The sequence below is a fragment of the Streptomyces sp. CA189 genome (assembly GCF_056428985.1).
In genome coordinates this window covers 1-96,779 of record NZ_JBWJVM010000024.1, presented here as the reverse complement: position 1 = coordinate 96,779, position 96,779 = coordinate 1, and the positions used below count along the sequence as shown (strand labels likewise).

The 96,779-nt window shown below is 71.5% G+C and carries 85 protein-coding genes and 1 pseudogene; 36 read left to right on the top strand and 50 right to left on the bottom strand.

Features of this window, described 5'->3' with window-relative positions; translation table 11 throughout:
• Positions 1 to 156: 156 nt before the first annotated feature.
• From AC061S_RS19920 to AC061S_RS19840, 17 genes are all read right to left on the bottom strand, one after another.
• Entirely contained in the window at positions 157 to 2,310 is a 2,154-nt protein-coding gene (locus tag AC061S_RS19920; RefSeq protein WP_478687304.1) for a peptidoglycan binding domain-containing protein, read from the bottom strand.
• A gap of 237 nt (positions 2,311 to 2,547) precedes the next feature.
• Positions 2,548 to 2,943: a DUF6113 family protein gene (locus tag AC061S_RS19915; RefSeq protein WP_478687303.1), complete on the bottom strand. Its 396-nt coding sequence runs from the start codon at positions 2,941 to 2,943 to the stop codon at positions 2,548 to 2,550.
• Complete coding sequence (gene mshB, locus AC061S_RS19910; protein WP_478687302.1) at positions 2,940 to 3,848, bottom strand: N-acetyl-1-D-myo-inositol-2-amino-2-deoxy-alpha-D-glucopyranoside deacetylase; 909 nt, start codon at positions 3,846 to 3,848, stop codon at positions 2,940 to 2,942. The genes AC061S_RS19915 and mshB overlap by 4 nt, the downstream gene beginning before the upstream one ends.
• Before the next feature lie 51 nt (positions 3,849 to 3,899).
• Positions 3,900 to 4,094 carry a hypothetical protein gene (locus tag AC061S_RS19905; RefSeq protein ID WP_266904827.1) on the bottom strand — a complete coding sequence of 65 codons (195 nt, stop codon included), beginning with the start codon at positions 4,092 to 4,094 and terminating at the stop codon, positions 3,900 to 3,902.
• 358 nt (positions 4,095 to 4,452) lie between these two features.
• Positions 4,453 to 5,574, bottom strand: coding sequence for an ABC transporter ATP-binding protein (locus AC061S_RS19900; protein WP_478687301.1), 1,122 nt, complete (start codon positions 5,572 to 5,574; stop codon positions 4,453 to 4,455).
• Positions 5,567 to 6,541, bottom strand: coding sequence for an ABC transporter ATP-binding protein (locus tag AC061S_RS19895; protein WP_478687300.1), 975 nt, complete (start codon positions 6,539 to 6,541; stop codon positions 5,567 to 5,569). The genes AC061S_RS19900 and AC061S_RS19895 overlap by 8 nt, the downstream gene beginning before the upstream one ends.
• Positions 6,542 to 6,553: 12 nt before the next feature.
• On the bottom strand, positions 6,554 to 7,570 hold the full coding sequence (locus AC061S_RS19890; protein WP_478687299.1) for an ABC transporter permease: 1,017 nt from the start codon (positions 7,568 to 7,570) through the stop codon (positions 6,554 to 6,556).
• Positions 7,563 to 8,486, bottom strand: a complete 924-nt coding sequence (locus tag AC061S_RS19885) for an ABC transporter permease (RefSeq protein WP_478687298.1) — start codon at positions 8,484 to 8,486, stop codon at positions 7,563 to 7,565. Before AC061S_RS19885 ends, AC061S_RS19890 begins: the two co-directional genes overlap by 8 nt.
• Positions 8,487 to 8,516: 30 nt before the next feature.
• Positions 8,517 to 10,145: a peptide ABC transporter substrate-binding protein gene (locus AC061S_RS19880; RefSeq protein ID WP_478687297.1), complete on the bottom strand. Its 1,629-nt coding sequence runs from the start codon at positions 10,143 to 10,145 to the stop codon at positions 8,517 to 8,519.
• 135 nt (positions 10,146 to 10,280) lie between these two features.
• A complete protein-coding gene (locus AC061S_RS19875) occupies positions 10,281 to 11,204 on the bottom strand; it encodes a GNAT family N-acetyltransferase (RefSeq protein ID WP_478687296.1) in 924 nt (307 codons plus the stop codon).
• Positions 11,205 to 11,347: 143 nt separating this feature from the next.
• On the bottom strand, positions 11,348 to 12,397 hold the full coding sequence (locus AC061S_RS19870) for an ABC transporter ATP-binding protein (RefSeq protein ID WP_478687295.1): 1,050 nt from the start codon (positions 12,395 to 12,397) through the stop codon (positions 11,348 to 11,350).
• Positions 12,390 to 13,436: an ABC transporter ATP-binding protein gene (locus tag AC061S_RS19865; protein ID WP_478687310.1), complete on the bottom strand. Its 1,047-nt coding sequence runs from the start codon at positions 13,434 to 13,436 to the stop codon at positions 12,390 to 12,392. Before AC061S_RS19865 ends, AC061S_RS19870 begins: the two co-directional genes overlap by 8 nt.
• Positions 13,437 to 13,456: 20 nt before the next feature.
• A complete protein-coding gene (locus AC061S_RS19860; RefSeq protein WP_478687294.1) occupies positions 13,457 to 14,404 on the bottom strand; it encodes an ABC transporter permease in 948 nt (315 codons plus the stop codon).
• Positions 14,397 to 15,329 carry an ABC transporter permease gene (locus AC061S_RS19855; protein WP_478687309.1) on the bottom strand — a complete coding sequence of 311 codons (933 nt, stop codon included), beginning with the start codon at positions 15,327 to 15,329 and terminating at the stop codon, positions 14,397 to 14,399. The genes AC061S_RS19860 and AC061S_RS19855 overlap by 8 nt, the downstream gene beginning before the upstream one ends.
• 174 nt (positions 15,330 to 15,503) lie before the next feature.
• Positions 15,504 to 17,138 carry a peptide ABC transporter substrate-binding protein gene (locus AC061S_RS19850; protein WP_478687293.1) on the bottom strand — a complete coding sequence of 545 codons (1,635 nt, stop codon included), beginning with the start codon at positions 17,136 to 17,138 and terminating at the stop codon, positions 15,504 to 15,506.
• 440 nt (positions 17,139 to 17,578) lie between these two features.
• Positions 17,579 to 19,483, bottom strand: a complete 1,905-nt coding sequence (gene typA, locus AC061S_RS19845) for a translational GTPase TypA (RefSeq protein WP_478687292.1) — start codon at positions 19,481 to 19,483, stop codon at positions 17,579 to 17,581.
• Positions 19,484 to 19,801: 318 nt separating this feature from the next.
• Positions 19,802 to 22,273: an ABC transporter family substrate-binding protein gene (locus tag AC061S_RS19840; RefSeq protein WP_478687291.1), complete on the bottom strand. Its 2,472-nt coding sequence runs from the start codon at positions 22,271 to 22,273 to the stop codon at positions 19,802 to 19,804.
• Between the two features lie 363 nt (positions 22,274 to 22,636).
• On the opposite strand from AC061S_RS19840, the gene AC061S_RS19835 reads away from it, so the two are divergent.
• The 5 genes from AC061S_RS19835 to AC061S_RS19815 all read left to right on the top strand — a co-directional run bounded on the left by AC061S_RS19835 (position 22,637) and on the right by AC061S_RS19815 (position 26,885).
• On the top strand, positions 22,637 to 22,867 hold the full coding sequence (locus tag AC061S_RS19835) for a hypothetical protein (protein ID WP_478687290.1): 231 nt from the start codon (positions 22,637 to 22,639) through the stop codon (positions 22,865 to 22,867).
• A gap of 96 nt (positions 22,868 to 22,963) precedes the next feature.
• Positions 22,964 to 23,788, top strand: a complete 825-nt coding sequence (locus AC061S_RS19830; protein ID WP_478687289.1) for a hypothetical protein — start codon at positions 22,964 to 22,966, stop codon at positions 23,786 to 23,788.
• Entirely contained in the window at positions 23,788 to 25,701 is a 1,914-nt protein-coding gene (locus AC061S_RS19825; protein ID WP_478687288.1) for a fumarate reductase/succinate dehydrogenase flavoprotein subunit, read from the top strand. Before AC061S_RS19830 ends, AC061S_RS19825 begins: the two co-directional genes overlap by 1 nt.
• Positions 25,698 to 26,471, top strand: a complete 774-nt coding sequence (locus tag AC061S_RS19820) for a succinate dehydrogenase/fumarate reductase iron-sulfur subunit (protein WP_389696423.1) — start codon at positions 25,698 to 25,700, stop codon at positions 26,469 to 26,471. Before AC061S_RS19825 ends, AC061S_RS19820 begins: the two co-directional genes overlap by 4 nt.
• Before the next feature lie 84 nt (positions 26,472 to 26,555).
• On the top strand, positions 26,556 to 26,885 hold the full coding sequence (locus tag AC061S_RS19815) for a protein kinase domain-containing protein (protein ID WP_478687287.1): 330 nt from the start codon (positions 26,556 to 26,558) through the stop codon (positions 26,883 to 26,885).
• Here the strand turns inward: AC061S_RS19815 and AC061S_RS19810 are convergent.
• Positions 26,844 to 28,058 carry an RNA-guided endonuclease InsQ/TnpB family protein gene (locus AC061S_RS19810; protein WP_478687286.1) on the bottom strand — a complete coding sequence of 405 codons (1,215 nt, stop codon included), beginning with the start codon at positions 28,056 to 28,058 and terminating at the stop codon, positions 26,844 to 26,846. The two genes, AC061S_RS19815 and AC061S_RS19810, sit on opposite strands and share 42 nt — an antisense overlap.
• On the opposite strand from AC061S_RS19810, the gene AC061S_RS19805 reads away from it, so the two are divergent.
• The 3 genes from AC061S_RS19805 to AC061S_RS19795 all read left to right on the top strand — a co-directional run bounded on the left by AC061S_RS19805 (position 28,033) and on the right by AC061S_RS19795 (position 33,073).
• Positions 28,033 to 30,045, top strand: a complete 2,013-nt coding sequence (locus AC061S_RS19805; protein WP_478687285.1) for an outer membrane protein assembly factor BamB family protein — start codon at positions 28,033 to 28,035, stop codon at positions 30,043 to 30,045. The two genes, AC061S_RS19810 and AC061S_RS19805, sit on opposite strands and share 26 nt — an antisense overlap.
• A 107-nt stretch (positions 30,046 to 30,152) precedes the next feature.
• The gene (locus AC061S_RS19800) at positions 30,153 to 32,285 is read left to right on the top strand and encodes a TPM domain-containing protein (protein WP_478687284.1); all 2,133 of its coding nucleotides are present in this window, start codon (positions 30,153 to 30,155) and stop codon (positions 32,283 to 32,285) included.
• 68 nt (positions 32,286 to 32,353) lie between these two features.
• Positions 32,354 to 33,073: a PspA/IM30 family protein gene (locus tag AC061S_RS19795; protein WP_478687283.1), complete on the top strand. Its 720-nt coding sequence runs from the start codon at positions 32,354 to 32,356 to the stop codon at positions 33,071 to 33,073.
• A 57-nt stretch (positions 33,074 to 33,130) separates the two neighbouring features.
• On the opposite strand, the gene AC061S_RS19790 is transcribed toward AC061S_RS19795, so the two are convergent.
• The 8 genes from AC061S_RS19790 to AC061S_RS19755 all read right to left on the bottom strand — a co-directional run bounded on the left by AC061S_RS19790 (position 33,131) and on the right by AC061S_RS19755 (position 43,249).
• Positions 33,131 to 35,731, bottom strand: coding sequence for a SpoIIE family protein phosphatase (locus tag AC061S_RS19790; protein WP_478687308.1), 2,601 nt, complete (start codon positions 35,729 to 35,731; stop codon positions 33,131 to 33,133).
• A gap of 185 nt (positions 35,732 to 35,916) precedes the next feature.
• Positions 35,917 to 36,345, bottom strand: coding sequence for an ATP-binding protein (locus AC061S_RS19785; RefSeq protein ID WP_327254771.1), 429 nt, complete (start codon positions 36,343 to 36,345; stop codon positions 35,917 to 35,919).
• Between the two features lie 167 nt (positions 36,346 to 36,512).
• Positions 36,513 to 36,965 (bottom strand): (deoxy)nucleoside triphosphate pyrophosphohydrolase, encoded by a 453-nt coding sequence (locus AC061S_RS19780; protein WP_478687282.1) that lies wholly within the window; start codon positions 36,963 to 36,965, stop codon positions 36,513 to 36,515.
• 41 nt (positions 36,966 to 37,006) lie between these two features.
• Positions 37,007 to 37,210 carry an SPOR domain-containing protein gene (locus AC061S_RS19775; RefSeq protein WP_254382854.1) on the bottom strand — a complete coding sequence of 68 codons (204 nt, stop codon included), beginning with the start codon at positions 37,208 to 37,210 and terminating at the stop codon, positions 37,007 to 37,009.
• Positions 37,211 to 37,370: 160 nt separating this feature from the next.
• Entirely contained in the window at positions 37,371 to 39,059 is a 1,689-nt protein-coding gene (locus AC061S_RS19770) for a purine-cytosine permease family protein (protein WP_478687281.1), read from the bottom strand.
• A 462-nt stretch (positions 39,060 to 39,521) separates the two neighbouring features.
• Entirely contained in the window at positions 39,522 to 40,274 is a 753-nt protein-coding gene (locus AC061S_RS19765; protein ID WP_478687280.1) for a GntR family transcriptional regulator, read from the bottom strand.
• A gap of 117 nt (positions 40,275 to 40,391) precedes the next feature.
• Entirely contained in the window at positions 40,392 to 41,531 is a 1,140-nt protein-coding gene (locus AC061S_RS19760) for a DUF4190 domain-containing protein (RefSeq protein ID WP_478687279.1), read from the bottom strand.
• Positions 41,532 to 41,677: 146 nt separating this feature from the next.
• Positions 41,678 to 43,249, bottom strand: coding sequence for a S8 family peptidase (locus AC061S_RS19755; protein ID WP_478687278.1), 1,572 nt, complete (start codon positions 43,247 to 43,249; stop codon positions 41,678 to 41,680).
• Between the two features lie 221 nt (positions 43,250 to 43,470).
• Between AC061S_RS19755 and AC061S_RS19750 the strand changes: the two genes are divergently transcribed.
• Positions 43,471 to 44,592: a pyridoxal-phosphate dependent enzyme gene (locus AC061S_RS19750; protein ID WP_478687277.1), complete on the top strand. Its 1,122-nt coding sequence runs from the start codon at positions 43,471 to 43,473 to the stop codon at positions 44,590 to 44,592.
• A 103-nt stretch (positions 44,593 to 44,695) separates the two neighbouring features.
• Positions 44,696 to 45,586, top strand: a complete 891-nt coding sequence (locus AC061S_RS19745) for an EamA family transporter (protein WP_478687276.1) — start codon at positions 44,696 to 44,698, stop codon at positions 45,584 to 45,586.
• Between the two features lie 19 nt (positions 45,587 to 45,605).
• Here the strand turns inward: AC061S_RS19745 and AC061S_RS19740 are convergent, their stop codons facing one another.
• The 5 genes from AC061S_RS19740 to AC061S_RS19720 all read right to left on the bottom strand — a co-directional run bounded on the left by AC061S_RS19740 (position 45,606) and on the right by AC061S_RS19720 (position 51,230).
• A complete protein-coding gene (locus tag AC061S_RS19740) occupies positions 45,606 to 46,496 on the bottom strand; it encodes a trypsin-like serine peptidase (protein WP_478687275.1) in 891 nt (296 codons plus the stop codon).
• Positions 46,412 to 47,611 carry an alpha/beta hydrolase gene (locus AC061S_RS19735; RefSeq protein ID WP_478687274.1) on the bottom strand — a complete coding sequence of 400 codons (1,200 nt, stop codon included), beginning with the start codon at positions 47,609 to 47,611 and terminating at the stop codon, positions 46,412 to 46,414. Before AC061S_RS19735 ends, AC061S_RS19740 begins: the two co-directional genes overlap by 85 nt.
• 199 nt (positions 47,612 to 47,810) lie before the next feature.
• Entirely contained in the window at positions 47,811 to 48,938 is a 1,128-nt protein-coding gene (locus AC061S_RS19730) for an alpha/beta hydrolase (RefSeq protein ID WP_478687307.1), read from the bottom strand.
• 316 nt (positions 48,939 to 49,254) lie between these two features.
• Positions 49,255 to 49,896, bottom strand: a complete 642-nt coding sequence (locus tag AC061S_RS19725; protein ID WP_478687306.1) for a response regulator — start codon at positions 49,894 to 49,896, stop codon at positions 49,255 to 49,257.
• Between the two features lie 35 nt (positions 49,897 to 49,931).
• On the bottom strand, positions 49,932 to 51,230 hold the full coding sequence (locus AC061S_RS19720) for a sensor histidine kinase (protein WP_478687273.1): 1,299 nt from the start codon (positions 51,228 to 51,230) through the stop codon (positions 49,932 to 49,934).
• A 157-nt stretch (positions 51,231 to 51,387) separates the two neighbouring features.
• On the opposite strand from AC061S_RS19720, the gene AC061S_RS19715 reads away from it, so the two are divergent.
• Positions 51,388 to 53,247 (top strand): FtsX-like permease family protein, encoded by a 1,860-nt coding sequence (locus AC061S_RS19715; protein ID WP_478687272.1) that lies wholly within the window; start codon positions 51,388 to 51,390, stop codon positions 53,245 to 53,247.
• A gap of 31 nt (positions 53,248 to 53,278) precedes the next feature.
• Here AC061S_RS19715 and AC061S_RS19710 read toward each other — a convergent pair.
• The 4 genes and pseudogenes from AC061S_RS19710 to AC061S_RS19695 all read right to left on the bottom strand — a co-directional run.
• A pseudogene (locus tag AC061S_RS19710) lies at positions 53,279 to 53,521 on the bottom strand (BTAD domain-containing putative transcriptional regulator); the annotation flags it as partial.
• 37 nt (positions 53,522 to 53,558) lie between these two features.
• A complete protein-coding gene (locus tag AC061S_RS19705) occupies positions 53,559 to 55,958 on the bottom strand; it encodes a xanthine dehydrogenase family protein molybdopterin-binding subunit (RefSeq protein ID WP_478687271.1) in 2,400 nt (799 codons plus the stop codon).
• A gap of 2 nt (positions 55,959 to 55,960) precedes the next feature.
• Entirely contained in the window at positions 55,961 to 56,554 is a 594-nt protein-coding gene (locus AC061S_RS19700; protein ID WP_478687270.1) for a (2Fe-2S)-binding protein, read from the bottom strand.
• Positions 56,555 to 56,556: 2 nt separating this feature from the next.
• A complete protein-coding gene (locus tag AC061S_RS19695; protein WP_478687269.1) occupies positions 56,557 to 57,468 on the bottom strand; it encodes an FAD binding domain-containing protein in 912 nt (303 codons plus the stop codon).
• 211 nt (positions 57,469 to 57,679) lie between these two features.
• Here AC061S_RS19695 and AC061S_RS19690 point away from each other — a divergent pair, with 211 nt between their 5' ends.
• From AC061S_RS19690 to AC061S_RS19675, 4 genes are all read left to right on the top strand, one after another.
• The gene (locus AC061S_RS19690) at positions 57,680 to 59,401 is read left to right on the top strand and encodes a PucR family transcriptional regulator (protein ID WP_478687268.1); all 1,722 of its coding nucleotides are present in this window, start codon (positions 57,680 to 57,682) and stop codon (positions 59,399 to 59,401) included.
• Between the two features lie 54 nt (positions 59,402 to 59,455).
• Positions 59,456 to 59,869, top strand: a complete 414-nt coding sequence (locus AC061S_RS19685; protein WP_478687267.1) for a CPCC family cysteine-rich protein — start codon at positions 59,456 to 59,458, stop codon at positions 59,867 to 59,869.
• Between the two features lie 25 nt (positions 59,870 to 59,894).
• Entirely contained in the window at positions 59,895 to 60,476 is a 582-nt protein-coding gene (locus AC061S_RS19680) for a Uma2 family endonuclease (protein ID WP_478687266.1), read from the top strand.
• A 311-nt stretch (positions 60,477 to 60,787) separates the two neighbouring features.
• Positions 60,788 to 61,402 (top strand): antibiotic biosynthesis monooxygenase, encoded by a 615-nt coding sequence (locus AC061S_RS19675; RefSeq protein ID WP_478687265.1) that lies wholly within the window; start codon positions 60,788 to 60,790, stop codon positions 61,400 to 61,402.
• Positions 61,403 to 61,485: 83 nt separating this feature from the next.
• Here the strand turns inward: AC061S_RS19675 and AC061S_RS19670 are convergent, their stop codons facing one another.
• Entirely contained in the window at positions 61,486 to 62,154 is a 669-nt protein-coding gene (locus AC061S_RS19670; protein WP_478687264.1) for a hypothetical protein, read from the bottom strand.
• A gap of 108 nt (positions 62,155 to 62,262) precedes the next feature.
• Here AC061S_RS19670 and AC061S_RS19665 point away from each other — a divergent pair, with 108 nt between their 5' ends.
• The 3 genes from AC061S_RS19665 to AC061S_RS19655 all read left to right on the top strand — a co-directional run bounded on the left by AC061S_RS19665 (position 62,263) and on the right by AC061S_RS19655 (position 63,654).
• Positions 62,263 to 62,844, top strand: a complete 582-nt coding sequence (locus AC061S_RS19665; protein ID WP_478687263.1) for a Uma2 family endonuclease — start codon at positions 62,263 to 62,265, stop codon at positions 62,842 to 62,844.
• A 284-nt stretch (positions 62,845 to 63,128) separates the two neighbouring features.
• Complete coding sequence (locus AC061S_RS19660; protein ID WP_356430703.1) at positions 63,129 to 63,398, top strand: type II toxin-antitoxin system Phd/YefM family antitoxin; 270 nt, start codon at positions 63,129 to 63,131, stop codon at positions 63,396 to 63,398.
• Positions 63,391 to 63,654: a type II toxin-antitoxin system RelE family toxin gene (locus AC061S_RS19655; protein ID WP_478687262.1), complete on the top strand. Its 264-nt coding sequence runs from the start codon at positions 63,391 to 63,393 to the stop codon at positions 63,652 to 63,654. The genes AC061S_RS19660 and AC061S_RS19655 overlap by 8 nt, the downstream gene beginning before the upstream one ends.
• Positions 63,655 to 63,788: 134 nt before the next feature.
• Here AC061S_RS19655 and ychF read toward each other — a convergent pair whose 3' ends face one another.
• Positions 63,789 to 64,877 (bottom strand): redox-regulated ATPase YchF, encoded by a 1,089-nt coding sequence (ychF, locus tag AC061S_RS19650; protein ID WP_478687261.1) that lies wholly within the window; start codon positions 64,875 to 64,877, stop codon positions 63,789 to 63,791.
• 134 nt (positions 64,878 to 65,011) lie between these two features.
• Between ychF and AC061S_RS19645 the strand changes: the two genes are divergently transcribed.
• Complete coding sequence (locus tag AC061S_RS19645) at positions 65,012 to 65,491, top strand: DUF6542 domain-containing protein (RefSeq protein ID WP_478687260.1); 480 nt, start codon at positions 65,012 to 65,014, stop codon at positions 65,489 to 65,491.
• Between the two features lie 24 nt (positions 65,492 to 65,515).
• On the opposite strand, the gene ppgK is transcribed toward AC061S_RS19645, so the two are convergent.
• Together ppgK and AC061S_RS19635 are read right to left on the bottom strand one after the other, a co-directional pair.
• Positions 65,516 to 66,262: a polyphosphate--glucose phosphotransferase gene (ppgK, locus tag AC061S_RS19640; RefSeq protein ID WP_478687259.1), complete on the bottom strand. Its 747-nt coding sequence runs from the start codon at positions 66,260 to 66,262 to the stop codon at positions 65,516 to 65,518.
• Between the two features lie 50 nt (positions 66,263 to 66,312).
• Positions 66,313 to 67,353, bottom strand: coding sequence for a 4-hydroxy-3-methylbut-2-enyl diphosphate reductase (locus tag AC061S_RS19635; protein WP_478687258.1), 1,041 nt, complete (start codon positions 67,351 to 67,353; stop codon positions 66,313 to 66,315).
• A gap of 87 nt (positions 67,354 to 67,440) precedes the next feature.
• Here AC061S_RS19635 and AC061S_RS19630 point away from each other — a divergent pair, with 87 nt between their 5' ends.
• The 4 genes from AC061S_RS19630 (at position 67,441) to AC061S_RS19615 (ending at position 71,111) form a co-directional block, all read left to right on the top strand.
• Positions 67,441 to 68,880: an APC family permease gene (locus AC061S_RS19630; RefSeq protein WP_478687257.1), complete on the top strand. Its 1,440-nt coding sequence runs from the start codon at positions 67,441 to 67,443 to the stop codon at positions 68,878 to 68,880.
• Positions 68,881 to 68,889: 9 nt separating this feature from the next.
• Positions 68,890 to 70,107, top strand: a complete 1,218-nt coding sequence (xseA, locus tag AC061S_RS19625) for an exodeoxyribonuclease VII large subunit (protein ID WP_478687256.1) — start codon at positions 68,890 to 68,892, stop codon at positions 70,105 to 70,107.
• A 77-nt stretch (positions 70,108 to 70,184) separates the two neighbouring features.
• Positions 70,185 to 70,412: an exodeoxyribonuclease VII small subunit gene (locus AC061S_RS19620; protein WP_478687255.1), complete on the top strand. Its 228-nt coding sequence runs from the start codon at positions 70,185 to 70,187 to the stop codon at positions 70,410 to 70,412.
• 108 nt (positions 70,413 to 70,520) lie between these two features.
• A complete protein-coding gene (locus AC061S_RS19615; protein WP_478687254.1) occupies positions 70,521 to 71,111 on the top strand; it encodes a malonic semialdehyde reductase in 591 nt (196 codons plus the stop codon).
• 81 nt (positions 71,112 to 71,192) lie between these two features.
• Here the strand turns inward: AC061S_RS19615 and AC061S_RS19610 are convergent, their stop codons facing one another.
• Positions 71,193 to 71,711 (bottom strand): DUF4245 domain-containing protein, encoded by a 519-nt coding sequence (locus AC061S_RS19610; RefSeq protein WP_478687305.1) that lies wholly within the window; start codon positions 71,709 to 71,711, stop codon positions 71,193 to 71,195.
• Positions 71,712 to 71,922: 211 nt separating this feature from the next.
• On the opposite strand from AC061S_RS19610, the gene glpX reads away from it, so the two are divergent.
• Positions 71,923 to 72,954 (top strand): class II fructose-bisphosphatase, encoded by a 1,032-nt coding sequence (gene glpX / locus AC061S_RS19605; RefSeq protein ID WP_243335787.1) that lies wholly within the window; start codon positions 71,923 to 71,925, stop codon positions 72,952 to 72,954.
• A 115-nt stretch (positions 72,955 to 73,069) separates the two neighbouring features.
• On the opposite strand, the gene AC061S_RS19600 is transcribed toward glpX, so the two are convergent.
• The 3 genes from AC061S_RS19600 to AC061S_RS19590 form a co-directional block, all read right to left on the bottom strand.
• The gene (locus AC061S_RS19600; protein WP_374213444.1) at positions 73,070 to 73,444 is read right to left on the bottom strand and encodes a WhiB family transcriptional regulator; all 375 of its coding nucleotides are present in this window, start codon (positions 73,442 to 73,444) and stop codon (positions 73,070 to 73,072) included.
• Positions 73,445 to 73,615: 171 nt separating this feature from the next.
• Entirely contained in the window at positions 73,616 to 74,215 is a 600-nt protein-coding gene (locus tag AC061S_RS19595; protein WP_478687253.1) for a TIGR03086 family metal-binding protein, read from the bottom strand.
• 68 nt (positions 74,216 to 74,283) lie between these two features.
• Positions 74,284 to 74,967 (bottom strand): DUF1707 SHOCT-like domain-containing protein, encoded by a 684-nt coding sequence (locus AC061S_RS19590; protein WP_478687252.1) that lies wholly within the window; start codon positions 74,965 to 74,967, stop codon positions 74,284 to 74,286.
• Positions 74,968 to 75,117: 150 nt separating this feature from the next.
• On the opposite strand from AC061S_RS19590, the gene AC061S_RS19585 reads away from it, so the two are divergent.
• Complete coding sequence (locus AC061S_RS19585) at positions 75,118 to 76,785, top strand: fumarate hydratase (RefSeq protein WP_478687251.1); 1,668 nt, start codon at positions 75,118 to 75,120, stop codon at positions 76,783 to 76,785.
• Between the two features lie 4 nt (positions 76,786 to 76,789).
• Here AC061S_RS19585 and AC061S_RS19580 read toward each other — a convergent pair whose 3' ends face one another.
• From AC061S_RS19580 to AC061S_RS19570, 3 genes are all read right to left on the bottom strand, one after another.
• A complete protein-coding gene (locus tag AC061S_RS19580) occupies positions 76,790 to 77,077 on the bottom strand; it encodes a hypothetical protein (RefSeq protein ID WP_478687250.1) in 288 nt (95 codons plus the stop codon).
• Positions 77,074 to 77,430: a hypothetical protein gene (locus AC061S_RS19575; RefSeq protein WP_478687249.1), complete on the bottom strand. Its 357-nt coding sequence runs from the start codon at positions 77,428 to 77,430 to the stop codon at positions 77,074 to 77,076. The genes AC061S_RS19580 and AC061S_RS19575 overlap by 4 nt, the downstream gene beginning before the upstream one ends.
• 73 nt (positions 77,431 to 77,503) lie before the next feature.
• Entirely contained in the window at positions 77,504 to 77,899 is a 396-nt protein-coding gene (locus AC061S_RS19570; RefSeq protein WP_478687248.1) for a hypothetical protein, read from the bottom strand.
• A 100-nt stretch (positions 77,900 to 77,999) separates the two neighbouring features.
• Between AC061S_RS19570 and AC061S_RS19565 the strand changes: the two genes are divergently transcribed.
• Entirely contained in the window at positions 78,000 to 78,770 is a 771-nt protein-coding gene (locus tag AC061S_RS19565; RefSeq protein WP_478687247.1) for a glycerophosphodiester phosphodiesterase, read from the top strand.
• A gap of 82 nt (positions 78,771 to 78,852) precedes the next feature.
• On the opposite strand, the gene AC061S_RS19560 is transcribed toward AC061S_RS19565, so the two are convergent.
• Complete coding sequence (locus AC061S_RS19560; protein ID WP_478687246.1) at positions 78,853 to 80,412, bottom strand: ricin-type beta-trefoil lectin domain protein; 1,560 nt, start codon at positions 80,410 to 80,412, stop codon at positions 78,853 to 78,855.
• Positions 80,413 to 80,519: 107 nt separating this feature from the next.
• On the opposite strand from AC061S_RS19560, the gene AC061S_RS19555 reads away from it, so the two are divergent.
• From AC061S_RS19555 to AC061S_RS19545, 3 genes are all read left to right on the top strand, one after another.
• Positions 80,520 to 81,947, top strand: coding sequence for a class II fumarate hydratase (locus AC061S_RS19555; protein WP_478687245.1), 1,428 nt, complete (start codon positions 80,520 to 80,522; stop codon positions 81,945 to 81,947).
• 112 nt (positions 81,948 to 82,059) lie between these two features.
• Complete coding sequence (gene fomD / locus AC061S_RS19550) at positions 82,060 to 82,803, top strand: cytidylyl-2-hydroxypropylphosphonate hydrolase (protein ID WP_478687244.1); 744 nt, start codon at positions 82,060 to 82,062, stop codon at positions 82,801 to 82,803.
• A gap of 230 nt (positions 82,804 to 83,033) precedes the next feature.
• A complete protein-coding gene (locus AC061S_RS19545; RefSeq protein WP_478687243.1) occupies positions 83,034 to 85,232 on the top strand; it encodes a SpoIIE family protein phosphatase in 2,199 nt (732 codons plus the stop codon).
• Between the two features lie 90 nt (positions 85,233 to 85,322).
• Here the strand turns inward: AC061S_RS19545 and AC061S_RS19540 are convergent, their stop codons facing one another.
• Entirely contained in the window at positions 85,323 to 87,578 is a 2,256-nt protein-coding gene (locus AC061S_RS19540) for a transglycosylase domain-containing protein (RefSeq protein WP_478687242.1), read from the bottom strand.
• Positions 87,579 to 87,887: 309 nt separating this feature from the next.
• Here AC061S_RS19540 and AC061S_RS19535 point away from each other — a divergent pair, with 309 nt between their 5' ends.
• Both AC061S_RS19535 and AC061S_RS19530 read left to right on the top strand, forming a co-directional pair.
• On the top strand, positions 87,888 to 88,799 hold the full coding sequence (locus AC061S_RS19535; RefSeq protein WP_478687241.1) for an SPFH domain-containing protein: 912 nt from the start codon (positions 87,888 to 87,890) through the stop codon (positions 88,797 to 88,799).
• Positions 88,796 to 89,062 carry a type II toxin-antitoxin system antitoxin gene (locus AC061S_RS19530; RefSeq protein WP_478687240.1) on the top strand — a complete coding sequence of 89 codons (267 nt, stop codon included), beginning with the start codon at positions 88,796 to 88,798 and terminating at the stop codon, positions 89,060 to 89,062. The genes AC061S_RS19535 and AC061S_RS19530 overlap by 4 nt, the downstream gene beginning before the upstream one ends.
• 47 nt (positions 89,063 to 89,109) lie before the next feature.
• On the opposite strand, the gene AC061S_RS19525 is transcribed toward AC061S_RS19530, so the two are convergent.
• Positions 89,110 to 90,621, bottom strand: coding sequence for a DUF2079 domain-containing protein (locus AC061S_RS19525; RefSeq protein WP_478687239.1), 1,512 nt, complete (start codon positions 90,619 to 90,621; stop codon positions 89,110 to 89,112).
• Between the two features lie 176 nt (positions 90,622 to 90,797).
• On the opposite strand from AC061S_RS19525, the gene AC061S_RS19520 reads away from it, so the two are divergent.
• From AC061S_RS19520 to AC061S_RS19510, 3 genes are read left to right on the top strand one after another with little or no spacing between them, the layout of a single operon-like run.
• Positions 90,798 to 91,322, top strand: coding sequence for a PadR family transcriptional regulator (locus AC061S_RS19520; RefSeq protein ID WP_478687238.1), 525 nt, complete (start codon positions 90,798 to 90,800; stop codon positions 91,320 to 91,322).
• Positions 91,319 to 92,005: an ABC transporter ATP-binding protein gene (locus AC061S_RS19515; protein WP_478687237.1), complete on the top strand. Its 687-nt coding sequence runs from the start codon at positions 91,319 to 91,321 to the stop codon at positions 92,003 to 92,005. Before AC061S_RS19520 ends, AC061S_RS19515 begins: the two co-directional genes overlap by 4 nt.
• On the top strand, positions 92,002 to 94,407 hold the full coding sequence (locus tag AC061S_RS19510; RefSeq protein WP_478687236.1) for an ABC transporter permease: 2,406 nt from the start codon (positions 92,002 to 92,004) through the stop codon (positions 94,405 to 94,407). The genes AC061S_RS19515 and AC061S_RS19510 overlap by 4 nt, the downstream gene beginning before the upstream one ends.
• 30 nt (positions 94,408 to 94,437) lie before the next feature.
• Here the strand turns inward: AC061S_RS19510 and AC061S_RS19505 are convergent, their stop codons facing one another.
• Positions 94,438 to 95,385: a hydrogen peroxide-inducible genes activator gene (locus AC061S_RS19505; protein WP_478687235.1), complete on the bottom strand. Its 948-nt coding sequence runs from the start codon at positions 95,383 to 95,385 to the stop codon at positions 94,438 to 94,440.
• Positions 95,386 to 95,520: 135 nt separating this feature from the next.
• Between AC061S_RS19505 and AC061S_RS19500 the strand changes: the two genes are divergently transcribed.
• Positions 95,521 to 96,075: a peroxiredoxin gene (locus AC061S_RS19500; RefSeq protein ID WP_478687234.1), complete on the top strand. Its 555-nt coding sequence runs from the start codon at positions 95,521 to 95,523 to the stop codon at positions 96,073 to 96,075.
• A gap of 3 nt (positions 96,076 to 96,078) precedes the next feature.
• Complete coding sequence (locus AC061S_RS19495) at positions 96,079 to 96,618, top strand: alkyl hydroperoxide reductase (RefSeq protein WP_478687233.1); 540 nt, start codon at positions 96,079 to 96,081, stop codon at positions 96,616 to 96,618.
• Positions 96,619 to 96,779: the final 161 nt, after the last annotated feature.

Here is a 96,779-nt window from a genome sequence, read left to right as displayed (position 1 = left end):
TCGCCGCCGAACTCAACGGCCGACCACGCAAAACGCTCGGCTGGGAAACCCCAGCCGAGCGCCTGCATAAACTACTCGCCGCCTAACACAAACGATCACGTGTTGCGACGATCCCTAGAAACCGCCGTTCGGGGAGGGGCTCCGGTCCGTGCGTGGTCAGCTCGGGTTGGTGTCGATGACCGCGGTCCGCTCGGCGGTCGTCTTGCCGCGCAGCGCCTTGCCGAGGACTCCGGCGACGTCCTGCGGGGTGACAGCGGTCTTCTCGCCGGTGCCGCGCATGATGAGGACGCCGTCGAAGGTGTTCCCGTAGGCCGTCTTGAGGGCTTCCAGGTCGTACTTCTCGACGAGGTGGCCGTCCACGGCCTGCATGCTCAGGATCTTCGGCAGGGACTTGGCGCCGAGGGGGATGGACTTGGCGCCCGCCTTGACGACGACCGGAGCCGACATCGCGGGCTGGGCGAACTCCCTCATGGCCCGGTCCAGTTCCGCCTGGTCGACGACCGGGTCCTTGGTGGCGACCGGGAGCTCGACGGTGGCGGCCTTGCCTCCGGCGACCATGTCGCGGAAGGCCTTGGTGACCATGCCGACGGAGGCGTCCACGTCGAGCGTGGAGCCGGGCTTGCCGGGGACGGCGAGGGCCTTGCCGGTGTCGAAGGTGATGGTGCCCTCGGTGGCGGAGCCGGCGGTGCCGGCGGTGCCGGCGAGCTCCTGGAGGGCGACCCGCAGCTTCTCCTCGTCGGTGGGCATGACGGCCTCGGCGGTGCGCTCGCTGCCGAACAGGGAGCCGATGACCGTGACGGGGTTGTAGTCGCTGCCCGCCGCGTTGCGGACGGTGGTCTGGCTGTCCAGGCTGAGGCCTGCCTTCTCGGGCTTCAGCTCGACCGGCTTGCCGCCGACGTTGAGCTGGAGCGGGGCTGCGGCACGGTTGCCGAAGGCCGTCTGGAGCTTGGCGACGGCCTCGTCGCGGGTGCCGCTGATGTCCACGCCGAGGACGGTGGTGCCCTTGGGGACGTCGGAGTGGTTGAGGAGCAGGCCGGCTCCGTAGGCCACGCCGAACAGCGTGAAGAGGGCTCCGCCGAGCAGGGCCAGCTTGTTGCGGCCCTTCTTGGCGGGCCGGGCCGGGGCCGGCGCGGGGGCCGGGGGCCGGGGCTTGGCCTTGTTCGCGGGCGCCGGGACGGGCGCGGGCGTCGGGTGTCCGGCGGAGTCCAGCTCCGGGCCGGGCCAGCTCGGCTCCGGCCCGATCCCCGGTACGGAGCCCAGCGCGGGCCCGCCGGTCGGCCCGTTCGGGCCGCGGCCGGGGCCGGGCCAGGCCGGGGCGGGCACGATGGGCGCCCGCAGCGCCTGGGTGACGGGATCGGCGCCGGGGCCGTACGCGGCTCCGGGGCCGGACGGCGGGCCGGCGGGACCTGCTCCGGGGCCCTGCGCGGGGCCCGCGGGGGCGCCCGTACGGGGACCGCCGGGACCGCCCTGGCCTCCGGGTCCGGCCGGCGGCGCGGGGTAGCCGGCGCCGGCGGGCGGTGTCGGGTAGCCGGCGCCCGGACCGGTGCCGACGCCGGGGCCGCCGGGGCCGGGGCCCATCGGGGCACCGGGGCGCGGCCCGGCGGGGCTCTGGGCGAAGCCCGGCGGGGTCCCGTCGAAGCGCGGGCCGCCGGCCGGGGCCGGGGCGGGGGCGGGGCCGCCCATCGGGCCGGGGCCGGGACCGGGACCGCCGGGGCGGGAGCCGATCGGCGCACCGGGGCCGGGGCCCATCGGCGCGCCGGGGCGCGGCCCGGCGGGGCTCTGGGCGAAGCCCGGCGGGGTCCCGTCGAAGCGCGGGGCGCCGGCCTGGGCGGGGGCCGGAGCCTGAGCCGGTCCGCGCGCGGGAGCCGGGCCCTGGGCCGGCGCCGGGTTGGGCGTGGGGGCGGGCGCGGAGCCCGCCTTGCGCGGTGCGAACCAGTTGCTGGCCGGGTCCTCGCCCGGACCCGGCTCCGGCGCGGCCGCCGGGGCGGCGGGCTCGGGCTCGGGGGCGGCCTCGACTTCGGGCATGGGCTGGCGAACGACCACGGGCGGAATCGGCCGCGAACCCGGGATGTTGATCCGGATCCGGGTCGTCAGCTGGGTCTCCGTCTTCGGCCCGTCGGAATCGGGTGTGGACGGCTTCGCGGGCGGTGCGGTCACTGAACTCTCCTCCGGGATGGTCGCCGCGCCCGGACCGGGGGGCACTGTCGTGGACGGATACTGGCCTGATCCATACGGCGGCGTACCCGAGGGGTAGGCGGCTCCGCCGCGCCCTTGGGGCCCGGAGGACGGACTGTCAGTTTCACGGCTCAAGGCAGGTTCTCCCGATCGGCTCCGCCGCCCGTCATAGCGTGCGCGGGCAGCTCGGCGGCCGGTCCACCATACTGGCCGCCGCACGCGTGCACCCGGCCGCCGGGAACGAAGGGTTCCCCTTGACCCCCTGAACGCCCCCTCCGCACCACCTCCGAGCGCCTGTCGCCCGGCTGCCGGGGGGCCGCGCGGGCACCGGGCGAGCCGCTCGTCAACGCGTCGTGCGCGGCCGACGCCGTGTCACTTGGCGTTCCTGGCGGCCGAAAGCGGCCGGTCCCCCAGACTGGCCATCGTGGCGCAGATCACAGCGAGCACGACTCCGCCCAAAAGGTAGGCGTACATGCCGATTCCGGACGAACCGAGCAGGAAGTCCCCCTCCGGCCGCGGGACACCGAGGATCACGTAGGCGAGGAACCAGCCGGCGGTGGCCGCGCCCACGCCGATGCCGGTGCCCAGGGCGATCCGGCCGCCGAGGAACAGGCCGAAGAGCGCGAGCAGCGCGAGCACCAGTCCGCCCGGGAACCACAGGTCGACGACGAGCCAGCCGGCCGCGCCGGTCAGCACGCCCGCCGCCAACAGGCCCAGCAGGGCGGCGATCCGCCCCGGGTTCGACATGGTCCACGGCGGCCCGCTCATGCCCGCACCCCCGCGAAGAGGTCGCGCTCGCGCTCGCCCGCCGGGGTGCCCGGCCGGCCGGCGGCCAACTCGTAGTACTCGTGGGTGAACAGCGGCTGCGCCAGGTCGTTGGAGAGCGCGAAGAAGGGCCCGTCCACCGCGATCTGGGTGGCATGGGCGCGCATCGCGGCGGTCTTGGCGGCCACGAACGCCTGCTCGGCCGCCTCGTCCCCGCCGATCTCGGCGGTGATCCGCCCGTCGTCGACCACGCCCGGCACGTCGTCCGGCGCGGCCGGCGCCGGGAAGGGCACCTCGCTCCCGGCCTCGCGCAGCCGGGCGAAGCCCTCCTCGACGACCGTGCGCGGCACGCGGTTCCAGTAGAGCTTCACGATGGCGTGCGGTGCGCCGAGGTCGCGGCGGTACGTGGCTTCCGCAGCCAGTTCGGCGGCGCGGGTGGCCACGCGGTGGGCCTGGATGTGGTCGGGGTGGCCGTAGCCGCCGTCCGGGTCGTAGGTGACGAGGACCTGGGGGCGCAGTTCGCGGATCACCTCTACGAGGTACCCCGCCGCCTCGTCCACGTCGGCGGACCAGAAGGCGCCGGGCCGGCGGTTCTGTTCGGCGCCCATCATCCCGGAGTCCCGGAAGCGGCCGGGGCCGCCGAGGAAGCGGTGGTCGGCGACGCCCAGTTCGCGCATGGCCTCGGCGAGCTCGCCGACGCGGTGGGCGCCGAGGGTGTCGTCGCGGTCGGCCGTCAGGTGGGCGAGCCCGGGCGGGATGACCTCACCCTCCTCGCCGAGCGTGCAGGTCACCAATGCGACATGGACGCCCTCGGCCGCGTACTTGGCCATGGTGACGCCGTTGTTGATCGACTCGTCGTCCGGGTGCGCGTGCACGAGCAGGAGCCGACGGGCGGGAAGACCGTTCATGGGGGTCACCCTACGAGAAACGGCGACCCCGCCCCCGGAACCGGAACGCCGCTAGAACTTGAGGCCGCTGATCATGCTCGCCACGTTGGAGGTCAGCTGGGAGAGCGTCGGAGCCACGGTCGAGCTCGCCAGATAGAAGCCGAGCAGTACACAGACCACTGCGTGACCCGCCTTCAGGCCCGAACGCCGGACCAGCAGGAAGACGACGACTGCCAGCAGCACCACGGCCGAGATCGATAGTGCCACGGCGTTTCACCTCCACGTCGAGCGGACATCGGGTTCGCGTACTCGCAACTCGGTGCTCGGCAGAGTCATACCCACCGTGCGCTACGGATCATAACTATCCGTACCGCCACATCGATCGATTCCGGCAGCACGAGGGGCGCACGCCGCGCACGTCCGGGGTCACAGGAGTGCCGGCCGGGGCGGCTGTACGCCTCCCCGGCCGGCTGTCGGCACCCGCACGGCCGCACGGGATCCAGGCTGCACGGCCCAGATCTCGGGACAGAAACGGTCAAGTTGCCTGCATGTAAACCGAGTTGTGAGGGAACCGTGTGCCGTTCACAGCTGTGGCGAGAAATGAGCGGTGCCGGGAGCCCTCGGCTCACTCCTTGGTCGGCGGTCCCGACACCGGTCCCGACGGCGGTACGGGCGGCGGTACGGGCGGCGGGGCGGGCGGCGGGGCGGACCGCGGGGCGGACCGCGGGCCCGGCGGAAGGGCGGCCCGCTCGGATGCGAAATGGCAGGCCGAGGGGTGGGCGGCCGGGCCGCCGGGGAGGAAGGCCGGGATCTCCAGGAGCGGGACCTCCGACGCGCAGCGCGCCTCGGCCTTCCAGCAGCGGGTGCGGAAGCGGCAGCCCGACGGCGGGTTGGCCGGGGAGGGCACGTCGCCGGAGAGGATGATCCGCTCGCGGCCCGCGCGGGCCGACGGGTCGGGGACCGGGACGGCGGAGAGCAGCGCCTGGGTGTACGGGTGGGTGGGGTGCTCGTAGATCTGCTCGTCGGTGCCGATCTCGACGATCCGGCCCAGGTACATGACGCCGACCCGGTCGGAGATGTGCCGGACGATCGAGAGGTCGTGCGCGATGAACACGTAGGAGAGGTCGAACTCGTCCTGGAGGCGCTCCAGGAGGTTGATCACCTGGGCCTGTACGGAGACGTCGAGGGCGGAAACCGGCTCGTCGGCGACGATGATCTCGGGCTGGAGGGCGAGGCCGCGGGCGATGCCGATGCGCTGGCGCTGGCCGCCGGAGAACTGGTGCGGGTACCGGTTGATGTACTCCGGATTGAGGCCGACCACGTCCAGGAGCTCCTGGACCTTGCGGCGCCGGTCGCCCTTGGGGGCCACCTCGGGGTGGATCTCGTAGGGCTCGCCGATGATGTCGCCGACCGTCATGCGCGGGTTCAGGGAGGTGTAGGGGTCCTGGAACACCATCTGGATGTTGCGGCGCACGGCCTTGAGGGCCTTGGCGGACAGCTTGGCGAGGTCCTCGCCCTTGTACGTGATCGCGCCCGACGTGGGGCGTTCCAGGTTGACCAGCATCTTGGCGACGGTGGACTTGCCGCAGCCCGACTCCCCGACGATGCCGAGGGTTTCGCCGGCCCGCAGGTCGAAGGAAACCCCGTCGACGGCCTTGACGGCGCCGACCTGCTTCTTGAAGAGGATGCCCTGGGTCAGCGGGTAGTACTTGACCAGGTCCTCCACCACGAGGATGGACTCAGCCACCGAGGCACTCCTTCCAGAAGAAGCACGCACTGGCGCGGTCCGGTGCGACCTCGGCCAGCGGCGGTACGTCGGTGCGGCAGACGGCCTGGGCCATCGGGCAGCGCGGGTTGAAGGCGCAGCCGGGCGGGATGGCGAGCAGGTTGGGCGGCAGGCCCTTGATGGCGTAGAGCTCCTGGCCCTTCTGGTCCAGGCGCGGGATGGAATCGAGCAGGCCGCGGGTGTACGGGTGAGCGGGGCGCTGGTAGATCTCGTGGACGGGGGCGGCCTCGACGATCCGGCCGGCGTACATGACGGCGATCTTGTCGGCCACGTCGGCGACCACGCCGAGGTCGTGGGTGATCAGGATCAGGCCCATGTTGAGCTCGCGCTGGAGCTCGGCGAGCAGGTCCATGACCTGGGCCTGGACGGTGACGTCCAGGGCCGTGGTGGGCTCGTCCGCGATGATGAGCGAGGGTTCGAGAGCCATCGCCATGGCGATCATGATGCGCTGGCGCATGCCGCCGGAGAACTGGTGCGGGTAGTCCCCCACCCGTTCCCGGGCCGCCGGGATCTTCACCCGGTCCATCAGCTCGACCGCCTTGGCCCGGGCGTCCTTGCGGGACATCCCGCGGTGGACCTCGTACATCTCGCCGAGCTGCGCGCCGACGCTCAGGACCGGGTTGAGGGAGGACAGGGCGTCCTGGAAGATCATGGCCATCTCGGCGCCGCGGACCTTCCTGCGCTCCTCCTCCTTCATCTTCAGCAGGTCCTTGCCCTTGAAGAGGATCTCGCCGCCCGCGATGCGGCCCGGCGGCATGTCGAGGATGCCCATGACGGCCTGGGCGGTGACCGACTTGCCGGAGCCGGACTCGCCGAGCACGGCGAGGGTCTCGCCTTCGGCCACGGAGTAGTTGACCCCGTTGACGGCCTTGGCGACTCCGTCCCGGGTCTTGAATTCCACGTGCAGGTCGCGCACTTCGAGCAGCATGTGCGGGGCTCCTCAGCGCAGCTTGGGGTCGAGGGCGTCGCGCACCGCGTCGCCGAGCATGATGAACGCGAGCACGGTGAGGCTGAGCGCGCCCGCCGGGTAGAGCAGCATGTGCGGGGCGTTGCGGATCTGGGAGGCGGCGTTGGAGATGTCGATGCCCCAGGAGACGGTGGGCGGGCGCAGGCCCACGCCGAGGAAGGACAGGGTGGCTTCCAGGGCGATGTAGGTGCCGAGCGCGATGGTGGCGACGACGATGACGGGTGCGATGGCGTTGGGCGCGACGTGCCGCAGCAGCATCCGGCCGTTGCCGGCGCCCAGCGCCCGCGCGGCCTGGACGTAGTCGTTCTGTTTGGCGGTGATGACCGAGCCGCGGGCGATGCGGGCCAGCTGGGGCCAGCCGAGCAGCACGATGAAGCCGACGACGGGCCAGACGGTGGTGCTGGTGACCACGGACAGGAAGACCAGGCCGCCGAGGACCACGGGGATGCCGAAGAAGATGTCGGCGACCCGGGAGAGCAGGGCGTCGCCCCAGCCGCCGAAGAACCCGGCGAGCCCGCCGAGCGCGGAGCCGAGGAGGGCCGCGCCGAGGGTGGCGCAGATGCCCACGGTGATGGAGGCGCGGGCCCCGTAGACGGTACGGGTGTACACGTCGCAGCCCTGGGTGTCGTAGCCGAAGGGGTGGCCCGGGGAGGAGCCCTGCTGGGATTTGGACAGGTCGCACTGGAGCGGGTCCCCGCTCGCGATGAGCTGGGGCCAGATGGAGATGACCACGAGGAAGAGGATCAGCAGCGTGGAGACGAGGAAGACGGGGTTGCGGCGCAGCTGGTGCCAGGCGTCGGACCACAGGGAGCGGGCCTTCTCCTGCGGGCCTGCGGGGCCTGCCGGGCCTCCCCCGAGCTCCTTCTCCAGGGACTCCCCCTCCGCCAGGGCGAGATCCATGGCCCCGCCCTGGCCGGTGGGGGCGATGGATTCGTGGGGTCCTGGTCCCAGCGGATCGTAGGCGGGGCGCTCGGGGTCGGGCTCAGGCATAACGGATCCTCGGGTCCAGGACCGCGTAGAGCAGGTCGACGAGCAGGTTCGCCAGCAGGAAGACGATGACGAGGATGGTCACGAAGCCGACCACCGTCGGGGAGTTGTTGCGCAGGATGCCCTGGTAGAGCTGGTAGCCGACGCCGTGGATGTTGAAGATCCGCTCGGTGACGATGGCTCCGCCCATCAGGGCGCCGATGTCGGTGCCGATGAAGGTGACCACGGGGATCAGTGAGTTGCGCAGCAGGTGGCGGGTGACGACCCGGCGCCGGGGCAGGCCCTTGGCCACGGCGGTGCGGACGTAGTCGGCCTTGACGTTCTCGGCGATGGAGGTCCGGGTGAGCCGGGTGACGTAGGCGAGGGAGACCAGCGCGAGCACGATGCCGGGCAGGATCAGCTCGCTGAAGGGGGCGTCCGGGGAGACGGTGGGGCGGACCCAGCCCCATTTGACGCCGAAGACGAACTGGAGCAGGTAGCCCGTCACGAAGGTGGGCACCGAGATGACGACGAGGGTGAGCACGAGCACGCCGCTGTCGATGGACTTGCCGCGCTTGAGGCCGCTGATCACGCCGAGGGTGATGCCGACGACGACCTCGATGGCGATCGCGACGATCGTCAGGCGCAGGGTCACCGGGAAGGCCGAGGCCATGAGTTCGGTGACCTTCTGGCCGTTGAAGGCGGTGCCGAAGTCGCCCCGGAAGATCTGGCCCATGTAGTGGAGGTACTGCTTCCACAGGGGCTGGTCGAGGTAGAGGTCCTTGCGGATGCGCGCGGCGGTGGCGGGGTCGGGGGCCTTGTCTCCGAAGAGGGCGGCGACCGGGTCACCGAGCGCGTACACCATGAAGAAGATCAGGAACGTGCTGCCGATGAACACGGGGATCATCTGGAGCAGTCGCCGGATCACATAACGTCCCATGGACTGCTCCAGGTTCGATCCGAGGGCGGGTCAGCTGACCTTGATCTGGTCGTACACCGGGACGCTGAACTGGTTGAGCTTCACGTCCGAGACGCGCTCCCCGTAGCCGGCGCTGCCGTTCTGGTACCAGAGCGGGATGGACGGCATCTGCTCGGCGAGGATCTTCTCGGCGTCCTTGAACGTGGCGGTCGCCTTGTCGGCGTCGCTCTCGCGGTTCGCCGCGTCGACGAGCTTGTCGAACTCCGGGTTGCTGAACTTGCCGTAGTTGGAGGACGCGCCGGTGTAGTAGAGCGGCTCCAGGAAGTTCTGGATCAGGGGGTAGTCGGCCTGCCAGCCGGATCGGAACGGGCCGGTCAGCTTGAAGCTGCTCTGCTGGTTGCGGAAGTCGGCGAAGGTGCCGATCGGGTTGACCGTGCAGACCGGGCCCTCACCGAGCGCGTTGTTGATGCTGTTGCAGACGGCGTCCATCCACTCGCGGTGCGAGCCGGTGTCCACGTTGGAGGTCAGCGAGACCTTGCCGCCGGGCAGTCCGCCGCCCTCCTGGATGAGCTTCTTGGCCTCGGTGGGGTTGAAGGAGCAGGCCTCGCCGCACGCGGTGGCGGAGAAGCCGCCCTTGTCCCCGAGGGCCGGTGAGGTCCAGTCCTTGGCCGGGGTGCGGGTCTCGCGGAAGATCTGCTTGGTGATCTCGTCGCGGTTGATCGCCATCGAGATGCCGCGGCGGACCTTCTCCATGCCCTCCTTGCTCCACTGCGGGTCGTACAGCGGGAAGGTGAGGGTCTGGATGATGAGGGCCGGCTGGTTGATGTAGCGGTCGCCGAGGTCGTTCGCGACGTTTTTCAGCTGCTGGGCCGGGACGTCGTCGACCAGGTCGAGGTTGCCGGAGATCAGGTCGGTGTAGGCGGTGTTGTTGTCGGTGTAGACCTTCAGGTCCACTCCGCCGTTGACCGCCTTGTCCTCACCTGCGTAGGCGTCCCACTTGCGCAGCTTCATGCCGGTGCCCTTGGTGTACGAGTCCACCGTGTACGGGCCGTTGCCGACGGGCTTCTTCAGCCAGCCCTCGTGGTCGGTGAAGAAGGCCTTGGGCAGGGGCGAGAACGCCTGGTAGCCGAGGGTCTCGGGCCAGGTGGAGAACTTCTCCTTGAGCGCGACCGTGAAGGTCTTGGGGTCCTTGACGACCAGGCCGGACATGGTCTTGGCCTTGGGGTCGCCCTTCTCGGGGTGGACGTCCGCGTAGCCGACGATGTCGGAGAAGAAGGGCGAGTTGTTCTGCTTCTTGGTGACGTCCGCGCCGTAGTTCCAGGCGTCCACGAAGGACTGCGCGGTGACCGGCTCGTCGTTGCTGAACTTCCAGCCGTCCTTCAGCGTGATCGTGAAGTTCTGGCTGTCGGTGGTCTCGATCTTCTCGGCGAGGAAGTTCTTCGCCTCGCCGGTCTCGGGGTCGTACCGCTTGAGCCCACGGAAGATCATGTCGAGGACCTTGCCGCCCTGCACCTCGTTGGTGTTGGCGGGCTCCAGCGGGTTCTGCGGGTCACCCCACGAGGAGCTGACGATTCCCGCTTCGCCGCCTCCGCCGCTGTCGCTTCCGCCGCCGCAGGCGGTCGCCGCGAGGGCGACGGCCGCCGCGCATGCGGCCCACTTGGCGTGGGTGGCTCCGCGCATGGAGTGCCTCCTACTGGATCCCAAGACTCACTTAGGGCCCAATGTCACCCTACGTGGGGTCTCGCACACTCCTCGTTGGACCGATTGCACTCTCGCGCCGCCCGCCTGTCACCCCTGCGAGTGCACGGCGGGCGGTCACAGCGGCCGCTCCCAGGTGTCCACCGCGTAGTGCGTCCTCATGCCGTGCGCCTCGTACAGCGCGAGCGCGCCCGTCGCGTTGGCCGTGTCCACGCCGAGGCCGACGGTGGCGCGGCCGCGTGCGGCGTAGGCGGCGAAGCCGTGGCGCAGCAGGAAGCCGCCCACGCCCCGGCCGCGGGCTTCCGCGCGGACGCCGAGGTAGCCGATCCAGCCCATGCTGGTGCGGTCGTCGCGGGTGAGCAGGACCCCAGCGTCGCCCAGCGCGGGCAGGCTCGCGATCCACACCAGCGACCAGTCCAGGCCGCGGCCGTCGATGTGGTCGAGCCAGGGCTCGTACGGGCGCTCCACGTGTCCGAAGTGGTCCGCGAAGGTCTCCTCGATCAGGGCGTGGGCGCGCCGCCGCTCGCTCTCGCCGCCGTCGCAGGGGCGGAGGGTCAGCCCGGCGGGCGCCGCCGGGGGCACGTCGGCGGGGCCCAGGGCTCGGGTCAGCACGCGGTAGCGGCGCACCGTGCGGTAGCCGCGGCCGGGCAGCAGGCCGGGGTCGAGGGTGCGCCCGCCGCTCGGCGCGAGCCACAGGTAGGGGTGCGGGGCTCCGGCGGCCAGCTCGCGGGCCCTGGCCTCCACCAGGTCCAGCAGCCGGGCGGCGGCCGTACGGCGCCCCGGCAGGACCCGGAAGTGGCAGTCGACGCGGCCGGGGCCGGAGTCGGCCCACACCAGGGCGTAGCCGAGGAGCCGGCCGCTCTCGAAGGCGAGGAAGGAGTCCGCCACCAAGTCGACGTCGGGGTGGTGCAGATCGGCCTCGACGGCGCCGAGGTCGGTTTCCGGGCGGCCGATCTCGATCCGGTCGATGGCGTTGAGGAGCCCGCAGATGTCCCCGGCGTCGGAGGGCCCGGCGGGCCGTACGGTGAGCATGCGGGCCATCAGACCACGGTGGCGGTCGGGGCGGCGTCAGTCGGCGGGCCGGCCGGCCAAACCGGCGGCCGACCGGCCGGACCGTGGCACGACGGAGCGCCCGCCGCCGGAGTGATCCGGTGACGGGCGCCCTGTGGTGTCGCTACGGGAGGTCAGACGGCCAGGACGGCCTTCTCCTCCGCGAAGTGGCAGGCCGACTCGTGCGCGGCGAAGGACTTGACGCCCTTGAAGCGCTCCGGGATGGCGAGCAGCGGCTCCTCCACGGAGCACTTCTCCTCGGCCTTCCAGCAGCGGGTGCGGAAGCGGCAGCCCGACGGCGGGTTGGCCGGCGAGGGGACGTCACCGGTGAGGATGATCCGCTCGCGGCCCTCGCGGGCGGCCGGGTCCGGCACCGGCACCGCGGAGAGCAGCGCCTGGGTGTACGGGTGGGTCGGGTGCTCGTAGATCTGCTCGTCGGTGCCGATCTCGGCCATCTTGCCGAGGTACATGACGCCGACGCGGTCCGAGATGTGCCGGACGATCGACAGGTCGTGCGCGATGAAGATGTAGGAGAGGTTGAACTCCTCCTGCAGCTTCTCCATCAGGTTGATGACCTGGGCCTGCACCGATACGTCGAGCGCGGAGACCGGCTCGTCGCAGATGATGATCTCCGGGTTGAGCGCGAGGCCGCGGGCGATGCCGATGCGCTGGCGCTGGCCGCCGGAGAACTGGTGCGGGTACCGGTTGATGTACTCCGGGTTCAGACCGACGACGTCCAGGAGCTCCTGCACCTTGCGGCGCCGGTCGCCCTTGGGGGCCACCTCGGGGTGGATGTCGTAGGTCTCGCCGATGATGTCGCCGACCGTCATGCGGGGGTTCAGCGAGGTGTACGGGTCCTGGAACACCATCTGGATGTTGCGGCGGACGGCCTTCAGGGCGCGGCCGGACAGCTTGGTGATGTCCTGGCCCTTGTAGAAGACCTCGCCGGCGGTGGCGCGTTCCAGGTTCATCAGCAGCTTGGCGACGGTGGACTTGCCACAGCCGGACTCGCCGACGATGCCGAGGGTCTCGCCCTGGTACAGGTCGAAGGAGATCCCGTCGACCGCCTTGACCGCGCCGACCTGCTTCTTGAACAGGATTCCCTGGGTCAGCGGGAAGTGCTTGACGAGGCCCCGGACCTGGAGGATCGGCTCGCGCACGGGGGCGTTGGTGAGCTCAGCCATGGAGCTGCTCCTTCCAGAAGTGGCACGCGCTGTGACGGCCGGCCAGTTCGGTGCCGTCCTGCTCGCTGACGGGCTGGAGGACGGGGATCTCCGAGCGGCAGACGTCCTGCGCGGCGACGCAGCGCGGGCTGAACGAGCAGCCGGTGGGCAGGCGCAGCAGGTTCGGCGGCAGGCCCTTGATCGCGAAGAGCTCCTGGCCCTTCTGGTCCAGGCGCGGGATCGAGTCCAGCAGGCCGCGGGTGTACGGGTGCGCCGGGCGCTTGTAGATCTCGTGGACCGGAGCGGTCTCGACGATGCGGCCGGCGTACATGACGGCGATCTTGTCCGCGACGTCGGCGACCACGCCGAGGTCGTGGGTGATCAGGATCAGGCCCATGTTCAGCTCGCGCTGGAGCTCCGCGAGCAAGTCCATGACCTGGGCCTGGACGGTGACGTCCAGGGCCGTGGTGGGCTCGTCCGCGATGATCAGGTCGGGCTCCAGCGCGATCGCCATGGCGATCATGATGCGCTGGCGCATACCGCCGGAGAAGTGGTGCGGGTAGTCGTCGACCCGTTCCTTCGCCGCCGGGATCTTGACCTTCTCCATCAGCTCGATGGCCTTGAGCCGGGCTTCCTTCTTCGACAGGCCCTCGTGGACGCGGAACATCTCGCCCAGCTGGTAGCCGACGGTGAGCACCGGGTTCAGCGAGGACAGGGCGTCCTGGAAGATCATGGCGATCTTCCGGCCACGCAGCTTGCGCCGCTCCTCGAAGCTCATCTTGAGCATGTCCTGGCCGCGGAAGAGGATCTCGCCCTGCGGGATCTTGCCGGGGGGCATGTCGAGGATGCCCATGATGGCCTGGGCCGTCACGGACTTGCCGGAGCCGGACTCGCCGAGGACGGCGAGGGTCTCGCCGGCGCTCACGCTGTAGTTGACGCCGTTGACGGCCTTGGCCACACCGTCGCGGGTGTGGAACTCGACGTGCAGGTCGCGCACTTCGAGGAGCGGCGTCTGCGGGTCCCCGTCACGCGGGGAGGGAACGCTGGAGGTGTTGTCCATAGTGATCACTTACGCCCTCCTCAGCGCAGCTTCGGGTCGAGGGCGTTGCGGACCGCTTCGCCGAGCATGATGAAGGCGAGGACGGTGATGCTGAGCATGATCGAGGGGTACAGCAGGATGTGCTGGGCCACTCGGATCTGCTGCGAACCGGCGGAGATGTCCACGCCCCACGAGATGGTCGGGGACGCGAGGCCCAGACCCAGGTAGGACAGGGTGGCCTCCGCCGCGATGTAACCGCCGAGCGCGATCGTGGCGACCACGATCACCGGGGCCATGGCGTTCGGCAGGATGTGCCGGATCAGGATCCGGGTGGTGCCGGCGCCGAGGGCCTTGGCGGCGTGCACGTAGTCGGCCTGCTTCACGGTGATGACCGCGCCGCGCATGACGCGGTTGATCTGCGTCCAGCCGAGGAAGGCCAGGGCGAAGACGACCGTCCACACGGTGCGGTCGGTGAAGGCCTGGAGGACGACCATCGCGCCGAGCAGGAACGGGATGCCGAAGAAGACGTCGGTGATGCGCGACATGATCGCGTCGATGACGCCGCCGAAGTAGCCGGCGATCATGCCGGTGATGCCGCCGACCACGGTGACGATCCCGGTCACGCAGACGGCGACGATGATCGAGGCGCGGGTGCCGTAGATGAGGCGCGCGTAGACGCTGCGTCCCTGGCCGTCCCAGCCGAGCCACTCGGGGGAACCGACCTTGGACAGCTCCGGCTTGCCGAGGAAGTGGTTGACCAGGTCGCCCTTGGTGGGGTCGATGCTGGTGAACCAGCCCGGGAAGGCGGAGATCAGCAGGAGTACGAAGATCAGCGCCGAGGAGACGACGAAGTACGGGTTGCGACGCAGGTCGGCCCAGGCGTCGCCCCAGAGGCTGCGGGCCTTCTCGGCCTTCACCGGCTCCACCGGGGCGCCGGGCGCCACGGAGGTCTCGGCCGCCGCGATGTCGGTCTTGGTCAGATCAGGCATACCGGATCCTCGGGTCCATGACCGCGTAGAGGAGGTCGACGAGCAGGCTGGCTATCAGGTAGACGACGACCAGGACGGTGACGACACCGACCACGGTCAGTCCCTCGCGACGGACGACCGATTCGTAGATCAGCCCGCCGACGCCCTTGACGTTGAAGATGCCCTCGGTGACGACGGCGCCGCCCATCAGGGCGCCGATGTCGGTGCCGAGGAAGGTGACGACGGGGATCATCGAGTTGCGCATGAGGTGCACACCGATGACGCGGCGCTTCGGCAGGCCCTTGGCGACGGCGGTGCGCACGTAGTCGGCGCGCAGGTTCTCGGCCATCGAGGTGCGGGTCAGGCGGGCCACGTAGGCGAGCGAGAGCGAGCCCAGCACGATGGCCGGAGCGAGGAGTTCGCTCCACAGCTCATTGGTGCTGACGTTCGGGTCGATCCAGCCGAGCTGGAAGGCGAACACCGACTTGACGATGAAGCCGAGGACGAAGACCGGCATCGAGATGATCAGCAGGGTGAGGATCAGGATCAGGTTGTCGGCCAGCTTGCCGGCCTTGAGGCCGGCGACGATCCCGAGGGTCAGGCCCAGGACGATCTCGATGGCGAACGCCAGGAGGGCGAGGCGCAGGGTGACCGGGAAGGCGGCACCGATCACTTCGGTGATCTCACGTCCGCTGCGGATCTGGGATCCGAAGTCGAAGTGGAACAGGATGCCGGTGATGTAGTTGTAGTACTGCTGCCAGATCGGCAGGTCCAGACCGTGCTCGTGACGCAGGGCGGCCAGCGTGGCCGGGTCGGCGCCCTTGTCCCCGAACAGTCCGGCCACGGGGTCGCCGGGCAGGCTGTACACCATAAAGAAGATGAGCAGGGTCGTCCCGAAGAAGACCGGGATCATCTGGAGCAGTCGTCGTGCGACATAGCGCCCCATCATGCCTCCGTAGAAGATGCGGCAGGCGCAGCCGGACGGGCCCTTTCGCCACGCACGCGCGTGACGGTGTCGTCACTGCGTCGCGAAAGGGCCCCCCGGGCGCTGCATGTAGGCCCGGATGTGGGCCGGCTCCCCGCCGGCCCACATCCGTCGAAAGGAATTACGCGGTAGGACTTACTTCTTGACCTCGACCAGGTCGAGGATCGGGTCGCCGTCCTGGGCGTACTTCACGTTCTGGACCTTCTCGGAGTAGCCCGCGTTGACCTTGTAGTACCAGAGCGGGATGGAAGGCATGTAGTTGACGAGTTCCTTCTCGATGGCCTGGTAGGCCTTCACGGACTCGTCGAGGCTCGGGGCGGTGTCCGCCGCGGCGATCTTGGCGTCGAGCTCGGCGTTGGTGAAGCCACCCTGGTTGCCACCGGCGCCCGTACGGAACAGGTCGCTGATGAAGTTGGCGTTCACCGGGTAGTCGAGGACCCAGCCGGAGCGGTAGATCGACTTGACCTGCTTGGACTTGCGGGCCTGGAGGTCGGCCTGGAAGTCCGGCTTGGCGTCGCCGGTGCACTTGACGCCGGTGGACTGGGTGATGCTGCCGCAGACGGCCTCGACCCATTCCTTGTGACCGCCATCCGAGTTGAACTGGATGAAGATCTCGTTGTTCGGGACGCCGCCACCCTCGGCAATGAGGGCCTTGGCCGCCGCCGGGTCGAACTTGGTGACGTCACCGGAGCCGGTCGGCGTGTAGCCCAGGACGCCCTTGGCGACCCAGCCGGTCGCCGGCTCACGGGTGCCCTGGAGCACGGTCTTGGTGATGGTGTCGCGGTCGATCGCCTTCGACAGGCCCTGGATGACCTTCGGGTTGACCAGCTTCGGGGTCTTCCACTGGTCTGCGTAGAACGCGATGGCCAGCGTCTGGACGGCGGAGTACGCCTGGTCCACGGCGCGGTCACCGAGGTCGGCACGGTAGACCGGGAGGTCCTTCGGGCCGATGGTGCGCAGGACGTCGACGTTGCCCGACTTCAGGTCCTCGTAGGCGGTCTCGACGGTGGTGTAGTTCTTGAGGATCACACCACCGTTCTTCGCCTTGTCCTCGCCCTTGTAGTCGTCGAAGCGCGTGAGCTCGATCTGCTTCTTGTGCTCCCACGACTTGAACTTGTACGGGCCGTTGCCGACCGGCTTCTCACCGGCGGCCGCGGGGTCCGCGTAGAACGAGGCGGGCAGCGGGGAGAAGACCTCGTAGCCGAGCTTGTACCCGAAGTAGGGCACCGCGTTGGCGAGCTCGATGGTGAAGGAGTTCTCGTCGACGATCTTCAGACCCTCGAGCGCCTCGGCCGTGGGCTTGGCGCCCTCGGCCTCGGGGTGCAGGGCCTCGAAGCCCTTGATGTCGGCGAACCAGGACGCGTTGCCCTGCTTGTTGTTGATGTTCGCGGCCCAGTTCCACGCCTTGACGTAGGACTCGGCGGTCACCTTGGTGCCGTCGTGGAAGGTCCAGCCCGGCTTCAGCTTGACGGTCCACAGCTTGCTGTCGTCCGACTTGACCGACTCGGCGTTCACCATGACGAGCTTGCCGTCGGCGTCGTAGTCGACGAGCTGGGCGAACAGGCCCGACATGACGATCGAGCCGTTGGACTCCATCGTGTCGGCCGGCTGGAGGAGCTTCTCCGGCTCGCCCACCTCGATCGAGAAGATGCCGTTCGGGTCAACCTCGCCCTTGGCGCCGGCCTTCTCGCCACCGCCGCCACAGGCAGTCGCTGCCAGGGCGACGACAATCGCGCCCGCTACCCACTTGGCGCTCTTGGCACCGCGCATGGGTTTCCTCCTCATGAGTCCACTGTCTGATGTGAAGGACACAGGTGCGCTTCGCCGACACCCCTGACGGCGATAGGACCGGTGTCCCGAGTGTGCTCGTGAGTCGACGCTCCCCACAGCGTGTGACCCATTGACCCGAGCTCAATGGAGCCATCCTCAGGGACGCCCTGACCGTAAACCACACTTAAGTGGTCTCGTTTTCACAACATCGCACTACGGCTAAAACCCGAAATCCGGACAAACGGATAGGAGACAGACATGAACGAAACGGACTGTTAGCTCTTCTTCCGGAGTGTCACGGTCGGTATGCGGACACCGGACCGAAACAATCCGCTTGACAAAAGCGAACAGCCCCCTTCGTCACGGCGTGCGTGACGAAGGGGGCTGTTCACAAAAGCCCGTACCGGGCGGGACCCAGGTGTGACCCAGGTCCTACGCGACTACTTGCCGGACTTGGCGCGCGACGCGGAGCGCGAGCGCTCCTTCTGGTCCAGGACGACCTTGCGGATGCGGACGGCCTCCGGGGTCACCTCGACACATTCGTCGTCGCGGCAGAACTCCAGGGACTGCTCCAGGGAGAGCTTGCGGGGCGGCACCACGTTCTCGGTGTTGTCCGCGGAAGCCGCACGCATGTTGGTGAGCTTCTTCTCCTTGGTGATGTTCACGTCCATGTCGTCGGCGCGCGAGTTCTCGCCGATGATCATGCCCTCGTACACCTCCGTGCCGGGGTCGGTGAACAGGACGCCGCGCTCCTGCAGGTTGATCATCGCGAACGGCGTGACCGAACCGGCGCGGTCGGAGACCAGCGAACCGTTGTTACGGGTGACCAGCGGGCCGAACCACGGCTCGTGGCCCTCGTGGATCGAGTGGGCGATCCCCGTACCGCGCGTACCGGTCAGGAACTCCGTACGGAAGCCGATGAGGCCGCGCGACGGGACGACGAACTCCATGCGGACCCAGCCGGAGCCGTGGTTCGACATGTTGTCCATGCGGCCCTTGCGGATGCCCATGAGCTGCGTGACCGCGCCCATGTGCTCCTCGGGGACGTCGACCGTCATGCGCTCGACCGGCTCGTGCACCTTGCCGTCGATCTCCTGCGTGACCACCTGCGGCTTGCCGATGGTCAGCTCGAAGCCCTCGCGGCGCATCTGCTCGACCAGGATGGCGAGCGCGAGCTCACCACGGCCCTGGACCTCCCAGGCGTCGGGACGCTCGGTGTCGAGGACGCGGAGCGAGACGTTACCGACCAGCTCGCGGTCCAGACGGTCCTTGACCTGGCGGGCGGTGACCTTGCGGTCCTTGACCGCGGACTTGGCGTCCGCGCCCTTGCCGCTGCCGCCGCGGCCGACCATCGGGGAGGTGTTCGTACCGATGGTCATCGAGATCGCCGGCTCGTCGACCGAGATCAGCGGAAGCGCGATCGGGTTCTCCGGGTCGGCCAGGGTCTCGCCGATCATGATGTCGGGGAAACCGGCGACCGCGCAGATGTCACCCGGGCCCGCCACCTCGGCCGGCTTGCGGGTGAGCGCCTCGGTCATCATCAGCTCGGTGATGCGGACGTTCGACATCGTGCCGTCACGCTTGATCCAGGTGACGGTCTGGCCCTTGCGGAGCTCGCCCTGCTCGACGCGCACCAGCGCGATGCGGCCGAGGAAGTTGTCCGCGTCCAGGTTGGTGACGTGGGCCTGGAGGGGGGCCTCCTCGTCGTACACCGGGGCCGGGACGTGGGCCAGGATGGTGGAGAAGAAGGGCTCCAGGCTGTCGCTGTCCGCGGGGACGGTGCCGTCCTCGGGCTTGGTCAGCGAGGCCACGCCGTCACGGCCACAGGCGTAGACGATCGGGAACTCGATCTGCTCCTCGTCGGCGTCCAGGTCGAGGAAGAGGTCGTACGTCTCGTTGACGACCTCGTCGATCCGGGAGTCCGGACGGTCCGTCTTGTTGATGCAGAGGATGACCGGCATCTTCGCCTGCAGGGCCTTGCGCAGGACGAAGCGGGTCTGGGGCAGGGGACCCTCGGAGGCGTCCACCAGCAGGACGACGGCGTCCACCATCGACAGACCGCGCTCGACCTCACCACCGAAGTCGGCGTGGCCGGGGGTGTCGATGATGTTGATCGTGATCGGGGCCGACCCGTCCTTCGGGTGGTACTTCACCGCCGTGTTCTTGGCGAGGATCGTGATGCCCTTCTCACGCTCCAGGTCGTTCGAGTCCATCATGCGGTCGTCGAGGTGCTGGTGGGCGGCGAAGGCACCGGCCTGCTTGAGCATGGCATCGACGATGGTCGTCTTGCCATGGTCGACGTGGGCGACGATGGCGACGTTACGGATGTCGTGGCGCGTGGGCACTTCGGCGCTTCTCCCGGGATCGTGGATGGCGACGCGTACGGTCCGGCACGCGCGCCTCGACCGGGCGGAAAACCTGCCACGGCCTTACCCCATCGTACGTCGGCTGGAGGGAACCGCCTGCCGGGGGGTCTGTCAAGAGGCCGGACGACTGAGCGCGGCCGAGTCCTGGGTGGGGGGACCGGGCCGTAGGTGATGCCTGCAAACACGCGGGTCAACGGGTACGTACGACCTTGCCCGCCGGTGATCCGACGGGCAAGGGACTTGAGTCACATCTGAGCTTGCGGAGCCCCGCTCAACCCGGGATGCACCCGTTCGTCATCACTTCTTCGCCTTCTTGTCCTTCGCCGTCGCCGGCTTCTTCCAGCCGATGTCCTGGTAGCGCGGGGCCCCCATGCCGAAGGCGCCCGCGTTCGTGAGGCCCGGCTTCACTGCCACCAGCTCGGGGCGCTGGTAGAGCGGGATGGACCCGGCCGTCGCCCAGATCCGGGCGTCCGCCTTGCGCATCAGCTCGCGGGAGGCCGCCTCGTCCAGCTCGCCGAGCGCCTGGTCGAAGAGCTGGTCGATGTGGTCGGTGCCGACCCGGGTGTAGTTCTGTTCGACCAGCAGCGAGCCGTCGGCGGCCGGCTCCGGCTTGGCGAAGATGGGCCGGGCGTCGGTGGCCGGGTAGGCGGTCGCGGGCCACGAGTAGAGCGCCAGGTCGTACTGGCCCGAGGCGATGTGGTCCTTGAAGAAGCTCTCGTCGGCCACCTTGGTCAGCTCGGTCTGCACGCCGACCTTCTGGAGCATCTGGGAGATCCGCTCGCCGACCGTGCGCAGCGCCTCCGAGCCGGGGCCGGCCGGCAGGACGAAGCGCAGGGTGAGCGGCTTGCCGTCCTTGGCGAGCATGCTGCCGGAGGTGCGTACGGCCTGCTTGGCGGGGGTTGGCGCGGTGCTCGCCTGGTCCGCCGGTTCGGCGGCGGCCACGGCGTCCAGGGCCGGGCTGCGCTTGCCGTCGTCCACGGCGTCGGCCACGGCATCGGCCTGGGCGTCGGCCTGGGCGCGCAGGTGCTGCTCCTGGAGGGCCGCGAAGGGGGCCGGGGCGAGCACCGGGGAGGGGCGGCTCCGCCCGCTCGCGGCGAAGGCGTCGGCGTCGACGATCTCTCCGTCGGGGGCGGAGCGGCCGTACCGGCCTTCGGGCAGGCCGTCCAGGCCGGCCGGGTCCTCGGGGCCTTCGGGGCGGTCGTCGGGGTGGGCCGCGCGCAGGGCGGCCACGGCGGCCCGGGCGGCGTCGCCCGGCTTGCCGTCGTCGGTGCGGGCGCCGCTCTGCCCGTCGCCGTTGCGCTCGTCGTCCTGGCCGACGATGTAGAGGCCGTCGTTTCCGGTGCCCGGCCCTGACGGGGTCTTCGAGTCGTCCGTCTCCTTCTCGGCCTCCGGGCCCGCCTTCGCGCCCGCCGGCTCGGTGAGCTTGCCGCCGCGGCGCCAGCCGGCGTCGGCGAGCAGGGCCTGCGAGGCCTGGGTGTCCTGGCCGCCGAGGGCGTCGCTGTTGTCGGCGTACGCCTGCTGCCCGGCCAGCGCGAGGTGGCTGCCCACCGGCTTCGCGGGCAGGCCCAGCGGCTTCAGGACGATGTCTGCGAGCGCCTGGCGGTCCAGGGCGCGGGCCACGGCGCGGCGTACCCGCTCGTCGGCGAGCGGGCCGCTCGCGCCGTTCATGGCGAGCTGGGTGTAGGCCGGCTCCAGGGACTTGCGGACGGTGAAGCCGCGCAGGGCGGTCTGCTCCTCGGCGTACCGCTTCACCGCCTCCGCCTGCTTCTGGCGGGTGGCCTGCGCCTCCTTTGCCTTGTCCTCGTCCGCCCCGAAGGCGAGCGCCCACGACCGGGTGGCCTGCGCGGGGGTCACCGAGGCGGCCGGGCCGTGGGCCCCCGCACCCCCGGCGCCCTTGGCGGCCGCGCGGCGGGCCAGGGCGATCCGGTCGGCGCCGGTGCGGTCGATCTCCGCCAGGTCGAGCTTGCCGGCGGCCAGCGCGGCCGGGCGCTCGGAGCGGGGCACGGCGGTGAGGATCAGGGTGTCGAGCTTGGCGGGGCTGCCCCACCAGCGCGGGTTGCGGGTCAGCGAGGCCGTACCGGTCTTCTTGTCGATGGCGCCCAGCCCGAAGGGGCCCGCGGTGACCTTCAGGGCGCCCCGGGCTCCCTCGTTGAAGCTCTCCGGGGTGCCGGTGACCTGCTTGGGATAAAGGGGGCTGAAGAGGGAGCGCCAGTCGGCGTACGGCCTGACGAAGGTGACCTTGACCTCCAGGTCCGTCTTGCCGCGCTCGATCTTCTCGATCCGGTCGTAGCCGGCGTTGCGCGCCGTCCAGTACGCGGAGTCCTTGCCGTTCAGGGCCCGCCACTGGGCGACGAAGTCGGCGGCGCCGATCTCCCGGCCGTCGCTCCAGACCGCCTGCTGGTTGAGCTTATACAGGACGACCTGCTTGGGCTCCCGCTCTACGACCTCGGCCTTCTCCAGGTAGTCGGGATTGGCCACCGGCCGCCCCTTGCCGTCCAGCACGAACAGCTGGGGCAGGACCGCCCCGGCGATCCGGTTGGTGGTGGCGTCCGCATCGGCCTGGAAGGCGTTGAGCGTGCCCGGCATGGAGTCCACGGCCCACCGCAGCACCCCGCCGTCGGCGACCTTGTCGCGCGTGGCGGTCGCGATGTCCTGCCCGGCGGCGGCCGGGCCGCCCTCGTCTTCACCCGCGCCGCAGCCCGCGAGCAGCGGCAGTGCAAGAACTCCCGAGGTCAGGAGCGCCAAGGACCTGCGCCTTCTCTGGGACATGGGTGGTACCTCCGGGACGGGGCGTGGGGGGAGCCGTGAAAGGGGATGTTTTGATCACGTTCGGCGGTATATGGAGCTGATCACACTGGGTGCCGAAACCCACTGAAATCGACACCCCGCCGCACCCACCGCAGCCGACCCTCGCCACGCCGCGAACCCCACCCGTGCGGACCAATCCGGCTTGCGTTCCGAGCGGGCGTTCCCCCGTAAGAGGGATGAAAATGGGGGCAGGGAGGGGCGCACAGTTCGCGCCTGCGCGCCCGCAATCGCTGCACGTCCCTTCACAACCGGGGACGGGAGGCGCGACACTCTCAGGCGCACATGAGCGCTGCCACCGCACCCAAGCGGAAGTGAGGGCAAATCATGTCCCTGCAAGACGATTTGACCGCCGTACGGCGCAACCTGAACGAGCTGGTCCGCTCGGTGGAGCAGCTGGAGAGGGACGTCGAGAGCACGACCCGGCAGGCGCCGGCCGCCCCCCGGCCTCCCGGCGAGGGCGGAATGGTCAGCGTCCCGGACACCCCGTACGACAGCTCGCTGTGGACGGACGCCGACGACGAGGGTCTCGGCGCCCGCGACCGCCGCGCCCCCTGACCCACCCCTCCCGCACGCCCCACCGGGCCCGGTCACCCGCAGCGACGGCGGCCGGGCCCGGTGGGGCACCCCTCATCACTCCACCCGGAGTCCCTCTTGGCCACAGGCACCCAACCATCCCCACAGCGGCCCGGCGGCGTCCACGACGCCTCGCGGGCCGCGATCGAGGCCCGGCACCTGCGGACCGACCGGTGGTGGCTCTCCCCCGCCGGCACCGCGGCCGGGCTGCTCGCCTTCATCGTCTACTCGACCTGGCGGGCCTTCGCCAACGCCGACTACTACGCGGCGCCGTACGTCTCCCCCTTCTACTCCCCGTGCCTCGCGGAGAACTGCCAGGACATGCGCGGCGGCCCGAACCTCGACCTCTTCGGCAGTTGGTGGGGCCTGTCCCCCGCGCTGCTGATCCTGGTCTTCCCGCTCGGCTTCCGGCTGACCTGCTACTACTACCGCAAGGCCTACTACCGGGGCTTCTGGGCCTCGCCGCCCGCCTGCGCCGTCGCCGAGCCGCACGCCTCGTACAGCGGCGAGACCCGCTTCCCGCTGATCTTCCAGAACATGCACCGCTACTTCTTCTACGCGGCGCTGCCGGTCGCGGGCATCCTCACCTACGACACCGTGCTGACCTTCCGCGACGAGCAGTACGCGTGGGGCCACATGGGCCTCGGAACGCTGCTCTTCGTCGTCAACATCGCGCTGATCTGGGCCTACACGCTGTCCTGCCACTCCTGCCGGCACATCATGGGCGGCCGCCTCAAGCACTTCTCCAAGCACCCGGTGCGCTACCGCCTGTGGGGCTGGATCAGCAGGCTCAACACCCGCCACATGCAGCTGGCGTGGGCCTCCCTGATCAGCGTCGCCGCGTGCGACTTCTACGTGTACCTGGTGGCCAGCGGCGCCTTCTCCGACCCGAGGATCTTCTAGTGACCCAAGTCGAACGGCAGCAGTGGGACGTGGTCGTGGTCGGCGCGGGCGGCGCCGGGCTGCGGGCCGCGATCGAGGCGCGCGAGCGGGGCGCCCGTACGGCCGTGATCTGCAAATCCCTCTTCGGCAAGGCCCACACCGTGATGGCGGAGGGCGGGATCGCCGCCTCCATGGGCAACGTCAACGAGGGCGACAACTGGCAGGTCCACTTCCGCGACACCATGCGCGGCGGCAAGTTCCTGAACCAGTGGCGGATGGCGGAGCTCCACGCCAAGGAGGCCCCGGACCGGGTCTGGGAGCTGGAGACCTGGGGCGCGCTCTTCGACCGCACGCCCGACGGGAAGATCTCGCAGCGCAACTTCGGCGGGCACGAGTACCCGCGGCTCGCGCACGTCGGCGACCGGACCGGGCTGGAGCTGATCCGCACCCTCCAGCAGAAGATCGTGCAGCTCCAGCAGGAGGACTTCAAGGAGTACGGGGACTACGAGGCCCGGCTCAAGGTCTTCCAGGAGTGCACGGTCACGAGGGTCCTGAAAGACGGCGAGAAGGTGTCCGGGACCTTCTGCTACGAGCGCGAGACCGGGCGGTTCTTCGTCCTGGAGGCTCCGGCGGTGGTGCTGGCCACGGGCGGCATCGGCAAGTCCTTCAAGACCACGTCCAACTCGTGGGAGTACACCGGCGACGGCCACGCGCTGGCGCTGCTCGCCGGGGCGCCGCTGCTGAACATGGAGTTCGTGCAGTTCCACCCGACCGGCATGGTCTGGCCGCCCTCGGTGAAGGGGATCCTCGTCACCGAGTCGGTGCGCGGCGACGGCGGGGTGCTGCGCAACAGCGAGGGCAAGCGGTTCATGTTCGACTACGTCCCGGACGTGTTCAAGGAGAAGTACGCGGAGTCCGAGGAGGAGGGCGACCGCTGGTACGAGGACCCCGACCACAACCGGCGCCCGCCCGAGCTGCTCCCCCGCGACGAGGTGGCCCGCGCCATCAACTCCGAGGTCAAGGCCGGGCGCGGGTCCCCGCACGGCGGGGTGTTCCTCGACGTGTCCACCCGGATGCCGGCCGAGAAGATCAAGCGGCGGCTCCCGTCGATGTACCACCAGTTCAAGGAGCTGGCGGACGTGGACATCACCGCCGAACCGATGGAGGTCGGCCCGACCTGCCACTACGTGATGGGCGGCATCGCGGTCGAGTCCGATACGGCCGCCACCCTCGGGGTGCCGGGCCTGTTCGCCGCCGGTGAGGTCGCGGGCGGGATGCACGGCTCGAACCGGCTCGGCGGGAACTCCCTCTCCGACCTGCTGGTCTTCGGCCGCCGGGCCGGGCTGCACGCCGCCGAGTACGCGGCGCGGGACGCCCCGGCCGTCGGCGGGCGGCCCGAGGTGTCCCAGGCGCAGATCGACGCGGCGGCCGCGGAGGCGCTGGCCCCGTTCCACGCCGCCGAGGGCGCGGAGAACCCGTACACCCTCCACCAGGAGCTCCAGACGGCCATGAACGACCTCGTCGGGATCATCCGCCGCGAGGGCGAGATGGCCCAGGCCCTGGAGAAGCTCGCGGCCCTGCGCGTACGGGCCTCCCGGGCCGGGGTCGAGGGGCACCGGCAGTTCAACCCGGGCTGGCACCTGGCCCTGGACCTGCGCAACATGCTGCTGGTCAGCGAGTGCGTGGCCCGCGCGGCCCTGGAGCGCACCGAGAGCCGGGGCGGGCACACCCGCGAGGACTGCCCGGCGATGGAGCGCTCCTGGCGGCCGGTGAACCTGATGTGCCGGCCCGTCGACCCCGCTCCGTCGGACCCCGCGGCGGACCGGATCGAGCTGACCCGGGTGCGCACCGATCCCATCCGATCCGACCTGCTCGCGCTCTTCGAGAAGGAAGAGCTGGTCAAGTACCTCGCCGAAGAGGAGCTGTACGAATGAGCACCTACGATGCCGCGTTCCGGATCTGGCGGGGCGACGCGGAGGGCGGTGAGCTGCGCGACTTCACCGTGGAGGTGCACGACGGGGAGGTGGTGCTGGACATCGTCCACCGGCTCCAGGCCACCCAGGCCTCCGACCTCGCGGTGCGGTGGAACTGCAAGGCGGGCAAGTGCGGTTCGTGCAGCGCGGAGGTCAACGGGCGGCCGCGGCTGATGTGCATGACGCGGATGTCGACCTTCTCCCGCGAGGAGACGATCACCGTGACCCCGTTGCGGGCCTTCCCGGTCGTCCGCGACCTGGTGACGGACGTGTCCTTCAACTACCAGAAGGCGCGCGAGGTGCCCGCCTTCGTGCCGCCCGCCGGGGTGGCTCCGGGCGAGTACCGGATGCAGCAGATCGACGTGGAGCGCTCGCAGGAGTTCCGCAAGTGCATCGAGTGCTTCCTGTGCCAGGACACCTGTCACGTGGTGCGCGACCACGAGGAGAACAAGGGCGCCTTCGCCGGTCCGCGCTTCCTGATGCGGGTGGCGGAGCTGGACATGCACCCGCTGGACGCGGCGGCCGAGGCGGGCCTGGACCGCAAGCGCACGGCGCAGGAGGAGCACGGGCTCGGCTACTGCAACATCACCAAGTGCTGCACGGAGGTCTGCCCCGAGGGGATCAAGATCACCGACAACGCCCTGATCCCGCTGAAGGAGCGGGCCGTGGACCGCAAGTACGACCCGCTGGTGTGGCTGGGGAGCAAGATCCGGCGGCGTTCCGGCACATAGCCGCCCCCAGCTGTTCACTTGGCACGACAGAATGCCCCCTGAGCAACGTCGTTGACGTCATGTCAGGGGGCTTTCGCGGTGCGGGTGGGGGATCAGCTGGCGGACCGGTACCGCCTCGAACAGCGGCTCGGCAAGGGCGGCTTCGGCGAGGTGTGGCGGGCGCACGACACGGCACTGGAACGGGCCGTGGCGGTGAAGGTGCTCCTGGAGACGGCCATGTCCGACGAGGCGGTCGCCCGCTTCCGGCGCGAGGCCACCATCGGGGCGCGGCTCCAGCATCCCGGCATCACCGTCGTGCACGACGTGGGCCAGGAGGAGGGGCAGCTCTTCATCGTGGTGACTCCTCCCCCGGACGAATCCGGGGGCTTCTCGCTACGCCGTACCAGCGGTGCGACGGACCAGCCCGGCCCGTAGGACGTTGAGTGCTCCGACTGTGTCGGCGTGCGCCTGGTGGCCGCACAAGACGCAGTGGAACTTCTCCTGTGTGGGCCGGTTCTCCGCTGCGACGTGCCCGCATTCGGGGCAGGTCCGGGAGGTGTTGCGGGGGTCCACGGCGATCACTTCCCGTCCGGCGCTTTCAGCCTTGGCGTGCAGGATCGTCAGGAACACCCCCCAACCGGCATCGTTGATCGACCTATTGAGCCCGGCCTTGGCGGCGGCCCCATTGGGCAGGTAGGCGCCTACCTCGCGAGGGTCCGACTTCGGCGCGGGCGACCGGCGCATGTTTCGGATCTTGAGGTCTTCGTGCGCGATGAGATCGTGCGCGCGGACCAGGGCGAGGGCGGTCTTGTGCGCGTGGTCGAGCCGCTTACGGCGGACTTTGCCGTGCAGGGCGGCGACCTTCTCAACCGCACGGCGATGTTTGGCGGTGCGCTTGTCCCTGCGGACTCGCGGGAACCGAGCGAGGGCTTGCTGTGCGGACCCGAGCTGGGCGGCAGCGCGGCGGCCGTGACGTGGGTTGGGGACGTGCACGCCGTTCGAGTCGGTGAGGAACAACGCGATGCCAAGGTCGATGCCGACCACGCTGCCCGTCGACGGCAGGGGTTCGGGCTGGTCCTGCTCGGCGGTCAGCACGACGAACCACCTACGGCCCTCGCGCTTCACCGAGACCGTCTTGACCCTGCCGACCACGGCACGGTGCTGGTTGACCTTGACGTACCCGACACCCTGGAAGCGGACGCGGGTGACGGGGTCATGCGGGGTGGCGTGCCACCGGCAGCCGTCGCCGTCCTTCGGGAACTCCACCGAGTCGAACCAGCTCACGCCACGAAAGCGCGGATAGCCGGGAGCATCACCGGCCTTGACCCGGCGGAAGAACGCCGCGAACGCCTTGTCGAGACGACGAAGGGTGGCCTGTTGCGATGAGAACGACCACCGGCCCTGATGCTCCGGGTCGAACGCCCGGATGTCCTTAAGCTGCGCGGACTGCATCCCGTACTTGATGTTCGTCTTGGACCGGTGCCGGTAGGCGTCACGACGTTCCTGCAGTGCCCCGTTGTACAGCGAGCAGTGATCTCGGAGCATTTCGCCTAACGCGATCCTCTGGCCCACGGTGGGCCGCATGAGGAACTTGTACGCACGGATCATCACGGCCCCCTCACATCTCCGTATCAACCTAGCGGGGGCCACTGACAACGGGGGCCAGACCCGGGTCGCGCCCGAGCAGGCCGTCCAGATCGCCCGGGTCCACTTCGCGGACAGCCCGGCGGACAAACGGCTCCGGGCCCACATCGACACGGCCGTCGCGGCGGCCGATCCCGCCGGGGCGGAGCTGCAGTTGGCGCTGATACCGGACGCCGGGCAGCGCGGGGCCGCCACCTACGACATGGTGCTGGCCGTCGCCCCGCACAACGTGGCGGCGGCCCTGCGGCTCAGCGAGCGCATCGGCTCCGCCGGGGGCCGGCTGCTGGCGCTGTGCCAGGTGGCGCGCGACCGTTCGGGGGCCGGGGATCCGGCGGGCGGGGCCCGGGCGCTGGAGCAGGCCGAGGAGGAGCTGCCGCGGTTCCTGGAGGAGCGGGCGGCCTGGCTGCGCGAGGAGTCCGCGCACCACGCCGAGCAGGGTCGGCTCGTAGAGGCGGAGCGGCTGCGGAACCAAGCCGCCGCCCTGCTGGGCCGCCGGCCCGGGGAGGCCGCCGACGCGAAAGCCGACCACGCCCTGGCCTCGCTGGCCACGGCCCGGATCTACATCGAGCAGGACGCCGGGCCGCCGCTGGACCCGGCGGCGGCGCGGGAGTGGGCGGGCCGGGCGCGGAACCTGCCGGACCCCGGGAAGCGGGCCCAGCAGCTGGCCCTCGTCGCCCGGCTGTGCGTGGGGACGGGCCGGGCACCCTGGCTGGCGGAGGCCGCCGCCGCCGGGAGCCCGCCGCCGTCCGGGATCAGGGTCCTGGGCGGCCGGGACGCGGGGTCCGGGATGCGCACGAGCGGCCCGGGGCCGAAGCGTCGTCCCGAGCCCGGGGCCCTCGCCTGGCACACCGCCGCCCGGCCGGACGCCGCGTACGCGGCCGGCGCCCACGTGGTGTGGCGGTCGGGGACCGAGGTGGGCTGCGTACGGGCCGAGGAGGGCACGACCCGCTGGACGGCCCACTCCGACGAGGGCGTGGGCGCGGCCGCGCCGCCGCTGCCCGGGACCGGGCCGCTCCTGGTGTCCTGCGCGGCGGACGCGGCCACGGTGTACGTCGAGGTCCGGCGGGACGGCGTGCCCGGGGTACGGCTGCTCGCGCGCGAGCCGCGCGACGGGCGGGTGCGGTGGTGGCGAGACCTGCCCGGCACACGGCCGATGCCCGGCACACGGCCGCTGCCCGGCACCGGGCGTGCGGACCTCCCGGCCCTCCCCGGGCCGCGGCCGCTGCGCAGCGCCGGGCCGGTGCTGGTGCACGGGGCGCCGGGGGACCTGACCGCGCTGCGGGCGGCGACGGGCGAGGTGCTGTGGCAGCGCCCCGTACCCGACCCGACGACGCGCTCCCCCGCCGCGGTGGGCGACTGCCTGGTCCTCGCGGACGAGCTGCGGCTGCGGGCGCTGCACCTGCCGACCGGCCGCCCGGTGTGGTCCTTCCGGCGGTCCCGCCCCACGGCGCGCACGCTGCACGATCCGCGGCTGTCCGGGAGCGGACTCGTCCACCTCCTGGACGAAGGCGCGCTGCTGGCCCTGGACCAGGGTTCCGGCCGGGAGGTGTGGCGCCATGCGCTGGGCGCCCCGGCGGACGGGCTGCTGGTCGAACGCGGCACCGTGTACGCGGCCTCACACCGCCCGGAGGGCTGGGACGTGGTCCATGCGCTCGACGCGGAGACGGGCGCACTGCGCTGGCAGCGCCAGGCGGCCCGGTGCGGCGGTACGGGGTGCGGGCTGGACCTGCTGGGGCTGCGTCCGGGCGGCCTGTACGTGACGGTCCCCCAGGGCGGCCGTCGCGGTCTCCTCGGCCGCTCGTCGGACCCGTACGTGGCGGTCCTGGACCCGGCGTCGGGCAGACCGCGCCGGTACTGGGACCACCCGCCGCTGGCCACGGCCGACGCCCTGCTGATCGGCGACCACCTGGTGCTCTCCCGCCCGGAACTCACGGCGTACGGCCTGCCTTAGGGGGTGTCTTGCCGATCAGGCCGGGCTCGCGGCGTGACCGGCAAGACACCCCCTGGGGCGTGCGCCTCCGGGTGCGGGAGGCGTAAACCGCCCATACTCTCCCAAATGTGACTCCGCCGAGAAGCAGCACGAAGAGACGCATCACCGCCGAGATACCCGTCCGGACCGGCCTCGCCCTCGCCGCCGCGCTGCTCGCGCTCACCGGCTGGACGACGGCCGCCGCGCCGGCCGCCCGGGCCGACGATCCCGTCACCCTGTCCCAGCAGGGGCAGATCACCGACCGCGTGGGCGCCCTGGGCGACCGCAAGCCCGAGGTCACCGCCGCGCTGGACAAGCTGTACGCCGACCGGAAGGTCCAGCTGTTCGTCACGTACGTGCGCGACTTCTCCGACCGGTCCGCGCAGAGCTGGGCCGACGCCACCGCCCAGAAGAACGGCCTCGGCCAGAACGACGTCCTGCTGGCCATCGCCACCGGCGCCCGGCAGTACGCCTATTCGGCCGATGTCGACTCCGGATTCACCACGGAGCAGCTCGCGGCGGTCGCGCAGACCGCCATCGAGCCGGCCCTCAAGCAGAACGACTGGGCGGGCGCCGCGATCGGCGCCGCCAACGGCTACGACGCCGTCCTGGGCGGACTGCCCGTGCCGGTGCCGGCCATCGTCCCCGGCGAGGCCGACCCCGGAGGCGCCCCGGCGAGCGGCGGCGAGAGCGGCGCCGGGGACTTCGTCCTCCCGGTGGTCGCGGTCGGCGCGGCCGGCGCCCTCGGGGCGTACGCGTACACCCGGCGCAAGCGCAAGGCGGCGGGCGGCAGCGGCGGCTCGAAGACCACCGGCTGGTCCGGGCAGGGCCCCGCCGCCCTCCCGCTGCCGGAGCTGGACGCCAAGGCCAAGGCCATGCTGGTGGAGACCGACGACGCCATCCGCACCAGTACCGAGGAACTCGGCTTCGCCACCGCACAGTTCGGCGAGGAGGCGGTGGCGGCCTTCACCCAGGCGGTGGAGTTCGGGAAGGGCGAGCTGACGGCCGCGTTCCGGCTGCGCCAGCAGCTCGACGACGCGTACCCGGAGGACGACGCCACCCGCCGCCGGATGCTCGACGAGATCGTGGCCCGCTGCACGGAGGCGAGCCGGCGGCTCGACGCCGAGTCGGAGGACTTCGACCGGCTGCGGGACCTGGAGAAGAACGCCCCGCAGGCGCTCGCGACGGTGGAGAGCCACTTCCGCGCCCTGACGGGCCGTACGACCACGGCGGAGGCCACCCTCACGGCGCTCGGCCGCCAGTACGCGGACTCCGCGGCGGCGCCGGTGGCCTCCAACCCCGAACAGGCCAAGGACCGGCTGCTGTTCGCGACGACCAGCCTCGGCGAGGCGCGCGCCGCGATCGGCGCCGGCGACAACGGCAAGGCCGCCGTGCACGTCCGGGCGGCCGAGGGCGCCGTGGACCAGGCGGCGACCCTGGTCGACGCGGTGGAGCGGCGCGCGCAGGAGCTGGCGGAGGCGGCCGGGAAGCTGCCGGGCGCGCTCAACGAGACGGACACGGACCTCGCCGACGCGCGCGGGCTACTGACCGGCACCACCGAGGGCTCCTCGACCGCCGATCTGCGCGGCCGGATCAGCCGGGCGGAGGCCGTACTGGCCGACGTACGGCAGGAGCAGGAGGCCGGCCGGTACGACCCGCTGGACGCCCTGCGCCGCGTGGAGGAGGCCGACGCGGCCCTCGACGAGGCGCTGGCCGGGGCCCGCGAGCGGGAGTCGGGCCGGCAGCGGGCCGCGGCCCTGCTCGACCAGGCCCTGCTCACGGCCCGCAGCGCGATCGGCGCGGCCACCGACTACATCACCACCAGCCGGGGCGCGATCGGCAGCCAGGCCCGCACCCGGCTGGCGGAGGCCCAGCGCCACCTGGAGCGGTCCGCGTCCCTGGCGGGCTCGGACCCGGCGGGCGCGCTCGCCGAGGCCCAGCAGGCGGACTCGCTCGCGCGCCAGGCCCAGCAGTTGGCCGAGCAGGACGTACGGGGCTACCAGAACCCGTACGGCGGCGGACGGCAGCAGGGCGGCGGCATGGGAGGCGCGGTGCTCGGCGGGATCATCCTCGGCGAAATCCTCGGCGGCGGCCGCGGGGGCGGCTTCGGCGGCGGGGGCGGCGGCTTCGGCGGCGGCTTCGGCGGGGGCGGCGGACGCGGCCCCGGCTCCTTCGGCGGCGGCGGCACCCGCGGCCGCATGGGCGGCGGCGGCCGCTTCTGACCCACGCACTCCCTTCGCACGCGCTCCCCCTCACCCCCGTTCCCCCCGCTCCCAAGGAGACAGAGCACATGAGCAAGCAGAGCATCCTCGGCCGCGTCACCCAGCTCGCCAAGGCCAACATCAACTCCCTGCTGGACCAGGCGGAGGACCCGCAGAAGATGCTGGACCAGCTCATCCGCGACTACACGAACAACATCTCCGAGGCGGAGCAGGCCGTAGCGACCACCATCGGCAACCTGCGGATGCTGGAGGCGGACCACAAGGAGGACGTGGACGCGGCCGCCGAGTGGGGCGGCAAGGCCCTCGCGGCGAGCAAGAAGGCCGACGAGCTGCGGACGTCCGGGTCGGCCGCCGACGCCGACAAGTTCGACAACCTCGCGAAGGTCGCCCTCGGCCGCCAGATGCAGTCGGAGAAGGAGGCGAAGACGGCCGCGCCGACGATCGCCGCCCAGACCGAGGTGGTCGACAAGCTGAAGTCGGGCCTGGACTCGATGAAGACCAAGCTGACGGAGCTGACGGCGAAGCGCGACGAGCTGGTGTCGCGGGCCAAGACCGCGCAGGCGCAGAACACGATGATGGACGCGGTCAAGAACATCGACGTGATGGACCCGACCAGCGACATCACCCGCTTCGAGGAGAAGGTCCGCCGCGAGGAGGCCATGGCCCTCGGCAAGCAGGAACTGGCCGCTTCCTCCCTGGACGCGCAGTTCGAGTCCCTGGACGACCTCGGCAAGACCTCGGAGATCGAGGCCCGGCTGGCCGCCCTGAAGTCCGGCCGGGCCGCCTGAGGGCCTGTTCCCCGTCACCACCCGCCCGGGCCGGCCGCTGCCGGCCCGGGCGCCCCGCTACCCGTACATGCTCAGGAGTTGCTCCGCCGAGAGTTCCGTCACCGATTCCGCCACCGCGCCCGGAAGCGGGAGTTCGAACCAGACCGTCTTGCCCCGGTGGGTGCGGCGGGTGCCCCAGCCCGCGGAGAGCAGGCCGACCAGTTGGAGGCCGCGGCCGCCCTCGTCGGTGTCCCGCGCCCTGCGGCGGCGGGGCTGGACCAGGTTGGCGTCCCAGACCTCGCAGACGAGGGTTCGGTCCAGCAGCAGGCGCAGCCGGATCTCGCCCTCGCCGTAGCGCAGGGCGTTCGTGACGAGCTCGCTCACCAGCAGTTCCGTGGTGTCGAGCAGTCCCTCCAGGCCCCACGCGGGCAGCTTCGCCCGGGCCAGCTCGCGGGCCCGGCCCACCGAGCGGGCCTCGCGCGGGAGCTGCCAGTCGCCGACCGCGTCCACCGGGAGGCCCTGGACCCGGGCCATCAGCAGCGCGATGTCGTCCTCGCCGTGCCGGGTGTCCAGGGTGTTCAGGACGTGGTCGCAGACCTCCTCCAGGGGGCGCGCGGGGTCGGCCAGCGCGTCCCGCAGGCCCCGGAGGCCCTCCTCCAGCGGGTGGGTCCGGGATTCGACCAGGCCGTCGGTGTACAAGGCGAGCAGGGCCCCCTCGGGCAGTTCGACCTCGACCTCCTCGAAGGGTTCACCGCCCACGCCCAGCGGCATCCCGGTCGGGATCTCCAGCAGCAGCCCGGGGCGGGGCGTACCGCCCTCCTCCACCGGTTCCACCAGCACCGGCGGCATGTGGCCGGCGTTGGCGATGGTGCAGCGCCGGGTGACCGGGTCGTAGACGGCGTAGACGCACGTCGCGAGGTACACCTCCGAGCGGTCGGCGTCCCGCGAGTGCAGTGCGGCCCGGGAGGCCTGCTGGGAGCCGCCGGGCGCGCCGAGGCCCCGGGCGATCTCGTCCAGCGCGGTCAGCACCTCCGCCGGTTCCAGGTCCAGCAGCGCGAGGGTCCGTACGGCGGTGCGCAGTTCGCCCATGGCCACGGCCGCCCGCAGCCCGCGGCCCATGACGTCGCCGACGACCAGCGCCGTGCGGTGCCCGGGCAGCTCGATGACGTCGAACCAGTCTCCGCCGACCTCGGTGGCGGCGTTGCCCGGCAGGTAGCGGCAGGCGATGTCGAGTCCGGCGGCCTCCGGGTCGCCCGGGGGCAGCAGGCTGCGCTGCAGTATCAGCGCGCGTTCGTGTTCGCGCCGGTAGAGGCGGGCGTTGTCGATGCAGACGGCGGCGCGCGCGGCGAGCTCCACCGCGACGGCCCGGTCGCGTTCGCCGAAGGGCTCGCTGCCCTTCGTACGGGAGAACTGCGCGAGCCCGACCACCGTGTCGTGGGCGACCAGCGGGACGACGAGCGTGGACTGTACGAGGTCCCCGGACTCGGGTCCGCCGCCCTCCACCAGCCGCGGCCGCGCCGTGCGCAGGGCGAACGCCCCCGGCGACCCGGCCGGATAGCGGTGGACCTCCCCTACGGAGACCAGCGCGCCCGGACCGGACAGCGGGGCGTCCGACACGGCGGAGGAGAAGGCCACCCGCCGCAGCGGCGCCGAGGGCGCCCGGCCCGGGCCGTGGCCGGGCAGGCTGGGCACGCCGGGTCCCTGCGGGCGGGCGGGGCGGTCGTCGTCGCCGAGCAGCAGCCCCTGGTAGAGGTCGACGGCGGCCAGGTCGCAGAAGCCGGGGACGGTGACGTCGAGGAGCTCGCGGGCGGTGGTCTCCAGGTCTAGGGAGTTGCCGATGCGGTGTCCGGCCTCGTTCAGCAGGGCCAGGTTGCGCCGGACCCCGGCGGCCTCGCGGGCGGCGAGGTGGCGGCGGGTCACGTCGATGCCGATGCCGGCGACCCCGATGGGGCGGCCGGTGCCGCCGTGGACCCGGTAGAGGTTGATGGACCAGTGGCGGTTCTCCCGGCTGCCGGGGGCGGCGCCGGTGATCTGGAGGTCGTTGACGGAGTCGCCGGTTTCCAGGACCCTGCGCAGCGCCTCGGCCATCCGGTCGGCCTCGTGGGCGGGCAGGTAGTCGTGGACGGTGCGGCCGCGGTGCTCTTCGGCGGCGCCGCCGAAGACGGTCGCGAAGCGGCGGTTGGCGCGCTGCACGGTGAGGTCCGTGCCGAAGAGCAGGAATCCGAAGGGAGATTGGCCGAATATCGCCTGCGAGGCGGCCAGATCGGATTCGATGCGGCGCAGCGCGCGTACGTCGACCACGACGCAGAGCGCGGCCCGCTCGGCGGTTTCGGTCTGGGTCGGCATCACATAGATCTCAGCCACCCCGTGCGCACCGTCGCCGCCGGGGATCCGGAAGGGGATCAGGCCCGTCCATTCCTTGCCGTCGAGAATCTCGGCCACCCTGCGGTGTGCGCCGGCGCGCAGCTCCGGGGGCATGAAGGCGTCGACGGGGTCGCGGCCGACGGCCTCGGTCGCGGTCAGCCCGAAGAGTTCCTCGGCGCGCAGGCTCCACTGGTCGATCAGCCCGTCGGGCCCGATCGAGAAGGAAGCGACCTTTATGTAGTCATATATCGAGCCAGGCGGGCTGCTGTGCCACAGGGAGTCGCGCCAGGTCTCCCCAGACGCTTCCCCGGGCACACGGGCCTGATGTGCCTGTACAGGTATCTCGCTCACGCGACCGTCCCCTCCAGCTCACCGCAACCGGACCGGCCATGACCGAAGTATTCAGCACCACGGCGCTCTACGACACGACCTTCGCGATCACAAAAAGATCCCGTTGTTTTCCAGCCAAGCCTTGTGATCGTCGACTGCCCCTCACCTTGTTACTCACCAGGAAGAGCCAATTCGAACCACACGGTCTTGCCCGACTTCCCGTGACGGGTCCCCCAGCGCTGCGCGGAGACCGCCACGAGGTGCAGTCCGCGCCCCCCCTCGTCATCGGGTGCGGCGACGCGTTCGCGGGGTGGATCCGGAAGCGGATCCGAAACCTCCACGAGAAGCGCCGGACCCGAGGGAGCGTCCCGGGCGGCTGGATTGCGCCGTACGAGCCGGACTCCGATGGGGCCGGAGGCGTACCGCAGGGAGTTGGTGACCAGCTCGCTGACCAGCAGTACGGTGACGTCGCCGACGGAGTCGAGACCCCAGTCGCGAAGGGTGCCGCGCACCGCGTGGCGGGCGGTGCGGACGGCACCCGGTTCGGCGGGAAAGGCCCATTCGGCGCATTCACCGTCTGTGTCGATCACGCCGATCACTTCCCGGGCCGGCTGGCGACCCCAGTCCGGTTCGACAGGGAGGACAGAGCCTCGTGTACACGTACGAGATAGGGATTAATAGCGACATACCCGATATTCGAGGCGTCGTACCACTCGGCCCCTCACCGACCGGCGCACTGTGGCGCAGACGGCCTAGCGCGTGCGCGTCACGCGCCCCCGTGAACCCCGGCGTCAACATCGGCGTCGATGTCGACAGCCGCATCCGCATCGGCGCTCAGCCGGCGGCCGGCCTCGGCGACGGCCGGGCGGTCCTGGTCGAGCCAGTCCACCGAGTCCAGCTCCTCGGGCCGGAGCCAGCGCAGCTCGTCGTGGTCCTCCAGCGGGAGCGGATCGCCCGAGAGCAGCCGGGCCGTCCACACGTGGAGGACCAGGCCGGGCTTCAGCGGCCACTCCCCCGGGATCCGCTCCAGCGCCTCGGTCTCCACGCCGAGCTCCTCGCGCAGCTCACGCACCAGCGCCTCGGGTACGGATTCGCCCGGCTCGGCCTTGCCGCCCGGGAGCTCCCAGCGGCCGGCGAGCTCCGGGGGCGCGCTCCGGCGGGCGGCCAGCAGGCGCCCCTCATGACAAAGGGCTCCGCCCACGACCACTCGTACCGTCATGGGCGGAGCCTATGGCAGCGGCGACGGGTGCGCCGCACTGCTCAGTTCCTCGTGCCGGTCCGGCCGGCGGTGCTGTCCTGACCGAGCCGCTCGATCCAGTAGAGCTGCTTGTGCCCTCTGCTTTCGAGGCTGTCGGCGACCTTCTGGGCCTCGGCCCGGGTGGAGTACCGGCCCACCCGGTAGCGGTTGCCGTTGTCGTCCTCACGTATGACCAGCCACGGGAGCAGGGCACCGCTGTCGTTCATCGCGTTTCACCCTCCGCCGACGTACCTGCCCGGGAAACCGCATTGCGCATATGCCCGAGCCTACGCCCGACCTTTACTCAGCGGATACGGTTTTTCACGAAGAGGTACCTCGCAGGCGTACGCATCCGGCCATGCGTACGAGTGGGCCGTGCGCGCCGGTTCAGACCCCGCGCACGGTCGGAAGCGGAAGGATCACGGCGCCGCCCGGGTTCGCCTTGCGGCAGACGTCCCCGCAGGTCGCGTCGAGGGAACAGCAGAGCGAGCAGATCGGGCCGGAGACGACGGGGCAGTCGGCGATGTCCGGGAGTTCGTACGCGGACTCGCAGACGGCGCAGAGGTGCGTGGCGGTGACGTCCTCGACGGCCGCGTCCGGGCCGTTGACCGTGTTCGGCCTGGCCAGGTAGTACTTCCCCTTCGTCGCCCAGGCGATCAACGGGCAGAGGACGAGCGCGAGTCCGGCCGCGATGAAGGTGGAGAAGGCCTCGGCGTATGTCCCGAAAAGGCCGAAGAAGGCGAGGATCGAGACGGTGGAAGCGATCACCATCGAGCCGAATCCGGCCGGATTGACCGAGTAGAGGTAGGCGCGCTTGAACTCGATGTACGGCGGGCTGAGCCCGAGCCGCTTGTTGATCACGAGGTCGGCGGCGACGGCGACGATCCAGGCGATGCCCACGTTGGAGTAGAAGCCCAGCAGCTTGCCGAGCATCGCGAACATGTTCATCTCCATCAGCGTCAGCGCGATGCCGAGGTTGAGGAAGATGTACCAGACGCGGCCGGGGTGGCGGTGGGTGACCCGGGAGAAGAAGTTCGACCAGGACAGCGAGCCGCTGTAGGCGTTCGTGACGTTGATCTTGATCTGGGACACGATGACGAACACGGCGGCGACGGGCAGCGCGAGACCGCCGAGCCAGGGGCGCAGCGCCTCCAGCTGCGGGGCGATCGGCTCCAGCGCGTGGGTCTTGCCGACGGCCTCCAGGGCGACGAAGGCGAGGAAGGCCCCGCCGAGCTGCTTGGCGGCGCCGATGATCACCCAGCCGGGGCCGGCGGCGAGCACCGCGAGGTTCCAGCGGCGGCTGTTGGCCGGAGTCTTGGCGGGCATGAACCTCAGGTAGTCGGCCTGCTCGCCGATCTGCGCGATGAGCGAGAGCGCGATGCCGGTGCCGAAGCCGAAGCCGATCCAGGAGAAGCCGGAGCCGGCCCCTTCCGTCCCGCCGAAGTGCGCGAAGGCGCCCCAGGCGTCGGGGGCCTCGAAGGCGAGCACGAGGAAGGGCAGGACCAGCCCGATCAGCCAGATCGGCTGGGTCCAGGCCTGCACCTTGGCGAGGGCGCCCATGCCCTTGAAGACGATCGGGATGACGATGAGCGTGGTGAGCAGGTACCCGATCTCCAGGGGCAGTCCGACGGCCTGGTGCATGGCCTGGGCCATGATCGAGCCTTCGAGCGCGAAGAAGATGAACGTGAAGGAGGCGTAGATGAGGGAGGTGAGGGTGGAGCCGAAGTACCCGAACCCCGCGCCCCGGGTGACCAGGTCCATGTCCAGGCCGTACGTGGCGCACGCGCGGGCGATGGGGATGCCGGTCAGGAAGATGACGGCGGCGGCCGCCAGGATCGCGGCGGCCCCGCTGGTGAAGCCGTAGGCGAAGACGATGGAGGCTCCGATGGCGAAGTCGGCGAGGTAGGCGATGCCGCCGAGGGCGGTGCCGGCGACGGTGCCGGGCCCCCAGCGGCGGAAGGAGTGGGGCGCGTACCTGAGCGAGTAGTCCTCGCGGCTCTCGTCGGCGGCGAGCTTGGCGTAGCTCCTGCGGGGTGGCTGCGCCGGGGGTGCGGGGGTGGTGGCGGTATCGGTCATACCGCCGGAAGGTAGGCCGCTTACGTGACGGCCCGTCACCCTTGGGCATTGCCCGGGGGTTACACCCCCGCACCGCGCGTCACGGCGGGGTTACACCCCCCGACACCCCCTGTCCGGGTTCCGGAACACCGCAGCGGGGCTCCGCCGGAGCCATCCGGCTCGCCGCCGTTGCGGGGGCCAGCCCCCGAGCCCCCGCTCCTCAAGCGCCGGAGGGGCTGGATTTGGCTGACGCCGACCTCGCAGTGGCTCCGCCCCCGAGCCCCCGCGCCTCAAACGCCGGCGGGGCTGGATTCGGCCAAGGGCTGCGCACACGTGCAGGCTGGCGTCAGCCAAATCCAGCCCCTCCGGCGTTTGAGGAGCGGGTCCGGGGGCTGGCCCCCGGCAACGGCGCCGCAGGCTGCACGGGGCAGCGCACCCCCGGGTGCCGCCGCCCGCCCGCCAGGGAACCGGCACCCCCCGGGTTCACCTCACCGGCAGGTGGTACGCCAGGCGGTAGCGGTCGGCCGGGACGATGACGTCGGCGGTTTCCACGGCGCGGCCGGACGCGAAGTACGTGCGCCCGATCACCAGGACCACGTGCCCCGGCACCCCGCCGAGCTGCATGCTCTCCTCCGCCAGGCCCGGGCGTGCCCCGACCTCCTCCACCACGTTGTCGACGACCACGTCGATCGCCGCCATCCGGTCGACGACCCCCGCGCCCCCGAGCGGCCCCTCCTCCGGCAGCATCACCGGCGTCCGCCCGGTCACCGTCAGCGGCTCCCAGGAGGTCGACAGCATCATCGCCTCGCCCGCGTCGCGGTAGACGTACCGCGTCCGCATCACCCGCTCGCCCGGTTCGATGCCGAGCCGTTTCGCGATGTCCGCCGGGGCGGCGGCCTGTTCGCTGCTGGAGTCCCAGGTGCCGCGGGCGCCCGCCTCCGCCTGTTCCTGCCGGAAGGGGGTCGAGGCCCCGCCGGTGCGGTAGCCGGAGCGGGCGACGCGCCGCGGGACGGGTTGTTCGCGTACGTACGTGCCGGATCCGGACCGGCCCTCGACCAGGCCCTCCGCCATGAGGACCTTGCGCGCCTCCAGGGCCACTGTGTCGGAGACCCCGTACTCCTCACGGATCCGGGCCTGTGAAGGGAGCCGGGCGTGCGGAGGCAGGGACCCATCGACGATCTTCCGTCGCAGATCCCCGGCGACGCGCAGATAGGCCGGCTGCTCGCCGAAAGTCACAGGCCACTCCCATCAGGTTGACAGACAGCTACACCCTGGCAACCGACGGTTGTCCCTCGCAAGCAAGGGCCAGAGTTTCACCCGAAGTGATGAAGCCAGGTCACCCAAACCCACGCGTTACGCGGACTCCCGCGAAGGGCTCCGCGCGGGACCCGGCGAGGTGTTCCCCTCGGATTCCGCCAGCCACTCGGGAACCGTCGTCGACAGCCCGTACGCCCCGCGCAGCGCCTTCTCCACCGCGACCGGCAGTGCGGCGACCGCCCGGTCCCACGCGTCCAGGAACGCGTCCTCGGTCCTCGCCCGCGCCGCCTGCTGCCACGCGAGCCGTGCGACCTCCAGCCGCTCCCGCTGCACCCCGGCCGGACCGGCCAGCTCGGGCCGCCCCTTCACCGTGTCCAGGAACCGCGCCTCGGCGCCCAGCGCCTTGTCCATCTCCCGCGCCCAGCCCTGGTAGGAGGGCAGCGCGTCGGCCACGTCCTCGTCCGGCTGCTCCAGCAGCGCCGCGTCCACGCCTCTCATGACCCGGAGGAAGGCCACTTGCTCTGGCCTCAGCGTGCCGGCGTCGTTGCGCAGGCTGCCGCGCTGCTCCCCGCGCTCCGTGCCGATCACGCACACGATCCGCCGGTCCCCGTCGCTCCAGCTGCCGCGCGAGGGCGCGAAGTAGTACATGCCCGCGGACGAGGGCAGGGCCCAGGTGTCCATCGCGTACGCGTCCTGCGCGCGCCAGCAGTCCCGCATCGCGGTGTCCCGCACCTGATGCACGCCCGGGAACCGCTCTTCGGTCATCGAGGTCGCGGAGGTGACCTCCGCGTCGTGGACCTCGGCGCAGTCGATCCGGTACACGGGGGCGTCCTCGGCGAGCAGGTCCCCGTCCGGGACGTTGAAGCAGTGCCCGACGCGCAGTTCGGCCGCGTCCACGAGGGTGCCCGCCACGGCCCCGTAGGCCCCCGCTCCGCGCCGGGAGCCGCTCCGTTCGTCGAGCGCGTCCACGGCCCGTACGGCCGCGGGGACGGCTAGGACGGCGGCGACGCTCATCACCAGCGAGACCACCAGCCCCCAGACGGCCAGCGCTCCGCCCCGTTCGCCCTTCTTCTTCACCTGTACGAGGGCCACGAGCGCGAAGACGACGCCCAGAGGCGGGAAGCAGAGCAGCCCGACGAGTAGGGAGGCGAGCGCGAAGCCGTTGAGCGGGGGCGGCCCGTACCCGTACCCCTGCGGGGGCGGGGCGGGCCAGTGGTGCGGGGGCTGGGTGCTCACGGTGCTCCAGGAAGCGGGCGAACGAATGCGCGAATGGTACGCAGCGGGGGCGACCGTCGAAACGGTCGCCCCCGCCGGTTCACCGCGTCCCTACCGCCCGGGCATCAGAACCCGAGCGTCGGAACCGGAGCGTCGGAACCCGAGCGTCAGAACTGCAGCGCCCAGGAGTCGATCTTTCCGGTGTCGATGTTCGCGTTGTCGTTGACCCGGAGCTTCCACACGCCGTTGGCCACCTCGGAGGAGGCGTTGACCGCGACGGTCTTGATGATGTTGTCCGCGCTGCCGCCGGTGCGGTTGTGCAGGTTGTACAGGGTGCCGTCGGGGGCGACGAGGTCGACCTTCAGGTCACCGATGTAGGTGTGCTTGATGTCGACCGAGACGCTCAGCGTCGCCGGGGCGTTGCCGGAGATCCCGCTGACGGTGAGCGGCGAGTCGACGGTGGCGTTGTCGGCGATCGCGTAGTCGTTCAGGTTCTCGAAGCGGGTGCCCGGGTTGGGCGGGGTGGTACCGGTGCCGACGCGGAGCAGGCGGTTCGGGGAGCCGGTGCCGGGGCTGGTCACCACGTTCGGGGTCGAGGCGGCGACGAGGCCCGCGGAGATCTGGGCCGGGGTGCTGCCCGGGTTGTCCGCGAGGTAGAGGGCGGCCGCGCCCGCGACGTGCGGAGAGGCCATCGAGGTGCCCGAGATGGTGTTGGTGGCCGTGTCGCCCGTGCCCCACGTGGAGGTGATCGAGGAGCCCGGGGCGAAGAGGTCCAGGACGGTGCCGAAGTTGGAGTAGCTGGCCTTGGCGTCCGTGCTGGTGGTGGCGCCCACCGTGATCGCCTCGGCGACGCGCGCCGGGGACTTGGTGGAGGCGTTGGCCGTCTCGTTGCCCGCCGCGACGGCGTAGGTGATGCCGCTGGCTATGGAGTTGCGCACGGCGGTGTCGAGCGCGGAGTCCGCGCCGCCGCCCAGCGACATGTTCGCCACGGCCGGCTTGACGGCGTTCTGGGTCACCCAGTCGATGCCGGCCACGACCTGGGCCGTCGTGCCCGAGCCCTGATTGTTGAGGACGCGGACGCCGACGATCTTCGCCTTCTTGGCCACGCCGTACGCGGTGCCCGCGACGGTGCCGGCGACGTGCGTGCCGTGGCCGTGGCCGTCCTGGGCGGTGTTGTCGTTGTCGATGGCGTCGTAGCCGTCGGCGGCGCGGCCGCCGAAGTCCTGGTGCGTCTTCCGCACGCCCGTGTCGATGATGTACGCCGTCACACCCTCGCCGGCCTTGTCCGGGTAGGTGTAGCTCTGGTTCAGCGGGAGCGCGGCCTGGTCGATCCGGTCCAGGCCCCAGGAGGGCGGGTTCGGCTGAGTGGCGTCGACGGTGAACACCCGGTTCTGCACGACCGACTTGACGGCGGGGTCCGCGGCGAGCTTCTTGGCCTGCGCCTCGGAGACCTCGACGGAGTAACCGTTGAGGGCCGCGCTGTAGGTCCGGTCGATCCTCGCGCCGTACCGCTTGGCCACGGCCTTTCCGCTGTCGGCGGTGGACCGGGCGGCGGAGTCGTTCAGGGTCACGATGTAGCTGCCGGAGATGGTGCCCTGCGCACCGGCGTTCTCGATGACGCCTTCCGGGGCGAGCGGAGCCGCGGAGGCGGGTAACGCGAGGGCGGCTCCTAGAGCGAGGGCCAGGGTGGCGGTCGCTCCGATGCCGGCGATCCGGCGGGTGTGACGCGTGGCGGACATGTGAGGGGTCCTCCTCATAGGTCGTGCGTTGCGGGGGGTGCGCGGCCGGTGGGCTCCGCCGTCAGGGCATGACTTTTAGCCATGCTCATGACAAACAATTCGGCCCAACGATGCGCCGCTGACGAAAGGTTGGCGCACGGAGTCGCTCCACCACAAGAGGACAACGAACGCGTAACATCCGTGCCATACCTCAGCCATGAACGAGCAAAGGCTCACCGCACATGACGCACGCACTACCCGGCTACGTCTGCGCCGAGGACGGCACCCGTGCCGACGTGCGGACGGCGCCCTGGTGCTGCCCGGTCTGCGGTGGTCCGTGGGACCTCGACTTCGCCCCCGATCCGGCCGCCGCGCTGGATCCCGCAGCCGGCCCCAACTCGCTCTGGCGCTACGGCTGCGCACTGCCGATCACCGGGGCCTTCGGCGTCACGCTGGCGGAGGGGAACACTCCGCTGGTGCCGCTGTCCGAGCGGGTGCACGCCAAGCTCGACTTCCTGATGCCCACGCTGTCCTTCAAGGACCGCGGTGCGGTGATGCTCGCGGAGCTCGCGCGCCGGCTGGGGCCGGAGCGGGTCGTGGCGGACAGCAGCGGCAACGCCGGTACCGCCTTCGCGGCCTACTGCGCGCGGGCCGGACTGACCTGCGAGGTCTTCGTGCCGGAGGGCACCTCGCCGAAGAAGACGGAGCAGATGCGCGCGCACGGCGCGACGGTGACGGTGGTGCCGGGCGGCCGCGAGGCGGCGGCGGTGGCGGCCCGCGAAGCGGCCGACCTGCCGGGGGTGTTCTACGCCAGCCACGTCTTCAACCCGTACTTCCTGCACGGCACCAAGACGTACGTCTACGAGGTCTGGGAGGCGCTCGGCGGCCACCTGCCCGAGGTGGTCGTCGTCCCGGTCGGCAACGGCACGCTGCTGCTCGGGGCCGCGCTGGCGGTGGAGGAGCTGGCCCGCCGCGGGGTCCGCCCGCCGACGCTGATCGCCGTCCAGTCGGCGGCCGTCGCCCCGCTGGCCTCCGCCTTCCACGCGGGCGCCGAGGACGCCGAAGCCGTCCCCCAGCTCCCCACCCTGGCCGAGGGGATCGCGATCCCGGCGCCGCCGCGGGCCCGCCAGATCCTGGCGGCCGTCCGCAAGTCCGGCGGGACCTTCCTGACCGTCACCGACGAGCAAGTCCGCGCGGCCCAGCTCGATCTGGCCCGGCGCGGCCTCTTCGTGGAACCCACGGCCGCCGCCTGCTGGGCCGCGGTCGGCCCCACCGCCCCCGACGACCCCCTCCAGGGCCGTACTGCGGTGGTCCCGCTCTGCGGCGCGGGCGCCAAGACGGGACTGGCCGCGCCGGCGGCCTGACCGGGGCGGGCTGACCGGGGCCTGACCGGGGCGGCCCGACCGGAGCGCCCCGGTCCGGGGACCCCCCGATGGGTGCAAGGGGCAACGACATAGGCTCCGCGTCATGCGCACCTCAACGACCCGTGTCTGGATCGCCCTCGCCCTCGTCTACGTCGTCTGGGGTTCGACCTACCTCGGCATCCGGATCGTCGTCGAGACCATGCCCCCGTTCCTCTCCGCCGGAGCCCGCTTCATCACCGCCGGCCTGATCCTGGCCGGCATCGTCGCCTGGCGCGACGGCCCGGCCGCCCTCAAGGCCACCCGCGGCGAGGTGCGCTCCGCCGTCGTGGTCGGGCTGCTGCTGGTCCTCGGCGGCAACGGCCTCGTCGTCCTCGCCGAGACCACGATCCCCTCGGGGCTCGCCGCCCTCCTGGTGGCCGCCGTACCGATGTGGCTGGTCGTCCTGCGCGCCGGCTCCGGCGACCGCCCCTCCCCCCGCACCCTGGCCGGGGTGCTGCTGGGCCTCGGCGGGCTCGCCGTCCTGACCAGCCCGGGGCTCGGCGGGGACATCGCGCTCGGCGGGGCGCTCCTGGTGCTGGCCGGCTCGGTGTGCTGGGCGCTCGGCTCGTTCTCGGCGGCGAAGCTGACCCTGCCCGAGAACCCCTTCACCGGCAGCGCGTACCAGATGCTCGCGGGCGGGGCCGGCGGGATCTTCGTCGGCCTGTGCCGCGGCGAACAGCACGGGCTGGACCTCACCTCGTACTCCACCGCGTCCTGGCTCGCCCTCGGCTACCTCGTGCTGTTCGGCTCGCTCGTCGGCTTCACCGCGTACGTGTGGCTGCTGCGCGCGGCTCCGCTCTCGCTGGTGGCCACGTACGCCTACGTGAATCCCGTCGTGGCCGTCGCCCTCGGCTGGCTCATCCTCGACGAGGCCCTGACCTGGCCGATCCTGCTCGGTGGCGCGATCGTCGTGGCGGCAGTGTGCGTGATCGTGAGCACCGAGCGCCGCGGCTGACGGGCCCGCCGGGCGGGCCTCAGCCCGTGGGCTTCGCCGCCCGCTCGTACAGGGCCTTCGCCCGGTCGTCGAACAGCGCGGCCGTGGAGTCCACGTCGGTGTCCCCGCCGCTCAGCACCCCGATGAGCTGCCCCGGCCGCCCCGGACCGCCGCGGTCGGCGATCCACGGGCTGCCGCTGGTCCCCGTCCAGAACCCCGAGCAGTTGATGTAGAGCATGGCGGGGTCGTCCTCGTCGTGCCGGCTCTGCGTCGTACAGGCGACGGGCTTGTTCTCGGGGTTGTGCTCGGACTCCGGATAGCCGACGACGGTCACCTCCCGCTCGTAGCCGGAGGTCCAGACGGGCTTCGGGGCCTCCCCGCGTCCGACGACCTCCTGCAGGCTGCGCCCTTCCGCGTCCGGTTCGACGCTGAGGAAGGCGAAGTCGGCGGTGTCCTCGCCCCACTTCGACCAGCGCTCGTCGACCTGGACGGAGCGCACCTTCCACACCCCGAGCGGCCGCTGCCCGGAGCCCCCGCCGGAGAAGGCGGGGGCGAAGGCGAGCTCGCCGATGGCCAGCCCGTCGTGCGCGGCCTCGCCCGGCCGCCCGTCCTCGCCGGCCGGAGCCACGCAGTGCGCGGCGGTGGCGACGACATTGCCCTGCGGGCTGTCGACGACGCTGGCCGTGCACCAGTGCTCGCCGTTGGCCATGAGGACGCCGACGGTCGGGAAGGGGAGCACTCCGCGGTCCTCGTAGCCGCCGGAGTCCTCGACGAACACCACCGCGAGCAGCGCCGCGACCCCCGCGAGGGCGGCCGAGACGATCCCGATCCCCTTGAGGCCGGGGCTCACCGCGAGGCGGCGCCGCTCGCGCCGCCGCTCGGGGCCGGCCGGGGCTTCGGGGTGGGTGCGGACATCACCTTGCTGATCCACTCCAGTGCGCCCTCCCTCATCCCGCGTACGTACGACTTCCCGTTGTGCTCACCATCCTGGATCACCTGCAGGGTGGTGTGCACGGGACCCTTGCCGTAGTCCTTCATGAACCGCTCGGCCTTGTCCCGGCCGGATTCCGCGGTGCCGATCTGGAAGTTCACGTAGACGTCCGGGCCGCCCGCCGCGATCAGCTTCGCGGCGAGCTTCTCGGGGTTGTTCTCGTCCATGGCCTGCGTGTTCCCCTTCCACAGCGGGGAATCGGGGACGATGTCGACCCCGCTCGCGATGGCCGCCTTGAAGCGGTCGGGGTACTTCAGGACGTGCTTGAAGGCGCCGAATCCGCCCGCCGAGGAGCCCATGAAGGCCCACCCGTCGCGGGAGGTGAAGGTCCGGAAATTGGCCTTCGTGAAATCCGGGACGTCTTCGACCATCCAGGTGCCCATCTTGGGCTCTCCGGGGATGTCCGAGGCGTCGAAATGGTTCTTGGTGTCGGCGTTGTGCACCGGCATGACCAGGATGAAGGGCAGGCTCTTGCCGGACTTCGCCCCGTCGCTCACGGCCTGCTGGAGGCCGAGGCCGGGGCCCGTCCCCCAGTAGTTCGTGGGGTAGCCGCGGCCGCCGGGCAGGGAGATCAGGACCGGGAAGGCGCTGTCGGCGTACGCCGGGTCGTCGTACTCCTTCGGCACCCACACCCACACGTCGCCCGTGAATCCGGACTTCTTGCCCGTCAGGGTGGTCTTGGCGATCTGGGTGCCGTCCGGCAGCCGGGAGGTCCGGACGAACTCGGCCTTCGGCCCGGTCGGCATGCGCACGCCGGGCCCGGTGTCGGAGGCGGTGGAGGCCGCGGGCTTGGGCTTCCCGAACGACACGGGATCGCCCACGTCCGAGAAGAGCCCGTAGTGGTACGCGGCCGCCCCGCCGCCCGCCACGAGGGTGAGACCGAGCCCCCCGCTGATCAGGATCAGGCGCAGCCGGCGCCCGGGGCGGCGGCCCCCGGTCGTCGCGGCGGCCCCCGTCGCGGCTCCGCCGTCCCCGGCCGCGGCGGCGCCGCCCTCGGTCGTGGCCCCGGCGTCCCCGGTCGTGGCGGCGCCGTCACCCTGCAGGTCTTGGTGCACGGATCGTTCCCGTTCCTTCTCCGGCGCTCCCTGGGAGCGCGGGTTGGACCGTTTGGTCCCCCTCACATCCTTAACAGAGGTAGGAACGACCGGATGGGTTGCCTGGGAGCGGTGGACGTGGCGAGGGCCACGCCGGGGACGCGCGCCGTGCGCGGTGCGCGGGGCGGCCGCTCCCCCGGGCGGGTGCGTCCGATCGCGGTCAGCCCGTCTCGGGCTTCGGCCCCTTGAGCACCTTGCTGACCCACTCCAGCGAGCCTTCCTTCATGCCGCGGACGTAGTGCCAGCCGTTGTGCTCGCCGTTCTGGATGTCCCGGATGGTCATCTTGATCGGGCCCTTGGCGTACTTCTGCTGGAACTGCGTCATGCGGTCCTTGCCGCTCTCCTTGGTCCCGATCTGGAAGTTGACGTAGACCTCGGGACCGCCCGTGTCGATCAGCTTCTGGGCGAGCTTCTCGGGGTTGTTCGCGTCCATGTCCGCCTGGTGGCCCTTCCAGAGCGGGGAGTCGGGGACGATCTCGCCGCCGCTGGCGATCACGGCCTTGAACTTGTCCGGGTGCTGGAGGACCTGCTTCATGCCGACGAAGGCGCCGGAGGAGGAGCCCATGAAGGCCCAGCCGTCGCGGGACTTGTACGTACGGAAGTTGGCGCGGGTGAAGTCCGGGACGTCCTCGGCGATCCAGGTGCCCATCTTGGGCTGGCCGGGGATGTCGGAGCCGTCGTAGTAGTACTTCGCGTCCGGGTTGAGCACCGGCATGATCACGATGAACGGCAGGCTGGTGCCGGCCTGGACGCCGTCGCTGATGGCCTTCTGGAGGCCGAGGCTGCGGTCGGCCCAGTAGTTGTTCGGGAAGCCGTTGCCGCCGGGGAGCGCGATGAGCACCGGGAAGCCGCTCTTGGCGTACTTCGCCTCGCCGTACTCCTTGGGCGTCCACACCCAGACGTCGCCTTCGAAGCCGGACTTGGCGCCCTTGAGGCGGGTCTTGGCGATGATCGTGCCGTCGTCGAGCTTGGTGGTCTGCTTGAACTCGGAGGCCGGGCCGGTCGCCGGCTGCACGTCCGGGTCGCCGGTCGGTGCGGGCGGGCTCGCGGGGGCCTGCCCCGGGCTGCCCTTCTCCGGCTCCGCGGCGCCGGGGGGCGGGGTCTTGCCGAAGCTCACCGAGGAGCCGTTGCCGGAGAACCACTCCAGCTTCCAGGCGGCGAAGCCACCGCCGCCGAGGACGAGCACGAAGGCCACGGCCGCACTGGTCCACAGCACGCGGCGGGAGCGGGGCCGGCGGGGCGGCCGCGGGGGCTCGTGCGAACCGGGGCCGGCGGGGGGCCCGGGTATGTGCGGGGGGACGTACGGCTCGTCGCGGTACGCCTCGTTGCCGTGGGCGGCGTTGTCGTCGGGTCGGTACGGCTGGTTCGACTGGTACGGCGGGTACGGCTGGTTCGACTGGTACGGCTGGTCATCGGGCCGCGGGCGCTGCGGGTCCTGGTGCACGAACTTCGCTCCGAACGGTCATGACTGCCCCCCGGTGGGACAGAAGGGACTGGGATCCCCCTAGTCCTGATGTGTGAATCCCCCGGACAGTTCCAAATCAACGCAAAAACATGATCCGAATCCCGGCCGTCCGGAACCTGAACGGCGCCCGCTCCCGCCGTCAGCCCCGCAGGTAGGCCAGGACGGCGAGGACCCGGCGGTGGGATTCCTGCGCCGGGGGCAGGTCGAGCTTCATCAGGATGTTCCCGATGTGCTTGCCGACCGCCGCCTCGGAGACGGTGAGCCGGCGGGACACCTCGGCGTTGGAATGCCCCTCGGCGACCAGCGCGAGCACCTCCCGCTCGCGGGCCGTCAGCCGCTCCAGGGGGTCGCGGCGGCGGCTGATGAGCCGGCGCACCACCTCGGGATCGACCACGGTCCCGCCGGCGGCCACCCGCGCGACCGCGTCGTGGAACTCCTCCACCTGCCCGACCCGGTCCTTGAGCAGGTACCCGACGGCCGTCCCGTCGCCGGAGTCGAGCAGCTCGGCGGCGTACGAGCGCTGCACGTACTGGGAGAGGACCAGGACGGGCAGGTCCGGCCGGGTCTCGCGCAGCCGCACGGCCGCGCGCAGTCCCTCGTCGGTGTGGTCCGGGGGCATCCGCACGTCGGTGACGACGATGTCCGGCCGGTGCTCGGCGACGGCGGCTTCGAGGGCCGCGGCGTCGCCGACGGCCGCCACCGTGCGGTGGCCGAAACGGGCGAGCAGGCCGACGAGGCCCTCGCGGAGCAGCACGGAGTCCTCGGCGAGGACCACGCGCAGCGGCTGCCGGGCGGCTCCCGCACGGTCCGCCGGGGTCAGCGGGTCTTCGGTTCCTTCGGTGTTTTCGGAACGCAAGGGATCTCCACACGCAACAGGGTCGGGCCTCCGGGAGGACTGGTCAGGGTCAGTCTGCCGTCCACGACGGACACCCGGTCGGCGAGTCCCGTGAGTCCGCTCCCGCGCCCCGCGTCCGCACCGCCGCGGCCGTCGTCGGACACCTCCACGGTGAGGCGGGTTCCGTCGTGCCGGCCGGTGACGGCGATCCGGCCCGCCCCGCTGTGCTTGGCGGCGTTGGCCAGGGCCTCGCTGACGAAGAAGTACCCGGCGGATTCGGCCTGTTCGGGCAGCCGGCCGGGGAGGTCGAAGTCGGTGTCGACCGGGATCGGCGAGCGGTCGGCGATGTCGGCGACGGCGTCGGGCAGGCCCCGGTCGCTGAGCACCTGCGGGTGGATCCCGTGGACGAGTTCGCGCAGCGAGGTCAGCGCCTGCCCGGCCTCGGCGTGCGCGGCGGCCAGTTGCGCGGCGAGCGGGCTGCCGGGCGGGGCGTCGAGCCGGGCCAGGCCCAGCGTCATGGACAGTGCGACGAGCCGCTGCTGCGCGCCGTCGTGCAGGTCCCGTTCGATGCGCCGCCGCTCGGCGTCGAAGGCGGCCGCCAGCCGGGCCCGGGAGCTGGTCAGCTCGGTGACCTTGACGGCCAGGTCGCCCGGGCCGGGGCCGAGCATCAGCCGGGCCAGGGCCGCGCGGGCGGCCGCCACCGCGCCGAGCGCGTAGAGGAGGAGCGGGAGGAGCAGCAGGCCGACGGCGGCGCACAGCAGGGCCTCGGGGTAGCCGGTGATGCCGTGGATCTTGAGGGGGTTGGCCTGTTCCCCGTCGAGGGCGAGCAGGACCGGGGTCGCGAGGAGGTCGGCCGGGACGAGGAGCGCGGCGGCGACGGCGATCAGTTCCAGCGGCCACAGGAGGGTGGCGGCCAGCACCGCGTAGCCCAGTTCCCGCCAGGTCGCCTGCTCGCGGAAGCGGGTGCCGGCCCACGCCGCGAGCCCCGTACGGTCCGGATCGCGGTGCGGGTCGGGCAGGGGCGCGGAGCCGGGGTCGAGCAGCCGCAGCCGGCGGCGCTCCACCGCCGCGAACGGTACGCCGGACAGCGCGAGCGCGGCGAGCAGCGGGAGCCCCACCAGAACGACGGCGAGCACCGTCCCGCAGACGGCGAGCAGGATCAGCACGACGAAGGCGAGGGCTCCGGTGATGCCGCCGCCGAGCAGGTAGCCGGCGGCGCGCCAGGGCCGGGCGGAGCGCAGGTACCGGCCGGGTTCCGGGCCGAAGAGGGAAGGCGGCATGGGTTCACGGTAGGCGGCGGGCGCGGGCGGTGCGGTAGGGCTGGCCATACCTTCGGGACTCGCCCCTGCCCCGCTGACCGGGGGCCGCGCGGCCGGTTGGCTGGGAACCATGCTGAAGATCGCGTTGAGGTCGCTGCGGCGGCGGTGGATGACACAGGTGGGAACGTTCACGGCGGTGGCCCTGGGGGTCGCGCTGATGACCGTCATGGGGCTGGGGCTGGCCGCGTCGACCGGGCTGCCGGCGGGGGCCGAGGTCGTGGGCCTCAACTCGATGCTGGGCACGGCGGGCGGGGTGAGCTCGTTCGTGGCGGCCTTCGTGGTGGCGTCGACCTTCTCCTACGCCGTGGCCGCGCGCCGCCGCGAGCTGGGGCTGCTGCGGCTGGCCGGGTCGACGCCGGGGCAGCTGCGGCGGCTGGTGATGACGGAGGCGGCGGCGGTCGGGCTGGCCGGGTCCGCGGCCGGGCTCGTCCTGGGCCGGGAGGGTGCCCCGCTGATGGCCCGCTGGGCCGTGGCGCAGGGGCTGGCGCCCGCCGGGTACGCGATCGGGGACCAGACCTGGCCGCTGCACACGGCGTTCTGGACGGGACTGCTGGTCGCGCTCTCGGGTGCGTACGCCGCTTCCCGGCGGGCCGGCCGGGTCGGTCCCCTGGAGGCGCTGCGCGAGGCCGTGACCGACGAGCGGCCCATGACTCCCGGGCGCTGGGTGGCCGGGGGCGGGCTGCTGCTGTGCGCGGTCGCCTTCGTGGGGTGGCGGCTCGGCGCGGACCCGGGCTCGCTGCTCAAGCGCAAGACGTACACCTGGCAGCCGATGCTGCTGATCTCGGCGTGCGGACTGCTGGCTCCGGTGCTCGTACGGCCCGTCGTGCGGCTGCTGATGTGGGTCCCGGCCCGGCTGACCTCCTACTCGGGCCGGCTGGTGCGGGCGAACGCCGGCGCCGGGGTCCGCCGGACGGCCGCGGTGGCGGCGCCGGTGCTGGTGATGGTCGCGCTGACCGGATCGCTGCTGGGCTCGGCCTCGACCCTGAAGGAGGCGAAGGCGGTGGAGGCCCGTGCCCGGACCGGCGCGGACTACGTACTGACCGGCGGGCGGCTGCCGCAGTCCGCGGGGATCGCCGGCGTCCCGGCGAGGAACGCCCTCGCGGTGGCCGACACCCGGCTGACGGTGCTGGAGGAGGGGTTCGTGAAGGTGCCGACGGAGGCCTCGGCGGTCGACCCGGCGGCGCTGGCGGAGGTCTCCCGGCTGCCGGTGGTGGCGGGTTCGGTCGCGGACCTGGACGACGGCGGCATCATCGTCACGGAGGAGTGGTGGCAGCACCGGGTCGGTGACTCGGTGCCGATGTGGCTGGCGGACGGCACCGCCGCCCGGCTGCGGATCGTGGCCGTGATGCGGACGGGCACCGGCGACAACGGGGCCTACGTCACCCCGCGCAACGCGCCCGGCGCGAAGGTCTCGCGCATCGAGGTCAAGGCCCCCGCCGCCGCGGCGCCCGCGGTCCGCGAGGCGGCGGCCCGGTACGGGGCCACGGCTCACACCACGGAGGAGTGGCTGACGGCGACGCACCCGCGGACGAACCGCTTCACGGTGCTCGGCTACATCCTGGTCCTCGGCATCGCCCTGGTCTACACGGCGATCGCGCTGGCCAACACCCTGCTGATGGCCACCTCCGACCGGGCCGGGGATCTGCGCCTGCTCCGGCTGGCCGGGGCGACCCGCGGCCAGGTCCTCGCGGTGACGACGGCCGAATCCCTGCTCGCGGCCGCGGTGGGAGCCCTCCTGGGGACGGTGGTCACCGCGGTCAACCTGGCGGGCATGCGCGCCGCCCTGGCGGTCCTCGGAGTCGACTCGCCGGTGGTCGTGCCCTGGCTCCCGATGGGTGCGGTCGCCGGAGTGTGCGCCGCGCTCTCGGCCCTCTGCACCCTGGCGCCGGCGGCCCGCGCCCTGCGCCGCCGGACGGGGCGGCGCAGGGCGCGGTCGGGTGGAGCACCCGCCGTGGCCGCCGGGTCGGCCTCGGGCTGAGGTCCCGGCGGCCCCGGATCGCCTGCCGTCCGGCGCGGTACAGGGCCAGGCTGAAGAGTTCGCAGCCGTATTCGCGGAGCGGATGGGCCTGGGTGAAGCCCGCCAGTTCCGAGACGGCCACTTCGTGGGCGCCCACGGCGATCAGGGCCGCGCAGCGGCCTTCGACCACCGAGAGGCGCAGTTCTTCCAGGCGTACGACCTCGGGCGACACGTGGGTGGCATCGGAGACTTCCGCGTACGCCTCCCCGCGCCAGCCGGCGGGCGGCCAAGCCAAAGGGGCCGGCCCGGGGGGCGGCCCCTTGTGACCTGCTTCAGGACCCCGTCAGGTGCTCGGGTCGCACCGGCGTCCTGGTCAGTTCGAGCCCGGTCGCGTCGCGGATCGCCGCGATGACGGCCGGGGTGGACGACAGGGTCGGGGCCTCGCCGATGCCCCGTACCCCGTACGGGGAGTGCGGGTCGCCCAGTTCGAGGTAGTCGACCGGGAGCGTCGGCGTGTCGAGGATGGTCGGGAGCAGGTAGTCCGTGAAGGAGGGGTTCTTCACCTTCGCGGTCTTCGGGTCCACGATGATCTCCTCCATGATCGCGACGCCCAGGCCCTGGACGGTGCCGCCCTGGATCTGGCCGATCACGGACAGCGGGTTGAGCGCCTTGCCCACGTCCTGGGCGGTGGCGAGCTCCACGACCTTGACGAGCCCGAGCTCGGTGTCCACCTCCACGACCGCGCGGTGCGCGGCGAAGGAGTACTGGACGTGCCCGTTGCCCTGGCCGGTCCGCAGGTCGAAGGCCTCGGTGGGGCGGTGCCGCCACTCCGCCTCGATCTCCACGGCCTCGTCCTCCAGGACGTCCACGAGGGCGGCGAGGACCTCGCCCCCGTCGGTGACCACCTTCCCGTCCTCCAGGAGGAGTCCGGCACCGGCCCACGCCGCGTGCTCGGCGCCGAACTTGCGCCGGCCCAGCTCCAGGACCTTCTCCCGGACGAGCCCGCAGGAGTTCTTGATGGATCCGCCGGTCATGTACGTCTGGCGGCCCGCCGACGTCGAACCGGCCGAGCCCACCTGGGTGTCGGCCGGGTGGATGGTGACCTGGTGGACGCCGAGCTCGGTACGGGCGATCTGCGCGTGGATGGTGATGCCGCCCTGGCCGACCTCCGCCATGGCCGTGTGGACCAGGGCGACGGCCTCGCCGTTGATGACCTCCAGGCGCACCTTGGCCGTGGAGTAGTCGTCGAAGCCCTCAGAGAACCCGACGTTCTTGATGCCGACCGCGTAGCCGACGCCCCGGACGACGCCCTCGCCGTGCGTGGTGTTCGACAGACCGCCCGGCAGCGCGCGCACATCGGCCGCGCCGTCGGCGCTCGCCCACTGGCGCTCGGGCGGCAGCGGGCGGGCCTTGACCCGGCGCAGCAGCTCGGCGACCGGGGCCGGACCCTCCACGACCTGGCCGGTGGGCATGACCGTGCCCTGCTCCATGGCGTTGAGCTGCCGGAACTCCACCGGGTCCATGCCGAGCTTCGCGGCGAGCTTGTCCATCTGGGCCTCGTACGCGAAGCAGGCCTGGACGGCGCCGAAGCCGCGCATCGCGCCGCACGGCGGGTTGTTCGTGTAGAGGCCGACCGCCTCGATGTCCACGTCGTCGATGACGTACGGGCCGACCGAGAGGGAGGCCGCGTTCCCGACGACCGAGGCCGTGGACGAGGCGTAGGCCCCGCCGTCGAGCACGATCTTGCACTTCATGTGCGTGAGCTTGCCGTCCCGGGTGGCGCCGTGCTCGTAGTACAGCTTCGCCGGGTGGCGGTGCACGTGCCCGAAGAAGGACTCGAAGCGGTTGTAGACCATCTTCACCGGCTTGTCCGTGCGCAGCGCGAGCACGGAGGCGAGGATCTGCATCGAGATGTCCTCGCGGCCGCCGAAGGCGCCGCCGACGCCGGCCATCGTCATGCGGACCTTCTCCTCGGGCAGCCCGAGGACCGGGGCGATCTGCTTGAGGTCCGAGTGCAGCCACTGGGTGGCCACGTACAGGTCGACTCCCCCGTCCTCGCAGGGCACCGCGAGTCCGGACTCGGGGCCGAGGAAGGCCTGGTCCTGCATGCCGAAGGTGTACTCGCCGGTGACGATGACGTCGGCGCGCTCACGGGCGGCCGCCGCGTCTCCGCGGAGGATGGGCTGACGGTGCACGATGTTGGGGTGCGGGACGTGGCCGGAGTGGTGGTCGTCGCGGTTCTCGTGGACGAGTACGGCGCCGGGCGCGAGCGCCGAGGCCTCGTCGGTGATGAGGGGCAGCTCCCGGTACTCGATCTTGATCTTCGCGGCCGCGCGGCGGGCGGTCTCCGGATGGTCGGCGGCCACCAGGGCGACCGGCTCGCCGTGGTGGCGGACCTTGCCGTGCGCCAGGACCGGAGTGTCCTGGAACTCCATGCCGTAGCACTTCATCGGGGCCGGCAGGTCCTCGTAGGTCATGACCGCGTGGACGCCGGGCAGGGTCAGGGCCTCGGAGACGTCGATGGACAGGATCTCGGCGTGCGCGACCGTGGACCGCAGGGTCTGGCCCCACAGCATGTCCTCGTGCCACATGTCCGAGGAGTACGCGAACTCGCCGGTCACCTTCAGGGTGCCGTCGGGGCGCAGCGTCGACTCGCCGATGCCGCCCTTGGTGCGGGCGCCCTGGGTGCCCTGGGTGACCTCGGTGGGGATTCCGGTGGTGGTGCCAGCCATGATCAGACCGCCTCTTCCTGGAGTCCTTCGTGTTCCCGGCGGGCAGCGGCCAGGCGGACCGCGTCCAGGATCTTCTCGTAACCCGTGCAGCGGCAGAGATTGCCGGACAGGGCCTCGCGGATGTCCGCGTCGGACGGCTCGCCGACCCGCTCCAGGAGCTCGTCGGCGGCGACCAGCAGACCCGGCGTGCAGAAGCCGCACTGGACGGCGCCGCAGTCGATGAACGCCTGCTGGACGGTGGAGAGTCCGCCGTCGCCGTCGGTCTCGCTGTCGCTCTCGCTCTCGCTCTCGCCTACGACCGTGCCCGTGCCGCGACCCCCGTGCGCGGCACGCTGCTCGGTACGCTGCTCGGCGTAGGCGGCCAGCCCCTCGACCGTCACCACGTCCCGGCCCTCGACCTGACCGGCCGCGACCAGGCAGGAACAGACCGGCACATCGTCGAGGCGGACGGTGCAGGAACCGCATTCGCCCTGCTCACAGGCGTTCTTGGAGCCGGGCAGACCCAGCCGCTCGCGCAGCAGGTAGAGGAGGGACTCCCCCTCCCAGACGTCATCCGCTTCCCTCGGACGGCCGTTGACCGTGAGATTGACGCGCATGGTCACCCAACTCCTTCCGCGCCGCGGCTCGTTCCGCGGCGGTACGACTCCCAGGTCCAGCCGAGCGCGCGGCGGGCCATGACGCCCACGGCGTGCCTGCGGTAGCTCGCGGTGCCGCGGACGTCGTCGATCGGGTTCGCGGCCCCGGAGCAGAGCTCCGCGAACCGCTTGGCCACCGACGGGCTGAGGGTCCGGCCGTTGTCCCAGAACCCGCCCTCCTCCAGTGCCGCGTTCAGGAACTCCTCGGCGGCCTTCGCCCGGATCGGGGTCGGCGCCGCCGAGCCGATGCCGGTACGGACCGTCCTGCTGCTCGGGTGCAGGGCGAGTCCGAAGGCGCAGACGGCGATCACCATGGCGTTGCGCGTGCCCACCTTGGAGTACTGCTGGGGACCGTCGGCCTTGGTGACGTGGACGGCCCGGATCAGCTCGTCGGGGGCCAGCGCGTTGCGCTTCACCCCGGTGTAGAACGCGTCGATCGGGATCAGCCGGGAGCCCCGTACGGACTCCACCTCCACCTGGGCTCCCGCCGCGAGCAGCGCCGGGTGGGCGTCGCCGGCCGGCGAGGCGGTACCGAGGTTGCCGCCCACGCTGCCGCGGTTGCGGATCTGCGGCGAGGCCACGGTGTGCGCGGCGAGCGCGAGACCCGGAAGCTCCGTGCGGAGGTTCTCCATAATCCGCGTGTACGGGACGGACGCGCCCAGCCGGACCACGTGCCCGGCCGCGCCGGCGCCCTCACCCACCTCCCACTCCCGCAGTTCCCCGACGCGGTTCAGGTCCAGCAGGTACGCGGGACGCCGGTGGTCGAAGTTGACCTCGACCATCACGTCCGTCCCGCCCGCGATCGGCACGGCCGTGGGGTGGGCGGCCTTCGCGGCGAGCGCCTCCCCCCAGTCGGCGGGGCGAAGAAATTCCATGAGCGGCTCTCCTCGTTCGCATGTGGCCAGAAGTCGTCGTCGGCCGCATGCGCAGAAGTAGACCGCGCGCCCCACGGGGCGAGGCAGTCACCGATCGCTCAGAACCGGCTTCTCCGACGGCTGTGGACGAGCGTGCTTTCGCACGTCCGCACCCCGCTGAGCTGCACCGATCCACCTCCCGCACACCACGATCCATGCGAAGGTAGCGATCATGCGGCTACGTGAACTCCTGGACGCCACCGAGCTCGGACTGCTCCTGCTCGTGGGCCATGCCATCGACGACACGGACACCTCGCCCGATGCCCCGCCCGGCACCCCACGCGACACCCCGCTCGACCGAGTCGTTTCCGCCGTCGCGACCAACGACCTGGCCGACCCCGGCCGCTTCCTCACCGGCGGCGAGCTCGTCCTGACCGGACTCGCCTGGTGGAACGGGGACGGCGACGCCGAGTCGTTCGTACGCGTCCTGCGCCGGGCGGGCGTCACGGCCCTCGCGGCCGGCGAGGTGGAGCACGGACTCGTCCCGCACGACCTCGTGCGCGCCTGCCGGCGGCACGGGCTCCCGCTGATCGCCGTGCGGCCGGAAACCTCGTTCGCCGCGATCACCGAGCACGTCCTGCGCCGGCTGCACCGCCGGGACCCCGGCAACCTCGCCGGCCTCGCCGCCCTGGTCGAACGCCACCGGCGGCTCCTCACCGACCGGGCCGCCCCCGACTCCGTACTGGAGCTGCTGCGGCACACCCTCGGCCATGACGTGCGCGTCCTGTCCGCGACCGGACGCCAGGTCGCCGGAGCCCGGCCGCCGCTGCGCGCCAAGACGGCGGCGGCTCTGGCCGCCCGCTACCTCGCCGCCCGCCGCGCGCGCGAGACGGCCCCCCACCACGTCACGGTCGGCGCCCGCCCCTACTCCCTCGTGCCGGTGCCCGCGCCCGCGCCCCTCCGCGCACCCGGACCCGAACCGGCCCCGCACGCCGCCGAACTGGGCGACTGGCTGCTCGTCGTCGAGGCCGACACCTCCCGCTGGCCGGCCCCCGACCGGGAACTCCTCGACCGCACCGTCGAACTGGTCGCCGACGCCCGGTCCGCCCACGAACAGGCCAAGACGGCACGCAACGACCTGGCCGACCGGTCCCTCGCCCTGCTGCACAGCAGCGTCCCGGCCGAGGAGATCCCCATCCGGCTGCGCAGCACCGCGCAGGCCGTGGTCAGCGGAGTCGGCTACTGGCCGCGCTGCCAGTTCGTGGTCGCCGCGGGCGAGTGGCACGGCACCCGCCCCGTCCCCGCCCCGGCCCTGCGCGTCCTCCTGGAGGAGGCCCTGGTCCAGGAGGACGGCCCGGTGCCGGTCTCCACGGAGGACATCGCCGCCACCGTCGACGGCGACCGGGCCGTACTCCTGGTGCTGGTCCCCGAGCCCTCGGAGGCGCACCCCGACCCGGCCCTCGACCACGCCGCCCTCCAGCGCAGGCTCTCCGCGGCACTCGCCCGCTGGCTCGGCCCGGCGGACGGCGTCTCCATCGGCGTCAGCTCCCCGGTGGCCGAGCCGGGGAACGCCCGCCGAGCCCTGGAGCAGGCCCACAACGCCCAGCGGATCGCCCACGCGGGCCCCGACCGGGTGACGGTCCGCGGCCCCGAGGACCTCACCTCGCACATCCTGTCCCTCCTCCCCCTCATCCCGGCCGAAGCCCGCCGGGCCTTCGCCACCCGCCTGCTGGGCCCCCTGCGCGAGCACGACAGCCGCCACCGGACCGACCTCCTGAACACCCTGGAGACCTTCCTCGACTGCGACGCCTCCTGGACCGCGTGCGCCGCCCGCCTCCACCTCCACGTGAACTCCCTGCGCCAGCGCATCGCCCGCATCGAAGACCTCACGCACCGCGACCTGTCCCGCCTGGAAACCAGGCTGGACTTCCTGGCGGCCCTGAAATCCGGCTGACGGCGGCGGGGAATCCCGTGGCACCCCGGCGGGACCGTCAACCAGACTGCGCGGATGAGCGACTCCCACCCACCCCTGCCCTCCCTCCCCTGTCCCTGCTGCGGCCACCGCGTGCTGGCCGAGATGCCCGGCTCCTACGAGATCTGCCCCGTCTGCTTCTGGGAGGACGACGGCATCCAGTTCCGCTGGCCGACCACGTCCGTCGGCGCGAACCGGGTCTCCCTGATCGAGGCCCAGCTCAACTACCGGACCTTCGGCGCCTGCGACCGGCACGGCCGCCAGTACGTCCGCCCGCCCTCCGCGGACGAGCCCCTCGACCCCGCCTGGCGCCCCATCGACCTGACGCGCGACTCCTTTGAGGACTGGGACTCGGAGGAACGCATCCCCTGGCCCGACGACCGCTCGGTGCTCTGCTGGTGGCTCCCCACCTTCTGGCGCCGCGACCACCCGGCAACGCCCCCCTCTTGACGGCCGCGATCGCTAGGGTTGACCCATGACCGAACTGCCCGACTGGATGCGCCCGCCGCGCGCGGAAGGCTGGTTCGCGGAGGACCTCGACCGCCTCCCCGAGGCGCCCCGACACACCGAGCTGATCGATGGAGCCCTCGTCTTCATGATGTCGCCCCAGCGGTCCTGGCACGGCCGCCTTGTCACCGCGCTGACCACCACGCTGATGAATCAGGTACCCGCAGGCTTCGAGGTCGAGCGGGAGATGACGATCCGCCTCGATGCCCGCAACCGTCCCGAGCCGGACCTCCTGCTGACGGACCTGCCCTATGACCCCGACCGCACCTGGTACGCCCCGGAAGACGTGAAGCTCGTCGTCGAGGTCGTCTCCCCCGAATCCGCCCACCACGACCGCACCGTAAAACTTCGCAAGTACGCGGAGGCCGGCATCCCGCACTACTGGCGCGTCGAGGATGAGGACGGGGCACCCGTCGTGCACGTCTTTGAGCTCGAAGGACCCGTCGGCGCCTACGCGCCCGCCGGCATCTTCCGTGGCACCTTCCAGCGCCCGGTGCCCTTCGAGATCAGCCTGGACCTCGACAAGCTCACGCCACCCCGAAGCAGCTGAAAAGCCGGCAGGGAACGCGGAAGGGGTCGGACTCGCCAGGTTGAATCGGAACGTGCACCACAGCGCTCCCACCTGCGGAAACGCGCTCCCCGCCGCTCCAAGTCAGCACAGAATCAGCACCGTCACAGAGACCGTCTCACGAATATTCCGACTCCTCGCTCAGGGGCTCCACAGGGAGCCACACGCGCCCAGCGACGGCCCGTCTCTTCACCCGAATGCCCCTGCCACGTTGACCCCCATCCGCCCCGGCCATCGCATGGAGTGGGGAACACGAGCCCGCGCGGGGCCACCGGAAGGCAGGAAAGAGCGCTATGTACGTTCGCAGCATGTATGCAACGGGCGATCCGGCCGAGCTCGACGGGGTCGCCGAGGCTCTCCGGACCGACGGGCGGGCGCTGCTGTCGACGCAGCCGGGCTTTCGCGGGATGGGTCTGTTCGCCGACCGCGAGCTCGGCAAGCTCCTGGTGGGATCGTGGTGGGAGGACGAGGCCTCCCGGCAGGCCAGCTACGAGAACCTGAGCAAGCGGCGGGCCGAGATGATGGCGCCCTTCGCGCAGACCGTGACGGTCGACAACTGGGAAGCGGCGGTCGCCCGGCGCGCAGAGGAACTCGGGCCGGGCGCGGGGTTCCGGCTGGTCCGCATGGACGTCGAGCCGCCCGACATCGACCTGCTGGTGGACACGTTCCGCGACACCTCACTGCCCAAGGTCCAGAAGATCCCCGGACTGGCCGGCATCTCCCTGCTCATCGACCGCGATCGAGGCAGAGCCGCTGTCGGCGCGCTCTACACCGACCGCGACGCACTCGTGGCATCCCGTGGCGCCGTCGCGGCGGTCCGCGGAGAGGCCGCGACGAAGGCCCACGTGACCACCCGCAGCTTGGAGGAATTCGAGGTGATCCTCGCCACGGCGGTCCCCCACGCCTGATCCTGCGCCCCCTCGCGCGCCGGGCCACTCGGACTGACACCGCGATTCCAAGTCAGCACCAGGTCATCACGGGAGTGCAGCGGTCACACGCGATCGGCATCATCACTCAACGGCTCCACGGGGATCTCAAGGAGGGCGGGTTCCACCGAGTCAGGAACGTCGGCGTCCGACCGGCGCTCCGAGTCCTGCCGCTCAACACTCCTCTGAATCTCTTGACTCAACGCATCAATCGACCGCGCCTGCCGCCCCAGCACTTTCACAGCCTCCCCAAAGTGTTTGGCGACCTGATGCACACTCCACTCCACCGAGTCGGTCTCAAGGGTGCTGTCCCTCAGGGCCTCAAGATCCACTGTGTAGGTCAGCATGCCCACGCGGCCGAAGGGGCCGTCCGCGTCAACCTGAAACTCGTACACCTTGGGCAGTTCCGAGGAGAAGAGCTGATGACCCACGTCCATAACGAAGGGGATGCGGCGCTTGGGAGCCGAGATGCGCACGTTGCGTGCCAACGTCTGGCCGACGTTCTCAATCACCAGCACAAGCAATGACGAACCAGGGATGCGGGGCCTGATGTCGACGATGACGTACGGTTCCGCCTGCTCCCGTTGAGCCTTCTCCGTGAGGGCGTTGGCCTGGGCAACCGCCCTCGCCTGACGCCGGTTGTAGACGAGAGCCCAAAACGCGGCCGTCGTGGAGAAGACGAGAGCCGCCACGGAAATGACCACCGTGGCGATCTGAACCGCTGAGTCGCTCATGACCGGATGCTAGGCAGGTGGCTGGTTACGGCGTGGAAAGTTGCCGAAAATCATCCGGCCGAGATCGTTGGCTCTCCAGCCTGAGCTTCAGGCCGCTACCGTGAAGCCATGACCGCACTGCCCGACTGGATGCGCCCGCCGCGCGCGGAAGGCTGGTTCGCGGAGGACCTCGACCGCCTCCCCGAGGCGCCCCGCCACACCGAGCTGATCGACGGAGCCCTCGTCTTTATGATGTCGCCCCAGAGGTGGTGGCATGGCCACCTCGTCACGATGCTCACGGTCGCACTCATGGAGCAGGTGCCCGCCGACACCAGAGTCGGCCGCGAGATGACCATCAAGCTCGACCCGCGCAACCGTCCCGAACCGGACCTGCTGGTGACGACGGCCGACTTCGACGGTGACCGCACCTGGTTCGCACCAGAGGACGTCCAGCTCGTCATCGAGGTCGTCTCCCCCGAGTCCGCCCATCGCGATCGCACAGTAAAGCTCCGCAAGTACGCAGAGGCCGGCATCCCGCACTACTGGTGCATCGAGGACGAGGACGGGGCACCCGTCGTCCACGTCTACGAGCTCGACGAACCCACCGGCGCCTACGCGCCCGCCGGGATCTTCCGGGGCACCCTCCAGCGCCCAGTGCCCTTCGAGGTCAGCCTGGACCTCGGCAAGCTCACGCCGCCCCGAAGCAGCTGAAAAGTCAGCACCAAGTCAGCACGGGAATACGGAAGGGGTCGGACTCACTAGAGTCCGACCCCTCCTGACCTGCACATTTGACGAAACTAGCTAACATATAGTAACGAAACAACTACACGTTGAAGCGGGACGTCGAGCACGGAGCTCCCACCTGCGGAAACGTTGCTCCGGGTGATCGCATCCAGCACGGATCCTCCACGGTAGAAACCCATCCAGCACAAGCGATGGAACACCACAGACCCGAGCCGTTGTGTACACATGGGACACTCGGTACGCTTGTGCGCATGACGCAGCCGCTACCCATAGAGTCCATCCGCGACGTGCGCGCGCATCTGGCCGAGGTCGTGGAGCGCGCCGACCGCGACGACGTACCCACGGTGATCACGCGCCGGGGCAAGGAGGTCGCCGCCGTCGTCTCCATCGAGGTGTTGCGCAAGTACCAGGAATGGGAAGAGCGCGAGATCAACCGGATCATCGACGAGCGCATGGCCAATCCCACGCCCGGCATCCCGATCGAGGACATCATGAGGGAGACGCTGGCACGCGGTGAGTGAGTACCGAACCGTCTTCCGCCCCGAGGCGCAGGCCGAGCTTCGGAAGATTCCCCGCGACATGGCGCTGCGCATCCTGGCCAAGCTGACCGAGCTGGAGACCGACCCCCTCGGTTTCAACACCACTGCGCTGGTGTCCCAGCCCGAACGTCGCCGCCTGCGCGTCGGCGACTACCGCCTCGTCTACACGATCGACAACGGGGAGCTGGTGGTCTGGGTCGTTCACGTGGGACACCGGTCCACTGTTTACGAGACCTGATCGCCGCTGACCCCACGTCAGAATATCCAGCACCACTCCAGCACGGTGACGACGAAGGGGCCGGGCTCGACAGAGCCCGACCCCTTCTCACCTGCATGTTTGCCAGATCAGCGACGTGGTGTTATTCCATCCGCTCAGACGTTGAAGCGGAACTCGACGACGTCGCCGTCCTGCATGACGTAGTCCTTGCCCTCCATGCGGGCCTTGCCCTTGGAGCGGGCCTCGGCGACCGAGCCGCACTCGACCAGGTCCGCGAAGGAGATGATCTCCGCCTTGATGAAGCCGCGCTGGAAGTCCGTGTGGATCACGCCGGCGGCCTCGGGGGCGGTGGCGCCCTTCCTGATGGTCCAGGCGCGGGTTTCCTTCGGGCCGGCCGTCAGGTAGGTCTGCAGGCCCAGGGTGGCGAAGCCGACGCGGCCGAGGGTGGCCATGCCGGGCTCCTCCTGGCCGACCGACTGGAGGAGCTCCAGCGCCTCGTCGTCCTCGAGCTCGATGAGCTCGGCCTCCAGCTTGGCGTTGAGGAAGATCGCCTCGGCCGGGGCCACCAGCGCGCTCTGCTCGGCCTTGAAGGCGTCGTCCGTCAGCTCGTCCTCGTCGACGTTGAAGACGTAGAGGAACGGCTTGACCGTGAGGAGGTGCAGCTCGTGGAGGAGGTCGCCCTGCTCCGTGCCCTTCGTGATGCCGTGCGAGAAGAGGGTGTCGCCCGCTTCGAGGATCTTCACGGCCTTCTCGACGGCCGCCAGGACCGCGACCTTCTCCTTCTGGAGGCGGGACTCCTTCGTCAGGCGCGGCACCGCCTTCTCGATGGACTGGAGGTCCGCGAGGATCAGCTCGGTGTTGATGGTCTCGATGTCGTCCTTCGGCGAGACCTTGCCGTCGACGTGGACGACGTTCTCGTCCTTGAAGGCGCGGATGACCTGGCAGATCGCGTCCGACTCGCGGATGTTCGCGAGGAACTTGTTGCCGAGGCCCTCGCCCTCCGACGCACCGCGCACGATGCCCGCGATGTCGACGAAGTCGACCGTGGCCGGGAGGAGCTTCTGCGAACCGAAGATGCCGGCCAGGACGCCGAGGCGCGCGTCCGGAACGCCGACGACGCCGACGTTCGGCTCGATCGTGGCGAACGGGTAGTTGGCCGCCAGCACGTCGTTCTTGGTCAGGGCGTTGAACAGGGTCGACTTGCCGACATTCGGCAGGCCGACGATTCCGATCGTGAGCGACACGTTGGCGACTTCCCGTAGCTGGAGGGGGCGGCGGCCCGGAGTGGGCCATCGGACAGTTTACTTTCCGATGAGGGGGCCCCGATGTACGCGTGTCCGGGCACGCGATCGGCGGCCTCCCCGCCTAGTTTTGAGGGGTGGAGCGATACAAGGCGCGTACGGTACGTCACCCGGCGGAGCGGTCTGCCGAGCGGTCCCCCCAGCGAGCGCCGACGCCGGTACGCCGGCTGCCGCGGCCCCGGCTGACCGGGCTCGGCGGCGGGCTCTTCGCCTGCGCCGCGATGTTCCTGATCGGCGGCATCGACTGGCTGCTGTTCGACGCCTCGCTGTTCCTCTACGGGCTGTTCTTCCTGCCCGTAGCGGCCGCCACCGCCCTGTGGGTGCGGCCCGCCGACCTGATCACCGCGCCGATCACCGCCCCGATCGCCTTCGCCGCCGGAGTGTGGCCCGTGTCGGGCGGCTCCGGCGGCTTCGCCGGCGAGGTGATGGGGCTGGTGTCCGCGCTGTCCCTGCACGCCGGCTGGCTGTACGCCGGCACGCTCGTGGCCGCGCTGATCACGGTGGTGCGCAAGGCCGTGCTCATCGGCCGCCGGCGGATGCCCCGCCGGGTCGCCTGATCCCGGCGGGGCCGGGGCCGGCGGCTACTCCGACGCCGCGCGCGCCGCCATCGCCGCGCCCACGATGCCCGCGTTGTTCTGCAGCTCCGCCGGCACGATCCGGGCCCGTACGCCCTCGATCAGCGGCAGGAACTTCTCCGGCTTGCGGCTCACGCCCCCGCCGATGATGAAGAGGTCCGGGGAGAACAGCATCTCCACGTGCGCCAGGTACTTCCCCACCCGGTGCGCCCAGCGCTCCCAGGTCAGGTCCCCGTCGTCCTTCGCCTTCACCGAGGCCCGCGTCTCCGCGTCGTGGCCCTTCAGCTCCAGGTGGCCCAGCTCGGTGTTGGGCACCAGCCGCCCGCCCGTGAAGAGCGCGCTGCCGATCCCGGTGCCCAGCGTGAGCAGGATGACGGTGCCGTCCACCCCGCGCCCCGCCCCGTAGGCCATCTCCGCGACCCCGGCCGCGTCCGCGTCGTTCAGGACCGTCACCGGGCGGCCCTGAAGGCGCGAGGAGAGCAGCGCGGCCGTGTCCACACCGACCCAGGACTTGTCCATGTTGGCCGCCGACCGGGTCACCCCGCCCGTGACCACCCCGGGGAAGGTCACCCCCACCGGGCCGTCCCAGTCGAAGTGGCGCACCACCTCGACGACGCAGCCGGCCACCCCGTCGGGGGTGGCCGGCTGCGGTGTCAGCACCTTGTGGCGCTCCTGCGCCAGGTCGCCACGGTTCAGCTCCACGGGAGCGCCCTTGATCCCGGAACCGCCGATGTCCACGCCGAAGATCTCCATGGACCCAACCGTACGAAAAGACCCGCCGGAGCGCCCTGCCGGGGAGATGCCTACTTCTGTACGCCCGAAGCCCCGCCCGAAGCCCCGCCCGGCGCCGCCACGAGCTCCGCCGCCTCCGCGCGCAGGTCGCGGCGCAGTTCCTTGGGCAGGGAGAAGACGATGGACTCCTCGGCCGTCTTGACGATCTCCACGTCCCCGTACCCGCGCGCGGCCAGCCACTCCAGCACCTCGTCGACCAGCACCTCCGGCACCGAGGCGCCCGAGGTCAGACCGACGGTGGTGACGCCCTCCAGCCAGGCCTCGTCGATCTCGCTCGCGAAGTCCACGAGGTACGAGGCCCTGGCGCCCGCGTCGAGGGCCACCTCGACGAGGCGGATCGAGTTCGAGGAGTTCTTGGAGCCGACGACGATGACCAGGTCGCAGTCCTTGCCCATCACCTTGACCGCCTCCTGGCGGTTCGAGGTGGCGTAGCAGATGTCGTCGCTCGGCGGCGAGACGAGCAGCGGGAACTTGGTCTTCAGGGCGTCGACCGTCTCCATCGTCTCGTCGACGGAGAGGGTGGTCTGCGACAGCCAGACGACCTTCGACTCGTCGCGGACGGTGACCTTCTCCACGTCGTGCGGGCCGTCCACGATGGTGATGTGGTCCGGGGCCTCGCCGGAGGTTCCGATGACCTCCTCGTGGCCCTCGTGGCCGATGAGGAGGATGTCGAAGTCCTCGTTCGCGTAGCGGATGGCTTCCTTGTGGACCTTGGTGACCAGCGGGCAGGTGGCGTCGATCGTCGCGAGCTTGCCGCGCGCCGCCTCCTCGTGCACCACGGGGGCCACGCCGTGCGCGGAGAACATCACGATGGAGCCCTCGGGGACCTCCTCCGTCCGCTCGACGAAGATCGCTCCCTTGTTCTCCAGGGTCTTCACGACGTACTTGTTGTGCACGATCTCGTGCCGCACGTAGACGGGCGCTCCGTACTGTTCGAGAGCCTTCTCGACGGCGATCACGGCTCGGTCCACGCCCGCGCAGTAGCCGCGCGGGGCGGCGAGCAGGACGCGGCGGGATGCGGGAGCGGGGGCGTCAGCAGTCATGGGCTCCATCGTACGGGGGTGTCCAGCAGGCCGGGGGTCCCCCGTTCGGCACAAACTGGGTCGAACATCCGCACCGGCCACACCCCCGGAGGAAAGATGGCGTCCGCGACGGATCCCCGTACGCCTGCCGGCCCGCCCGGCCCGCCCGGCGGCCCGTCCGGCGACCCCGGCACCTCGCTGCGCCGCAGTCTGGGCTTCCGGGACCTGGTGGTCTACGGGCTGCTCTTCATCGCCCCCATGGCCCCGGTCGGCGTCTTCGGCACCCTCGACGCCAAGTCGCACGGCGCCGTCGCCCTCGTCTACCTCGTCGCGACGGTGGCGATGGCCTTCACGGCCTTCTCCTACGCGCAGATGGTGCGCGTGGCTCCGCAGGCCGGCTCCGTCTTCACGTACGCCCGCAAGGGCCTCGGCGAGGGTCCCGGGCTGATCGCCGGCTGGATGGCGATGCTCGACTACCTGCTGATCCCGGCGGTCGCGTACCTCTTCTCCGGCATCGCCATGAACGCCCTGGTCCCGGAGGTGTCCCGGTGGGTGTGGACGGCCCTGGCGGTGGTCGTGACCACCCTGCTCAACCTGTGGGGCGTACGGGCCGCCGCGCGCGTGGGCTTCGCCGTGCTGGCCATGGAGATCGCGGTCCTGCTGGTGTTCCTGGTCTCGGCGGTGACCGTACTGGTCCAGGGCGCGGAGCACCGGGACTGGCTCTCCCCCTTCACCGGCGACGGCTCGCTCGGTGGGTTCTCCACGGCCGCCGTGCTCGGCGCGGTCTCGGTCGCGGTCCTGTCCTACCTGGGCTTCGACGCCATCGCCTCCTTCGCCGAGGAAGTGACGGGGGGCAGCGCGAAGGTGGCGCGGGCCGTGCTGTTCTGCCTGGCGCTGACCGGGGTGCTGTTCATCGCCCAGACCTATCTGGCGGCCCTCCTGAGCCCGCTCTCGGCGGCGGAGCTGGCCGCCGAGCCGGGGAAGCAGGGCTCGGCCTTCTACACGACGGTCGAGGCCTCCGTAGGAATGTGGCTGCACGACCTGGTCGCCATCAGCAAGGCCATCGGGGCCGCCTTCGCGGCGCTGGCCGGGCAGGCCGCGGCCGGCCGGCTGCTCTTCGCGATGGCCCGCGAGCGGCGGCTGCCCCGCGCGCTCGCCCACACCTCCCACGGGACTCCGCGCCCGGCCCTGCTGGTGGCGGCGACGGTCACGCTGGTCGCGGCCGTGTGGGCGGCCCGGCGCGACGACGGGCTGGACCACCTGGTCTCGGTGGTCGACGTCGGGGCGCTGGTGGCGTTCACGCTGCTGCACGCCTCGGTGGTCGGCTGGTTCGTGGTCAAGCGGCGGGAGGGGGCCCCGAACTGGTTCAAGCACCTGGTGATCCCGGTCCTCGGCGCCGCCGTGACCATCACGGTGATCGTCGAGGCCTCGTGGACGGCGCAACTGGTGGGGGCGGTGTGGCTGCTGGTGGGCCTGGGCGTCCTGGTGGCCCAGCGCGGGCGACGCGCGCGGGACGAAGGCTCCCGGCCCGACGCCGGTGTCGGTGCGGGCGGTTAGCCTGCGTGCATGGGTCTGAATACGTCGGCTGACGCGCCGCTGCCGGTCGGTCAGGTGTCCCGGCTCATCGGGGGCTGGATCGACAAGCTCGGTCAGGTGTGGGTGGAAGGGCAGATCACGCAGCTCTCGCGGCGGCCGGGGGCGGGGGTGGTCTTCCTGACGCTGCGCGATCCCTCGCACGACATCTCCTTGAGCGTGACCTGCTTCCGGCAGGTCTTCGACGAGGTCGCGGACTCCGTGACGGAGGGCGCGCGCGTCGTCGTGCTCGCCAAGCCGGAGTGGTACGCCCCGCGCGGTCAGCTGTCCCTGCGGGCCACCGAGATACGGCCCGTCGGCATTGGCGAGCTCCTCGCCCGGCTGGAGCGGCTCAAGCGCTCCCTCGCCTCCGAGGGGCTCTTCGCGCTGGACCGCAAGAAGCCGCTGCCGTTCCTGCCGCAGCTGATCGGGCTGGTGGTGGGGCGGGCCTCGGCGGCCGAGCGCGACGTCCTGGAGAACGCCCGGCGCAGGTGGCCGGCGGTCCGCTTCGAGGTGCGCAACGTCGCCGTCCAGGGGGTGAACGCGGTGCCCCAGGTGATCCAGGCGGTCAAGGAGCTGGACTCCATGCCCGAGGTGGACGTGATCATCGTGGCCCGCGGCGGCGGCAGCGTGGAGGACCTGCTGCCCTTCTCCGACGAGGAGGTCGTACGGACCGTCGCGGCGGCCCGTACCCCCGTGATCTCGGCGATCGGGCACGAGCCGGACTCCCCGCTGCTGGACCTGGTCGCGGACCTGCGGGCGTCCACGCCCACGGACGCGGCGAAGAAGGTGGTCCCGGACGTCGGCGAGGAGCTGGAGCGGGTGCGCCAGCTCCAGGGCCGGGGGCTGCGCGCCGTGCGCGGGCTGCTCGACCGGGAGGAGCGGGGGCTCGCCCACGCGCTCGCGCGGCCGGTCTTCGTCCACCCCCAGCGGATGGTGGAGACCCGGGAGGCGGAGGTGGACGCGCTGCTGGCGCGCGGCCGCCGGACCCTGGGGCACCTGCTGGACCGGGCCGATTCGGAGCTGGCGCACACGCTCGCCCGCGTGGTGGCGCTATCCCCGGCGGCCACGCTGGAGCGCGGGTACGCGGTGCTCCAGCGGGCCGACGGGCACGTGGTGCGCTCGCCCGGGGACGTGGCGGCGGGCGACGTGCTGCGGGCGCGGGTGGCGGAGGGGGAGTTCGCGGTGCGGGTCACCGGGGAGCCCTCGTAGCGGGTCGTTCACAGGCGGCTCGCTTCGCGCTGCCGCAGCAAATTTCGGTGTACTACACAATTGAGGTGGGAGCGGGAATGGCCGAGACCGATACGGCGCTGGGATACGAGCAGGCCCGGGACGAGCTGATCGAGGTCGTCCGCAAGCTGGAAGCCGGCGGCACCTCGCTGGAGGACTCCCTCGCGCTCTGGGAGCGCGGCGAGGAGCTCGCGAAGGTGTGCCGCCACTGGCTGGAGGGGGCCCGCGCCCGGCTGGACTCGGCGCTGGCGGCGCGCGAGGCGGCGGAGGGGGACGGCGGGGAGTGATCCCGCTCACCCGGACGCGGATTTAGTTGAATATTCATCTATTTCCGTCGTAGTATCTGGGCATCCGGTTATCGCTTCAGCAGTTCCGTACAGAAGTAAGGCTTTCCGATGTCTCTCGTTCTCGACGCCGCCGCTCAGGACCTCCTCTTCCGCGAGGCCCGCACCGCCAACACGTTCTCCGACGAGCAGGTGACCGAGGAGCAGGTCCAGGCGATCTACGACCTGGTGAAGTTCGGTCCGACCGCCTTCAACCAGACGCCGCTGCGCATCACCCTGGTCCGCTCCCCCGAGGCCCGCGAGCGCCTCGTGAAGCACATGGCCGAGGGCAACCGGGCCAAGACCGCCACCGCCCCGCTGGTCGCGATCCTGTCCGCGGACAACGAGTTCCACGAGGAGCTCCCGCAGCTCCTCCCGCACTTCCCGCAGGCCAAGGACGCCTTCTTCTCCGAGCGCCCGGTCCGCGAGCAGTCCGCGCTGGTCAACTCCGCGCTGCAGGCCGCGTACTTCATCATCGGCGTCCGCGCCGCCGGCCTGGCCGCCGGCCCGATGACCGGTCTGGACTTCGCCGGCCTCCAGAAGGAGTTCCTGGACGGCGACCACACCCCGCTGATGGTCGTCAACATCGGCAAGCCGGGCGACGACGCCTGGTTCCCGCGCTCCCCGCGCCTGGAGTTCGACCAGGTCATCACGACCGTCTGAGCCCAGCCCCGCAGGCAGTGAACGAAAAGGCCGCGCTCCCCGGATTCCGGGGAGCGCGGCCTTTTCGTTCACTGCTGCGCCCTAGGCGCCCTGCTTGAACTCCAGCGCCGCGGCCATCACCCCGAGCTGCTCGAAGGAGGCCGTCCCGGTCACCACCGTGACGTAGCCCTGCTCCTGCCGCACGAGGGCGTCGTACTTCTCGCCGTCCCAGCGCTCCCAGACCTGGTCGCCGACCTGCTGGGTCTCCCCGGTGGCCTGCGCCTTCTTGGTGACCTTCTCGACGTACTTGTCCGTGGCGTCCGCGGACTGCTCCACCGCCACGTACTGCTGCTCCGGGTTCAGGAAGCCCAGGTGCCAGGCGCTGGCCTCCTTGCGCACGTACGACACCGAGGTCGCCCGCCACTCCGGCGACAGCCCGGCGGGGACCGCCACGGGGTACGGGGCCGCGCGCCGGGCCGTGAGCGTTTCGACGCGGTAGTCGACCACCCGCGTCGGATCGGCCTTCTCGTCATGCGGGATGACCAAATAGATCCCCCCGACCACGAGCCCGATCACCGCCAGCGACCGGACCATGTCCACGACCGTCTGCTTGCCTTTCATACCTGCCACGACACCATCGTCCCGCATGCCCCCGGGCGATCACCGCCGGGGTCCGAAAGGCGCGCCACGGGCGGCGCAAGATGTCCGCTCAGGACAATCAGCTGACCGATATAGCGCTCATACGTGACCCGGTCTGCTCAATATGTCGACGTACCGATAGAGTCCAGGGACCCTCACTCCCGGCCGTCGCCGTACAGAAAGGTGCGCTCCGATGACCGAGCACAACCTGCCGCCCCAGCTCGAAGTCTCTCCGGAGGCACCCGACCGCAACCTCGCCCTGGAACTCGTCCGGGTCACCGAGGCCGCCGCCATGGCCGCGGGCCGCTGGGTCGGGCGCGGTGACAAGCTCGGCGCCGACGGCGCCGCCGTCAACGCGATGCGGACCCTGATCTCCACCGTCTCGATGAACGGCGTCGTCGTCATCGGCGAGGGCGAGAAGGACGAAGCCCCGATGCTCTTCAACGGCGAGCGGGTCGGCGACGGCACAGGTGCCGAGGTCGACATCGCCGTGGACCCCATCGACGGCACCACCCTGAACGCCAAGGGCATGCCGAACGCCATCGCCGTTCTGGCCGCCGCCGACCGCGGCACCATGTTCGACCCGTCCGCGGTGTTCTACATGGAGAAGCTGGTCACCGGTCCCGAGGCCGCCGACTTCGTCGACATCAACGCCCCGGTCTCCGTCAACATCCGCCGCGTCGCCAAGGCCAAGAACATGGCCGTGGAGGACGTCACGGTGATCATCCTCGACCGCCCCCGCCACGAGGGCATCGTCAAGGAGATCCGCGAGACCGGCGCGCGCATCAAGTTCATCTCCGACGGCGACGTCGCCGGCTCGGTCCTGGCCGTCACGGAGGACAGCGGCATCGACCTGCTGCTCGGCATCGGCGGCACCCCCGAGGGCATCATCTCGGCCTGCGCCATCAAGTGCATGGGCGGCACCATCCAGGGCAAGCTGTGGCCCAAGGACGAGGCCGAGCGCCAGAAGGCGATCGACGCCGGCCACGACCTGGACCGCGTCCTGTTCACGGACGACCTGGTCTCCGGCGACAACGTGTTCTTCGTCGCCACCGGCATCACCGACGGCGAGCTGCTGCGCGGCGTCCACTACCGCTCGGAGACCGCGACGACCTCCTCGCTGGTCATGCGCTCGAAGTCGGGCACGATCCGGCAGATCGACTCGACCCACCGCCTCTCGAAGCTCCGCGCGTACAGCGCGATCGACTTCGACCGCGCCAAGTAGGCGACGGGCGGCACGGCACCACGGAAGGGGCGCTCCCGCGTGCGGCGGGGGCGCCCCTTCCGTGTGTCCCGCGACAGGACCGCGCGCTACGAGGCTTCGCGCCTGCGGGGCGCGCCTACGAGGCTTCGCGCAGCTCCCCCGCCCGGCGCCGCCGGCGGGCCAGCACCACCCGGCGCTCGGCGGCCGTGAGCCCGCCCCAGACCCCGTAGGGCTCGGGCTGGATCAGCGCGTGCTCCCGGCAGGCGACCATGACCGGGCAGCGGGCACAGACCCTCTTGGCGGCGTCCTCACGGGACAGCCGGGCCGCGGTCGGCTCCTTGGAGGGGGCGAAGAACAGCCCGGCCTCGTCGCGACGGCACACCGCGTCCGCGTGCCATGGGCCGTCCTCTTCCCTGGCCGGCACCCGCGGCTTCGGCACGACCGCCGCCGGGCGCCCCTGAAGACTCTGGACGGCGGCTACCTGCAGGGACTGGCGCGGCGGATGCGGCACGGTCTACTCCTGACGACGTATACGCGAGCGAGAGGCGACGCACCTGTCCCTACCCGTTGTGCGCGCCCCTATGCACCCTGTGCCGCTGATCCGGCCGGTTCGACCGAAAGGTGCTCCTGCCCCACCCGGCTCCGCGCGACCCCGCCCGGCCCCGCCCCCGACACCCGGACGTCACGCGACGGACGGCGTCCAGTCGGGGCGGCGGCCCAGGAAGGCGAGCAGCGCACCGGCCGGATCGGCGTCCGGATCGGGCGCGGGGGTGAGCGCCGGGGCGTACGCGAACCCGCGCAGCGGCTCGGCGAGCGCCCGGGCCGCCGGGGTCAGCGCCGCCGCGAGGGCGGGGGTCAGCGGCGAGGCCTGGCCGGTGGCGACCGCGAGGTCCCAGGCGTGGACGGCCGCGTCGAGGGCGGCCGCGGCGACCGCGGTCTCGGCGCGGAGGGTGAAGGGAGGCAGCGGCAGCGCCACCTCGGCGGTGCCCGGCTCGACCCCGGCGAAGGCCTCGGTGGCGGCGTCGAGGGCGGGCTCCAGCAATGCGGCGGGGCTGCCCGTCAAGGCGCCGGTGGGCGCGAAGGGGTCCTCGGCCGGCCCCGGCCCCCCGGTGAGGCGGCCCGCGTAGGCGAGCTGGTCGCCGGCGGCGTGCTGGAGCACTTGGCCGACATTCCACTGGTCGCACGGCGTCGGCGCGCCCAGGGCGGCGGCCTGGATGGCGCCGACGACGGAGCGCAGCGCCTCGTGCGCCTGGTCGAGAAGGTCCCACTTGGATGCGGCCATGGGCGGACCCTACGAGTACTTACCGGCCAAAGGGGCTTGTTTCAGCGGCAGTTGCCCACGTGTCGACCTTACCGGGTGCCCTCCCAGCCCTTGCGGATCCTGTTCGCCAGGTCCACCAGGCGGGCGCCGAGCTTGGGGCGGGCCTCGATGTTGCCCAGCAGTGCGAAGCCGCGGACGATCACGACCGGCGCCTGCGGGTCGGTCTCCCCGCGCCCCTCGCCGTGCACCTCGAAGTTGCCGAGGACCCCGCTCCCGTAGCCCCGCAGGGTGACGTTCTCCGGGACCAGGATCTCGACGTTGCCGAGGATGCTCGTCACGTTGATCTCGGTGACCTGCTGCTCGAAGACCGCCTGGGTCAGGTCGATGCTGATGTCGCCCATGACGGAGACCGCGCGGGTGTGCGCGCCCGGCCGCCAGCGGCCCTTGCGGGAGGAGCTGCTGCACACCGCCACGACCGTCTCGACCGGGGCGCCCGCCGGGGCTCCCACGGCGTACGCGACCTCCGGCCGGGTGCCCGCGCCGGGCGCGGGCAGGTCCCGCACGAGCACGTCCAGCTCGGCGACCGTCTTCAGCGCGTACAGCGAGTCGAGCCGCTCCGAGTGCTCCTCGGCGTTCAGCCGGCCCTCGGCGACGGCGTCGGCGAGGATCTGCGCGATCCGGTCCCGGTCCGCGTCGGAGGCGCGCAGCCCGGGGGCGGGCGCGGGGGCCGGCGCGGGGGCCGGCGCGGATGAGGGCTGCTTTTCCAGGTCCACGCGACCCAGCATAGCGAGACACGATAGATCGCGATACTGGCCAGTGAGCCTTACCTCACAACAAAAGCCGCCGGAAGAGGTCCTACGCTGGTTACCGCGCTGCCAAACGGTCGTCAGCGCCGTCTGCCGAGTGAGGGAATGACTGCCGTCATGCCAGAGTTTGCGTACACCGACCTGCTGCCCCTGGGCGAGGACTCCACCCCGTACCGGCTGGTGACCTCCGAAGGCGTCTCGACCTTCGAGGCCGACGGCCGTACGTTCCTCAAGGTCGAGCCGGAGGCGCTGCGCAAGCTCGCCGAAGAGGCCATCCACGACATCCAGCACTTCCTGCGCCCCGCGCACCTCGCGCAGCTGCGCCGGATCATCGACGACCCCGAGGCCTCGGCGAACGACAAGTTCGTCGCCCTCGACCTGCTGAAGAACGCGAACATCGCGGCGGCCGGCGTGCTGCCGATGTGCCAGGACACGGGCACGGCGATCGTGATGGGCAAGCGCGGCCAGAACGTCCTCACCGAGGGCGGCGACGAGGCGGCCCTCTCCCGCGGCATCTACGACGCGTACACCCGCCTGAACCTGCGCTACTCGCAGATGGCCCCGGTCACCATGTGGGAGGAGAAGAACACCGGCTCGAACCTGCCCGCGCAGATCGAGCTGTACGCGACCGACGGCGGCGCGTACAAGTTCCTCTTCATGGCCAAGGGCGGCGGCTCCGCCAACAAGTCCTTCCTCTACCAGGAGACCAAGGCGGTCCTCAACGAGGCCTCCATGATGAAGTTCCTGGAAGAGAAGATCCGCTCGCTGGGCACGGCGGCCTGCCCGCCGTACCACCTGGCGATCGTGGTCGGCGGCACCTCGGCCGAGCACGCCCTCAAGACCGCGAAGTACGCCTCGGCCCACTACCTGGACGAGCTCCCCACCGAGGGCTCCCCGCTGGGCCACGGCTTCCGCGACGAGGCCCTGGAGCAGCAGGTCTTCGAGCTCACCCAGAGGATCGGCATCGGCGCGCAGTTCGGCGGCAAGTACTTCTGCCACGATGTCCGCGTCGTCCGCCTCCCCCGCCACGGCGCGTCCCTCCCGATCGCGATCGCCGTCTCCTGCTCCGCGGACCGCCAGGCCACCGCGAAGATCACCGCCGAGGGCGTCTTCCTGGAGCAGCTGGAGCGGGACCCGGCGCGCTTCCTCCCGGAAACCACTGAAGAGCACCTCGCCGACTCCGCGGACGTGGTCTCCATCGACCTGAACCAGCCGATGGACGACATCCTCGCCACGCTCACCAAGTACCCGGTCAAGACCCGCCTCTCCCTCACCGGCCCGCTGGTCGTGGCGCGCGACATCGCGCACGCCAAGATCAAGGAACTGCTGGACTCGGGCGCGGAGATGCCGCAGTACCTGAAGGACCACCCGGTCTACTACGCGGGCCCCGCGAAGACCCCCGAGGGCTACGCGTCCGGCTCCTTCGGCCCGACCACGGCCGGCCGCATGGACTCCTACGTCGAGCAGTTCCAGGCGGCGGGCGGCTCCAAGGTCATGCTGGCCAAGGGCAACCGCTCCCAGCAGGTCACGGACGCGTGCGGCACGCACGGCGGCTTCTACCTCGGCTCCATCGGCGGCCCCGCGGCGCGCCTGGCCCAGGACTGCATCAAGAAGGTCGAGGTCCTGGAGTACGAGGAGCTCGGCATGGAGGCCGTCTGGAAGATCGAGGTCGAGGACTTCCCGGCCTTCATCGTGGTCGACGACAAGGGCAACGACTTCTTCGTCGATCCCGCCCCGGAGCCGACCTTCACCCACATCCCGGTCCGCGGCCCGGGCCTGGCGTAACGACTCACCGTGCCGGGGCGGGCGAACGTCCCGCCCCGGCTTGCAGGCAGGTCACCTGCCGAACGTAGACGCACTCGCTCCTGGGAACGATCAGGTAGACGAACATGCCGTCGTCAAGGTTCATGACGGCGCCCTTCGGCCCCATCTCGCGGTAGGCGGCGCCGCCGAGGTAGAGCGCCTCCGCTGCTCGCACCAGCTCGTCGGCGGCTCGCGCCACTTCCGCAACGAAGGCCGGTGGAGCGCCTCCGGTGACGTACTCCTCACTGGGGTCGTACTCCCACCTCCAGGTCACTCATCCACCGCCTGCGCGGCCTCGGCCTCGACAGCGGACAGTTCATCCATCGCAGGGCGGAAGCCCGGATCTTCTTTGCCGATAGTGCGGTGGATGGTGGCCAGGGCGTCATTCCGGCGGGCGAAAAGATCTGGACGCCGTTCGATCTCCACCTCGCGCATCCACCAGTCGAGCCAGTGGGTAAGGTGGCCGATCTTCCCGCTGCGGATGGCGGCGGCCAGCGCGTTCTCCTTGTGCTGCTCCAGCTCCGCCAAGCGGTGCGGGGCGATGCGGGCGAGGGCGACACGCACGGCCTCGGGGGTGCGCTCGGGGCGCGGGATCAGCGCCGCGCCGTGGTCAGGCTGTGTGGTCACGGTGTCCTCCAAGGGTGGCCCGGCCAGGGTAACCACTCCCGGGCGCCGCGGAGCTGGAGCGCCGGGCTCGCGCCTACTGCGTACGGGCCCTGAAGCCGGACTCCCGGAGAAGGGCCGTCAGGTGGCGGGCCTCCACCGGGGTGGCGGGGTAGCCGTCGCGGACGGCGGGCAGGAGCTCCTGCATCGTCAGGCCGAGCTCGTCGCGGAAGGCCTTCAGGGCCGCGCTGCCGGCGCCGCCCACCCGGAGCAGGACCGTGCCCTCGGCCGCCACCACGGCCGCGCGGACCTCCTCCGGGGGCCGGCCCCAGCCTTCGTCGCGGTTGCACGTCTCCGGGGCGCCGAAACCGCAGGTGTCGCACTCCCACTCCGACCTCCACAACAGCCGGCCCCGCTCGATCAGCTGCCACGCGTGGAAGACACAGCGCGGGCAGGGCTCGCAGTACGAGATCAGCATCATCGGCTCCGGCATGGCGCCACCCTCCCCTGCCCGGAAGGGTCACCGCATCCGGTTAACGTCGGGGACACGACCCCGCACCAGCGCGTTCACCCCGGTTTGCAAGGATTTCCGTATGGCAGCGACGACCCACCTCCCCCCGGCCCGCGCCACGCGGGTCATCGCTCATCGCGGGGCCTCCCACGAGCATCCCGAGCACACCATGGCCGCCTACCGGCAGGCCATCGCCGACGGGGCCGACGCGCTCGAATGCGATGTGCGCCTCACCGCCGACCACCGGCTGGTCTGTGTGCACGACCGGCGGGTCGAGCGGACCTCCGACGGGCGCGGGGTCGTCTCCGAGATGACGTACGAGGAGCTGCGCGCCCTCGACTTCGGGGCGTGGAAGGGGTCCGGGCACGCCGGGGCCAGGGTGCTGCTGTTCGAGGACCTGGTCAAGGAGGCGCTGGCCGCGCCGCACCCCGTCGGGCTGGCCGTCGAGACCAAGCACCCCACCCGCGCGGGCGGCCGGCTGGAGGCCGAGCTCGTGCGGGTGCTCGGGGAGTACGGGCTCGCCGACGGCTCCGCCGGCCGCGTCGAGGTGATGAGCTTCTCCCGGACCGCGCTGACCCGAATGCACCGCCTCGCGCCGGGGCTGCCCGCCGTGTACCTGATCGAGCGCAGGGTCCGGCCGGTCCGTCCCCCGTACGCCACCCACGCGGGCCCGGGCATCGAGCTCGTACGGCGGGATCCGGGGCTGGTGGGCCGGCTGAAGGCGAAGGGGCTCCGGGTGCGCGTGTGGACCGTGGACGAGCCCGAGGACGTGGAGCTGTGCGTCCGCCTGGGCGTGGACACGCTCATCACCAACCGGCCCCGGGACGTACGGAAGCTGCTGCTCGACCTGTGAGCACCCGGCCGGGGTGCGCCGGCCGGGTGTGGGGGGTCGTACGGAACGTCGGACCCACGGGGGCACGGGTCCGGTGGCGGGGTTACACGAAGCGCTGGTTGGCCGAGCCGTTGCAGGTCTGGAGGCGCAGCGGCTCGTGGGCGGCGGCCACCGTCAGGCACATGCCCGGGGCGGCGGCGGGCCGGAAGGTGGCTCCGTCGCGGACGAACTGCTGGTTGGCGCCGCCGTGGCAGTTCCAGATGATCAGCGCGGTGCCGTTGCCGTAGGTGGCGCCGGGTGCGTCCAGGCAGCGGTCGTGGGTGAGTTCGATGTGGAGGGACTTCTTCGCGGAGTCGTACCACCAGCCCTGGTTGCGGCCGCCGTGGCAGTCCCAGCCGAGGACCTTGGTGTTGTTGGCGCTGGCGCCGCCGTTGGAGTCGACGCAGTTGCCCGTCGCCTCGTTCTTGAGCGGCTTGTACAGGTCGTCCCAGGCCCCGGCCTGCAGGACGGGGGTGCCGGTGCTCGCCGGGTCGGCGCAGGAGGCTTCGCGCAGGCCGGAGGCGTAGAGCTGGGTCAGACAGGACGCGAAGGCGCCGTGGCCGCGGTAGTTGGGGTGGAAGGACTGGCGGGCGGTGTTCTCGTCCCACGGGAAGTGGTCCCCGAGGTCGAGGTAGAGCCCGCGGGCCCAGGTGTCCTCCATGCAGACCTCGTGGCCGTGGAAGAGCCGCGAGTTGTCGAGGTAGGTCGCGCCCGCGGCGAGGGCGGCCGCGCGCATGCCCTTCTCGAAGGTGGGCACCGCGTAGTTGCGGCCCCAGGTCGCGTCGGAGTCGTAGCCGGCGCAGCCTCCGGGGAGCTTGCCGGGGAAGTCGGGGTTGTCGTTGAAGTCGGGGCCGATCGGGCTGGGGTAGCCCATCACGACCAGCTTGTAGTCGGAGTCGGCGTAACCGGCGTCGCGCATGACAGACTTCAGGTCGCCGATCGTCGACTGCACCTTGGGCTTCAGCCCGTCGACGCGCGCCTGCCAGCCCGGCGCGTACTTCGGCTCGCAGGTGCCCTGGCTGAGCACCCAGCGGGTGACGCAGTCGGTCATGACCGGGCCGAACTGCAGGTCGTCGTTGGCCCCGGCGACCAGCACCACCATCTTGATCTTGGTGTTGCGGGCCTTGACGGCCAGGCTGTCGCTCTGCACCAGCTCGTCGGCGTACTGCTTGCTGCCGCCGATCTTGATGTTGCCCGTGTAGCCGCCGGAGCAGGCCGCGTTGAAGGTGTAGTCGGCCGCGATGCCGGTGCGGTGGATCGCCGCGTCGGGCGACCGGTGGCACTGGTTGGACGGGGTGTTGGTCGCGGGGTCGTAGTTGCCGACGCCCTCGCCCGAGATCTCGCTGTCGCCGAGCGAGATCAGACCGGTCTTGCGGTCCGCGAGCGGGCGGATCGCGGAGTCGCCGTAGATCTTGACGGCCTCGGCGGCCCGGATGGCCTCCAGCTCGGGTGTGAGGGGTGTGGCCGCGGCCACTGCGGAGGACCCCGCGGAAGGCCCCGCGGTGGTCGCCGCGTGGGCCATGGGGGTGATGGCGGTGACGCCCCCGAGGGCGGCCGCCGCCGCCGCGACGGCGGCGAAGGTAGATCTGAGCCTGATCCTTGATTGTGTACGGGCACGTGCCATGAACGCCTCCCCGATCTCGGTGTTACCCCCGGTATTTACTGGCCGGTAGGCGAGTTGGGAACAGTCCGAACAAGACAATTGCTCAACTTTTTGAGGAGGCACCACAGATGACCGACGATCAGCAGCAGACCGGCGACGGCCGCGACACCCCTGAGGGGTTCCGCATCGAGCACGACTCCATGGGCGACGTACGGGTCCCCGCGCACGCCAAATGGCGAGCTCAGACCCAGCGCGCCGTGGAGAACTTCCCCATCTCCGGACAGCGGCTGGAGCGCGCCCACATCGAGGCGCTGGCCCGGATCAAGGCCGCGGCGGCCGCCGTCAACGCCCGGCTCGGCGTGGTCGACGAGGACATCGCCGCCGCGATCGTCTCGGCGGCCGCCGAGGTCGCAGAGGGCCGCTGGGACGAGCACTTCCCCGTCGACGTGTTCCAGACGGGTTCCGGCACCTCGTCCAACATGAACGCCAACGAGGTGATCGCCACCCTGGCCGCCGAACGCCTCGGCCGCGCCGTCCACCCCAACGACCACGTCAACGCCTCGCAGAGCTCCAACGACGTCTTCCCGTCCTCCATCCACATCGCCGCCACCGCCGCCGTCACCGGCGAGCTCATCCCCGCCCTGGAGCACCTGGCCGGCGCGATGGAGCGCAAGTCCGCCGAGTTCGCCCAGGTGGTCAAGGCCGGCCGGACGCACCTGATGGACGCCACGCCGGTCACCCTGGGCCAGGAGTTCGGCGGGTACGCGGTCCAGCTCCGCTACGGCGTCGAGCGGCTGCGCGCGGCGCTGCCGCGGCTGGCCGAACTGCCGCTGGGCGGGACCGCCGTGGGCACCGGGATCAACACCCCGCCAGGGTTCTCCGCGGCCGTGATCGCCGAGGTGGCCGCGGCGACGGGGCTGCCGCTGACCGAGGCCCGGGACCACTTCGAGGCCCAGGGGGCCCGGGACGCCCTCGTCGAGACCTCCGGAATGCTCCGTACGGTCGCCGTCTCGCTCACCAAGATCTGCAACGACCTGCGCTGGATGGCCTCGGGCCCGCGCACCGGATTGGCCGAAATCAATCTCCCGGATCTCCAGCCGGGGTCCTCGATCATGCCCGGGAAGGTCAATCCGGTCGTCCCGGAGGCCGCGCTGATGGTCGCGGCCCAGGTGATGGGGAACGACGCGGCGGTCGCGGTGGCGGGCGCCGCGGGCAACTTCGAGCTCAACGTGATGCTCCCCGTGATGGCCCGCAACCTCCTGGAGTCCATCCGGCTGCTGGGCTCCGTGAGCCGCCTGCTGGCCGACCGCACCGTGGACGGAATCACCGCCAACACGGCCCGGGCCAGGGAGTACGCCGAGTCCTCGCCCTCCGTGGTGACCCCGCTGAACCGGTACATCGGCTACGAGGAGGCCGCCAAGGTCGTCAAGAAGTCCCTCGCGGAGCGCAAGACGATCCGCGAGGTCGTCCTGGAGTCGGGCTACGTGGACCGCGGCGACCTCACCCTGGAGCAGCTCGACGAAGCACTGGACGTGCTGCGGATGACCCGGCCCTGACCCCGGCGCGGCCACCCCGCCCCGGGGTCCGGATCCGGTCGTTTCCCGCCCTCGGACACCTCGGTGACCTGCAGCGCAGCGATCCTCCGGACCCCCGCCCTAAGATCTGCCCATGACAGGTACCGGAGGCCGCGGGGGCGGCAGTGCGCGGAGCTCGGCACGGGACTCGGCACGGAGTGCGGAGCGGGGCGCCGCGGAGGGCGCCCGCTGGGCGCCCGGGGAGCAGATCCTCTGGCGCTACCGCGACCACGCGCCCGACGCGAAGGGCGCCGTCCACATCTGCCGGCCCGTGACCGTGGTGACCGACACCGACGAGCTGCTCGCGGTGTGGATGGCCCCCGGGACCGAGTGCGTCAAGCCGGTGCTCGCCGACGGGACCGCGGTCCACGAGGAGCCGCTCGCCACCCGGTACACCGCGCCGCGGACCACCGTACGGTCACGCTGGTTCGGGGCGGGCGTGCTGAAGCTGGCACGGCCCGGGGACCCCTGGTCGGTGTGGCTGTTCTGGGAGCACGGCTGGCACTTCAAGAGCTGGTACGTGAACCTGGAGGAGCCGCGGACCCGGTGGTCCGGCGGCATCGACTCCGAGGACCACTTCCTGGACGTCTCCGTCTACCCGGACCGCACCTGGAAGTGGCGGGACGAGGACGAGTTCGCCCAGGCCCAGCGGTCCGGTCTGATGGACCCGGAACAGGCCCGGCGGGTGCGCGAGGCCGGTCGCGCGGCGGTGGACGTGATCCGGGCCTGGGGTCCGCCGTTCTCCGAAGGCTGGCAGGATTGGCGACCGGACCCGGCCTGGGGCGTACCGGCCCTGCCGGAGGACTGGGACCGCACTCCGGCGCATATGACGTCATGAGACCCTTGATGCGCCCCCGGGGGGCAATCGTAGGATCGTCCTCCGCCGGGGCGTCGGCGGTCAAATGTCGCCAGCAGCACAGCATTTGACCTAGGCCGACGCGATAGCGAGAGGTAACGAGCGGGACGCGGAAACGCGGGGTGATGGTGTCCCCGCCGCTGAGCGGGTATACCGCGACTGACCGAGTTGAGTGCAGCGCACATCGAGCGCAAACGGACGGAATGCCACGCGTGACGGAGTACCCCACCTCTCAGGAGGGCCCCCAGCCGGTTGCCTCCGGCGGTCGGACGGACGAGCCCGGCCACGGCACGGAGGAACTGGGCCACGGCAAGGCCCCGCTCCCGGCGGCCGAGGCCGTACGCACGCATGCGCAGCCCCAGGCGGCGGACCTGCCCCGCCCCCGCGCCACCGCGGAGGCACCGTCCGCCTCCGACGGGGCCGGGGAGCCCGGCGATGCCGCGCCCGGCCAGGGCGCGGCCCGGGTACGGGCCGGCCGTGACACGGCCGCGGCCGCGGAGGCGGGCAGCGCCCGCACCCGCGACGCCGAGGCCGCCCGCGAGGCGCAGGGCCGGCAGGCCGGCGGCATCGGGGCCGACGCGACCATCGCGCGGCGGGAAGGCGACCGGCTGCGGTTCGTCGGAGCCGCCACCCGGCGGATCGCGCGCGGGATCGACCTCGACGAGATCGTGCTCGGCCTGTGCCGGGCCACCGTGCCCACCTTCTCCGACGCGATCCTCGTCTACCTGCGCGATCCCCTCCCCGTCGGAGACGAGCGGCCCGTCGGACCGGTCGTTTTAAGGCTCCGTCGAACCGACCGGCTCCGGCCGATCGACGAGTTCACGGGAGCGGGGGCCGGAGCGGGAGCGGCGGCCGGAGCCGGCCCGGCCGGCGTGATGACCCCCGACGGCGAGCTCGACTTCAGCCAGCTCGCCCTGGTCGGCCCGCAGGGTGACCTGCCCGCGGCCGAGCTCTGCGAGATCCGCCCCGGCGGGGCCCTCGCCGAGGTGCTGCGCGGCGTACGGCCCGTCTTCGGGTCCTCCGCCGCCGCCCGCGCCGCCCTGCCGGAGCTGCTGGGCGCGGACCACCCGGTCCCGCGCGGCCAGCGGGCCATCCTGGCCCCGCTGCGGGGCCGCCGACGCGTCATCGGCGCGGCGGTGTTCCTGCGCACCCCGGAGCGGCCGTCCTTCGAGACGAACGACCTGCTGGTCGCCGCCCAGCTGGCCACCCACACCGCGCTGGGCATCGACAAGGCCGTGCTCTACGGCCGCGAGGCGTACATCGCCGACGAGCTCCAGCGCACGATGCTGCCCGACAGCCTCCCCCAGCCCACCGGGGTCCGGCTCGCCAGCCGCTACCTGCCCGCCGCCGAGACGGCCCGGGTCGGCGGCGACTGGTACGACGCCATACCCCTGCCCGGCAGCCGGGTCGCACTCGTCGTCGGCGACGTCATGGGCCACTCCATGACCTCCGCCGCGATCATGGGACAGCTCCGTACGACGGCCCAGACGCTGGCGCAGCTCGACCTGCCGCCCGCCGAGGTCCTGCACCACCTGGACGAGCAGGCGCAGCGCCTGGGCTCCGACCGGATGGCCACCTGCCTCTACGCCGTCTACGACCCGGTCTCGCACCGGATCACCATCGCCAACGCCGGCCACCCGCCGCCGGTCCTGCTGCACCTGGGGGGCCGCGCCGAGGTGCTGCGCGTACCCCCCGGCGCCCCCATCGGCGTCGGCGGCGTGGACTTCGAGGCCGTGGAGCTGGACGCCCCGGCCGGGGCCACCCTCGTGCTGTACACCGACGGCCTCGTCGAGTCCCGGCTGCGGGACGTCTGGACGGGCATCGAGCAGCTCCGCGAACGCCTGGCCACCACCGCGCAGCTGACGGGCCTGGACCATCCGCCGCCGCTGGAGGCCCTGTGCGACGACATCCTGGACATGCTCGGCCCCGGTGACCGGGACGACGACATCGCGCTGCTCGCGGCCCGGTTCGACGGGATCGCGCCCAGCGACGTGGCGTACTGGTTCCTGGACCCGGAGGAGACCGCTCCGGGCCGGGCCCGCCGGTTCGCCCGCCGCGCGCTGGCGCGCTGGGGGCTGGAGGAGCTGGAGGACTCCCTGGAGCTGCTGGTCAGCGAGGTCGTGACGAATGCCGTGCGGTACGCCGAGCGGCCCGTGACCCTACGGCTCCTGCGGACGGACGTACTGCGCTGCGAGGTCGGCGACGACTCCCCGCAGCTGCCGCGCCAGCGCCGGGCCCGGGACGACGACGAGGGCGGCCGCGGCCTGTTCCTGGTCAACCGGATGGCCCGCCGCTGGGGTGCCACCCGGCTGAGCAGCGGCAAGGTCGTCTGGTTCGAGCTCGCGCTGCCGGCCGCACCGGGCAAGCCGGGGGCCCCGGCCGCCGCACCGGGCACGCCGGACCGCCGCTGACCGGACCGCCACCCGGTCCCGTACGCACCACTGCCCCGCCGGCTCGAAGCCGCGGGGCAGTGGTGTGTTCGGGACCGGGTCCTGCGGTGCCTACCGTTCGGGCGCCAGGTTCGGCGGCGAGGGCTTCGACGAGCCCGACTTCGTCGGCGTCGGGGTCGGCGTCGGCGTGGGAGTCGGCGTCGGGGTCGGCGTCGGGGTCGGCGTCGGCCGGCTCGGCGTCCGGCTCGGCGACGGCGTGCCGCTGGTCGGCGGCTGCGAGCTCGCGGACTGGCTCGGCGTGCTCGACGGGCTGATGCTGGCACTCGGCGACTGGACCTTGCCCATGTCCGCCTCGTCCAGGTCGAAGGAGCCCGTCTTGCCGCCCTTGAGCGCGGCGAGGGTGTATTCCTTCCAGATCGCGGCCGGGAAGCTGGAGCCGCCCGCGCGTCCGCCGCCGGCCGTACCGGTCAGGCTGACCTGGGTGTGGGTGCCGGGCTCGTCTCCGAACATCGCGACGACGGTGACCAGTTCCGGGGTGAACCCGGTGAACCAGGCGGCCTTGTTCTGCTCGGTGGTGCCGGTCTTGCCGGCGGCCTCGTAGGCCGAGCTCTTCACGGCCTCGCCGGAGCCGTCCTCGACGACGCCGGTGAGCACCTTGGTGACCGTGTCGGCGGTCTTGCGGCTGATGGCCTGGTCGCCGATGGCGCGGACCGGCTTGTACTCGCGGTCCGCGTGCTGGGCGGACTTGATGATGCTCGGCGTGACCAGCTTGCCGTGGTTGTCGAGGGTGGCGTAGACGCCGGCCATCTCCAGGGTGTCGGCGCTCATGGTGCCGAGCGACATGGCCGGCTGGTCCTCGGGCCAGCCGTCGCGGTCCTGCATGCCGAGCTCGAGGGCGGTCTTCTTCACGTTCCTCGGCTTGACGTCCACGATCATCTGGGCGTACACGGAGTTCACCGAGGAGTTGGTGGCGGACTGCACGGTCATCATCGGGTTGCCGTAGTCGCGGTCGTCCTGGTTCTGCGGGTTGAACGGGACGCTGCTGCCGACCACCGGGCGCTTGCTGGTGCCGTCGTAGAGGGTGTTGGGCGTGATCGGCTTCCCCTCCTGGGTTCTCGCCTTGCCCTCCAGGGCGGAGGCCAGCACGACCGGCTTGAAGGTCGATCCCGGCTGGAAGTCCTTGCGCAGGGCGTTGCTGGCCCACTGCTCGCCCTGCCCGGTGCCGCCGTACATCGCGACGATCGCGCCGGTCTTCGGGTCCACGGAGGTGGCGCCCGCCTGCACGGCGGCGTCGACCGGGCGGCCCTTGCGGTCGAGCTTGGATTCCAGCTCGTCGTGGACGGCCTTCTCCAGCGCCGCCTGCTTCCTCGGGTCGATGGAGAGGGTGATCTCCCAGCCGCCGGCCTTGAGCTGGCCGTCGGTCATGCCGGTCTGCCGCTTGAGCTCCTCGTCGGCGGCCTGGATCAGGTAGCCCTTCTGGCCTTCCGTCCCGCTGGGCGCCTTGGGCTTGATCGGCTCCTGGAACTTCATCTCCTGGCGCTTGGCCGGGTCCAGCTTGCCCATCTCGACCATGTTGTCGAGGACGCCGTTGAAGCGGATCATGACCAGCTGCTTGCCGTTCGGGCCGGCGGTCGCCCAGTCGTACTGGCTGGGCGCCTGGAGGACGGCGGCCAGGTACGCGCCCTGCTCCAGGGTCAGCTTCTCGGCGTCGACCCCGTAGTAGGCCTGGGCCGCGGCCTGGATGCCATAGGCGTTGCGGCCGTAGAAGTTGGTGTTCAGGTAGCCCGCGAGGATCTGGGGCTTCTCCATCTCCTGGTCGACCTTGAGGGAGATGATCAACTCCTTCAGCTTGCGGGTCGCCGTCTGGTCCTGCGTCAGGTAGAAGTTCTTGACGTACTGCTGGGTGATCGTCGAACCGCCGGCCTTGCCCTTGCCCGTGACGGTGTTGAACACGCCGCGGGCGATGCCCTTGAGGTCGATGCCCTTGTCGCTGTAGAAGGACTTGTTCTCGATCGCGATGAAGGCCGTCTGCACGTCCGCCGGGATCTTGTCGATCGAGACGATCTGGCGGTTCATGTCGCCGACGCGGGCCATGATCGTGCCGTCGGCGAGCTTGTAGACGTTGTTCTGCGTCAGCGCGTTCTTGTTCGGGTTCGGCGGCTCCACATAGAAGTAAAGGCCGATCAGGGCCGCCATGCCGAGCAGCACCGCCCCGAAGAAGGTGCCGAGCAGCTTCTTCCAGGTGAAGAAGCGGCGTATGCCGGCCGGCTTGCCGCCCGGCTTCCCGCCCTTGCCCTTGCCGCGCCCGCGCGGCGCTCGTCGCGCACCGCGCTGCTGCTGCGCCTTTCGCGCTTCTGCTCGGCCCATCGCTCCCGCTCCGCTCGATAACCCCCCGACGTCAGCTCAGAAAGCTAACACCGCAGGCTGTGACAAAAACCGGCCACCCGATGCCCATATCGGGCAATTCGGACGTGAGAATGAGCACCCACCCCACCGGAACCGACGCAGCCGGAGCCGGTGAGGTTGCCGGGCGCCGGGCCACCTTCCCATCAACCCGCCCCCACGCGCCCCACGCACCCCCCACCCAACTCCCATCCGACTCCCATGCCGCCCGAAAAAGTGATATCACTTTGCTAAGCGGCTCGACCGGCCGCCACTGAAGGAACGGGGCATTTGATGACGAACACCATGGGCGGCACCGAGACCGGCGTACGGGAGTTCCCCGCGCGGAGCGTGGGCGGCGGGCTCGCGCTGCTGCTCGGCCTGGCGGGAGTGGCCGCCGGGACGGGCCTCATCGCGCTCGGCGCGGTGTCCGGGACCGACGGAGCCAAGATCGCCCTGGTCGCGGCGGGCGTCGCCCTGGCCCTCGCCGCCCTCATCGCCATGGGCGGGCTGAACACCGTCGCGCCGGGCGAGGCCCGCGTGGTCCAGCTCTTCGGCCGCTACCGCGGCACCGTCCGCACCGACGGACTGCGCTGGGTCAACCCGCTGACCTCCCGCCGGCGCCTGTCGACCCGGGTCCGCAACCACGAGACCGCCGTCATGAAGGTCAACGACGCCTACGGCAACCCGATCGAGCTGGCCGCCGTCGTGGTGTGGCGGGTCGAGGACACCGCGCGCGCCGTCTTCGAGGTCGAGGACTTCACCGAGTTCGTCGAGACCCAGACTGAGGCGGCCGTCCGGCACATCGCGATCGAGTACCCCTACGACGCCCACGAGGACGGCGGCCTGTCGCTGCGCGGCAACGCCGAGGAGATCACCGAGAAGCTCGCCGTCGAACTGTCCGCCCGCGTCGAGGCGGCCGGCGTCCACATCATCGAGTCCCGCTTCACCCACCTCGCATACGCCCCGGAGATCGCCTCCGCGATGCTCCAGCGCCAGCAGGCGGGTGCGATCGTCGCGGCGCGCAAGCAGATCGTCGAGGGCGCGGTCGGTATGGTCGACCTCGCCCTGAACCGCCTCGCGGAGCAGGACATCGTGGACCTCGACCCGGAACGGAAGGCGGCGATGGTGTCCAACCTGATGGTGGTCCTGTGCGGTGACCGTGCGGCCCAGCCGGTGATCAACACGGGCACCCTCTACCAGTGAGCCCCGACGACGGCGCCCACTCCCCCGCCGAGGGGCCGGCGCCGGCCCCCAAGGCCGGCCGGCAGGCCCGCAAGCAGGTGCTGCTGCGGCTCGACCCGCAGGTGCACGACGCGCTCGCGCGGTGGGCGGGGGAGGAACTGCGCAGCGCCAACGCGCAGATCGAGTTCCTGCTCCGCCGCGCCCTGGCCGAAGCCGGCCGCCTCCCCGGCGGGGCGGGCCCCATCCCGCCCCGCGGCCGCCCCCGCGCCTCGCCGGATTCCTGAAGCCGCCCGGCGGACCCCGGACCGGCCGTCGAACCCCGGACGGCCCGTCAGGAAGGCCGGTTCAGCAGGACGAAGCCGTCCTGCTCGGCCGCCGTCCGGTACCCCTGGACCCGCGCCCGGTCCAGGGCGAGGGACTCCTCCACCACCGACAGCGGCCACCGCCGCTCCGGCGCCACCCCGGTGTCCACGATGATCCACTCGGGGTCGACCCGGCTGTCCGCCCAGCCGTACAGGCTGACGCTCGTACGGTTCACCAGGTGCGGTACCAGCCCGTCCGAGGCCTGGACCGTGGCTCCGTCCGGGATCCGGTCCATCAGCCGCTGCGCCACGGCGACCCGCGGGTCGGTCCGCCAGAAGGCCGGCTTCCCCAACTGCCCCAGCGAGTGCACCGGCAGCAGCAGCACGCAGACCCCGGCCGCGCCCGCCAGGTAGCGCCGCAGCCCGGCGGCGGTGGTGCCGCGCCGCTCCAGGGCGTCGACGAAGGCCGCGAAGACGATCGGCATCACCGTGAGGGAGTAGTGGTACCCGGTCCCCCAGTGGACCGGGTTGTCGGAGATCCCCCGCCACAGCAGGCCCGGTACGGCGATCAGCACCAGCGGGGAGCGCAGGGCCAGGAACAGGGTCGGCGCGAGCACCGTCAGCAGCGTGGCCACCTTGGTGTCGGGGGTGACCAGCCCGATCGTGGCCTTGAACAGCAGGTCCCCGAGGCCTCCCCCGGCCCCCGCCGCCTCCCCCGCTCCGACGGCCGCTTCCGCGCCCCCGCCCAGGAAGGAGGCGTAGAAGTACGAGCCGCTCGGGCTCAGGGCCGGCAGCACCACCGTCATGGCCAGCAGCGTCCACGCCGCGCCCGTCGCGGCGAGGGCGATGCCCAGCCGGCGCCCGCCCCGGCCGCCGCGCCACGCGATGAGCCCGCCGATCGCGGCCACGGTCAGCCCGAGGTCCTCCTTCACCAGCACCAGCGGCAGCGCCCAGCACGCGGCGGCGCGCAGCCGCCCGCTGCCGAGCGCGGCCAGCGAGCAGGCCAGGAGCGGGACGGCGAAGGCCCATTCGTGGAAGTCGAACCCGATCGCGTTCGCGAGCCCCCAGGAGAGCCCGTAGCAGAGCCCGGTCACCACGGCGGCGGCGTCGCCCAGCGTCCGGCGCGCCCAGAGGGTCAGAGGGAGCACGCTCGCGGCGATCAGCGCGGCCTGCGCCACGAGGAGGGTCCGCGGTGAGGGGAAGAGCAGGTAGAGGGGGGCCAGGACGGCCAGGACCGGGCTGAAGTGGTCGCCCAGGACGGGGAAGTCCGGCCCCTTGACCTCCGAGACCGGCAGCCGGCCCTCGGCGTAGGAGCGGACGGCCTGTTCGAAGATCGCCAGGTCGAAGCTGTGGGAGTGCAGCCGCGCGTGGGTCCGCAGCGACAGCACCGTGTAGACGAGGAAGAGCCCGCCGGCCAGCGTCCACACCCACCACGGGACCGACCGCGGGGCCTCCCGGGAGGGCTCCGCCCCCGACTGCCCCTCGGGGCCCGACTGCTGGGGCGGGAGCGCTGCGGTGACGCCGGCGGGAGGTGCGTGCATGGCGGGCCTTTCGGGTGCGGGGCCGATGCCCACAACGTGCCAGCCGCCCCGGGCCCCCGTCCCGATCCGCGCTCCGGACGCCCAACGGTCCCTACGAATGGGTGCAAAGCATCCGAAGATCATCTCTGCACCGCGTGTATACATCGAGCGTATACACCGCGTGTATAGTCATCGGCATGTCCATCAGTCACGCACTCCTCGGCCTCCTGGAGGCCGGTCCCCGGCACGGTTACGACCTCAAGCGGACCTTCGACGAGAGATTCGGCCACGACCGGCCCCTGGCCTACGGGCAGGTCTACTCGACCATGTCCCGGCTGCTGAAGAACGGTCTGGTCGAGGTCGACGGGGTGGAGAGCGGCGGCGGCCCCGAGCGCAAGCGGTACGCGATCACCGACGCCGGGATCACCGACGTCGAGGGCTGGCTCGCCCAGCCCGAGAAGCCCGAGCCGTACCTCCAGTCGACCCTCTACACCAAGGTCGTCCTCGCCCTCCTCACCGGCCGCAGCGCCCAGGAGCTGCTGGGCACCCAGCGCGCCGAGCACCTGCGCCTGATGCGCATCCTCACCCAGCGCAAGCGCAAGGGGGACCTCGCCGACCAGTTGGTCTGCGACCACGCCCTGTTCCACCTCGAAGCGGATCTGCGGTGGCTCGAACTCACCGCCGCCCGCCTCGACCAGCTCGCCCAGGAGATACGCCGATGACCCCGGCCGGCACCCTGCTCAGCGCCACGGACCTCCGCAAGGCCTACGGCACCACCCACGCCCTCGACGGCGCCGAATTCTCCATCCACGCCGGCGAGGTCGTCGCGATCATGGGACCCTCCGGGTCCGGCAAATCGACCCTGCTGCACTGCCTCGCCGGGATCGTCACCCCCGACTCCGGCACCATCACCTACGCCGGACGCGAGCTCTCCGCCATGAACGACGGCGAGCGCAGCGCCCTGCGCCGCGGCGAGTTCGGCTTCGTCTTCCAGTTCGGCCAGCTCGTCCCCGAGCTCACCTGCGTCGAGAACGTCGCCCTGCCGCTGCGCCTCACCGGCGTGAAGCGCAAGCAGGCCGAACGGACCGCCCTGGAATGGATGGAGCGGCTCCAGGTCGACGACCTCGGCCGCAAGCGCCCCGGCGAGGTCTCCGGCGGCCAGGGCCAGCGCGTGGCCGTCGCCCGCGCCCTCGTCACCAGCCCCCGGCTGATCTTCGCCGACGAACCCACCGGCGCCCTCGACTCCCTCAACGGCGAGCTCGTCATGCAGCTCCTCACCGAGGCCGCCCGGTCCACGAACGCCGCCGTCGTCCTCGTCACGCACGAGACCCGCGTGGCCGCGTACTCCGACCGCGAGATCGTCGTGCGCGACGGCAGGTCCCGCGACATGGAGCGCGCGGTATGAGTCACGGGAACCACGGCAAACACAGCAGCCCCGGCGGACCCGGCGGGCAGGGCGCACTCGCCGTCTGGCTGCGCGACCTCGGCCTCGGCGCCCGCTTCGCCTTCGGCGGCGGCCGCGAGGGCTGGACCCGTACCCTCCTCACCGGCGTCGGCGTCGGCCTCGGCGTCGCCCTGCTGCTCGTCACCAGCGCGATTCCCAGCGCCATGGCCGCCCGCGACGCGCGCGGCGCCGCCCGCCAGACGTTCACCTCGCCCACCGCCGAGCAGCCCGGCCCCGACACCCTGCTGATCACCGATGTGAACCAGTCGTACCGCTCCCACGGGGTCGACGGACGGCTCGTACAACCCGAGGGTCCGGACGCCCCGCTGCCCCCGGGCGTGAAGAAGTTCCCCGGCCCCGGCGAACTGGTCGTCTCCCCCGCCCTCGACAGGCTGATGAAGACGGGCGAGGGCAAGCTGCTGCGCGACCGCCTCGACGGGAAGATCGTCGCGACCATCGGCGAGGCGGGCCTGGTGGGCCCCGGCGACCTCTACTTCTACGCGGGCAGCGACCGGCTCGCCGAGCTCCAGAAGGAAGCGCCCACCTACATCCAGCGGGTCACCGCCTTCGAGAACACCGTGGAGAAGGAGGGCCTGGACCCCGTCCTCACGCTCCTCGTGGTGCTCACCTTCGTCGCCCTGCTGATGCCGGTCGCCGTGTTCATCGGCGCCGCCGTCCGCTTCGGCGGTGACCGCCGCGACCGCCGGCTCGCCGCCCTGCGCCTGGTCGGCGCCGACGCCCGGATGGTCCGCCGGATCGCCGCCGGCGAGGCCGCCGCCGGATCGCTGATCGGCCTGGCCCTGGGCACCGGCTTCTTCCTGGCCGCCCGCCGACTGGCCCCGGCCATGGACCTCTACCAGCGCAGCGTCTTCCCCTCCGACCTCAACCCGGCGCCCTGGCTGGCCGCGCTCATCGCACTGGCCGTACCGGCCGCGGCCGTCGCCGTGACCCTGTTCGCCCTGCGCGGCGTGGTCATCGAGCCGCTCGGCGTGGTCCGTACGACGACCCCGGGCAAGCGCCGGATCTGGTGGCGGCTGCTGCTCCCGCTGGCCGGACTCGGCCTGCTGGCCCCCCTGATCGGCAAGGGCAACGACAGCGGACAGTTCAACCAGTGGCAGGTCTCGGGCGGCGTGGTCCTGCTGCTCGTCGGCATCACCGTCCTGCTCCCCTGGGTGCTGGAACGGGTCGTCGGCCGCATCGGCGGCGCGGGCCCGGTCTCCTGGCAGCTGGCCGCCCGCCGGCTCCAGCTCACCAGCGGCAGCTCCGCCCGGCTGGTCAACGGCATCGCCGTCGCGGTCGCCGGAGCCATCGCCCTGCAGATGCTCTTCGCCTCCACCGAGGACTCGTACACCCGCGAGACCGGCCACGACCCCACCCGGGCCTCGATCTCCGTCATGCAGCGCTCCCGCGGCGGGGGCGAGGCCGTCGCCCAGGCCCTGACCGGGACCAAGGGCATCACCCAGGTCGTCGCGGAGTCCTCGACCAATGCCGGGCGCAGCGCGGGCATGAGCTACTCGGACACGGCGATCTCGGTGACGACCGGCACCTGCGCCGCCCTCCAGGAGTACGCGGAGCTGCCCTCCTGCAAGGACGGTGACGCCTTCGTCATCGCCGGCGGCGGCGCTCCGAGCGGCATGACCGGCGATACCGCCGAGCCGGGCGAGAAGCTGTTCGCCGGGAACATCTTCAAGGAGGACGAGGGCGACGGCGCGAAGCCGGTCGCCTGGACGGTGCCCGCCGACGCCCGCACCGTGCAGGCCCGCAAGGGCCCCATGGGCGAAACGCTGACCGGGCTGCTGGCCACCCCGGCCGCCGCTCCGAAGGGCATGGGCGGCTACCAGTCCTCCCGGGTGTACGTGAAGCTAGACCCGAAGGTGCCCGACGCGATGGAGCTGGCCCGCAACGCCGTCTTCAAGGCCGACCCGCTGTCCGTCCCCATGACGATCCAGGCCACCGAGGTCAACGACCGCTACTCCTCCATCCGGACCGGCCTCTTCGTGGGCTCCGCGCTCGTGCTGATGCTGATCGGCGCCAGCCTGCTGGTCTCCCAGCTGGAGCAGCTGCGCGAACGCAGGCAGCTGCTGTCGGCGCTGGTCGCCTTCGGCACCAAGCGCTCCACGCTCAGCCTCTCCGTGCTGTGGCAGACCGCCCTCCCGATCGGCCTGGGTCTGGCCCTGGCCACGGTGGTCGGGCTCGCGCTCGGCACGGTGCTGATGCAGATGGCGGGCGCCACGATCCGGATCAACTGGACCGCGGTCCTGTCGATGATCGGCATCGGCGGCGGCGTGGCCGTCCTGGTGACCCTGCTCAGCCTGCCGCCGCTGCTGCGCCTGATGCGCCCGGACGGGCTGCGCACGGAGTAGCCGCCGTACGCGACCCGCCGCGCCCGCTCCTCAGTCCGTCAGCCAGACGGGGAGCGGGCGTACGGCTTCGCGCAGCGCGTCGGCGACGGTACGGAACTCCTCCTCACGGGCCGTTCCCGTCCGCATGGCCAGCGCGATCCGCCGCGAGGGCGCCGGTTCGGCGAAGTACCCGGTGGCCAGGTGCTCGTTGCGGGCGGTCTCCAGGCGCAGCGCGGTGCGCGGCAGCAGTGTGACGCCGAGCCCCCCGGCGACCAGCTGTACGAGGGTGGACAGGCCGGCCGCGGTCGTGGTGACGTCCGCCCCGGCGGTGCGTCCCGCGTCGTGGCAGATGTCGAGGGCCTGGTCGCGCAGGCAGTGCCCCTCGTCGAGAAGCAGCAGCCGCAGCCCGCGCAGTTCCTCGCGCGGGATGTCCTTGCGGCCGGCGAGCGGGTGATCGCGCGGCGCGAGCAGCACGAAGTCCTCATCGAAGAGAGGCAGTTCGGTGACCCCGGGCATCCCGAGCGGTACGGCGAGCAGCAGCAGGTCGAGCCGCCCGCCGGCCAGCCCCTCCAGCAGCGAGGCCGTCTGCTCCTCGTGCACCTGGAGGTCGAGCCGCGGGTAGCGCCGGTGGAAGAGCCCGAGCACGGTCGGCAGCAGGTACGGGGCCACGGTGGGGATGACCCCGAACCGCAGCGCCCCGGTGAAGGGGGCCCGTACCGCCTCGGCCTCCTCCAGCAGCCCGCCCATCGCGTCGAGGACGGCCCGCGCCCGCCCCGCGATCCGCTCCCCGGCGGGCGTGAGCAGCACCTTGCGCGTGGTCCGCTCCAGCAGCCGCACGCCGAGCGCCTCCTCCAGCGCGGCCACGGCCCCGGAGAGCGCGGGCTGACTCATCCCGATCGCGGCGGCCGCGTCCCGGAAGTGCAGCTGCTCGGCCACGACGACGAAGGCGCGGAGCTGCGCGAGCGTCGGCTGCTTCGCTCCCCTGCCGGCTACTGCCACTGATAGGGACCTCCGATCATTTGTCACTAGGCTAGCTATTTCTGCAATCAATGTGGCTGTGTCAGCATGTGAGATACGTCCAACCCCCTCGGAAAGCCCCCAAAAGGGTCACTTTCCTTTCCGCAAGGAGAGCGCGTGCTCACTGTCGGCGACCAGTTCCCCACCTACGACCTGACCGCTTGCGTCTCGCTCGACGCCGGAGCCGAGTTCGCGCAGATCGACCACAAGACCTACGAGGGCAAGTGGAAGATCATGTTCTCCTGGCCGCTCGACTTCACCTTCGTGTGCCCGACGGAGATCGCCGCCTTCGGCAAGCTGGACGACGAGTTCGCCGACCGCGACGCCCAGATCCTCGGCTTCTCGCTCGACTCCGAGTACGTCCACCACGCCTGGCGCAAGGACCACGCCGACCTGCGCGACCTGCCCTTCCCGATGATGTCCGACATCAAGCGCGAGCTCTGCGCCGACCTCGGCATCCTGGGCTCGGACGGTCTCCCGATGCGCGCCGTCTTCATCGTGGACCCGAACAACGAGATCCAGTTCTCCATGGTGACCGCCGGTTCCGTCGGCCGGAACCCCAAGGAGGTCCTGCGGGTGCTCGACGCCCTGCAGACCGACGAGCTGTGCCCCTGCAACTGGACCAAGGGCGAGGGCACCCTCGACGCCGGCGCGCTGCTGGCCGGTGAGTGAGCGATGTCCCTCGACTCCCTGAAGTCCGCCCTGCCGGACTTCGCCAAGGACCTGAAGCTGAACCTCGGCTCGGTCATCGGCAATCAGGACACCCTGACGCGGCAGCAGCTGTGGGGCACCGTCCTGTCCTGTGCCATCGCCGCCCGTTCCCCGCGCGTCCTGCGTGAGCTGGAGCCGGAGGCCAAGGCGGCCCTGTCCCCGGAGGCGTACACCGCCGCCAAGTCGGCCGCCGCGGTCATGGCGATGAACAACGTCTTCTACCGCACCCGCCACCTGCTCTCCGACCCGGAGTACGGCAACCTGCGCGCGGGCCTGCGGATGAACGTCATCGGCAACCCCGGCGTGGAGAAGGTGGACTTCGAGCTGTGGTCGCTCGCCGTCTCCGCGATCAACGGCTGCGGCCAGTGCCTGGACTCGCACGAGCAGGTCCTGCGCAAGGCCGGCGTGGACCGCGAGACGGTCCAGGAGGCCTTCAAGATCGCCTCGGTGATCCAGGCCGTCGCCGTCACCCTCGACGCCGAGGCGGCCCTCGCGGGCGAGTGACACCCGGACCGCAAGAAAGGGCCCCCGCAGCCGCGGCGGTTTCTAGGGGTCGTCGCAACACGTGGTTGGTTGTTCAGGCCGCGAGGAGTTTATGCAGGCGCTCGGCTGGGGTTTCCCAGCCGAGCGTTTTGCGTGGTCGGCCGTTGAGCTGGGCGGCGACG

Excerpts from the sequence above, each read along its gene's own strand:
- AC061S_RS19885 (WP_478687298.1), bottom strand. The coding sequence starts at position 8,486 with ATGGGACGTTATGTGATCCGGCGACTGCTCCAGATGATCCCCGTGTTC.
- AC061S_RS19860 (WP_478687294.1), bottom strand. The coding sequence starts at position 14,404 with ATGCCTGATCTGACCAAGACCGACATCGCGGCGGCCGAGACCTCCGTG.
- AC061S_RS19565 (WP_478687247.1), top strand. The coding sequence starts at position 78,000 with ATGGCAGCGACGACCCACCTCCCCCCGGCCCGCGCCACGCGGGTCATC.
- AC061S_RS19840 (WP_478687291.1), bottom strand. The coding sequence starts at position 22,273 with ATGTCCCAGAGAAGGCGCAGGTCCTTGGCGCTCCTGACCTCGGGAGTT.
- AC061S_RS19620 (WP_478687255.1), top strand. The coding sequence starts at position 70,185 with ATGGCCGAGACCGATACGGCGCTGGGATACGAGCAGGCCCGGGACGAG.
- glpX (WP_243335787.1), top strand. The coding sequence starts at position 71,923 with ATGACCGAGCACAACCTGCCGCCCCAGCTCGAAGTCTCTCCGGAGGCA.
- AC061S_RS19685 (WP_478687267.1), top strand. The coding sequence starts at position 59,456 with ATGAGCGACTCCCACCCACCCCTGCCCTCCCTCCCCTGTCCCTGCTGC.
- fomD (WP_478687244.1), top strand. The coding sequence starts at position 82,060 with ATGACAGGTACCGGAGGCCGCGGGGGCGGCAGTGCGCGGAGCTCGGCA.
- AC061S_RS19775 (WP_254382854.1), bottom strand. The coding sequence starts at position 37,210 with ATGAACGACAGCGGTGCCCTGCTCCCGTGGCTGGTCATACGTGAGGAC.
- AC061S_RS19820 (WP_389696423.1), top strand. The coding sequence starts at position 25,698 with ATGAGCACCTACGATGCCGCGTTCCGGATCTGGCGGGGCGACGCGGAG.
- AC061S_RS19595 (WP_478687253.1), bottom strand. The coding sequence starts at position 74,215 with ATGGCCGCATCCAAGTGGGACCTTCTCGACCAGGCGCACGAGGCGCTG.
- AC061S_RS19890 (WP_478687299.1), bottom strand. The coding sequence starts at position 7,570 with ATGCCTGAGCCCGACCCCGAGCGCCCCGCCTACGATCCGCTGGGACCA.
- AC061S_RS19690 (WP_478687268.1), top strand. The coding sequence starts at position 57,680 with ATGCGGCTACGTGAACTCCTGGACGCCACCGAGCTCGGACTGCTCCTG.
- AC061S_RS19495 (WP_478687233.1), top strand. The coding sequence starts at position 96,079 with ATGTCCCTCGACTCCCTGAAGTCCGCCCTGCCGGACTTCGCCAAGGAC.
- AC061S_RS19555 (WP_478687245.1), top strand. The coding sequence starts at position 80,520 with ATGACCGACGATCAGCAGCAGACCGGCGACGGCCGCGACACCCCTGAG.
- mshB (WP_478687302.1), bottom strand. The coding sequence starts at position 3,848 with ATGAACGGTCTTCCCGCCCGTCGGCTCCTGCTCGTGCACGCGCACCCG.
- AC061S_RS19510 (WP_478687236.1), top strand. The coding sequence starts at position 92,002 with ATGAGTCACGGGAACCACGGCAAACACAGCAGCCCCGGCGGACCCGGC.
- AC061S_RS19610 (WP_478687305.1), bottom strand. The coding sequence starts at position 71,711 with ATGAAAGGCAAGCAGACGGTCGTGGACATGGTCCGGTCGCTGGCGGTG.
- AC061S_RS19750 (WP_478687277.1), top strand. The coding sequence starts at position 43,471 with ATGACGCACGCACTACCCGGCTACGTCTGCGCCGAGGACGGCACCCGT.
- AC061S_RS19680 (WP_478687266.1), top strand. The coding sequence starts at position 59,895 with ATGACCGAACTGCCCGACTGGATGCGCCCGCCGCGCGCGGAAGGCTGG.
- AC061S_RS19745 (WP_478687276.1), top strand. The coding sequence starts at position 44,696 with ATGCGCACCTCAACGACCCGTGTCTGGATCGCCCTCGCCCTCGTCTAC.
- AC061S_RS19850 (WP_478687293.1), bottom strand. The coding sequence starts at position 17,138 with ATGCGCGGTGCCAAGAGCGCCAAGTGGGTAGCGGGCGCGATTGTCGTC.
- AC061S_RS19865 (WP_478687310.1), bottom strand. The coding sequence starts at position 13,436 with ATGGACAACACCTCCAGCGTTCCCTCCCCGCGTGACGGGGACCCGCAG.
- AC061S_RS19870 (WP_478687295.1), bottom strand. The coding sequence starts at position 12,397 with ATGGCTGAGCTCACCAACGCCCCCGTGCGCGAGCCGATCCTCCAGGTC.
- AC061S_RS19705 (WP_478687271.1), bottom strand. The coding sequence starts at position 55,958 with ATGGCTGGCACCACCACCGGAATCCCCACCGAGGTCACCCAGGGCACC.
- AC061S_RS19895 (WP_478687300.1), bottom strand. The coding sequence starts at position 6,541 with ATGCTGCTCGAAGTGCGCGACCTGCACGTGGAATTCAAGACCCGGGAC.
- AC061S_RS19535 (WP_478687241.1), top strand. The coding sequence starts at position 87,888 with ATGACGAACACCATGGGCGGCACCGAGACCGGCGTACGGGAGTTCCCC.
- AC061S_RS19525 (WP_478687239.1), bottom strand. The coding sequence starts at position 90,621 with ATGCACGCACCTCCCGCCGGCGTCACCGCAGCGCTCCCGCCCCAGCAG.
- AC061S_RS19615 (WP_478687254.1), top strand. The coding sequence starts at position 70,521 with ATGTCTCTCGTTCTCGACGCCGCCGCTCAGGACCTCCTCTTCCGCGAG.
- AC061S_RS19855 (WP_478687309.1), bottom strand. The coding sequence starts at position 15,329 with ATGGGGCGCTATGTCGCACGACGACTGCTCCAGATGATCCCGGTCTTC.
- AC061S_RS19720 (WP_478687273.1), bottom strand. The coding sequence starts at position 51,230 with ATGCCGCCTTCCCTCTTCGGCCCGGAACCCGGCCGGTACCTGCGCTCC.
- AC061S_RS19770 (WP_478687281.1), bottom strand. The coding sequence starts at position 39,059 with ATGACCGATACCGCCACCACCCCCGCACCCCCGGCGCAGCCACCCCGC.
- AC061S_RS19585 (WP_478687251.1), top strand. The coding sequence starts at position 75,118 with ATGCCAGAGTTTGCGTACACCGACCTGCTGCCCCTGGGCGAGGACTCC.
- AC061S_RS19810 (WP_478687286.1), bottom strand. The coding sequence starts at position 28,058 with ATGATCCGTGCGTACAAGTTCCTCATGCGGCCCACCGTGGGCCAGAGG.
- AC061S_RS19835 (WP_478687290.1), top strand. The coding sequence starts at position 22,637 with ATGTCCCTGCAAGACGATTTGACCGCCGTACGGCGCAACCTGAACGAG.
- AC061S_RS19515 (WP_478687237.1), top strand. The coding sequence starts at position 91,319 with ATGACCCCGGCCGGCACCCTGCTCAGCGCCACGGACCTCCGCAAGGCC.
- AC061S_RS19520 (WP_478687238.1), top strand. The coding sequence starts at position 90,798 with ATGTCCATCAGTCACGCACTCCTCGGCCTCCTGGAGGCCGGTCCCCGG.
- AC061S_RS19780 (WP_478687282.1), bottom strand. The coding sequence starts at position 36,965 with ATGACGGTACGAGTGGTCGTGGGCGGAGCCCTTTGTCATGAGGGGCGC.
- ppgK (WP_478687259.1), bottom strand. The coding sequence starts at position 66,262 with ATGGAGATCTTCGGCGTGGACATCGGCGGTTCCGGGATCAAGGGCGCT.
- AC061S_RS19755 (WP_478687278.1), bottom strand. The coding sequence starts at position 43,249 with ATGTCCGCCACGCGTCACACCCGCCGGATCGCCGGCATCGGAGCGACC.
- AC061S_RS19630 (WP_478687257.1), top strand. The coding sequence starts at position 67,441 with ATGGCGTCCGCGACGGATCCCCGTACGCCTGCCGGCCCGCCCGGCCCG.
- AC061S_RS19635 (WP_478687258.1), bottom strand. The coding sequence starts at position 67,353 with ATGGAGCCCATGACTGCTGACGCCCCCGCTCCCGCATCCCGCCGCGTC.
- xseA (WP_478687256.1), top strand. The coding sequence starts at position 68,890 with ATGGGTCTGAATACGTCGGCTGACGCGCCGCTGCCGGTCGGTCAGGTG.
- AC061S_RS19880 (WP_478687297.1), bottom strand. The coding sequence starts at position 10,145 with ATGCGCGGAGCCACCCACGCCAAGTGGGCCGCATGCGCGGCGGCCGTC.
- AC061S_RS19540 (WP_478687242.1), bottom strand. The coding sequence starts at position 87,578 with ATGGGCCGAGCAGAAGCGCGAAAGGCGCAGCAGCAGCGCGGTGCGCGA.
- AC061S_RS19670 (WP_478687264.1), bottom strand. The coding sequence starts at position 62,154 with ATGAGCGACTCAGCGGTTCAGATCGCCACGGTGGTCATTTCCGTGGCG.
- AC061S_RS19795 (WP_478687283.1), top strand. The coding sequence starts at position 32,354 with ATGAGCAAGCAGAGCATCCTCGGCCGCGTCACCCAGCTCGCCAAGGCC.
- AC061S_RS19675 (WP_478687265.1), top strand. The coding sequence starts at position 60,788 with ATGTACGTTCGCAGCATGTATGCAACGGGCGATCCGGCCGAGCTCGAC.
- AC061S_RS19875 (WP_478687296.1), bottom strand. The coding sequence starts at position 11,204 with ATGGCCCGCATGCTCACCGTACGGCCCGCCGGGCCCTCCGACGCCGGG.
- AC061S_RS19915 (WP_478687303.1), bottom strand. The coding sequence starts at position 2,943 with ATGAGCGGGCCGCCGTGGACCATGTCGAACCCGGGGCGGATCGCCGCC.
- AC061S_RS19665 (WP_478687263.1), top strand. The coding sequence starts at position 62,263 with ATGACCGCACTGCCCGACTGGATGCGCCCGCCGCGCGCGGAAGGCTGG.
- AC061S_RS19570 (WP_478687248.1), bottom strand. The coding sequence starts at position 77,899 with ATGCCGGAGCCGATGATGCTGATCTCGTACTGCGAGCCCTGCCCGCGC.
- AC061S_RS19660 (WP_356430703.1), top strand. The coding sequence starts at position 63,129 with ATGACGCAGCCGCTACCCATAGAGTCCATCCGCGACGTGCGCGCGCAT.
- AC061S_RS19560 (WP_478687246.1), bottom strand. The coding sequence starts at position 80,412 with ATGGCACGTGCCCGTACACAATCAAGGATCAGGCTCAGATCTACCTTC.
- AC061S_RS19805 (WP_478687285.1), top strand. The coding sequence starts at position 28,033 with ATGAGGAACTTGTACGCACGGATCATCACGGCCCCCTCACATCTCCGT.
- AC061S_RS19700 (WP_478687270.1), bottom strand. The coding sequence starts at position 56,554 with ATGCGCGTCAATCTCACGGTCAACGGCCGTCCGAGGGAAGCGGATGAC.
- AC061S_RS19695 (WP_478687269.1), bottom strand. The coding sequence starts at position 57,468 with ATGGAATTTCTTCGCCCCGCCGACTGGGGGGAGGCGCTCGCCGCGAAG.